Annotated in this window: 109 protein-coding genes, 3 pseudogenes and 1 riboswitch (2 of these 113 cut by a window edge); of the genes and pseudogenes, 35 read left to right on the plus strand and 77 right to left on the minus strand. The window is 53.3% G+C overall.

Annotation, left to right across the window (positions count from 1 at the left end):
- The 4 genes and pseudogenes from plsX to J2Z18_RS11155 form a co-directional block, all read right to left on the minus strand.
- Positions 1 to 29: the start of a phosphate acyltransferase PlsX gene (plsX, locus tag J2Z18_RS11140; protein ID WP_007132120.1), read on the minus strand. It extends 958 nt beyond the left edge of the window; 29 of the gene's 987 nt are visible here — the first part of the coding sequence; its start codon is at positions 27 to 29; the stop codon falls past the left edge of the window.
- Positions 13 to 613: pseudogene (gene fapR, locus J2Z18_RS11145) on the minus strand (transcription factor FapR). Before fapR ends, plsX begins: the two are co-directional and overlap by 17 nt.
- Before the next feature lie 181 nt (positions 614 to 794).
- Positions 795 to 968: a 50S ribosomal protein L32 gene (gene rpmF, locus J2Z18_RS11150; protein WP_006211382.1), complete on the minus strand. Its 174-nt coding sequence runs from the start codon at positions 966 to 968 to the stop codon at positions 795 to 797.
- A gap of 52 nt (positions 969 to 1,020) precedes the next feature.
- A complete protein-coding gene (locus J2Z18_RS11155) occupies positions 1,021 to 1,530 on the minus strand; it encodes a YceD family protein (RefSeq protein WP_007132122.1) in 510 nt (169 codons plus the stop codon).
- A gap of 199 nt (positions 1,531 to 1,729) precedes the next feature.
- Here J2Z18_RS11155 and J2Z18_RS11160 point away from each other — a divergent pair, with 199 nt between their 5' ends.
- Complete coding sequence (locus J2Z18_RS11160; RefSeq protein WP_007132123.1) at positions 1,730 to 2,965, plus strand: nucleotidyltransferase; 1,236 nt, start codon at positions 1,730 to 1,732, stop codon at positions 2,963 to 2,965.
- On the opposite strand, the gene J2Z18_RS11165 is transcribed toward J2Z18_RS11160, so the two are convergent.
- A complete protein-coding gene (locus J2Z18_RS11165) occupies positions 2,955 to 3,995 on the minus strand; it encodes a SepM family pheromone-processing serine protease (protein WP_007132124.1) in 1,041 nt (346 codons plus the stop codon). The two genes, J2Z18_RS11160 and J2Z18_RS11165, sit on opposite strands and share 11 nt — an antisense overlap.
- 110 nt (positions 3,996 to 4,105) lie before the next feature.
- On the opposite strand from J2Z18_RS11165, the gene J2Z18_RS11170 reads away from it, so the two are divergent.
- Complete coding sequence (locus J2Z18_RS11170; RefSeq protein WP_007132125.1) at positions 4,106 to 5,317, plus strand: nucleoside recognition domain-containing protein; 1,212 nt, start codon at positions 4,106 to 4,108, stop codon at positions 5,315 to 5,317.
- On the opposite strand, the gene coaD is transcribed toward J2Z18_RS11170, so the two are convergent.
- The 3 genes from coaD to J2Z18_RS11185 form a co-directional block, all read right to left on the minus strand.
- Entirely contained in the window at positions 5,295 to 5,810 is a 516-nt protein-coding gene (gene coaD / locus J2Z18_RS11175) for a pantetheine-phosphate adenylyltransferase (protein WP_007132126.1), read from the minus strand. The two genes, J2Z18_RS11170 and coaD, sit on opposite strands and share 23 nt — an antisense overlap.
- Complete coding sequence (gene rsmD / locus J2Z18_RS11180) at positions 5,794 to 6,405, minus strand: 16S rRNA (guanine(966)-N(2))-methyltransferase RsmD (RefSeq protein WP_028406694.1); 612 nt, start codon at positions 6,403 to 6,405, stop codon at positions 5,794 to 5,796. Before rsmD ends, coaD begins: the two co-directional genes overlap by 17 nt.
- A 576-nt stretch (positions 6,406 to 6,981) precedes the next feature.
- Positions 6,982 to 7,581, minus strand: a complete 600-nt coding sequence (locus J2Z18_RS11185; RefSeq protein WP_007132128.1) for a short chain dehydrogenase — start codon at positions 7,579 to 7,581, stop codon at positions 6,982 to 6,984.
- Positions 7,582 to 7,757: 176 nt separating this feature from the next.
- On the opposite strand from J2Z18_RS11185, the gene J2Z18_RS11190 reads away from it, so the two are divergent.
- Positions 7,758 to 8,441 carry a stalk domain-containing protein gene (locus J2Z18_RS11190; protein WP_007132129.1) on the plus strand — a complete coding sequence of 228 codons (684 nt, stop codon included), beginning with the start codon at positions 7,758 to 7,760 and terminating at the stop codon, positions 8,439 to 8,441.
- A 92-nt stretch (positions 8,442 to 8,533) separates the two neighbouring features.
- Here the strand turns inward: J2Z18_RS11190 and J2Z18_RS11195 are convergent, their stop codons facing one another.
- Both J2Z18_RS11195 and J2Z18_RS11200 read right to left on the minus strand, forming a co-directional pair.
- Entirely contained in the window at positions 8,534 to 8,665 is a 132-nt protein-coding gene (locus J2Z18_RS11195; protein WP_077567186.1) for a sporulation protein YjcZ, read from the minus strand.
- Between the two features lie 170 nt (positions 8,666 to 8,835).
- The gene (locus J2Z18_RS11200) at positions 8,836 to 9,078 is read right to left on the minus strand and encodes a helix-turn-helix domain-containing protein (protein ID WP_007132130.1); all 243 of its coding nucleotides are present in this window, start codon (positions 9,076 to 9,078) and stop codon (positions 8,836 to 8,838) included.
- 177 nt (positions 9,079 to 9,255) lie between these two features.
- Here J2Z18_RS11200 and J2Z18_RS11205 point away from each other — a divergent pair, with 177 nt between their 5' ends.
- Complete coding sequence (locus J2Z18_RS11205) at positions 9,256 to 9,927, plus strand: tetratricopeptide repeat protein (RefSeq protein WP_007132131.1); 672 nt, start codon at positions 9,256 to 9,258, stop codon at positions 9,925 to 9,927.
- Positions 9,928 to 10,031: 104 nt separating this feature from the next.
- Here J2Z18_RS11205 and J2Z18_RS11210 read toward each other — a convergent pair whose 3' ends face one another.
- The 4 genes from J2Z18_RS11210 to rpiA form a co-directional block, all read right to left on the minus strand.
- On the minus strand, positions 10,032 to 10,667 hold the full coding sequence (locus J2Z18_RS11210) for a GDSL-type esterase/lipase family protein (RefSeq protein ID WP_210094705.1): 636 nt from the start codon (positions 10,665 to 10,667) through the stop codon (positions 10,032 to 10,034).
- A gap of 120 nt (positions 10,668 to 10,787) precedes the next feature.
- Positions 10,788 to 11,225 (minus strand): GNAT family N-acetyltransferase, encoded by a 438-nt coding sequence (locus tag J2Z18_RS11215; protein ID WP_007132133.1) that lies wholly within the window; start codon positions 11,223 to 11,225, stop codon positions 10,788 to 10,790.
- A 51-nt stretch (positions 11,226 to 11,276) separates the two neighbouring features.
- Positions 11,277 to 11,726, minus strand: coding sequence for a MarR family winged helix-turn-helix transcriptional regulator (locus J2Z18_RS11220; protein WP_007132134.1), 450 nt, complete (start codon positions 11,724 to 11,726; stop codon positions 11,277 to 11,279).
- Between the two features lie 65 nt (positions 11,727 to 11,791).
- Positions 11,792 to 12,490: a ribose-5-phosphate isomerase RpiA gene (gene rpiA / locus J2Z18_RS11225; RefSeq protein ID WP_144869081.1), complete on the minus strand. Its 699-nt coding sequence runs from the start codon at positions 12,488 to 12,490 to the stop codon at positions 11,792 to 11,794.
- Between the two features lie 89 nt (positions 12,491 to 12,579).
- Here rpiA and J2Z18_RS11230 point away from each other — a divergent pair, with 89 nt between their 5' ends.
- Positions 12,580 to 12,777 (plus strand): hypothetical protein, encoded by a 198-nt coding sequence (locus tag J2Z18_RS11230; RefSeq protein WP_007132136.1) that lies wholly within the window; start codon positions 12,580 to 12,582, stop codon positions 12,775 to 12,777.
- Between the two features lie 94 nt (positions 12,778 to 12,871).
- Here J2Z18_RS11230 and J2Z18_RS11235 read toward each other — a convergent pair.
- From J2Z18_RS11235 to J2Z18_RS11255, 5 genes and pseudogenes are all read right to left on the minus strand, one after another.
- Positions 12,872 to 13,399: pseudogene (locus J2Z18_RS11235) on the minus strand (macro domain-containing protein); the annotation flags it as partial.
- 80 nt (positions 13,400 to 13,479) lie between these two features.
- Complete coding sequence (locus tag J2Z18_RS11240; protein WP_007132138.1) at positions 13,480 to 13,899, minus strand: hypothetical protein; 420 nt, start codon at positions 13,897 to 13,899, stop codon at positions 13,480 to 13,482.
- 64 nt (positions 13,900 to 13,963) lie between these two features.
- Positions 13,964 to 14,587, minus strand: coding sequence for a TraX family protein (locus tag J2Z18_RS11245; RefSeq protein ID WP_007132139.1), 624 nt, complete (start codon positions 14,585 to 14,587; stop codon positions 13,964 to 13,966).
- Between the two features lie 302 nt (positions 14,588 to 14,889).
- Complete coding sequence (locus J2Z18_RS11250; RefSeq protein WP_007132140.1) at positions 14,890 to 16,098, minus strand: SLC45 family MFS transporter; 1,209 nt, start codon at positions 16,096 to 16,098, stop codon at positions 14,890 to 14,892.
- A gap of 4 nt (positions 16,099 to 16,102) precedes the next feature.
- On the minus strand, positions 16,103 to 16,840 hold the full coding sequence (locus J2Z18_RS11255; protein ID WP_028405334.1) for a glycerophosphodiester phosphodiesterase: 738 nt from the start codon (positions 16,838 to 16,840) through the stop codon (positions 16,103 to 16,105).
- 201 nt (positions 16,841 to 17,041) lie between these two features.
- Between J2Z18_RS11255 and J2Z18_RS11260 the strand changes: the two genes are divergently transcribed.
- Together J2Z18_RS11260 and J2Z18_RS11265 are read left to right on the plus strand one after the other, a co-directional pair.
- Positions 17,042 to 17,533, plus strand: coding sequence for a MarR family winged helix-turn-helix transcriptional regulator (locus J2Z18_RS11260; RefSeq protein WP_210094706.1), 492 nt, complete (start codon positions 17,042 to 17,044; stop codon positions 17,531 to 17,533).
- Positions 17,520 to 18,749: an MFS transporter gene (locus J2Z18_RS11265; protein WP_210094707.1), complete on the plus strand. Its 1,230-nt coding sequence runs from the start codon at positions 17,520 to 17,522 to the stop codon at positions 18,747 to 18,749. Before J2Z18_RS11260 ends, J2Z18_RS11265 begins: the two co-directional genes overlap by 14 nt.
- A gap of 51 nt (positions 18,750 to 18,800) precedes the next feature.
- Here J2Z18_RS11265 and bcbE read toward each other — a convergent pair whose 3' ends face one another.
- The 8 genes from bcbE to selD all read right to left on the minus strand — a co-directional run bounded on the left by bcbE (position 18,801) and on the right by selD (position 29,122).
- Positions 18,801 to 20,081, minus strand: coding sequence for a bacillibactin exporter BcbE (gene bcbE / locus J2Z18_RS11270; protein ID WP_210094708.1), 1,281 nt, complete (start codon positions 20,079 to 20,081; stop codon positions 18,801 to 18,803).
- A 106-nt stretch (positions 20,082 to 20,187) separates the two neighbouring features.
- The gene (locus tag J2Z18_RS11275) at positions 20,188 to 21,891 is read right to left on the minus strand and encodes a methyl-accepting chemotaxis protein (RefSeq protein WP_007132145.1); all 1,704 of its coding nucleotides are present in this window, start codon (positions 21,889 to 21,891) and stop codon (positions 20,188 to 20,190) included.
- Positions 21,892 to 22,111: 220 nt separating this feature from the next.
- Entirely contained in the window at positions 22,112 to 24,445 is a 2,334-nt protein-coding gene (helD, locus tag J2Z18_RS11280; RefSeq protein ID WP_210094709.1) for an RNA polymerase recycling motor HelD, read from the minus strand.
- 245 nt (positions 24,446 to 24,690) lie between these two features.
- Complete coding sequence (locus tag J2Z18_RS11285) at positions 24,691 to 25,749, minus strand: FUSC family protein (protein ID WP_007132147.1); 1,059 nt, start codon at positions 25,747 to 25,749, stop codon at positions 24,691 to 24,693.
- Between the two features lie 155 nt (positions 25,750 to 25,904).
- Positions 25,905 to 26,462, minus strand: a complete 558-nt coding sequence (locus J2Z18_RS11290; RefSeq protein ID WP_251537487.1) for a phosphatase PAP2 family protein — start codon at positions 26,460 to 26,462, stop codon at positions 25,905 to 25,907.
- A 10-nt stretch (positions 26,463 to 26,472) separates the two neighbouring features.
- Positions 26,473 to 26,757 (minus strand): hypothetical protein, encoded by a 285-nt coding sequence (locus tag J2Z18_RS11295; protein ID WP_186375702.1) that lies wholly within the window; start codon positions 26,755 to 26,757, stop codon positions 26,473 to 26,475.
- Positions 26,758 to 26,968: 211 nt separating this feature from the next.
- Complete coding sequence (gene mnmH / locus J2Z18_RS11300; RefSeq protein ID WP_210094711.1) at positions 26,969 to 28,021, minus strand: tRNA 2-selenouridine(34) synthase MnmH; 1,053 nt, start codon at positions 28,019 to 28,021, stop codon at positions 26,969 to 26,971.
- Positions 28,022 to 28,069: 48 nt separating this feature from the next.
- Positions 28,070 to 29,122 (minus strand): selenide, water dikinase SelD, encoded by a 1,053-nt coding sequence (gene selD / locus J2Z18_RS11305; protein WP_210094712.1) that lies wholly within the window; start codon positions 29,120 to 29,122, stop codon positions 28,070 to 28,072.
- Between the two features lie 317 nt (positions 29,123 to 29,439).
- Here selD and J2Z18_RS11310 point away from each other — a divergent pair, with 317 nt between their 5' ends.
- From J2Z18_RS11310 to J2Z18_RS11320, 3 genes are all read left to right on the plus strand, one after another.
- Entirely contained in the window at positions 29,440 to 30,510 is a 1,071-nt protein-coding gene (locus J2Z18_RS11310; protein ID WP_007132151.1) for a permease, read from the plus strand.
- 129 nt (positions 30,511 to 30,639) lie between these two features.
- Positions 30,640 to 31,797: a peptidylprolyl isomerase gene (locus J2Z18_RS11315; RefSeq protein ID WP_210094713.1), complete on the plus strand. Its 1,158-nt coding sequence runs from the start codon at positions 30,640 to 30,642 to the stop codon at positions 31,795 to 31,797.
- Between the two features lie 180 nt (positions 31,798 to 31,977).
- Entirely contained in the window at positions 31,978 to 32,325 is a 348-nt protein-coding gene (locus J2Z18_RS11320; RefSeq protein ID WP_007132153.1) for a hypothetical protein, read from the plus strand.
- A 96-nt stretch (positions 32,326 to 32,421) separates the two neighbouring features.
- Here the strand turns inward: J2Z18_RS11320 and J2Z18_RS11325 are convergent, their stop codons facing one another.
- Positions 32,422 to 33,357, minus strand: coding sequence for a hypothetical protein (locus J2Z18_RS11325; protein WP_245255955.1), 936 nt, complete (start codon positions 33,355 to 33,357; stop codon positions 32,422 to 32,424).
- A gap of 90 nt (positions 33,358 to 33,447) precedes the next feature.
- Between J2Z18_RS11325 and J2Z18_RS11330 the strand changes: the two genes are divergently transcribed.
- Positions 33,448 to 34,203: a YwaF family protein gene (locus J2Z18_RS11330; protein WP_306436997.1), complete on the plus strand. Its 756-nt coding sequence runs from the start codon at positions 33,448 to 33,450 to the stop codon at positions 34,201 to 34,203.
- Positions 34,204 to 34,357: 154 nt separating this feature from the next.
- Here the strand turns inward: J2Z18_RS11330 and J2Z18_RS11335 are convergent, their stop codons facing one another.
- The 4 genes from J2Z18_RS11335 to J2Z18_RS11350 form a co-directional block, all read right to left on the minus strand.
- The gene (locus J2Z18_RS11335) at positions 34,358 to 35,350 is read right to left on the minus strand and encodes an aldose 1-epimerase (RefSeq protein ID WP_007132156.1); all 993 of its coding nucleotides are present in this window, start codon (positions 35,348 to 35,350) and stop codon (positions 34,358 to 34,360) included.
- A gap of 138 nt (positions 35,351 to 35,488) precedes the next feature.
- Positions 35,489 to 37,171 carry a glycerol-3-phosphate dehydrogenase/oxidase gene (locus tag J2Z18_RS11340; RefSeq protein ID WP_083832668.1) on the minus strand — a complete coding sequence of 561 codons (1,683 nt, stop codon included), beginning with the start codon at positions 37,169 to 37,171 and terminating at the stop codon, positions 35,489 to 35,491.
- Positions 37,172 to 37,431: 260 nt separating this feature from the next.
- Positions 37,432 to 38,922: a glycerol kinase GlpK gene (gene glpK / locus J2Z18_RS11345; RefSeq protein WP_210094715.1), complete on the minus strand. Its 1,491-nt coding sequence runs from the start codon at positions 38,920 to 38,922 to the stop codon at positions 37,432 to 37,434.
- Between the two features lie 64 nt (positions 38,923 to 38,986).
- Positions 38,987 to 40,198 carry an ROK family transcriptional regulator gene (locus J2Z18_RS11350; RefSeq protein WP_245255968.1) on the minus strand — a complete coding sequence of 404 codons (1,212 nt, stop codon included), beginning with the start codon at positions 40,196 to 40,198 and terminating at the stop codon, positions 38,987 to 38,989.
- Positions 40,199 to 40,638: 440 nt separating this feature from the next.
- Between J2Z18_RS11350 and J2Z18_RS11355 the strand changes: the two genes are divergently transcribed.
- The 6 genes from J2Z18_RS11355 (at position 40,639) to J2Z18_RS11380 (ending at position 47,386) form a co-directional block, all read left to right on the plus strand.
- Positions 40,639 to 41,898 carry an ABC transporter substrate-binding protein gene (locus J2Z18_RS11355; protein WP_028405352.1) on the plus strand — a complete coding sequence of 420 codons (1,260 nt, stop codon included), beginning with the start codon at positions 40,639 to 40,641 and terminating at the stop codon, positions 41,896 to 41,898.
- 100 nt (positions 41,899 to 41,998) lie between these two features.
- Entirely contained in the window at positions 41,999 to 42,940 is a 942-nt protein-coding gene (locus tag J2Z18_RS11360; protein WP_210094717.1) for a carbohydrate ABC transporter permease, read from the plus strand.
- Positions 42,941 to 42,960: 20 nt separating this feature from the next.
- A complete protein-coding gene (locus J2Z18_RS11365) occupies positions 42,961 to 43,797 on the plus strand; it encodes a carbohydrate ABC transporter permease (protein ID WP_007132162.1) in 837 nt (278 codons plus the stop codon).
- A gap of 104 nt (positions 43,798 to 43,901) precedes the next feature.
- Positions 43,902 to 44,948, plus strand: coding sequence for a Gfo/Idh/MocA family protein (locus tag J2Z18_RS11370; protein WP_007132163.1), 1,047 nt, complete (start codon positions 43,902 to 43,904; stop codon positions 44,946 to 44,948).
- On the plus strand, positions 44,945 to 45,931 hold the full coding sequence (locus J2Z18_RS11375; RefSeq protein WP_144869130.1) for a Gfo/Idh/MocA family protein: 987 nt from the start codon (positions 44,945 to 44,947) through the stop codon (positions 45,929 to 45,931). Before J2Z18_RS11370 ends, J2Z18_RS11375 begins: the two co-directional genes overlap by 4 nt.
- 486 nt (positions 45,932 to 46,417) lie before the next feature.
- Positions 46,418 to 47,386, plus strand: coding sequence for a Gfo/Idh/MocA family protein (locus tag J2Z18_RS11380; RefSeq protein WP_144869142.1), 969 nt, complete (start codon positions 46,418 to 46,420; stop codon positions 47,384 to 47,386).
- A 127-nt stretch (positions 47,387 to 47,513) separates the two neighbouring features.
- Here J2Z18_RS11380 and J2Z18_RS11385 read toward each other — a convergent pair whose 3' ends face one another.
- From J2Z18_RS11385 to J2Z18_RS11405, 5 genes are all read right to left on the minus strand, one after another.
- A complete protein-coding gene (locus tag J2Z18_RS11385) occupies positions 47,514 to 48,938 on the minus strand; it encodes an NAD-dependent succinate-semialdehyde dehydrogenase (RefSeq protein ID WP_144869133.1) in 1,425 nt (474 codons plus the stop codon).
- Between the two features lie 413 nt (positions 48,939 to 49,351).
- Positions 49,352 to 50,314 carry a siderophore ABC transporter substrate-binding protein gene (locus J2Z18_RS11390; protein WP_144869136.1) on the minus strand — a complete coding sequence of 321 codons (963 nt, stop codon included), beginning with the start codon at positions 50,312 to 50,314 and terminating at the stop codon, positions 49,352 to 49,354.
- A gap of 364 nt (positions 50,315 to 50,678) precedes the next feature.
- Positions 50,679 to 51,437, minus strand: a complete 759-nt coding sequence (locus tag J2Z18_RS11395; protein WP_028405359.1) for an iron ABC transporter ATP-binding protein — start codon at positions 51,435 to 51,437, stop codon at positions 50,679 to 50,681.
- Complete coding sequence (locus J2Z18_RS11400) at positions 51,434 to 52,381, minus strand: iron chelate uptake ABC transporter family permease subunit (protein WP_007132169.1); 948 nt, start codon at positions 52,379 to 52,381, stop codon at positions 51,434 to 51,436. The genes J2Z18_RS11395 and J2Z18_RS11400 overlap by 4 nt, the downstream gene beginning before the upstream one ends.
- Positions 52,371 to 53,324 (minus strand): ABC transporter permease, encoded by a 954-nt coding sequence (locus tag J2Z18_RS11405; protein WP_007132170.1) that lies wholly within the window; start codon positions 53,322 to 53,324, stop codon positions 52,371 to 52,373. The genes J2Z18_RS11400 and J2Z18_RS11405 overlap by 11 nt, the downstream gene beginning before the upstream one ends.
- A gap of 532 nt (positions 53,325 to 53,856) precedes the next feature.
- On the opposite strand from J2Z18_RS11405, the gene J2Z18_RS11410 reads away from it, so the two are divergent.
- A complete protein-coding gene (locus J2Z18_RS11410; RefSeq protein WP_028405360.1) occupies positions 53,857 to 54,459 on the plus strand; it encodes a nitroreductase family protein in 603 nt (200 codons plus the stop codon).
- Between the two features lie 174 nt (positions 54,460 to 54,633).
- A riboswitch (TPP riboswitch) is annotated at positions 54,634 to 54,737 on the plus strand.
- A 99-nt stretch (positions 54,738 to 54,836) separates the two neighbouring features.
- Positions 54,837 to 55,442, plus strand: coding sequence for a YkoF family thiamine/hydroxymethylpyrimidine-binding protein (locus tag J2Z18_RS11415; protein ID WP_028405361.1), 606 nt, complete (start codon positions 54,837 to 54,839; stop codon positions 55,440 to 55,442).
- Positions 55,443 to 55,516: 74 nt separating this feature from the next.
- Here the strand turns inward: J2Z18_RS11415 and J2Z18_RS11420 are convergent, their stop codons facing one another.
- Positions 55,517 to 55,615: a sporulation protein YjcZ gene (locus J2Z18_RS11420; RefSeq protein ID WP_007132173.1), complete on the minus strand. Its 99-nt coding sequence runs from the start codon at positions 55,613 to 55,615 to the stop codon at positions 55,517 to 55,519.
- Positions 55,616 to 55,731: 116 nt separating this feature from the next.
- Positions 55,732 to 56,430 carry a nucleotidyltransferase domain-containing protein gene (locus J2Z18_RS11425; protein WP_028405362.1) on the minus strand — a complete coding sequence of 233 codons (699 nt, stop codon included), beginning with the start codon at positions 56,428 to 56,430 and terminating at the stop codon, positions 55,732 to 55,734.
- A 139-nt stretch (positions 56,431 to 56,569) separates the two neighbouring features.
- Between J2Z18_RS11425 and J2Z18_RS11430 the strand changes: the two genes are divergently transcribed.
- Positions 56,570 to 57,292 carry a class I SAM-dependent methyltransferase gene (locus J2Z18_RS11430; protein WP_007132175.1) on the plus strand — a complete coding sequence of 241 codons (723 nt, stop codon included), beginning with the start codon at positions 56,570 to 56,572 and terminating at the stop codon, positions 57,290 to 57,292.
- 223 nt (positions 57,293 to 57,515) lie between these two features.
- A complete protein-coding gene (locus J2Z18_RS11435) occupies positions 57,516 to 58,766 on the plus strand; it encodes a methyl-accepting chemotaxis protein (protein WP_007132176.1) in 1,251 nt (416 codons plus the stop codon).
- A 148-nt stretch (positions 58,767 to 58,914) separates the two neighbouring features.
- On the opposite strand, the gene J2Z18_RS11440 is transcribed toward J2Z18_RS11435, so the two are convergent.
- From J2Z18_RS11440 to J2Z18_RS11525, 18 genes are all read right to left on the minus strand, one after another.
- Positions 58,915 to 59,400, minus strand: coding sequence for an NUDIX hydrolase (locus J2Z18_RS11440; RefSeq protein ID WP_144870805.1), 486 nt, complete (start codon positions 59,398 to 59,400; stop codon positions 58,915 to 58,917).
- Between the two features lie 2 nt (positions 59,401 to 59,402).
- The gene (locus J2Z18_RS11445; protein WP_210094718.1) at positions 59,403 to 60,110 is read right to left on the minus strand and encodes a class I SAM-dependent methyltransferase; all 708 of its coding nucleotides are present in this window, start codon (positions 60,108 to 60,110) and stop codon (positions 59,403 to 59,405) included.
- A gap of 78 nt (positions 60,111 to 60,188) precedes the next feature.
- Entirely contained in the window at positions 60,189 to 60,737 is a 549-nt protein-coding gene (locus J2Z18_RS11450; protein WP_210094719.1) for a nucleotidyltransferase family protein, read from the minus strand.
- 371 nt (positions 60,738 to 61,108) lie between these two features.
- Positions 61,109 to 61,294, minus strand: coding sequence for a hypothetical protein (locus J2Z18_RS11455; RefSeq protein WP_007132180.1), 186 nt, complete (start codon positions 61,292 to 61,294; stop codon positions 61,109 to 61,111).
- 239 nt (positions 61,295 to 61,533) lie between these two features.
- Complete coding sequence (gene rbsK, locus J2Z18_RS11460) at positions 61,534 to 62,463, minus strand: ribokinase (RefSeq protein WP_210094720.1); 930 nt, start codon at positions 62,461 to 62,463, stop codon at positions 61,534 to 61,536.
- 27 nt (positions 62,464 to 62,490) lie between these two features.
- Positions 62,491 to 64,602 carry an ADP-ribosylglycohydrolase family protein gene (locus tag J2Z18_RS11465; RefSeq protein ID WP_210094721.1) on the minus strand — a complete coding sequence of 704 codons (2,112 nt, stop codon included), beginning with the start codon at positions 64,600 to 64,602 and terminating at the stop codon, positions 62,491 to 62,493.
- Positions 64,603 to 64,889: 287 nt separating this feature from the next.
- Positions 64,890 to 66,053 (minus strand): ADP-ribosylglycohydrolase family protein, encoded by a 1,164-nt coding sequence (locus J2Z18_RS11470; RefSeq protein ID WP_007132183.1) that lies wholly within the window; start codon positions 66,051 to 66,053, stop codon positions 64,890 to 64,892.
- A 14-nt stretch (positions 66,054 to 66,067) separates the two neighbouring features.
- Positions 66,068 to 67,567: an extracellular solute-binding protein gene (locus tag J2Z18_RS11475; RefSeq protein ID WP_007132184.1), complete on the minus strand. Its 1,500-nt coding sequence runs from the start codon at positions 67,565 to 67,567 to the stop codon at positions 66,068 to 66,070.
- Positions 67,568 to 67,629: 62 nt separating this feature from the next.
- Complete coding sequence (locus tag J2Z18_RS11480; RefSeq protein ID WP_232239323.1) at positions 67,630 to 68,505, minus strand: carbohydrate ABC transporter permease; 876 nt, start codon at positions 68,503 to 68,505, stop codon at positions 67,630 to 67,632.
- A gap of 9 nt (positions 68,506 to 68,514) precedes the next feature.
- Positions 68,515 to 69,408 carry an ABC transporter permease gene (locus tag J2Z18_RS11485; protein WP_007132186.1) on the minus strand — a complete coding sequence of 298 codons (894 nt, stop codon included), beginning with the start codon at positions 69,406 to 69,408 and terminating at the stop codon, positions 68,515 to 68,517.
- 3 nt (positions 69,409 to 69,411) lie between these two features.
- Entirely contained in the window at positions 69,412 to 69,738 is a 327-nt protein-coding gene (locus tag J2Z18_RS11490; protein ID WP_007132187.1) for a DUF4387 domain-containing protein, read from the minus strand.
- Positions 69,722 to 71,101: an acyclic terpene utilization AtuA family protein gene (locus J2Z18_RS11495; protein ID WP_034273300.1), complete on the minus strand. Its 1,380-nt coding sequence runs from the start codon at positions 71,099 to 71,101 to the stop codon at positions 69,722 to 69,724. Before J2Z18_RS11495 ends, J2Z18_RS11490 begins: the two co-directional genes overlap by 17 nt.
- A 91-nt stretch (positions 71,102 to 71,192) precedes the next feature.
- A complete protein-coding gene (locus tag J2Z18_RS11500; RefSeq protein WP_007132189.1) occupies positions 71,193 to 71,891 on the minus strand; it encodes a FadR/GntR family transcriptional regulator in 699 nt (232 codons plus the stop codon).
- 440 nt (positions 71,892 to 72,331) lie between these two features.
- Positions 72,332 to 72,616, minus strand: a complete 285-nt coding sequence (locus J2Z18_RS11505) for a hypothetical protein (protein WP_007132190.1) — start codon at positions 72,614 to 72,616, stop codon at positions 72,332 to 72,334.
- A 54-nt stretch (positions 72,617 to 72,670) separates the two neighbouring features.
- Entirely contained in the window at positions 72,671 to 73,462 is a 792-nt protein-coding gene (locus tag J2Z18_RS11510) for a lipid II flippase Amj family protein (protein ID WP_007132191.1), read from the minus strand.
- On the minus strand, positions 73,459 to 74,172 hold the full coding sequence (locus tag J2Z18_RS11515) for a GNAT family N-acetyltransferase (RefSeq protein ID WP_210094722.1): 714 nt from the start codon (positions 74,170 to 74,172) through the stop codon (positions 73,459 to 73,461). Before J2Z18_RS11515 ends, J2Z18_RS11510 begins: the two co-directional genes overlap by 4 nt.
- A gap of 121 nt (positions 74,173 to 74,293) precedes the next feature.
- Positions 74,294 to 75,196: an IolE/MocC family protein gene (locus J2Z18_RS11520; protein ID WP_007132194.1), complete on the minus strand. Its 903-nt coding sequence runs from the start codon at positions 75,194 to 75,196 to the stop codon at positions 74,294 to 74,296.
- A 1-nt stretch (position 75,197) separates the two neighbouring features.
- Positions 75,198 to 76,304, minus strand: coding sequence for a Gfo/Idh/MocA family protein (locus J2Z18_RS11525; RefSeq protein ID WP_007132195.1), 1,107 nt, complete (start codon positions 76,302 to 76,304; stop codon positions 75,198 to 75,200).
- A 687-nt stretch (positions 76,305 to 76,991) separates the two neighbouring features.
- On the opposite strand from J2Z18_RS11525, the gene J2Z18_RS11530 reads away from it, so the two are divergent.
- Both J2Z18_RS11530 and sstT read left to right on the plus strand, forming a co-directional pair.
- Positions 76,992 to 77,264 (plus strand): hypothetical protein, encoded by a 273-nt coding sequence (locus tag J2Z18_RS11530; RefSeq protein WP_007132196.1) that lies wholly within the window; start codon positions 76,992 to 76,994, stop codon positions 77,262 to 77,264.
- A gap of 663 nt (positions 77,265 to 77,927) precedes the next feature.
- Positions 77,928 to 79,157: a serine/threonine transporter SstT gene (gene sstT / locus J2Z18_RS11535; protein ID WP_007132198.1), complete on the plus strand. Its 1,230-nt coding sequence runs from the start codon at positions 77,928 to 77,930 to the stop codon at positions 79,155 to 79,157.
- A gap of 446 nt (positions 79,158 to 79,603) precedes the next feature.
- Here the strand turns inward: sstT and J2Z18_RS11540 are convergent, their stop codons facing one another.
- The 3 genes from J2Z18_RS11540 to J2Z18_RS11550 form a co-directional block, all read right to left on the minus strand.
- Positions 79,604 to 80,020 carry a GNAT family N-acetyltransferase gene (locus J2Z18_RS11540; protein WP_007132199.1) on the minus strand — a complete coding sequence of 139 codons (417 nt, stop codon included), beginning with the start codon at positions 80,018 to 80,020 and terminating at the stop codon, positions 79,604 to 79,606.
- A complete protein-coding gene (locus J2Z18_RS11545; protein ID WP_007132200.1) occupies positions 80,017 to 80,397 on the minus strand; it encodes a sensory rhodopsin transducer in 381 nt (126 codons plus the stop codon). The genes J2Z18_RS11540 and J2Z18_RS11545 overlap by 4 nt, the downstream gene beginning before the upstream one ends.
- A 162-nt stretch (positions 80,398 to 80,559) precedes the next feature.
- Positions 80,560 to 81,687, minus strand: coding sequence for a rhamnogalacturonan acetylesterase (locus J2Z18_RS11550; protein WP_007132201.1), 1,128 nt, complete (start codon positions 81,685 to 81,687; stop codon positions 80,560 to 80,562).
- Between the two features lie 228 nt (positions 81,688 to 81,915).
- On the opposite strand from J2Z18_RS11550, the gene J2Z18_RS11555 reads away from it, so the two are divergent.
- The 7 genes from J2Z18_RS11555 to J2Z18_RS11585 all read left to right on the plus strand — a co-directional run bounded on the left by J2Z18_RS11555 (position 81,916) and on the right by J2Z18_RS11585 (position 89,737).
- Complete coding sequence (locus J2Z18_RS11555; RefSeq protein WP_007132202.1) at positions 81,916 to 83,649, plus strand: cache domain-containing sensor histidine kinase; 1,734 nt, start codon at positions 81,916 to 81,918, stop codon at positions 83,647 to 83,649.
- Positions 83,650 to 83,662: 13 nt separating this feature from the next.
- Positions 83,663 to 85,207, plus strand: coding sequence for a response regulator transcription factor (locus J2Z18_RS11560; RefSeq protein WP_210094723.1), 1,545 nt, complete (start codon positions 83,663 to 83,665; stop codon positions 85,205 to 85,207).
- Positions 85,208 to 85,348: 141 nt separating this feature from the next.
- A complete protein-coding gene (locus tag J2Z18_RS11565) occupies positions 85,349 to 86,686 on the plus strand; it encodes an ABC transporter substrate-binding protein (protein ID WP_028405384.1) in 1,338 nt (445 codons plus the stop codon).
- A 69-nt stretch (positions 86,687 to 86,755) separates the two neighbouring features.
- Entirely contained in the window at positions 86,756 to 86,923 is a 168-nt protein-coding gene (locus J2Z18_RS11570) for a hypothetical protein (RefSeq protein ID WP_186332934.1), read from the plus strand.
- Positions 86,916 to 87,815, plus strand: a complete 900-nt coding sequence (locus J2Z18_RS11575) for a carbohydrate ABC transporter permease (RefSeq protein WP_028405385.1) — start codon at positions 86,916 to 86,918, stop codon at positions 87,813 to 87,815. Before J2Z18_RS11570 ends, J2Z18_RS11575 begins: the two co-directional genes overlap by 8 nt.
- Positions 87,816 to 87,820: 5 nt before the next feature.
- Positions 87,821 to 88,654, plus strand: a complete 834-nt coding sequence (locus tag J2Z18_RS11580; protein WP_144870845.1) for a carbohydrate ABC transporter permease — start codon at positions 87,821 to 87,823, stop codon at positions 88,652 to 88,654.
- A 51-nt stretch (positions 88,655 to 88,705) separates the two neighbouring features.
- Positions 88,706 to 89,737, plus strand: coding sequence for a glycoside hydrolase family 88/105 protein (locus tag J2Z18_RS11585; protein WP_210094807.1), 1,032 nt, complete (start codon positions 88,706 to 88,708; stop codon positions 89,735 to 89,737).
- A 191-nt stretch (positions 89,738 to 89,928) separates the two neighbouring features.
- Here J2Z18_RS11585 and J2Z18_RS11590 read toward each other — a convergent pair whose 3' ends face one another.
- The 4 genes from J2Z18_RS11590 to J2Z18_RS11605 form a co-directional block, all read right to left on the minus strand.
- Complete coding sequence (locus tag J2Z18_RS11590; RefSeq protein WP_210094724.1) at positions 89,929 to 92,004, minus strand: peptidoglycan D,D-transpeptidase FtsI family protein; 2,076 nt, start codon at positions 92,002 to 92,004, stop codon at positions 89,929 to 89,931.
- 27 nt (positions 92,005 to 92,031) lie between these two features.
- Positions 92,032 to 92,646 carry an NUDIX hydrolase gene (locus tag J2Z18_RS11595; protein ID WP_210094725.1) on the minus strand — a complete coding sequence of 205 codons (615 nt, stop codon included), beginning with the start codon at positions 92,644 to 92,646 and terminating at the stop codon, positions 92,032 to 92,034.
- A 230-nt stretch (positions 92,647 to 92,876) separates the two neighbouring features.
- Positions 92,877 to 93,212: a potassium channel family protein gene (locus J2Z18_RS11600; RefSeq protein WP_007132211.1), complete on the minus strand. Its 336-nt coding sequence runs from the start codon at positions 93,210 to 93,212 to the stop codon at positions 92,877 to 92,879.
- Between the two features lie 107 nt (positions 93,213 to 93,319).
- Complete coding sequence (locus J2Z18_RS11605; RefSeq protein WP_210094726.1) at positions 93,320 to 96,655, minus strand: DEAD/DEAH box helicase; 3,336 nt, start codon at positions 96,653 to 96,655, stop codon at positions 93,320 to 93,322.
- A 187-nt stretch (positions 96,656 to 96,842) separates the two neighbouring features.
- Here J2Z18_RS11605 and J2Z18_RS11610 point away from each other — a divergent pair, with 187 nt between their 5' ends.
- Entirely contained in the window at positions 96,843 to 97,121 is a 279-nt protein-coding gene (locus J2Z18_RS11610; protein ID WP_007132213.1) for an excalibur calcium-binding domain-containing protein, read from the plus strand.
- 276 nt (positions 97,122 to 97,397) lie between these two features.
- Here J2Z18_RS11610 and J2Z18_RS11615 read toward each other — a convergent pair whose 3' ends face one another.
- From J2Z18_RS11615 to J2Z18_RS11645, 7 genes are all read right to left on the minus strand, one after another.
- Positions 97,398 to 98,330, minus strand: coding sequence for a phosphotransferase family protein (locus J2Z18_RS11615; RefSeq protein ID WP_007132214.1), 933 nt, complete (start codon positions 98,328 to 98,330; stop codon positions 97,398 to 97,400).
- Complete coding sequence (locus J2Z18_RS11620) at positions 98,311 to 98,871, minus strand: STM3941 family protein (RefSeq protein ID WP_007132215.1); 561 nt, start codon at positions 98,869 to 98,871, stop codon at positions 98,311 to 98,313. The genes J2Z18_RS11615 and J2Z18_RS11620 overlap by 20 nt, the downstream gene beginning before the upstream one ends.
- Positions 98,872 to 98,912: 41 nt before the next feature.
- A complete protein-coding gene (locus J2Z18_RS11625; protein ID WP_040740083.1) occupies positions 98,913 to 99,809 on the minus strand; it encodes a PhzF family protein in 897 nt (298 codons plus the stop codon).
- Between the two features lie 208 nt (positions 99,810 to 100,017).
- On the minus strand, positions 100,018 to 103,620 hold the full coding sequence (locus tag J2Z18_RS11630; protein ID WP_280922087.1) for an alpha-helical endospore appendage domain-containing protein: 3,603 nt from the start codon (positions 103,618 to 103,620) through the stop codon (positions 100,018 to 100,020).
- 62 nt (positions 103,621 to 103,682) lie between these two features.
- On the minus strand, positions 103,683 to 103,988 hold the full coding sequence (locus tag J2Z18_RS11635) for an alpha-helical endospore appendage domain-containing protein (protein WP_007133279.1): 306 nt from the start codon (positions 103,986 to 103,988) through the stop codon (positions 103,683 to 103,685).
- Entirely contained in the window at positions 103,985 to 104,254 is a 270-nt protein-coding gene (locus J2Z18_RS11640; protein WP_007133280.1) for a hypothetical protein, read from the minus strand. The genes J2Z18_RS11635 and J2Z18_RS11640 overlap by 4 nt, the downstream gene beginning before the upstream one ends.
- 3 nt (positions 104,255 to 104,257) lie before the next feature.
- A complete protein-coding gene (locus J2Z18_RS11645; protein ID WP_244152812.1) occupies positions 104,258 to 104,569 on the minus strand; it encodes an alpha-helical endospore appendage domain-containing protein in 312 nt (103 codons plus the stop codon).
- A 220-nt stretch (positions 104,570 to 104,789) separates the two neighbouring features.
- Between J2Z18_RS11645 and J2Z18_RS11650 the strand changes: the two genes are divergently transcribed.
- From J2Z18_RS11650 to J2Z18_RS30395, 3 genes and pseudogenes are all read left to right on the plus strand, one after another.
- Entirely contained in the window at positions 104,790 to 105,884 is a 1,095-nt protein-coding gene (locus J2Z18_RS11650) for a glycosyltransferase (RefSeq protein WP_007133282.1), read from the plus strand.
- 25 nt (positions 105,885 to 105,909) lie between these two features.
- Positions 105,910 to 107,526, plus strand: a pseudogene (locus J2Z18_RS31020) (glycosyltransferase).
- Between the two features lie 25 nt (positions 107,527 to 107,551).
- Entirely contained in the window at positions 107,552 to 109,219 is a 1,668-nt protein-coding gene (locus J2Z18_RS30395) for a class I SAM-dependent methyltransferase (RefSeq protein ID WP_007133285.1), read from the plus strand.
- A gap of 83 nt (positions 109,220 to 109,302) precedes the next feature.
- On the opposite strand, the gene J2Z18_RS11670 is transcribed toward J2Z18_RS30395, so the two are convergent.
- The 6 genes from J2Z18_RS11670 to J2Z18_RS11695 form a co-directional block, all read right to left on the minus strand.
- On the minus strand, positions 109,303 to 111,450 hold the full coding sequence (locus J2Z18_RS11670; protein WP_007127994.1) for an Ig-like domain-containing protein: 2,148 nt from the start codon (positions 111,448 to 111,450) through the stop codon (positions 109,303 to 109,305).
- 132 nt (positions 111,451 to 111,582) lie between these two features.
- Complete coding sequence (locus tag J2Z18_RS11675; RefSeq protein WP_007127993.1) at positions 111,583 to 112,458, minus strand: NAD-dependent epimerase/dehydratase family protein; 876 nt, start codon at positions 112,456 to 112,458, stop codon at positions 111,583 to 111,585.
- Positions 112,459 to 112,499: 41 nt separating this feature from the next.
- On the minus strand, positions 112,500 to 112,922 hold the full coding sequence (gene fosB, locus J2Z18_RS11680; protein ID WP_210094727.1) for a metallothiol transferase FosB: 423 nt from the start codon (positions 112,920 to 112,922) through the stop codon (positions 112,500 to 112,502).
- A gap of 18 nt (positions 112,923 to 112,940) precedes the next feature.
- Positions 112,941 to 113,615, minus strand: coding sequence for an HAD family hydrolase (locus J2Z18_RS11685; RefSeq protein WP_007127991.1), 675 nt, complete (start codon positions 113,613 to 113,615; stop codon positions 112,941 to 112,943).
- A gap of 16 nt (positions 113,616 to 113,631) precedes the next feature.
- On the minus strand, positions 113,632 to 114,114 hold the full coding sequence (locus J2Z18_RS11690) for an 8-oxo-dGTP diphosphatase (protein WP_050953988.1): 483 nt from the start codon (positions 114,112 to 114,114) through the stop codon (positions 113,632 to 113,634).
- Between the two features lie 199 nt (positions 114,115 to 114,313).
- Positions 114,314 to 115,051, minus strand: a complete 738-nt coding sequence (locus tag J2Z18_RS11695) for an RNA polymerase sigma factor (protein WP_007127989.1) — start codon at positions 115,049 to 115,051, stop codon at positions 114,314 to 114,316.
- A 180-nt stretch (positions 115,052 to 115,231) separates the two neighbouring features.
- Between J2Z18_RS11695 and clpP the strand changes: the two genes are divergently transcribed.
- A protein-coding gene (gene clpP / locus J2Z18_RS11700; protein ID WP_007127988.1) for an ATP-dependent Clp endopeptidase proteolytic subunit ClpP crosses the window boundary here: on the plus strand, positions 115,232 to 115,343 show its 5' end (the start). It continues 470 nt past the right edge of the window; only the first 112 of its 582 coding nucleotides appear in the window; it begins with the start codon at positions 115,232 to 115,234; the stop codon falls past the right edge of the window.

Genomic DNA, 115,343 nt, shown 5'->3' on the forward strand with positions numbered 1-115,343 from the left:
CCGCCCATCGCATCAACGACAATTCTCATGCCTATTTCCTCCTTCACTTATGTCATTCCCCTGCAGATCGGTATATTACGAAATTCCCCTGGAACACCATTTCATCGGAGACATAAGTAAACACTTCCACCTTCGCCTTCTGCCCCGCAATGTTCCGGACATAAGCCTTGGCTATGCATTTCTCCCCGAGCTTAACCTGTCTCAAAAATCGGATGTCCGCCGAGGAAGTCAGTGCGATTTCGTCGTTTATTACTGCCACAGCAAGTGAATTGGCCTGAGCGAACACATAGTGTCCGCGCGCAATCCGGGTTTTGCTGAATACATGCTCCTCACGAATTTCGAATATTGATATTCCGCTCTTGTCTAATTGCAAGTCAACAACGTCTCCGATGACTTCCTCAAGCGACAACGAGCGAACCTGATCGTAGGAATGCTCGGCCATCTGCTTCATTCGCTCCCGAAGCTCCGGGATGCCGAGTTCCATCCGGTCCAGGCGAATCGTCTGAATGCTGACTTTAAGCTGGCGCGTCAACTCGCGGTCCGTAACAAAGGGATTCTCGTCGATCAGCTGGACCAGCCGCTTGTGACGGTCTTTCTTAGATAAACGATCGATGACGAAACAACTCCTTCTGCCGCTATTATAGCCGCCATACTTCAAACCTATATGTAAATTAGTCGCAAATATTAGAACCTGGTACTAATGTTAAGTATAAATGATGTCACGTTAAAAAGAAAGAGGACCGGGACAAAAAAAATAGCACCTCACCAGAGATGAAGTACTACTTATGAAAAGACTATTGTTTGATGATCTCTCTTGCCTTATACGTTCCGCATACTTTACATACGCGATGAGCAAGCTTCAGTTCTCCGCATTGCTCGCATTTCACCATGCCCGGCACAGCCAGCTTAAAGTGAGTACGACGCTTGTCACGACGTGTTTTGGACGTTCTACGTTGAGGTACTGCCATGTTCCCACCTCCTTATCGGTTCAACCCGCTTTCACGGGTATCCTATCCATCATCATTTAAAGAAGTCCTTTAGCCCGGCCAATCTCGGATCAATTACTTCCGTGTCGCAATCGCAGGCGCCTTCATTAAGATCTTTGCCGCAATTGTGGCAAAGTCCCTTGCAGTCGTCCCTGCATACCGGAGCTAGCGGCAGTTGAAGAAGAAATGCTTCCTCCACATATGGAGCGAGATCCACACTCTCGCCTTGCACATATGTCGTGTCGTCATCTTCGTCCTGAATGGATTCAGGATTCTCCACCTGCTGGAATACTTCATGAAAAGGGATGTGCAGATGTTCGTTGACCGGCTTCAAGCAGCGGGAGCATTTCATCTCCAGCTCAGCTTCCAAGCTTCCCCGAACGTCTACCGAGCCTGCAACGGACGGAACTGCCTTCAAATCCACTTGCAGCGGCTGAACGGCGACGATATCCTTCCGACCCTTTACGGCATTCGTAACATCCACGGTTTGATGGAACTGTAACGGTTGATCGCTGGTTGTCAATTTACGAAATTGAATAAGCATATCCATCACTCCAAACAAACAAAGATTATTATACCGATTCAGCCGGAGTTTTGTCAACAGGATTACCTTTAAGAACCTTGCGGATATCCTTTTTTTGCGCCGCGGCAGGCACTGCATGCAACGCCGCTTACGCATGCGTTTATTCTTGCAGTTTCGGCATCGAATTATGTTATATTCTTAAGCAAGGAGTTGAAGTACAGTGAAAACGGTTGGAATCGTGGTTGAATATAACCCCTTACATAACGGCCATGAGCTGCATTTTCATAAATCCAAAAAAATCACGCGCGCGGATGCGGTAGTCGCCGTCATGAGCGGTCCGTTCCTCCAGCGCGGCGAGCCCGCCATTGCCAGCAAGCGCGCCCGAACGGAAATGGCGCTTGCCATGGGGGTCGACCTCGTGCTCGAGCTGCCGGTCACCTATGCGGTGCAGCCGGCGGAATGGTTCGCATACGGCGCCGTCGCCACCCTTCATGCAACAGGCGTCGTGGACTGCCTGTCATTCGGATCGGAGAGCGGTACGCTGGAGCAGCTTCTCCCTCTCTCCCGCATCCTCGCCAGGGAACCGGACAGACTTCGCGCGGAGCTTGACCAGCGCCTTGCGGAAGGGCTAAGCTTCCCGTCCGCCTACGGCGCCGCGGCTGCCGCCGCCTTTGGCGTTTCCGAAGAAGACGCTGCCGGGCTGCGGGAACTGCTTACGAAGCCGAATAATTCCTTAGGGCTGCATTACCTGATCGCGCTTCACCGGTTAGGGAGCTCCATAGAGCCCTTCACCATCTCCAGGGAAAGCGCCCAGTATCATGACCCCGAGCCAGGGACCGGATCCATCGCCAGCGCAACGGCGGTCCGCAGGATCATTGCCAACCAAGGCATTGAAGCGGCTGCTCCGTATATTCCCGAATATACGCTGCGGATCCTGGAACGCGAAATCCGATCGGGCAGAGCCCCGATGAACTGGGACAGGTTCCGCCAGCCGCTGTTCCAGACCTTGCTCACATCTCCCCCGGCCCAGCTTGCGCAGTGTCTGGAAGTGACCGAAGGGCTTGAGTATCGAATCCGCCGAATGCTCCCCAAGCTCGATAACAGCTCCGTGGATGCGCTGCTGGATTCGCTCAAGACCAAACGATACACCCGTACCAAGCTGCAGCGCATGCTGGTGCATATTATGCTGAACCACCAGAAAGCCGGGATGAATCCCGGCGAGCTTGTCCGTGGCCCGGGCTATATCCGTGTGCTTGGGTTCAATGAGACTGGAAAAAAACTGCTGAGAACGATGAGGAAGACCGCTTCCCTTCCGGTCGTCATTAAACCGGCCTCGCTGGATCATCCCCAGCTTACGCGCGACCTTCAAGCAGCCGCCGTGTACGCCAACGCCTACCCGAATGCGGACGCCCGCGACCTCTACCATGACTATCGGCTGCCGCCCCTTACTCTTTAGGCGGCAGCTGCTCCAGATAGTCCAGCGCATCCTGCAGGCGCTCGACTTGTACAAGCTTCATGTCCGTTCCGATCCGGTCGGCCCGCTTCTTGGCTTCCTCGTAGTTCTTCGTCGGCACGAAGAAGATTTCGGCTCCCTCCCTGTCGGCCGCAACAATTTTGTGCTTCACGCCGCCGATGGGACCAACCTTGCCCGACTTGTCGATCGTGCCCGTTCCGGCGATCCGGTAGCCCTTGCTCAAATCGCCCGGCGTGAGCTGATTGTAAATTTCCAGCGTGAAGATCAATCCGGCCGAAGGTCCCCCGATGTTGGTATCCGCAAAGTTGATCACGTAATCCGGGTTGCTCGGCGCAACCTTCTGCATGGTGGCGATCATGACCCCAAGACCCGGGCGCTCCGCTCCCGTCTTTTCGTCCTTGATGCTGACGAGAGACACATCCTCCTTCAAGGTTTTACCTCCACGCTCCAGCTCCACCGACACCTTGTCTCCGACTTGCTTGCCGCTTAACAATGCGGCGATTTTCTCGTTGTCCTTCGCAGGCTGTCCGTCAATCCGGATCAGTTTGTCTCCCGGCCGAAAATGATCCGCATTGGCGGAATCGTCAGGGATCGACATCACGAACACGTAGGCCGGCTCAATGGCATATTCAACGCCGGCTGCCTGATAGGCAGCCTCCATAGCGGACGATTGGGAGGAGTTCATGTAATAGACCTGGGTGGCCGCGTATTCCTCCTTGCTCTGATCCCCCATCTTTTCAGCCTTTTGCACAACCTCGGCATTCGGATTGAACGTCGACATCATCAGCAAGGCAAGGTTCGCATAACTGGCCGATACGGTCGTCATCATGAACGTCCCCTCTTCCTCGGGATCGCTCTTCTCGACGCGGATCATCGGCCGCACCTCCTCGGCGCTGCCCGGCTGATAAATCAAATAAGGTGTCGGCATGTACACGACCAGGTACACCATTAATCCAACCATCAATAAATACAGTATAATTCTTGAGCCATTCGGTTTAACAGTCTTCTTCATCGCATTCTCCCTCGCCTTCTAAATCCGGGCCTCGCGCCAAGATTGGTCTGACGGTTGTCTCCCTTGCATAAAGTTGTACTAGCTATGTTTACGTCGAAAGGAGATTCCTTATGAATAAAGGCAACGCCACCAAAACCCAGTCCGGATTCGCCAGCACCGTCCTGCTGGGGGCAGCCGCCTTCTTGCTGGTGCTGGCCGTCGTCAGCGCGCCCGAGCCCGCCTTTCAGGCCACCCTGCAAGCTTTGAAATTATGGTGGAACATCGTATTTCCCGCACTGCTGCCGTTTCTTGTCCTTGTGGAAATATTGATGGCCTACGGCTTCGCCCATGGTGCAGGCGTTCTGCTCGATCCGCTCATGCGAAAGCTATTCAAGCTGCCGGGCAGCGGCGGCTGGGTGCTCATTACAGGGATGACCGCCGGATTTCCGGCCGGCGCTCAAGCCGCCGCCTCCATGCACAGGCAGGGCGACCTCGGCCCAGGCGAAGCGGGAAGGCTTGCCGCCATGGCCCACTTCTGCAATCCGATGACGATTCTGGTTGTCATCGGAACCGGGCTGCTCCATCAGCCAGCGGCGGGGTACCTGCTCCTTATCGTGCACTGGATTACCGGCCTCCTGGCCGCGTGGCTGTTCAGTTTTTTCAGAAGAACACCGCATGGACGAAACGATGTTGCAAAACCGAACAAGCCTGCCCGGCAAGTTCCGCTATTAAAGCGAGCCGCTGCGGCTGCATTGGAAGCCCACAAACGGGACGGGCGCAGCTTTGGCAGACTGCTGGGAGACTCCGTCACCCGCTCTGTCCAAACCTTAATGATGGCCGGCGGCTTCATCCTGTTATTTGCCGTGCTTACCCGGGTACTGTCCGAAAACGTGCTGCCCTTGCTTCCTTCTTATTTTACCTCGGGATTGCTGGAAATCCACCTTGCATCCGCATCGATCAGCAGCTCCGCCTTTACGAACAGCGCCATGCAGCTTGCCGTCTTATCCGCCGTACTCGCCTGGAGCGGCATTAGCGCCCAGCTGCAAAGCCTCTCCCTTATGCGGGATGCCGGCCTTTCGTGGAGCTACTTTATCCTGAAGCGAATCGTTCATTCCTTGCTCGCATTCTTGGTTATGCTGGTATGCTGGAAGCCCGCAAGCAGCCTGTCTGCCGCCATCGTCCCGGCCTTCAGAACGGAGCCGCCGCAGACTGGACAGAACGGGAATATCTTCAACCTGTGGACAGGATTTCCGTCCGTTCTTCAAACACAAATTGCCTTTTTCTTGCTGATTGCGGCAGCGCTATGGGTGATTTCATCCATTATTGTTCGCGTGCGGCGTTGAATTTACGGCGCAAAGCCGCATCCACCTCGGGACTGACCAGGTCGGTCGTATCGCCGTTGAAGTGTGCGATCTCTTTAACCAGACTTGAGCTGAGAAAGGAATATTTCGGATGGGTCATCATGAAGATCGTCTCCGCATCGGGATTCAGCTTATGATTGGTCGAGGCGAGCTGCAGCTCATACTCGAAATCCGTAACGGTCCGGATCCCGCGGACGATCACTTGCGCATTCCGCTGACGCACATAATTGGCTAACAGATCGCGGAAGCTGTCGATTTCCACGTTCGGCAGATGACGGGTAGCCTCTCTCAACAGATCCTTCCGCTCCTCCACCGTAAACAGCGGGTTTTTGCTTAAGTTGTTTAGAACGGCCACGATCAGCAAGTCAAACTGCTTTGAAGCCCTCGTAATGATATCCATATGCCCCATCGTCACAGGATCAAAGCTGCCGGGATAAACGGCAATTCGATATGTACTATTATTCTCGGTTGTCATCGTGTGATTCCTCCTCATCCGCACCGGCAGCTTGTCCTTGTACGGTTTCGTATCTGTATATGGTGACGGCGGTTTCGCCGTACCTCGCTGTTCGCATGCCGTGAAAATGGCCGAAGCTCTCCGGATATTCATAGCCCGACTCATATTCCAGAACAATAACGGCTCCCTCGCGTAGAAGCTTGCGCTCCGCCATATCATTCATGAGCTCATCCCCATTTTTGAACTTATAGGGAGGGTCCAGAAACACCAGATCGAATGCCGCGCCCCGCTTCTCCAGCACCTTAAGCGCTCTTGCCGCATCGTTGCGATATACCTCTGCCGCCTCTTGCAGGCGTACAGCCTTCAGATTATCCTTGATCGTCTCAATGCTCCGCTGCTCCACGTCAATAAAAACAGCACGATCCATTCCCCGGCTTAACGCCTCGATGCCAAGGCCGCCCGTGCCCGCAAACAGGTCAAGGACGGTTCCCCCGTCAAAGTAGGGGCCGATCATACTGAATATCGCTTCCTTCACTTTATCCGTCGTCGGACGGGTGCTCATGCCGGGAACGCTTTTCAGCGGTCGGCCTTTTGCACTTCCGGATACTACTCTCACTGCTCGATTCACCCGTTTCATCACATCAAGATTCATGGCCATGACGGCCATAGCATTGATTATCGTAACATAATCCTGCCGCATATGAAAAATGAAACATGCCCCCTCTTCATTTTTTTTCAAACTCAGGTATATTTCCGCTCCTGCCGGGCATCCTAAAGATATCGACATCAATGAATGTCGTAGACAACCGCGGAGAAGACTTACGTTTCCCCATAAGCTCTTCGTCCGGTTTCTCCTCTCCCATGAGGGAGTCTCTTCGGAGGCTCCCGAAAACAATCCCTGCAGTATCAGGATTTTACTGTAGGGATTGTTTTCTTTTTTTTGTTCCATTTCGATGGATTTCGGCTCGGTATCTTAATTAAAAAAAACCGCTCATTTAAGATGAGCGGCTTCTTTTAACTGAGTTGCTATCATCACCGTGATTCTTAACATACCCCCGGATGTCGTTGAGCAGTTCATCGTCATCTTCCACCAGCTGTAACCGTCCCGCTCCTACGTTCGTGTAACCCAAAAGCGGAAGCGAACCTATTTTTTCCGATGTTTTACTTAGCAACATTTCAGGTTACGCGTTGCTCAATAAACCGTGTACGTTTGTCCGGTTTGGGCACCCTCAACGCTCTTTCGGTAGGCAAGCGCGGCTCTCCCGGCAGATACGGGCTCAAACCCCGGGAAGTATGGACCGTATGTATCCATCGATTCCTTAAGTACATTGGGGCTGACATTGTTGATACGTATCCCTCGCGGCATTTCAATGGCTGCAGCCTGAACGAAGGCTTTAATCGCTCCTCCAGCCATGGCGGAAGATATACCTCCAATAATGGGACTGTCCATAATAATGCCGGTGGTTAACGTAAAGCTTCCCCGATCATGAACATGGTCCAGCCCGAGCAAAACAAGATTGATTTGCCCCTTCAATTTACCCATAATCGCGATTTCATTCAGCTCCGGCGTCAATTCGTGGAGAGGACCAAAGTAAGCCTGGCCTGCGGTACAGACCACTGCATCTACGGAGCCGACAGCCTTATACATACTCGCGATACTTTCAGGAACGGACATATCCATGGTGATATCAGCACCTTTGCGTCCAGCTGTTATAATTTCATGATGCTGCCCCAGTTCTTTGCGAACCGCTGTCCCCAGTGTTCCGGATGCGCCCACCATCAAAATTTTCATGACCCTATTCCTCCATCCTGTTGGTCTGTAATGTCAATAATTGGACAAGTCAAATCGTATCACATGGAATTGCTATATGCCAGATCGGGGAGCCTTGCTGTTCTATTCTTCAATTATGTATAATGGCCTGGCATGCCCTTACATAGGGGAAAGAGTAAAAAGGAGGAAATGAAACATTGAAGAAAAGGTTTGTAGCATTACTGTCTGCGGCAACATTGGTCGGCGGGATGACGATTGGTGTAAGTGCAGCTCCCGTCCTTGAGAAGATCACAGCTCATTTGAACTGGGGCATTGCCTACGAGGTGAATGGAAAGCAATGGACGCCGAAGGATCAGTCGGGGAACCGCATCGCCGCCATTTCTTATAACAACACGACTTACCTACCTGTCCGAGCGGTATCGGATGCACTGGGCGTTGCAGTGGAATATGATAATAAAGCTCAGAAAATCAAACTGGGCGAAAAATCGGATCTAACCCCGATTACATCGGAAGAGATTAAATTGTCATATGCCTCTGTTATAACCAAGGACAAGCAGCACACCGTACATAATGGTAAAGATTATGGTTCAGGAGTCATCCTCAATAGCATTAATGGGGTAGAAAAAGGATTCACGTTAAGACCTGGAGGCAAACACCAAACCCTCGAATTGTCCGTATTCCCTGTATCGGTTAACAAAGATATCGTGGTAAAAATCATGAGTGGGGGCGTGCTCCTGAAAGAAGTCGTTATCACTCCGAGCGACAGCATTGAAACAGTCACCGTTGATATTGATGGAGCCAAAGAAATCGAGGTTTCGGCTAAGTACCCAAAAGTCGAAATTGGCGACGATATTCTATTCTTCGCTGGAACTTATAAGTAAACGATAATGGAAGAAGAGCCCCTGCCATCGGCAGGGGCTCTTCTAGCGCTTTCAGCAGGTCGTGATTACTCTGTTCACTATAAAAGAATGGATTAGATAAATGCGCGAGTAATGATCACCAACAAGATGAATAATACCAAGATAGCACCTACTGAAGAGCCGTATCCATAACCACCATATCCTCCAGCTACTCCGCTCACATGTATCCCTCCTTTTTTGAACATACACCATACTATGACGCTTCCGCTAAAATGAACTGGGCGATCAACCTGACCGGACAATAATAATGAAAATGCCCCCGGGTCCAGGGGTCCATCCGTCATTAAAACAAAGACGCCAGGGCGCTTCTACTCCCTCGCGTCTTCCGTATATAGGCCTCTAATAAAGGCGGTTGTTATTCTTCTTCTTCGATCAATCGGTTGGGATCCGCCGGATTCAATAATTTCCTGCGCCGGTCAATCAGCCCTTCCTCCCCATGCTCGCGGAATTTGCGCATCCATACCTTTAGCCGCCCGATGTCTGAAATTTGCAAGGCGGATGCCACCTCTTTCTTCGTTTTACCCGCAAGCCGCATGGCGACTGCCTTCTTCTTCGTTTCGAAACTGTAGGTATGAAATGTCTGCCCCTTTTTCGCCATGATTATCACCTCTTTACTATGTATATCGGCCGAGGCCGCCCGTATTTCAATACCCCGGGTACTCCGGGCAAGTCACGCCTGAGCAGAGCCTTTGAAATCGAAATATGATCTTCCAAGGACCCCAGGATATGGTATAATTTCGTAAGAATTCATGAACTAGAAATTGGGGGATCATCCTTGGGGAAATTCATTATTTTTGGCATGCTGTTTTATATTTTCGGCAATCCGTTCATCGCCATTATTGTTCTTCTGCTTATCGTTTACGTCCTGGACCGCAGATTTGTCGGGGTGTTTCCCAGCATTACGCGTCCGATTCAGCGGGCAAGACAGATATCCAAGCTGCGAAAAAATATCGCAGCCAGTCCCAGCGACGTCTCCTCGCGACATGAGCTGGCAAGGCTGCTGATCGAGCGCCGCAAATACGGGGAGGCGCTGAAGCTGCTGGAGTCCATCTCGGAAAGCTTGCAGGATTCGGCGGAATACTGGGATGATATCGGCACCGCCCGCCTGAAGACCGGAAATACCGCTCAAGGAGAAGCGGATATCCTTCAAGCGCTGGATATCAATCCCCGGGTAAAATACGGCCGGCCATACCTAAGGCTTGCCGACGCGTTCCGCACGGCGGATTCCGCGAAAGCGCTCGATTATTTACAGAAGTTTCATACCATGCACTCTTCTTCTTCTGAAGCATACTACCTCCTGGGAACCATGTATCGGGTTCTGGGACAGCGTCAGGAAGCCAAGGAAGCCTTCTCGGAGTCGATGAGCGTATACCGATCCCTTCCCAAGTACAAGCGGCGCCAAGAACGCAAGTGGGCGGTTCGGAGCTTTTGGCGGAACTTATTCTAAACGTGCCTGAAATCCATTATAAGAAGCTCCGCAGCAAGTTCATCCCTTCGAAGCATAACAAGACCCGCCGGCGATTTGCCAGCGGGCCTTGTCATGCTTCTATGTTATACCAGCGGCTTGTACCCAAGCCGATGCAGCTGCTCGGCGACAATCCGGTAGCCTTTCCCGTTCGGATGAAGCCCATCCACCGATAGCAGCTCCTTCTCTTTGCCTGCAAATGCGGCATTCACATCGGCAATCCGGAAGTACACGTCGCTGAGGCTATGAAGATATCGATTAAACCGCGATACGTATTCCCCTGCTTCCCCGGAAGCAGGATACGGATTGTACAGCCCGACGGCACGGATGAAATAAGCTTTGCCGCCTCCTGCCTTAATATTTCGAATATGCTTGACGGTGTTAGACATGTAATACTGGCAACGGAGCAGCGCCCGATCCAGAGATTCCCGGTCAGGACGGCCGCCGGCGGATTTCACGGCTCTGATCAAGTCGTTGCCGCCAATCGTTATGGTTATGATATGAGCCTGCTGCAAATGGTAACGATAGGCCGGATTTTGAACGATCCGCTCATACAGCCCCTCGGATGTTAATCCGTTGATCCCCATATTTTCGTGAGCCACAAATTGCTGAAGTCTCTCTTCCGCCATCCGGCGATATAGCGGAACAAAGCCGCTGCCAGGCATCGCCCCGAACCCGAAGGTCAGCGAATCGCCGACAGCGGTATAATGGTACACCAACATGTTCACCCCCTGTCCCGCTCGTTATGACATTATATGAGCGGGAGCATCGGTTGTGAAACGGGACAGTGCCTCGGATAAAAAGAATACAGGCTGATGCTTGTTCTTCGGATTACAGGACCCTTAATCCGATGTCTCCTCATCGACCTCATAAATACAACGGAACCGTTCAACCCCAGGATATTTCTCGCCGAGGCTGTGCACTTCAAAGCCGATATTCCGGTAAAAGTCCACCGCTTCATCGTCGGTCTCCGCGATAACTCGCTTAGGCTTAGGATCGAGCTGAAGCAGCAGCTCCAATATCATCCCCCGTCCATAGCCTTTCCCCCGGTTCTCCGGGAGTACGGCAAGATGTCTGATCGTAACTTCATCCCGCTGAATATCACAGCCGATAATGCCGACGAGAAGCCCCTCCTCAACGTAACCATAGAGCTTGCTCCCGCCTTCGGCCTTATAAAGTGAAACGGCCTTCTCTACCTGATCCGGATCGGGAAAAACCGAATAGCCAAGCAGCTCCCTTACCTCCAGCTTAGCCGCTTGGGATGTCATTTCCTTGAGCATACCTTGTATCCCCCATCATTCATTGTGTGTACGAACAGACGAAAGCCTGTGCTAGAGCATTTCCTCCGCGCTTCGGCCTAGCTTCTTCAGAAGCTTGACCGCCTCTGCCTTTTCTTGATCGGTCAAGCCGCTGAGCGCCTTGATCATCAGCTGCTGGTGGCCGGGAAAGATCGATTCGAAGAACGCTTTGCCCTCCGGGGTCAGCTCCGCATATATCACGCGGCGATCCTCTGCTGATGCCCGCCGCACGAGGAGATTTTTCTTCTGCAGCTTGTCTACCACATATGTAATATTGCCGCTCGAGATCAGCACTTTTTCACCGATTTTCTGCAGCGGCTGCGGTCCTTTGTGGTACAGAACATCCAGGACGCCGAATTCCGTGGAATTCAACCCGTGACTCTGAATGCTGCGGTTGGAATGCGTCATAACCGCATTATAGGCTCTTGCCAAAATAACCATCAAATGCAATGGATAATCCTCTTGTTCTTGAATATCCGACATATTTCACCCTCCGAAAGTTGTCATGTATTAAGGTTAATGAACGCAAGGCTCAACTGTCAAATGGATTATTCACTCGCCGAGTCAGCTCCGATAATCCGCACCGACCCGTCCCGGCATCCAATGATCGCTTGATCGGCCATCCCTAGAAACAAGCCGTGCTCGACCACGCCCGGAATGCCCGTCAGCCGGGCAGCCAGCTCTTCAGGCTCGGAGATCCGCCCAAAGCTGCAGTCTGCAATATAGTTGCCATTATCCGTCTCATAGACGGCTCCTTCGCGGTCACGGCGGATTTGTACAGAGCATCCAAGCTCCTTCAAGGATTGAACGGTCCATTCGTAGGCGAAAGGAATGATTTCGACCGGTAGCGGAAACGCCCCCAGAACGGGCACCTCCTTCGTCTCATCGGCAATGATAATCAGCTTGTCGCTGCGGTACGCCGTCATTTTCTCACGCAGCAGCGCTCCTCCTCCGCCCTTGATTAGCCGTAGCATCCCGTCAAGCTCATCCGCTCCGTCAATCGTCAAATCCAGTCGGTCGATATCCCGGACCGGGGTGAACGGAATCCCCTGCTGAACCGCGAGCTCCTCGGAAGCCCGAGAGGTCGCTACAGCTTGGATATCGAGCCCCGCCCGGACCATTTCCCCGATTTTGAGAATGGCGTAATAAGCCGTTGAACCGGTTCCGAGACCGACCTTCATCCCGCTTTGGACATAACCGGCAGCACGCTCCGCCGCAATTTGCTTCATATTGTATTCCGTGTTCATACCGTGATCTCACCTTTCTACATCATGGTGCAACCCATGCTATAATATTCAATTATACCGACTTATTTCGTTCAACACGGAGGTTGAATATGCGAACCGAGAATCAGATCAAGTCCAAGCTCAATGAGCTTACCATGCAAAAAAAACTGCTGCACGCCCGTATTGCACAGCTGGACGAGAGCAGTCCGCAGCGCGCTGCCCTAGTTCAACAGGAGGCCCGCCTCGACGATATGATGATCATGCTGGAATGGGTGCTGAACGAGCCGGAAGGCTCCTACCATATGTAATCAAGTATACCGAAATAACGAGAGGGGCGCCTTGGCGCCCCTGCCCTTATATTTGAGCCTCCTTCTCCCGCGTGAAGCGTTCGAGCCAGTTCTCATAGAGCTCGGCGTTCTCGGGAGAATAACACACAAAGTCAATCCGCTCCAGCCGGTTATCCGGAAGGTCCTCCTCCAGCAGCTTCGTAACAGCCGTGAGGGCAACATCGCAGGCCGGGGCTTTCGGGTATTCATAGATGCCGGTGCTGATATTAGGAAAGGCGATGCTTCGTGCGCCTACCTCAATGGCAAGCAGAAGACTGTTTCGGTAGCATTCCGCAAGCGTGTGCTCCTCGCGGCGCCCGCCTCCTTCCCAGATCGGGCCGACGGTGTGAATGATATGCTGTGCAGCCAAGCGCCCCGCACCTGTAATAACGGCGTTGCCGGGCGGGCACCCGCCCTGCTGCTTGCGAATCTCCATGCACTGTTCCATAATTTCGGGTCCGCCGGCACTGTGAATTGCACCGTCGACCCCTTTTCCGCCCAGCAATCCCGAATTTGCCGCATTTACGATAATGTCGCCCGTCCATGTCGTAATATCGCCTATAATGACGGAGACCGATGTCCTTCCGATTTTAAATGTTTTCATTCGGAAAATCTCCTTTCGGTCTTTTAACCCTTTATTACCCCGCCTGAGGGGCGGTTGACCCTGAATGCCCCGGCTTGGTGTTATCTTTTTTTGGCGACCGCCGTTAGCCGTTCGGTCAGCCGGATCTCATCCTGGCCCTGGAGCGCTTCCTCAACCGTCCGGTAGAACCGGAGCGTCCCCCGGTCCCGCGCGGCTTTCAGATGGGAGAGAAATACATCCCCCGCCTCCTCCAGCTTCAGATCCTCGGCTTTATGCCGAACCCGGCATAAGTACACCTTCATGGGACCTTGAGGATCCTCATATTCCATAACGCCGATCGGTGTCAGGGTCCGTTCATCCTCCCTCGTGAATTGGGGTGTCTTATAAACGGTATATTCCGAAGCCGGCGGAGGAATGTATGCTTCCCGCTTTTTATCTGCGATCAATCTGGAATTCATGAACGCAAGATAACCTGCTGCCGCAAATAAAATTACGGCCGCAGCAATGGCAATATTCATCATCAATAAAGCCTCTCCTTCTAATGGTTCGTATCGATCCACTCCTCTGGGGCGACCGTGCGTCGATCTACATGAAAATCCGCATTACTGCGATGACGAGCAGATGCAGCGGATAAAAGGAACGCCACACCCAGCGGCTTACCCGGACGGTTTCAAGCTTTCTCCAAATCTGCGGACCATAAGTAATAAGCACTGTAGGAATAACGCTCCACATTTGAAGCTCCCAGTTGTTGACGAACAGGAACAGCAGATTCAGCAGCATATGAAGCGGGGCGAGCCAGCTCGGCTTCGCATATCGAAAGATGAGAATCAGCATGAGTCCATAAGCACCGTAATCAAATGGAAGATCATTCAAGAGCGTGCATGCGGCTATGATGAGCATCGACGACAGTATCCACGATTTCGAGCGTTCCAGCAGATAGAGCACCAGTGCCCCAACAAACAGCGTAACGACCACGTTCAAGCCTCGGGTATCAAGCGCCAGCTGATAGGGGATTTGGGATATAACCGCAATAACGGCAAGTCGCAGCATGTAACGCGGTCTCGAGGAGGTATAACGATGCCCTTGAACCAGGGCGTAAGCGTAGATGGGAAAGGCGATGCGTCCGATGATCCGCCAAAATTCCTGATTCGGATAAAATACGAGCCCCACATGATCAATCAGCATCGTCAGCATAGCGATCCATTGCATCACGGCCCTCCTCCTTTGTACAGCTTTCGAGTACGCTATGTATTTTCGGAACCCAGCATATCTATTATCGGTTGCTTTGGGGACGGTTGCAAGTAGCGTTGAGGCTTGCCGAGTAAAACCTGATCATGCTGCCCGGAACTGCGGGGCTGCTGCAGCGAGATCCTCTGCTGAGGTGTATGCCAAGAAGGTCAGCCTAATGATCCGGCGAACGGGCTTTCAGCATTTAAAAAAACCACCCGGCTGATGTGCCGGATGGCTGCAATATCCCTTATTCATGGGAGAAGATTCAGGACTTCGTACGCTTACGGCGCCCCGGCCGAAGCCGCTTGCGGCTTGTTATGGCTCGATGACTCGGGATGGCGGATCATCAGGACGCAGATGAGCGCCAGCAGCATGCTGCCCGCCGCACAATAGAACAATATCGAATAGCCCATGCCGTCGATCAGCTTGCCGAGGAGAGGCGGCGAGGATATGGCGGCAAGTGAAGATACAAGATAGTACATCCCCGTTCTCGTGCCGATGCTATCCTCCGAGCCGGTAGAAACAACGAACGGGTAGGAATTGATGTTGATGCACGCCCAGAACAATCCTCCCACGGTCAGCAGGATCCGCAGCACAAGCAGCGACTCGATCAGCGGCACGAGGGAGAATACAATAAGCAATCCCAGGACGCCTATGCTGATAACACGCTTCTTCCCGAACCTGCTGCCGAGCCATCCGCTGGGAATCGCGAACAGCACAAACGCCAGCGAGAAGAAGGTCAAGGAAAAGGACGCCTGTGACTCCGTCAGTCCCATTTCATTTTTACCGTACAGGGTAAACAGCGTCTCTACGCCTTGATAGGCAACAAACCAGAAGAAGATGGCAGCAAGCAGAAGCGCCGTCGTACGATTCAGCTGTTTCTTGAAGGATACCGCGGACTTGGCTTCCGTCTGGGCTTGATAACCTGGAGCATCTCTCCGTTCTTTAATAAACACCGTCAAGATAAGAAGGGACGCCAAGGTGACGACTGCGGCGGCGATGAATGGCAGCGACGGATGGGCATTATAGAGAATGGATCCGGCACCGAATGCCAGTATCGAACCGACGCCTCCCATGAAGTTAATGATCCCGTTGGCGCGCGTACGGCGTCGCTCTTCCGTAATATCGGGCATCAAGGATACGGTTGGCGAGCGGTACAAGCTCATGGCGAGGTTCATCAGCACCATGAACAGGAGCAGCGTCGCCAGTCCGTTATGAAAGGGGATGATTGCCGTAAACAATGCGCCAAGCGGCATCCCGATCAGCAGATAAGGCATCCTTCTTCCGAACCTTGTATGCGTCCGGTCACTCCGACTTCCGATCCATGGCTGCAAAAATAAGGCAAAGTAATTGTCGATTGTCATGAAAAAACCGATCAACGCGACACTGGAGATGTACCGCTCCAGAAAATAAGGCACAAAAGCGTTATACAGTGCCCAGGTGATGCTAATGCTGAAAAAACCGAAGCCCAGCAGCCATGTTTTTCTCAAAAGCTCACACTCCCTTAGTCTGCAGCAATCCGGAGAGCACGTCCGGATAATCGGTAATAATGCCGGCTACTCCGGCTTCAATCAATGATTTCATCTCGTTCTCGTCGTTAACGGTAAACGGATGGTATACGACGCCGTTCCGTTGTGCTTCCGCCACCCATTCAGGAAGAACAGCCTTCTTGTAGGCATGAAGCGCATCGGCTTGAATGCGCTTGGCGTATTCCCAAGGCTCGTACAAGCCTTCCATATATAAAATGCCCGTCCGGATCTCCGAATCCACGCGCTTGCAATGAAGGAGCGAATAGTGATTGAAGCTGGATATGACGATACGATCGCCCATCTTAAATTGGTTGACCGCCTCGATCACCTTTTCCTCGAGACCCGGATACGGTACCGAGCTGTTCTTCAGCTCGATATTGACGATCGTGCCGCGGCTTTGGGTAAGCTCGAGCAGCTCCTCCAGCAGCGGAATGCGCTCCCCTTGGAATGCCTCACCGAACCATCCGCCTGCGTCCAGCTTCGACAGCTCCTCGTAGGTGTAATCCTTAACGAATCCTTCCGCTCCGGCGGTACGCTTCAGCGTCTCGTCATGGATGAGGACGAGTCTTCCATCCTTCGTCATCTGTACATCGGTCTCAATGCCGGTGGCACCAAGCTCCAGGCTTTTTTCAAAAGCCGCCATCGTATTTTCCGGGCAGACTGCCGAAGCCCCGCGATGGGCAAAATTGATTAATTGCGGCATGTTTTCCTTCGCCTCCTGAATGGTATAAAAGTTTGTCATTTTAACTATAGCTCGCAATTGTTAGAACTATGTTATCCCTCTTCTCATATTCCACAAGAAATGGGAAATCCCTGTCATGAAAGCGATTTATTTTATTTGGGATTGACGTCAAACGAATGTCATACATATAATTGTTAAGACAACTATTTTTGAAAGCGTGAAATGAAAGGTGTGACTTGTTTCTTGAAAAAACCTGCCTCCACTCCCTCCATCGGCTTTTACCTCGGCTACACCTATCGGCGGGCCTCCCAATGGTTCGGTCATGCTTTGAAGCCGTATGACATAACGCCCGAGCAGTGGCTCGTCCTGTATCGCATTTGGGAGCATGAAGGGCTGAATCAGAAAGAGGTCGCGGCGAAGGCCGATAAGGATCAGCCTACGACGACCCGGATTTTGGATTTGCTCGAGAAGAAGGGCTATACGCGAAAGACAGTCTCACCGCATGACCGCAGAGCTTTCCAGCTGTATCTGACCGAAACCGGCAAGCAATTGATTGACGCTACGGCGGAGATCGAACGCGAGTGCGGCCGGCAGATCATCGAAGGAATCGACAGCCGGCAGCTGGAGCTATTCTGGGATACGCTCTCACGCATCAATGATAATCTTCAACATCTACAGAACAACAGGAGAGATAGCCTACATGAACCCGAATAACAACCCGAAACAACCATTATGGACCAAAGAATTCATTACCCTGATGGTCAGCAACCTGTTCCTGTTCCTGACCCTGCAGATGATGCTGACCACGCTGCCCGCATATGCGCAGGATGCCTTTACGGCCAGCCCGCTTCAGGTCAGCCTCATTACAAGTCTATTTGCATTCAGTGCGATTCTATCAAGATTCGTCTCAAGCAAAGCTTTGGAGAAAGGCAAGCTCCGGCTTCTGCTGTATGTCGGCCTTGTCATCTCCTTGGCGGCAACCCTTGGTTATTATTGGGCCACCGGTATCGTCTTTTTGCTCATGATGCGCATCCTGTTCGGGATCGGCTTCGGCATGACGAGCACCTCGTTCCCGACGATGGCATCCAACGTGATCCCGCCCAAACGGATGGGCGAAGGCATGGGGTATTTCGGTCTATCGACGACGCTGGCCATGTCCATCGGTCCGATGATCGGACTTACGATGCTTCAGGACGGAGGCTTTACGCCGCTCGTGATGCTTACCGTGCTGATTAATATTCTGATCTTCCCGCTGGCCTTCATCCTGTTATCCAAGAAACCGAAGGCGGAGGCCTCGCCGGTGTCTAAGGCGCAGGCGGATGATATGCCGACCGGATTTAACCGCAAACTGATCCTCCCGAGCGTACTGAACTTTTTAATGTCGATTACGTACGGCGGAATGCTCAGCTTTATGGCGTTATATGGCCATGAGGCCCATCTCAGCAATCCCCAATACTTCTTTCTGTTCAATGCGCTGGCCATCATTCTCGTTCGCCCGTTCTCCGGCAAAATTTATGATCGCTACGGGCATAAAGCGCTGATGGTTCCGGCTGCCATTCTTATGATTGCAGGCCTGCTGCTGCTGACCTTTGCCACTTCAACGGGTTCGCTGCTGCTGTCGGCACTATGCTACGGCCTGGGCTACGGAGCAATGCAGCCATCGATTCAGACCTGGATGATCCAGGAGGTTCATCCGAAGCAGCGCGGCATGGCTAACGGCATGTTCTTCAACTCGCTCGACTTCGGCGTAGCGGTCGGCTCGATTGTGCTGGGGTCGATTGCCAAGGCAACATCCTACGGCATGATGTACCGGTTCTCTGCCATCTCGTTGGTGCTGCTTATCGTGATATATGGCATCATGAAGCTGGTGCGGGGGACTGCGGCAGCTCCTCCTGCCTTAAACGAGTCGAATCAGAGCGCTGCCGGATAACTCGCCCTGCAGCTCTTTCATGTGCATAAAAGAAAAAAAGGTCTTGTCCACTCACTTGTGGACAAGACCTTTTTTCTTAATTCCCTTCGGCTTCTTGAATTCCACCCGATAGGATCCGCCCCCCGGATCATCCTTCTTGGCTTCGGGTTTCACGGCAAACAGCGTAAGCAATCCGCCTACCGCAGCGATGGCTGCAAGCGTGCCGAACATGACCCCGTGATGCGTTCCCAGCAGCAAGGAGACGACGGGCGGTCCCAGCGATACGCCGATAAACCGCATGCTGCTGTATAGCGACGTGATCGTTCCCCGCTGCTCCTTGTCAACCCCCTCGGTCAGCAGGGTATCCATACATGGGAGAACCATTCCGATCCCGATTCCGCCGATGGTCATCATGCCGATCACGAAATAGATCTGATCGCTGAATCCGATCACGAGCAGCGAAGCCGTTAAGAGACACATTCCGGCAAACCCCGTCCACTTCATCCCTCGTTTGTTTTTTCCGGTGAATTTCCCTGCCAAGTAGGAAGCCAAACACAACAGGGCAAGAGGGATGGCAAGCACCAAGCCTTTAACGACTCCCTGCAGGCGGTATGTGCTTTCCAGCGTCTCGGATAAATAGAACAGCATGCCAAACACGCCAAACATGGCAATGCCTCCGATCGCAAATATGGCATACATCCACCGTCCCTTCTCGCGAAGCACCTCACGGGTTGTCTTTAGAAACTCGCCGAGGGATCGCTCATCATGATTATCTCCCTTGGGCGCCTTCACCAGAAAGATGACGAGCACCAACGAGATCAAACACAGGACCGGAATGGCGATAAACGGCAGAAACCAAAGAAAGCTACCTAGCAGCGCCCCTAGGATTGGACTTATAACCTTGCCGAACGTATTGGATGTTTCGATAATACCCAAGCTTTTACTGACCTTCTCTTCGTCATTGAACATATCGCTGACCAGCGGAATCACGATCGGAAATGCGCCCGCCGCACCGATTCCCTGAAGAAACCGGCCAGCCAGAATAACATAATAAGATGTCGTTCCCGCGAGCAGCCATGCTGCCACGGCAGAGACCGCTCCGCCCGCCGCCGCAATGATTAAACTCGGTATGATGATCTTCTTGCGCCCGAACCGGTCCGATAAATAGCCTGCGATCGGAATCAGCAAAATGGCTACCACGGCATAAACCGTAATCAGCATGCTAACTTGAAAGGAGCTTATTCCCAGGACTTTAGATATTTGCGGCAAAATGGGAATCAGCATGGAGTTGCCGAGCGTCATAATGAGCGGTATGGAAGCAAGCGCAACCAGGTCCCATTTTTTACTTTCCATGAGAAGACCACCTTTATGTTATCAGTATCCATATTGTAGGTTCTTTCGCCTAGAATATGCATCCGATCAAGGTGGTCGATTTTACCCGAATAAATTATGGTACTGCCTACACTTTAAACCCGGACATCAGCTCCGTCAGCTGCTTCGACATGCTGCTCAGATCCTCTACGGAGCCCGCAATCTCCTCCATCGAAGCCAGCTGCTCTTCGGTCGCCGCGCTTACGCTTTGAGTTCCCGCTGCCGTTGTTTCCGTTACGTCCTGTATTCTGCGGATGGTGTGCACCAGCTCTTCGGCTCCGGCATTCATCTCTTCCGTTGCCACGGTCACGCCATACATCTGACCGTTCAATTCCTCGATGGCCCGCTCGATGTCTTTGAACGCCCGTTCCGCCCCTTGCGCGACATCCATGCCCTCGGAGACCTCGCGGGTGCTTCGTTCCATCACATTCGCAAGCTCATAGATGTCCTGCTGGAGCTGTTGAACAAATTGGCGGATTTCGATCGAAGAATTCGAAGCCTGGTCGGCCAGCTTTCGGACCTCGGCCGCAACGACCGCGAAGCCTCTGCCGTGTTCGCCCGCCCTGGCGGCTTCGATGGAAGCGTTCATCGCAAGCAGCGAGGTCTGCTCGGCAATTTCGATGATCACCTGACCCATGACTCCGATGCTGGAGGCTCGCTCGCCAAGGTGGCGTACGGATTGCGCCGACTGGTCCACGCTTGTACGGATGCCCTTCATTTGATTCAACGTCTGTACGATCGCCTGCTCTCCATCGGCGGCCAGCCTGTTGGCTGTCGATGCAAGTCCGGACACCTCTTGCGCCGTCATTGCGATATGCTTCATTCCTTCAGCCATATCGGTTACGGTTGTTGTCGTTTCCTCCGTATCCTGAAGCTGACTCTCTACCCCTGCAGCCACTTGCTCCATAATGCTTGAGGTTTGATGCGTGGCTTGGCGAATCTCCTCGGTCGTCGTATGCAGAAGAGACGCGGATGCGCCGACTTGGCCTGCCGTATCTTGAATTTTCACCACCATGTCTCTAAAGCCCTGTACCAGCTTATTATATGCGTCGGCGACATCCCGGATTTCATCCTTCGTCGTAATATGCAGCCGTGTTACGAGATCGCCGCCTCCCTCCGCAATTTTCAACAGTTGATCCTTCATCCGGTTCAAAGGCTGAATCGAACGGGTCAGCAGATATCCCTGTACGGCAAAATACGCGATTGCGGCAAGTCCTATCAATAGAATGACGTTATTCTGGAATCGGCTGGCTTCGGCAATTCGGTTCGCCTGCTTGGCCAGCGCTGCATTTTTGCTGGCTGTAAAATCGGTAACGAGCGTTTCAAACGATTTGCGTAGCTCCCGCTCACGATTGAAGGCCTCCTCATAGATTCGGAAAGGCACCGCTTTATAGAATCCGGAATCATAGCCGAGCTTATTCAATACCTCGGTGACCGCACCGGTATAATCGGCGAATCCCGCTTCGATGCCCTCAATCACCTTCTTGTCCTCGGCGGAGGTCATCAATCCCTTCGTCTCCTCCATCAACGCTGCGATGGACTGCTGCTTCGATTTCAACGAGTTGACATACTCATCGTCGCCGGTTAACAAATAACCCCGTTCATCATTCGATATGCCGGTTAATAAATATTCCAGCTGGGTCAGGTTATAGATGATCTTCTGATCCACATCGATGATTTGACTGAACTTTCTCTCTGTCGAATTTGTGGAAATAAATGCAATGACTATGATTACCGCCGTGACCGCGGCAAGAATCGTAGATGAAAGTATGAGTTTCGTTTTTATTTTCATCCGTGAGCACCCGACCTTTTGTATGAATTTATATTCCCAAGGTATTTTTCGGCAAAAAAGCTCATGAAATGAATAGATCATCAGACGGATGAAACGCAAAACTTTACGGAAAACACCTACTTAATTGTCCACTGGCCAAATGTTTTATCAAAAAAAGAGGCTGACGGCCTAAACTGGCACATCAACCTCATTGCATTCCTAGCAGAGGATACCGCCTCTTCTAATTTGTTGAATCCGGAATAAAACGGCTTTTCTCGCCGACATGGTAAATGTGAAGCCGGTGCATGGCTCGCGTGCATGCGGTGTAGAACAGCTTCCGGTCACTTTCCCGGCGGTATACTTCCTCAGAACCGTTGTAGATGATCACCGCGTCAAATTCTACGCCTTTGGCCAGATACGCCGGAACCACAAGCGTTCCCTTCTCAAAGGCAGGCGTGTTCTTGGTGATAAGCCGAACCTGGACGCTCTCCGACAGCTGCCGGTGCACGCGCCGGCTCTCCTCATCCGTTCGGCAGATCACAGCGACATATTCATATCCTTGGGCATGAAGCTCGGCGATGTCTTGAATCACCGCCTGCTCAAGCGCTGCTTCATCCTTGACCGGGATGACCTGCGGTGCCTCGCCGCTTCGATTGAATGGAACGATCCGGTCTCCGCCGGGGATCATCTGCCGCGTAAATTCCACGATTTCATGCGTTGAACGATAACTCTGAGTGAGGTTAATGACCTCGGTCTCTTCTTCACCGTACAGGCTGACCAGATTTTCCAAACTTCCTAGCTCCTCGCCATGCGCATAGATCGCCTGGTTCAAGTCCCCCAGCACCGTCATCTTCGCCCGCGGGAACAGCCGTTTCAGGAATTCCAGCTGAAAGGCGGAATAATCCTGAACCTCGTCGACAATGACATGCCGGATCGACGTGTTGGTCCGGAAGCCCTGAAGCAGCTCCTTCAGATAGAGAAACGGCGTAGCATCTTCATACATCAGCCGTTTCTCATGCAATGCCTGAACGGTGAGATTGCAGATCTGCTCCCAATACTTCGGCAAAGAACCCGTGTTTCCGGCAGCCCGGCGGAATAATGCTTCGTCCTGGAACAGCTTTCGGTACATACCCGATACATCGACGTATCGATACCGCTTGATCCAGCGCCGGATCGGCTTCAGGCTGTCGCTGACGACCATTTTGGCCAGAATATCCCGCTCTTTCTCGAAATCGTCAAAGGTCGTTTCCTTACTATTCTGCTTTCTCCGCATCGTCTGGTAAGCGCGTTGATAATCCTCCGAATCGAGCAGATCGATTTTCTCCTCCACCCGAGGTGCGCTTTTCTCTTGCTGGGCGAACTCGGACAGCCGCTTCAACAGCCATTCCTTCATGAGATCAATGCGGCCGGCCAGCTTAACGGCAGAGTCGTAGCTGTAAAACTGCGCCGCCATCTCATCGGAACTCACGATTACTTTGCCTTGGAACACCGCCGGCTTGAAGAGCATTCCTTCCTTCTCGAGCAATTCCTTATAACGCCGAATCGTATCCAGATATGCACCCGAGGACTTAAAGGCGATGCCTTCAAGCCTGGCTTTATACTCCGGCGAGTCTTCTTCATTTAGAAGGGTTTCCGTCTGGGTAAACACATCCTCCAAATCAAACTCCTTGCCCAGCCGAAACTCAAGATAAGACTGAAACGTCGTCTGCTGCATATTGTCCTCGCCCAGCTCAGGCAGAACGGTGGACACATAGCTGTTGAAGAGCGGGTTGGGCGAGAACAGGATCATCTGATCCGCCCGCAGCGTCTCCCGATATTTATACAATAGGTATGCGACCCGCTGCAGTGCAGCCGAGGTCTTTCCGCTGCCTGCAGCCCCTTGGACAATGAGCATGCGCGTTTTATCGTTGCGGATGACCGCATTTTGCTCTTTTTGAATCGTAGCGACAATGGATTTCATCCGATCATCCGCGCTATGGCTGAGCACCTGCTGGAGAAGCTCGTCGCCGATCGTCATGCCTGTATCGAACAGCACCTGGATCTTGGCGTCATGGATGACAAACTGACGTTTAAGCAGCATCTCTCCGGTCACCATGCCCGAAGGCGTCTCGTACTGGGCCGGTCCCGGCGCTCCGTCATAATAAAGACTGGAAATCGGTGCCCGCCAGTCATACACCAGGAAGGTCTCCATATCCTCGTCCATGAAGGAGCCTGTTCCCAAATAGATCGACTCCGTCTCCGGCCATCCGTCTTCCTGAAAATCAATCCGTCCGAAATAAGGGGAATCGACAAGCTTCCGGTATTTCTTGAGCAGCTTGCTTGATTGCAGATGGGCGCGTTCCCGTTCCGACAACACCTGGGATTGCTGTCTCAGGTTCGTTGACGTCTCGCCCAAATCATCGGGGTTACTGAAGTTCACGGTTACCTCGTCCCAGAAATCCTTCCGCATTTCGATGACTTCTTCGCGTATCCCTCCGACATCTGCTTCCAACTCCGAAATCTTCCGTCCGATCTTGCCTGTAACTTCTGTAACTCGCCCTTGTTCCTCTTGCCAATCCTGTTCGCTGATAGCCATTGCTCATCCCCCTAATCTACTGGTTGACAGCGTAAGAAATCTGTGATACAATATAATTGTCATATTATGACCATTTATGTCTTATTAATGACAGAACATTGCTTATTATAGCAGTGTGATGAAGTGGAATCAATATTATAATGAACATTAGGAGCCGGCTGCGAAGCCGGCTTTTTTGCTGCCTTCCATGACCTCTTCGTAACGTATAGGGTTCGGAGCGGGTTCAACGGAACCCGTTCGTCACCTTATTTTTTCAGCCACGAAAATAAAGGCTCCTCCTGCCCGTCATCCTCTACCACGCGTTCCACATGCTCCGCTACCCGGTTCAGACGATCAAGCTGGTACCCGTAATCGTACATTGCCGCGGCAACAACGGAAAGACGAAGCCCGCCGGGCTCTCCTCCAGGGCCGCACATGACGTGCGCCATAAATTCCTCATTGTTCTCAACCATCGTCTCGGCTTCATCCTCGTTCGGCTTCAGTTTGCCCTCGAATTTCCATAAGATGTGCTCATGGTACTTCATCAAGCGCTCCAAATTGGCATCGAACTGCTGGTCGATCTCCTCCGTACGCTCGGCTTGGAAATAATGGTTCTCAACCGCATCCAGCACTTCGAAGCCCTTGCGAAGCGATTGAAGCAGCTGCTTATATACCACAAGCTGTCTCGCCTGGCTGTATTTCGCCCGCTTCAGCTTCTTCTGCTCCTCTTCAAACAAGTTGTATTTGTCGGATAACGATTTAATCGCAGACTCGAGTTCCTTCTTCTCCGCACGATACACCGAATCCTTCATTTCATGGGAAATCGCGGTGCGCAGCAGGAGCGACATTTTCCCGAATACCGTATGAATTCGCGTAATGTACTGCTCCTTCGGTTTGGGCGGAAAGACGAGAATGTTAATGAGGAAGGCAGATATAATTCCAATAAGCGTTAAAATGAACCGGTTCAAAGCAAAATCCCATTGACCGGATGCCTCCATGACCGAGATGACCGTAACCAATGTCAGTCCAATCGTTTCTCCCATCTTCAGCTTCATACAGATCATAATGACGACAATGCAGATCAGGCCGACCGAGATCGGCTGATTGGACAGGAAATAGCCGCCAAGCATGGCCAGAATCGCTCCAAGCGTGCTTGTCTGCAGCTGATCCAGGAAGTATCTCCACGATCGGTAAATCGAAGGCTGCATGGCGAATATGGCGGCGATTGCGGCAACGACCGGCGATTTGAAATCCAGCAGCATCGCCATATACAACGCCAAGGTTACGGCGAGACCGGTTTTGAACATTCTTGCTCCGAATGCCATAGGCAGCCCTCCTTATCTGTTACATCATTAAACCTCACGCTACACCTATTAAACTCAGCAATGAACACAATGATACATACTCCTTCACAAGAACCGCTATGACTTGAATTACCTTTTTAGCATCCGAATACGATGCGCGCGAGTCCGGGGGATGACTAGCCTGACCCGCGAATCATTCCGGCATCCTTTCGACGGAAGCGCTCCATGAACCTCTCATACTGCCCGACCGACAAGGCTAACCAGAAGCACGCAGCCAAATACCCCCCAACGATATCGCTGGGATAGTGAACGCCAAGATAAACCCTGCTCAAGCCGATACTCCCGATCATAAGGATGGCAATAACGATCAGCACGATCCGGCCTTTTCCGGACTCAATATGCCTCCACAGCAAATAGGCCAAAACACCGTAGAACGAGAAGGCAACCATCGAATGACCGCTGGGAAAGCTGTAGCCGGTTACCTCAATCAATCGGTGGATATCCGGTCTCATCCGCTGGAACGCAAGCTTCAATAGAAGATTTAGAATCGAGGAGCCGGCAATGACTCCGATAAGCAGCAAAATCTCAGTTCGATGCTTGAGCAGTACATACTGTAAAGCGATCGCAATCAGGCACAAAACAATAATCGGATCTCTCGAGCCAATAAAAGAAAGCCAGACTGCGATATCCGTGATCCACGACTGTTCGAAGCTTTGAACATATCGACTAATCACATGGTCCCAATCATCTATTCTCTTGTGCTTCACTAGAGCAGCCAATAGGACGAAAGCTAATAAAGTACTTAGCGAAATGAAACCAATCCACCGCCTTCGCACCCTCAGCCGATTTAACTGTTCCTGCACAATGACGTTCTCCTTTTAATCGAATGGAATCGTATCCGAGACAAATGGGCGAATCAAGATCATACCATTTTCCTGCCATGAAGAAAAGGAGCTGTGGATCTGTTCTTCCCGATATTTTCATAGTCTTTGTCAAATCACGGCGGAATACACCCTTTAAAATAAACAATCGCCCTCCCTGAGTTGGACTACTTAAGCATCCGCTCCAGGCTAGGGCGATTGAAGTTGTGTTCTGTCATGAGAACAAAACACCAGGATCGCAAGTAAAAATTGGTCAACGCGGCGATCTTTTCCTATTCATCCAATGATTTGGATGATCGATTCGCCGCTGCTAACCGTTCCATTATCTGTCTAAGTGAGGGGGGCGACCATGCGGAGCTCTAAGCACCGGTTTTTAGCTGTCCGCGCTTTGTCAGGATCTCCTTCACGGCATCGGCCGCTTCGTTTACGCTCCTTACCGAGACAGTAACCGGCTCACTGTCTTGATACTGGCTTGCGGTGTAATTGTACTTCGGATCATAATAATGCTCCAGCAGCATCCGGATCCCTTCGGCGAAACGCCCTTCCTCCAGATGCTTTCCGATTTCGGCAGCGATCGGCGTATGGATCCGTCCCTTGATCAGACGATACGCTTCCAAATATTGCTGCTGATATTCCTCGGGACGATAGTCCTCCATAATTTGGCGAATGCGCTCCTCCATCGGAAGCTCAAGTACAATCGCGACCCCTTTCTCCTTCATCTGCATAAGAAAATCGGGAACGACAATCTTGCCGATCCGCTTGCTCTCCGCTTCAAACACAATATACGGGGCATGCTCCAGCTGTTTCAACCGCTCGAACAGCTTGGCGTCAAACGACTTCTGATTGCTCGCATTAAGTCCGATGTGGCCGAAGATCGAGCCGCGGTGCCCGGCCAGCCCCTCCAGATCGAGCACCGGGTAGCCTTCCTCCTGCAGCTGTTTGAGCACCGCTGTCTTACCGGTTCCCGTCAGGCCATGCAGCACGAAGGATTCGTCAGGGAGCTTCAGGCGCTCCATCGTATCCAGCACATACTTACGGTATGCCTTGATTCCGCCCGAAATCCGGCTGACATGGATATCCATCAGGGAAAGCACGGTCGCTGCGGTTCGGCTGCGCATGCCTCCGCGCCAGCAATATACCGCTTTATCCCCCTCGATTTCTTTAAACTGCTTCACGAATGCGGGCAGCTTGGCGGACATGATCGCCAGCCCGCGCTCCTTCGCCGCATCAACCCCGACCTGCTTGTACAGCGTTCCGATTTCAGCCCGCTCCTCGTCATTGAATACCGGGATATTCAGGCTGCCGGGAATGGTCGCATCCGTATATTCCGAAGGGGAACGGACATCGATCAATGTCAGCTTCTTATTCCGCTGAAGTTCCATAAGTTCTTCTACCGTGATGTCTTGAAACATGTCTGTTCGCTCCTTATATCGATTCGCCTGCAAGCGGTCCTTGCTTGCTTACCATTCAACCGAGATCCGTCCGCCATGCTCGGAAACGACCTCTCCGATCCGGCCGGCCTCTAATCCCGCAGCCTGCAGCTCTTGAAGAAGCGCGTCCGCCTGGGAGCCCTCCACCGCAATCAAAAGGCCTCCAGATGTGACGGCATCACTCAGAATCCACTTATCGTATTGGTCCATTCCGTCCGGAAAATCAACGGAGTCCTTCACATGGTCGAAGTTGTTCTTCGTTCCTCCCGGAATGACGCCGAGTTCGGCAAGCTCCCTTACCCGTTCCAATACCGGCACAGCGGATTTGATAATCCGGATTCCCGCTCCGCTTCCCTTCGCCATTTCAAGCGTATGACCGAGGAGACCGAAGCCGGTAACGTCCGTGCACGCATGCACTTGATAAGGCTCCATGATTTCAGCGGCGGTTTTATTTAAAGCAGCCATAACTGCCGTGACACGGCGGATCTCATCATCGCTTAACAAATCCTTCTTCATGGAGCTGGACATAATGCCGACGCCGATCGGCTTGGTCAAGATCAGGGCATCGCCCGGCTTAGCGCCGGCGTTTGTTCTGATCTTATCCGGATGAACAGTCCCTGTAACGGCCAAGCCGAATTTCGGCTCCTTGTCGTCGATCGAATGACCGCCGACCAGCGTAACGCCCGCTTCTTTCAGCTTATCGCCCGCACCGCGGAGGATGTCGGCCAGTACCTGCTTGTCCAGCGTCGAAATCGGAAATGCCACAATATTCAGCGCCGTCAGCGGCTTGCCGCCCATCGCGTAAATGTCGCTGATTGCATTGGCTGCGGCCACTTGCCCGAAATCGTAAGGATCATCAACGATAGGCGTAAAGAAATCGACCGTCTGCACCATGGCGAGGTCATCCGTAAGACGATAGACGCCGGCATCATCGCTCGTATCCAGCCCGACGAGCAAATTCGGATTCGGCTCCGTTTGGGGCAGCTTGCGTATGACCTGCGCCAAGTCGGCCGGGCCGATCTTGCAGCCGCAGCCGCCTTTGGAGGAATAAGAGGTTAGCTTTATTTTGTCGGATTGACTCATTTCTAGGACTTCCCTTCATTATATATATTACGGCGGTTACCCCCGTTAGGGATTCAACATGCAACAACCCCGGATATGAGGTGCCGGTGAAACACAGCTCAAGGACTCCGGGGAAAAACAATTTCGTTTATTACGCTACGCATTTACCTCAGGATTTGCAAAACCCTCCTTTCTATTATAAAAAATCAACCGCAGGAAGTCTAATCCTGGTTCGCGTATCTGATTCCCTGGTAAAATAGTTGCTTATGCTTGATTTATGGTATAATAATGGATTGGAATATGTTTATCATCCCAGATATATCGGAGGAATCTCGACTATGACTCACACCAATGATGGCCGAATGCCGCTTCATCATACAGACCGCAGAAAAACCTTATGGTTTATCGTCCTGTTTATCATGATCGCGGCGGCAGGATTGACATATGTAAAATGGTGGCCGTATTACAATAAAGCCCTTAAAGCGATCGTAGATCACAGTATCGGCTCATCCATCCTGAACTTTCAACCGGATAACACCTTACCGTCTTGGCAAGCGGCCTGGGACTATGCCGTCACCTACTTTAAAGCCGTATGGAAAGCCGCCGTGCTCGGCATTTTGCTGGGAAGCCTCGTGCAATCTCTGCTCCCGCAAGGCTGGCTTCTGCGCGTGCTGGGCAAATCCAGCTTCGGCAGCACAGCAATCGGAGGCCTGGCATCCATACCGGGCATGATGTGCTCCTGCTGCGCGGCTCCAATCGCGGTCGGCTTGCGTAAGAAAAAGGTATCCGTCGGCTCGGCCCTCGCCTTCTGGATCGGCAATCCGACCATTAACCCGGCTACACTCGTATTCATGACCTTTGTGCTGTCCTGGAAATTCACGCTGCTGCGGCTCGTGTTCGGGATCCTTCTGACCTTTGGTGTCAGCTACCTGGCCAACCGGATCTCGAAGGAAGCAGCTCCTGTAGAGATCGACGCCGCGGAGCAGCCTGACGAGACCGACCATCGTCCGCTGTGGAAACGCTGGATGTCGAGCATCGCCGACATGGTCATCCGGGTCGTTCCCTCGTACTTCATTGCCGTGCTGCTGCTCGGAGCGCTGCAGGTGTGGATGTTCCCTCAGCTCGGTGAAGCTGCCGGCGGCGGCATATTGGCGATCATGTTCTTCGCCGTGATGGGCATGCTCTTCGTCATCCCGACGGCAGCGGAGATCCCGATCATCCAAGCCTTCATGGCGGCTGGACTTGGAGCGGGGCCTGCGGCGGCTCTTCTCTTGACGCTGCCGGCGATCAGTCTGCCGTCCTTGTTTATGGTAAGACGATCCTTCCCCCGCAAGGTGCTCTGGTTCGTGGCGGGCTCCGTCGTGATCCTGGGCATAGTCTGCGGATTGGCGGGCAAGCTGTTCCTATAGTTTAGGGGGCATTCCATCCCTGATTTCATATTTTTTATTTTTTCTTAAGGTAAAGCCCGGACATATCTGGTACAGTGGTTACAGAATGATCCAACATATTATTTGGAATCGAAGGGAGTCAATTACTGAATGAAAGATAATGATTTGCAGCCAAATCTTCCGGGAGAGCCCGATGAGAAAAGCGGACAAGCCGAGGAGAATATTCAGCAAGAGAGCCATTCCGGGGAGGATTTCCGCGACTCGGGCAGCTTGGATTTGTCCAAAGAGGATGACAAGGTTGGACTGATGATCCCGGATGATCAGCCTTCGCAAGAGGAAGCAGCCCCTTCCGGCGGCGGCGGAAACGGCAGCAAAGGATGGATGATCGCCTCCCTCGTACTCGCGGCGGCACTGATTGTCGTCCTCATCGTGCCTCCGTTTGCCAAAGGATCCGGTAACGAAGCAGTAGCGAATGTCAACGGTGTCAGCATTACGAAGGATCGGTTGTACGATGCGCTGGTGCAAGCCGGAGGACCACAAACGCTTGACGGCATTATCCGAGATGAGCTGATTGATCAGGAGATGAACAAGAAGTCCCTCACCGTAACCGACGAAGAGGTAACGGCCGAGGTTGCCGCCCTCAAGGCAAGCTACCCATCGGAGGACCAGTTCAACATGGCGCTCATGCAGGCCGGCATGACGGAAGAGGATCTAAGCAAGCAAATGCGTGAGCAAGTGAAGCTCAAGAAGCTGCTTGGCGACAAAGTCAAAGTTACCGATGATGAAGTGAAGGAAATTTTTGAGCAGAACAAGGAAAGCTTCGCTACGCCTGAACAGGTGCGGGCTTCCCACATTCTGGTCGAAACGAAGGAAGAAGCCGACAAGATTTACAAGGAGCTGCAGGAAGGCGCAGACTTCGCTGCGATCGCCAAGGAGAAGAACCAGGATGCAACGAAGGATACTGGCGGCGACCTGGACTTCTTCGGACGCGGCGAGATGGACCCTGCCTTTGAGGAAGCGGCATTCAAGCTGAAGAAGGGCGAGATCAGCCTGCCGGTTAGGAGCTCCTTCGGTTACCATATCATTAAGCTGACCGACCGCAAGGAAGCAACCAACCCGACCTTCGAGGAGAAGAAGGAAGAAATCCGCGGCCAGATGGTCAACCAAAAGGTGTATCAGGAGTCCCCGGCTTATATCCAGGAGCTTAAGGACAAAGCGAAAATCACCAACACGCTCGATAAAAGCTCTGCAGATGCCGAAGGCAAGGATACAGCAGCCGATGACACAGCAGCAACGCCGGCTAAATAACACCAATAAAAGTCTTATCAGGAGGATTGCCCAAGCTAGGCCATCCCCTGCAAATAAAACCCTGTACCGAACGGTACAGGGTTTTTTAGCGGCATTTCGAAAAAGTTCTTTAATCCCAGAATAAAACATGATAAAATGTAAGCGTTATCAATAGTTGATCAAGGAAAAGGGGGAAGCAGAATGACGAAGCGCGTATCGGAATCCCGCAACATGTATGAGGACTTCGTGGTGGAGACAGACATTCTGTTCTTTAAAACCGGATCGCACGGTTTGGTCAGCTTTCACGGCAGGAACTATAATATAAAAAAGAGAATGACTGCCGACAACATCAATTCCCTGGTCTCGGGCAAACAATTCTACTATGTCGGAGGCAACTGTTACGTCAATATCGACAAGGTGACGGACGTCGAGCAAGGCATCGTATACTTCGGGGAGAAGGCTCCCTCCGCCAAGCATCTTCGAATCCCGAGATGGAAGCAGGAGCCGCTCAAGCGGCTGGTCGCCGAAGCGAGACAGCCGGTCCTGTAAGACGACGAGCTTACGCTCCTGTCCTACGCGCAAAGCACCCGCCTTCCTGTTATAGGAAAGCGGGTGCTTTTGTGCTATTAGGACCGCCGATTCATGTTACAGCTTCAGCTTTTTCAAATTGACGATGTAGAGGTTTTTCAAGGGCAGCGCCCCGTTCCGATACTTCCTCGCCCCGGACTCGAACAGGACATACAGATCGTTGCCGCGGAGCGCGATATTCTCGGACATCGGCGGCATCGCCAGCGGTGTCGCCGCCGGCTTGCCCGAGGTCCCGCGGGTATAAATCAGGAGCGTGCTTGCGTTGTTGCGGCCGCATGACTGGCTGTACAGCACCCGCGATTTGGTCACCACCGCTCCCTGCACCCTGTCCGGTGTCGTCCAGGTGTAAGATGGCTTGCGGCCAGGCGGCAACAGATCGCTGCCAGTCAGCTTATACCCCCGCAGCTTGCCCTTTGGTCCCGGGGCGCACTGCTTCTTCCCGATATCTTCTCCGTCCATATATTCGCCTACCCACAGAACCCCATCAGCATAGGTTGCATAGGAGGCTTTATGTCCGAGCGAATATTTGCTCATGACGATATTGCTGTAATCCTTCTTGCTGCTGAGCGTGCTTAGCGGAATGCGGTAGACATTTTTACCCGATGCGATCCACAGATGCTTCTTGCTTACCGCAAGTCCGCCAACATGTCCGGTATGCTTCTTGCCTCCGCTCTCATATAAATAAAGCGTCTTGATCCGTTTATTCGTTTTGCTGTTTGTGATCGAGATGGAGCTGGCTTGATTTTTGTTTTTGTTGCCCCAGTAATGGGATATGATAATCCAGTTTTTGCTTGGCACGAGCGCCAGCCCCTGAGGCACCCACTCCTTGTTTCCGCTCAGCCCCGGGGTCGGCGCTCCCTTTCTGCTGACATCGAAAAACTTCTTGTATTTGGAGGCCGCATCAGCTTTCCCGGATGCCGTAAGCCCGCTCATCCCGAGCAGCAGCACCGCGCATAACATCGTGAGTGTAAACCGCTTTATCGCTCGAAGCATGGTCATCCAACACCAGCCTTTCTTTCAAAATGTAAGGATGATAATATTTAGATACTACGTTTTCGGAAAGGATGTTATGTCATCGAAACGATCTTTGATCCGGACGTCTCACAATCCTTTGCCGCCTTCTCCCCCTGGCACTTCGTCGCTATCGGGATGCTGGCCGGCCTCGGACTGCTGCTGTTTCTGTTCCGGTACAGGATTCGAAGCCGTCCTTGGCTTCGGCAAGGGGTACGGATCGGCCTGTTGGCTGCATTGGTATTGCCTGAAGCAGCCCTTCATGTTTGGTACGGCGTCACCGGGATATGGGATCCGGCCACGTCCCTGCCGCTTGAGCTCTGCAGCCTTACATTATTTCTATCAGCTGCAGTGCTGCTAACGGATTCGGCAAAGCTGTATCCGCTCGTCTATTTTGCAGGCATCGGCGGGGCGCTTCAGGCCATTCTGACGCCCAATCTCGATTATCCATTCCCGCATTTCCGCTTCTTTCATTTCTTTATCGTCCATATAGCCATTATCTTAACGGCACTGTATATGACTTGGATTCGCGGATACCGTCCGACCTGGAAATCGATCGGCCACACCATGCTGTTCCTGAACGCCGCTGCACTTGTGGTCGGACTGGCAAATGCAGCGCTGGGGTCCAACTACATGTTTTTGATGCATAAGCCGAATACCCCTTCCCTGCTTGATCTCCTAGGGCCGCATCCCTATTACATTCTCGCAGAGGAGCTCATTGCGCTGTGCCTGTTTGTCGTCATGCATATTGCGTTCTTTGCCATTCCGGAGCGCGTGCGGAAAAGACGGAGCCAGGCTAACCCATCCTCTTTCAGCTTGAAAGGGTAGCCTCAAGCGGTGACGCTGCTGCTGCCCGACGATTATCGCGGGACTCGGACAACGCGCCATATTGGCCAGCTGTAAAAAAAGCGTACGGACATGTCAACCCGTAAACCGGGTGGTTCCAATACGCTTTTTTTCACTCGATTGAAAGTCTTGTCGATCAGTTCTTCATGTATAAGCGCGAGGTGGATTCCCAGATCTCGCCCGGCGCCAGCCCGAACAGGCCGATTTCGTCGGCCGGCAGATCCACATTCGGCGCGTTGACGAGGTTGACCTGCGGCTCCGGACAGAAAAACTTCCCACATGCCTTGTTGTTCCAAACCATCCACTGCTTATAGGAAGTGCCTACATCGTATACGAATGTTTTGCCGATGCGCGTATCGGTCAGCTCCATGCGGTTTCTCCCGTTTTGCTGAGCAGCCGTATAATGATTGTCCATCTCGGCAAAATACGGGCTGACTCCATCGCCGCGGAGCTTCTCCTCGTCCGGAGTCAGCGGCTGGAAGCGACCGGTCGGCAGCATGCGTTCATTGAGCTCCCAACGCTCGCCGATGGTCATGCGGACAACCACATCGTCTGCCGTGCTCCCTGGCGCAAACGGCGCCATGATCGCTGTATGGAAGGCGAGCAGGCAAGGCATGTCGCTGTCGCCTTCGTTGCGAATCAAGACATGCTGGGACAGACCGTCTTGATTAAGCGTGTAGCGCAGACGGAAGGTGAAGCGGTGAGGCAGCATCGCATATACCGGATGGTCTTCATCGACCTTGACCGATACGACGACATAGCTGCCCGCTTCCGTGCTGCCATACTCCTCGACCCACCACGGAGTCGTATGTAAAAAGCCATGCAGATGATTGCCCGTTGCCTCCTCATTCACCGGAAACTGATAGGTCTTGCCTTTCCATGGGAACCGTCCGTCCTCATAGCGGTTTGGCGGAAACAGGACAGGGATTCCGTGTACGCCGGGATTCTCCTTGAACGACTCCATTTCGTCCGCTTCCGGCTCCCGCAGAAACCGGTAACCGCTTTCGATATCCCGGTAGGCTATAAGATTACCGCCGACTGCGGGCAAAATTGCCGCTTCATAAGGGCCGTGCTGCAGCCATACCGCAGGCTCGCCGTGGAACGTGCCTTCATACGCTTTGTGGTTCATCGGTTGATCTCTCCTCTCATATTTGACGACGTATATAGAATATCACACCGATGCCCATGCTTCTATAACTTGACCGATCAAAACAAGACCAACTCCCGCTTCACGCGCCCGGGAGCTGGTTGAACATTAGGGATGGATTCAGGATGACAGCTTGCTTGCAGAAGCCGCCGCGGCTTCCAGCCCGCTCTCCTCGGAAGGTGCGGCATGCTCCGCCCTGGCAAGCTCCTCTTGCAGCTCTAAAGTGTACATCTCCTTCTCATCATTGCTCCAGCCGAGTAACGAAGCCATATAATCGATGACCGGCTCCTTCCATCTCTTGGTCCATTCGATATTGAACAGCAATGAACCTGTCCGGCGGATAAAGAAGTCGACCGGCTTCACGGCCATTTCGTGCTCGATCGCATACCGCAGCGGAACGAGCACCGACAGCGGCAGCGCCTCCGCTTCCTCCTGTGCTCCCGTGCCCGCGGCTTCCTCCCCTGCCAAGCGGAACAATTCTGCCACATTGGAGCCGTACATTTTCGCCCACTGCTCTGCAAGCTTCCGTTCAATCCCAAGCGCCGCGCCCTGATCGGCTTGAATGCGCACATAATCCGGGAATTGAGCGGAACCGCCAACCTTGCCGCCGGATATCGGAAGCTCACGGGTTATGCCGGCGCCGTAAGACTTGCCGCCTCTCTCTTGAAGACGCTTTGCAACAAGGTCGACGACGGTTTCCGCCATCTTCCGGTAGCCGGTCAGCTTGCCGCCCGCAATCGTAATAAGCCCCGACGGAGATTCCCAGATCTCATCCTTGCGGGATATTTCCGAAGGGCTTTTGCCTTCTTCCAGAATGAGCGGCCGAACGCCGGCCCAGCCTGACTCTACGTCGGACGGAGACAGCTTGATGTCCGGGAACATATATGATATCGCCTTAAGGATGTAATCCCGGTCCTGGATTGTAATGAACGGCCGTGCGGGATCAGCTTTATATACCGTATCCGTAGTCCCGACGTATGTCTTTCCATCCCTTGGAATCGCAAACACCATCCGTCCGTCCGGCGTATCGAAGTATACGGCTTGACGAAGCGGGAACTTCGATTGATCGATCACCAGATGCACGCCTTTGGTCAGCTGCAGCATTTTTCCTTTCTTGGATTTATCCATTTCCCGCACGCGGTCGACCCACGGCCCCGATGCATTCACAATCTGACTGCCGGTCACCTGCCGAACCTCACCATCGAGCATGTCTCTGGCCGTGACGCCGGTAATGCGTCCGTTCGCATCGTAATTCAGCGATTCGGCCTTTACATAATTGAACACGTTCGCGCCTCTGGCCGCCGCTTCCTTCATGACTTCCAGCGTCAGTCTGGCGTCATCCGTCCGGTATTCCACGTAATATCCGCCGCCCTTCAAGCCGTCCCGCTTGAGGAGAGGCTCCCTCTTCAGCGTCTCCTCCGAGGAGAGCATCGAGCGCCGCTCTCCCCGCTTGACGCCGGCGAGGAAATCATACACCATCAGCCCGATCGACGTGCTGAATTTGCCGAACGTGCCGCCTTGGTGAATCGGAAGCAGCATCCATTCCGGCGTCGTGACATGGGGACCGTTCTCATAAACCACCGCTCGTTCCTTGCCGACCTCGGCTACCATTCCGACCTCGAACTGCTTCAGATAACGAAGCCCGCCGTGCACCAGCTTGGTCGAACGGCTGCTCGTGCCGGATGCAAAATCCTGCATTTCCAGCAGCAGCACTGACATGCCGCGGGTTGCTGCATCGAGCGCGATGCCTGCTCCCGTAATTCCTCCGCCAATGACGATTAATTCGTAATGCGTGGTATCCATCTCCCGGAATCGCTTCTTGCGGTCCAGGCTTGAAAATGTCCGTAAATGCTTCACAACTGATCCCTCCCTGTATGTTTTACCCGAGCTCTATATACCCTAAATTCCTGAATTCCTAATATCTAGAGGCGACTAAAAAGACAACAAAAAAGAGACCACAAACACACAACGATATCCCCGTCTGCCGGGTTTTTGTGTGTCCAGTGGTCTCTCCAAGTCTCCAGACATGTATTCACTTAATATTTATTATAGCATAATTCCCGTCAATGAAAAGCCATTGTCGCATAAACGGCTTTTTTCCACCCGTTGTACAGCTTCTCCCTGGTCTCCTCCGGCATCTTCGGCTCGAACCGCTGCCCGGCAGACCACAGACTGCGGATTTCGTCCTGGTCCTTCCAGAACCCGACTGCAAGGCCGGCGAGATAGGCCGCTCCGAGCGCCGTCGTCTCCAGGATGTCCGGCCGTTCGACCGGCACGTTCAGAATATCGCTCTGAAACTCCATGATGAATGTGTTGGCAGCCGCGCCGCCATCCACCCGCAAAGCCGGAATCCGGTACCCGGAGTCCTCAATCATGACAGACAGCACGTCCCGCGTCTGGTAGGCGAGCGATTCCAGTGTTGCACGGATAAAATGCTCCTTCGACGTGCCTCTCGTCAGGCCGAAAACAGCACCGCGCGCTTCGCTGTTCCAATAAGGGCTCCCGAGTCCGACGAAAGCGGGAACGACGTACACGCCATCCGTTGAATCTACCCGGCGTGCATACGGCTCGCTATCCTTCGCCTCCCGGAACATCCGGAGTCCGTCGCGCAGCCACTGAATCGCGGAGCCGGCAACGAATACGCTGCCCTCCAGAGCGTACTGCACCTTGCCTTCCAAGCCCCAGGCGATCGTCGTAATCAGGCCATGCTCGGAATTAACGGGCTTATCCCCCGTATTCATCAGCATGAAGCTGCCCGTGCCGTAAGTCGTCTTGACCATCCCTTCCGAGAAGCAGGCCTGACCGAACAGCGCCGCCTGCTGGTCCCCGGCCGCTCCCGCAATCGGAACCTCGCGCCCGAAGAAATGATACGACACCGTGTTCGCGTATACCTGTGAGGAAGGCTTCACCTCCGGCAGCATCACGGCCGGAATATCGAGAAGCGCAAGCAGCTCTTCATCCCATTTCAGTTCATGAATGTTATACAGCATCGTCCGCGATGCATTGGAATAATCGGTCACGTGGGCCTTGCCCCCGGACAGCTTCCAGATGAGCCAAGTGTCGATCGTACCGAAGAGAAGCTCTCCACGCTCCGCGCGCTCACGGGCCCCCTCAACATGATCCAGCAGCCATTTGATCTTCGTTCCTGAGAAATACGGATCAATCAGGAGTCCTGTCTTCTCCCTAACCATCGAATCATGTCCGTCCGCAATCAGCTGCTCGCACAAGCTTGCGGTCTGGCGCGATTGCCAAACAATCGCATGGTAGATCGGATCACCGGTCTTCCGGTCCCATATGACCGCGGTCTCCCGCTGGTTCGTGATGCCGATGCCGGCAATCTGCTCCGTCTTGACTCCTGCTTCCGACAAGCAGGTGGCGATCACGGCAAGCACCGAGCCCCAAATTTCGTTGGCGTTCTGCTCCACCCAGCCCGGCTGAGGGAAGTACTGCGGAAATTCCTTTTGGGCGGAATGCACGATTTGCCCTTTCCGGTCAAATAATATCGCCCGCGAGCTTGTCGTTCCCTGATCCAGCGACAGTATATATTGCTCCAATTCGTCAGCTCCCCTTCCGATTGAGATTCATGTACCCCAAGATTACGTGCTGATGGAAACGTTGTCAAATCGAAGATTCGATCAGCGAGAAGCCGAACAGATCTTGCAGCAGGACGGCCGCTGCGCCGATCAGCTTGTCGTCACCGCCCAGCGAGGCGAGCCCGAATACCATGTCATTCGCGAGGATCGGCATGGCATGCCGGCCAATATAGTTGCGAACCATCGCCAGCAGCTCCTCGTTCCCCAAAGCCATTTCTCCTCCGAGAATAAGCGCCTCCGGATTAAACATATTCACAAGGTTCACGATGCCCGCACCCAGATGCTCCGCCACCTCCTCGTTAATCGAGATCGCCAGGCGGTCACCGCGCCGAAGCGCCTCCTTGTACATCGAAGGGTCAATTTTTGCATAGTCGCCGCCGCTTAGCTCCTGGATCAAGGTCGGCCGCCCCGTAGCGATCGCCGTTATGATGCGGGAATAGATCGCCACCCAGCTGATGCTGGTATCCAGGCAGCCGATATTTCCGCATTCGCAGCGGATGCCGTTCCAGTTCACGCTGGTATGGCCGAACTCCCCCGCTCCTCCATGCTTGCCGCGAAGCAGGGTATCGTTAATGAGAATCCCGGATCCGAGGCCATCGCCGATCGAAATGTAAATCAGGTTGGAGTAGGCATAATTGCCGAACCGCCGCTCAGCCAGAGCCACCGAGTTCATATCGTTCTCTACCCATACCCGTAAACCGTACTGCTCCTCCATGATCCGTTTCAGCGGGACGTTCTCCATCCGCAGCTTGGTGTTGTAGTAGACGACGCCCTGAGTATCGCTGACGATTCCGGGCACGGTAACGGATAGGCCAACGCATTGTCCTCCGCCGCCGTAGGATCGGATAAAATCATCCGTAAGCTGCAGGAGCCGCTCAACGAGCTCTTTTCCCTGAAGTCCGTCGATCGGAAAAGTGGCCTTTTTCAATATGCTCGCTTCCAGGTTCATCGCCGCCAGAATGATGAGGGAATTCGTGATCGCAACCGCAAACAGATAGTGGTTATTGGGATTGAATTGAAGCAGGATCGGCTTTCTGCCCCCGCTGGAGGAGCCGGTTCCGATTTCAACGACGTAGCCGTCCTTGATTAATTCCTGCACGGCGGACGCCACCGTTGAAGGACTGATGTTGTTCTTCTTGGCCAGGTCGATCCGGGAGATCGGACCCTCCGTCCTTATCTTGTTTAGCACCTTGGACCGATTCAGCGCCTGGATCAGCTTGTGGTCGCCTTTTTTCATATTGTTCAAGCAAGTTCAACCTTTCTTTCGTTTCATCATCGCTTCGTTCCCGGTTGGTACCCTGGGAGCTGGCGGATCAAGCGCTAGTTACACTATACCATTTCGGGGAATCTGTTATAAACTTATTCCATTAACGAAAATAACTCAAGTTCCACAGGTGCAGCAGCGACATCATAAAATGTGAAAAAAATAATTTAAAACAAAATGAAACCGCTGTCTTGAAATATTTTGAATCAAAATATATAATCTTTCGCAACAGAAGCATCGTTATTCCACTCAAAACATTGCATACCTGTGTCAACTTTTTTCGATCACTGGAATAACTATGACTTTTTAATCACAGATAAAGGGGGCAATGCAAGAGGAGTCATTTTCAAGCCAAGCGTCAAGTTGGAGTCACGTGTTGGATCAAACCAAGTTCCTTAGGGAGGTTTTATGTGATGAGAAAAAGAATGGCGGTCCTGTTTTCCGTAATCCTGATGCTCGCAGCCGTTCTGTCCGCTTGCGGCGGCAATGCGTCCGGCGGAGAGAATGGCAAGAAAGTGATCAATGTCGCCTTGTGGGATGAAAATGTGCGGGAGACGCTGGATCAATCGATCAAAATCTTCAACCAGAAGCATCCGAATGTCGAGGTCAAGGTGACGTACACGCCATGGGCGGATTACTGGACCAAGCTGAAAACAAGCCTGGCCGGCAACAGCGGCCCGGATGTGTATTGGATGAACGGTCCCAACTTCCACTCGTACGCTTCCTCGGGTCTCATCAAAGACCTGTCCCCGCTCATTGAACAAAGCGGTCTGGATACTTCGGTCTATAACGAAGCGCTGATCGACATGTATACGTATCAGGGCAAGCTCCACGGCCTTCCTTACTTCCAGGATTCCATCGGTCTGTACTACAACAAGGAATTGTTTGATAAGGCCGGTCTTGCCTACCCGGATGAAACCTGGACCTGGGAGACGCTGGAAGAGAATGCCGCCAAGCTCACCGACAAGGCGAACGGCATCTACGGCTATATTGCCCCGATCGACAGCCAAATCGGATATTACAACTATATCTCCCAAGCGGGAGGCTACGTCATCTCCGAGGATAAGACAACCTCCGGCTTCAATACGCCGGAAGCGCTGGAGGCGTTCAAATGGCAGCAGAGCTTGATCGATAAGGGCTATTCCCCTACGGCTCAGCAGCAGCTCGAGACGAAATCCCGCCAGCTGTTCGGTTCAGGCAAAGCCGCCATGTTCCCGGGGATTTCGGTCAATTCGCCGGAGCTCTACGAGCTGCTTGGAGACAAGCTTGGCGTTGCGGTCCTCCCGGCGGGCAAGGAGAAGGCCTCCATCGTTCATGGCCTGAGCTGGGCGATCAACGGAAAGACCAAGGTCGAGCAGGAAGCCTGGGAGCTGATCCAGGTTCTGTCCGGGAAAGAGGGGCAAGAGCTGCTGGCGAAATCGGGCTTCTCGATGCCTGCCTATAAGGGAACGGAAGAAGGCTGGCTCAAATCGATTCCGTCCTTGGACCTGCAGGTGTTCGTAGACAGTCTGGATTTTGCCGTCCCGTATCCCGTTTCCCAGAAAACCGCGGAATGGCAGGATGCCGAGGTTAAGGAAATCCAGGCAGCCTTCCTGGGCAAAAAGTCATTTGAAGAAGCTCTCAAAAATGCCGGGGATCAGATGAACGCTATTTTGGCTACCGAAACGAAATAGGAGCTCATTGGCTTTTCTGATCATGAAGTGACACCAGCTCTTCTAGCAACTCGCTAATCCGAATTACTCGATAACGAATGAAGAAAGGACGGTGCTGCTTGTGAGCTCTCCTGTAACAGTCACCACGGATCCGCCGGGAACGTCCGCCAAACGAAAGCCCTCCAAGCTTTCGATCAACGAGGCCATCTGGGGTTATGTCTTCATCCTGCCTGTGGTGCTCGGCCTGGGTCTGTTCTACATGGCTCCTTCCGCCGCATCGCTGTTCCTGTCGTTTACCGCATGGGACGGGTTGACCTCTCCCCGGTTTATCGGCATCGACAATTTTGTCAATCTGATGCAGGACGACAAGTTTACGGGATCCTTGCTGAACACGCTCCTGTATACCGTCGGCACGGTCCCCTTGTCCGTCGCGCTGGCAACGGTGCTGGCGGTGCTGCTGAACCAGAAAATCAAAGGGATGGTCTTCTACCGGACGCTGTATTTCATCCCTGTCATCACGATGCCGATTGCGGTCGGCATGGTATGGAAATGGCTGTACAACTCGGAATTCGGCTTGATTAACTATGTGCTGGGCGCGATGAATTTACCGCAGCCGAATTGGCTGTTCGATGAGAAATTCGCCCTCTTCTCCATCGTCCTTGTCAGTGTATGGAGCAGCATCGGCTACAATGCCGTCATCCTGCTGTCGGGATTGCAGGGAATCTCGGGGAGCTACTACGAGGCGGCCTCCTTGGACGGGGCCGGGACGCTGTATAAGTTTTTCCGGATTACGCTGCCGCTGCTGACGCCAAGCTTGTTTTTTGTACTGGTTATGTCCTTCATCAATTCCTTTCAGGTGTTCGATCTGATCTTTATCATGATGGACCAGCAGGCCACGATGCTCGAATCCACCCGGACGGTCGTATACAGCATATGGGAGGACGGCTTCAAGTACTTTAATATGGGCTATGCATCCGCCCAGGCCTTCATCTTGTTCATTGTCATTCTGGTGATTACGATGGTCCAGATGTATATCCAAAAGCGCTGGGTTCATTACCAATAACGGGAGGAGGAGTATACGACGTGAAAACGACAACCCGAACCGATAAAACGAGCCGTCTGGCTGCCCATCTCCTGTTAGCTGTCGGCGCGCTGGTCATGATCATGCCCTTTCTGTGGATGCTCTCCACCTCGGTCAAATCGTTCGCGGACTCCATGTCCGTCCCGCCGAAATGGCTCCCGACCGAATGGCGCTTTGATAACTATGCCCGGGTGATCGACAGCATAGATTTCGGCACGTATTACTTGAATACGGTCATAGTCACGCTCGGGCGAACCGCCGGCCAGCTCGTGCTGTGCTCCCTTGCCGCCTATGCCTTCGCAAGCCTGCGGTTCCCGTTCAAAAATACGATATTCCTCGCGCTGCTGGCCGTGCTGATGGTGCCATCGCAGGTCGTCATGATTCCGAGCTTCGTCATCATGCGCGAGTTCGAATGGCTCGATACGTTCTACGTGCTGATTGTGCCCGGCATATTCAGCGCCTTCGGCACATTCCTGTTAAGGCAGTTTTTCATGACGCTGCCGAAGGATCTTGAGGAGGCCGCCAAAATCGACGGCTGCAGTTATTTCCGCATCTACTGGAACATCTATTTGCCACTGTCCAAGGCCGCGCTCGTCTCCCTTGCCATCTTTACGATACTGGCATCCTGGAACGATCTGCTGTGGCCGCTGATCATGACCAGCTCCGAGGAAATGCGGGTGCTCTCCATCGGTATTTCCAGCTTCCAGGGACAGCATTCCACCGATTACCCGCTGCTGATGGCTGGCGCGGTAATGGCCACGCTTCCGATCATCATCCTGTTCATTTTCCTTCAGCGCTATTTCATTGAGGGGATTGCGATGAACGGTATTAAGGGTTAACGGTTAAGCGGCTTGTTCTGCCGAAAATTTGATTGTAGTTCACATGGTTTACGAGCCCGGCCGACAAGAGCGTCGCCGGTCTCATCTATAAAGGAGTGTATGAAGTGATACGTGTATTAGTTATCGGGGCGGGCACCATGGGAAGAGCCCACGCTTCAGCCTATGCCGTGATGCCTGGCGTGAAGCTTGTCGGCATCGCGGACATCCAGGCGGACAAAGCGAGCGGTCTGGCTGCCAAATGGAGCACCCGAGCGTTCCCTTCCTTCGAGGAAGCGGTGCAGGAGCTTGGCCTTGCCGGTATCGATGTTATCGACATTTGCCTGCCAACCCCTCTCCATAAGGAATATGTCGTGAAGTCGGCCGATGCCGGCAAACACGTCATCTGCGAAAAGCCGATCGCCCGCAGCGCGGAGGATGCCGCATTCATGATCCGCTATTGCCGCGAGAAGGGGGTTCGATTGTTCGTCGGGCATGTGCTTCGGTTCTTTCCGGAGTATGTTAAAGCCAAAGCGCTGCTGGACCAGGGATCGATCGGCAAGCCAGCCGTCATCCGGGCCGGCCGCGGCGGCGGTTATCCGATCGGCTGGAATGACTGGTACAGCGACTTCAGCGCCAGCGGCGGCGTTACGCTCGATGCGATGATCCATGATTTCGACTATTTGCGCTGGTGCTTCGGCGAGGTTGAGCGCGTATACGCCAAGGGGCTTCACGGCCGCCATCAGGCCCAGCTCGATTATGCGCTCGTGACCCTGCGGTTCCGAAGCGGAGTCATCGCCCATGTCGAAGGGACTTGGGCCCATGAGGGCTTCTCCATGCATTTCGAAATAGCCGGAACGAAGGGCGTTATAGATTACGACAGCCGGACGGACACCCCGATCGTATACAAATCGCGCCGCCGTTCGGAGACGGTCCCGGGCGTCATCGTCCCGGAAAGCCCGCTCGCCCAGAGCCCGTATTACCGCGAGCTTGCCCACTTCATGTCCTGCATTCAGGACGGAAGCGACCCGCTGGTCACGGCGGAGGATGCGCTCGAGGCATTGCGCATCGCGCTGGCGGCACTGTCGTCCATGTCTTCCGGTCAGCCGGTTCTGATAGATGCAGATTCCGGAGCCTTAGTCGGTGCTCATTCATATAGAGGGGTGATGTCATGAAGATTGGCGTTATAAGCTTTGCACATATGCATGCATTCAGCTACACGAAGGCGCTGCTCCAGATTGACGGCGTGGAGCTGGCCGGAATCGCCGATACCGATGCGGAGCGTGGAGCCAAGTATGCGGAATATTTCGGAACGACCTATTATCCGGATTACCGGGAGCTGCTGGCGCAAGGCATTGACGGTGTCATCGTCACTTCCGAGAATGCCCGTCACAAAGAGCATACTCTTGCCGCTGCCAAGGCCGGTGTCCATGTTCTCTGCGAAAAACCGCTATCCACCAATATAGCGGATGCCCAAGAGATGATTGAAGCATGCAAGGCAAGCGGGGTGCTGCTGCAGACCGCCTTCCCCGTCCGCTATAATTCCACGGTCATCCGCGCCAAGCAATTGGTGGATGACGGTGCATTAGGCCGCATCCTGGCCATGAAGGGGACCAACCGGGGGCGCAATCCCGGGGGCTGGTTCATCGACCCGGCTCTCTCCGGAGGCGGCGCCGTCATCGATCATACGGTGCATGTAGCAGACATTATGCGCTGGATCTCCGGCGCAGAGGTAAAGGATGTCTACGCCGAGGTCGGCCATTTGATTTCGGAGAAGCCGATCGATGATTGCGGCATGCTGACCATGGAATTTGAAAACGGCGTGTTCGCGACGCTAGACTGCAGCTGGTCCCGCAATAAGGAATACCCGACCTGGGGCGACGTTACCTTGGAAATTATCGGCTCGCAGGGGACGATCAGCGTGAATGCGACCAGCCAGAAGCTGCACGTCTACACCGATGAGTCCGGCTACCGCCATCATGCATGGGGTGACAGCATGGATGCCGAGCTGATCCGTGATTTTATATCGGCCATCTCCTCCGGCGCAGCCGAAGCATCAGTCACCGGCGAGGACGGATTACACGCACTCGCGGTTGCTGTAGCTGCATACCGTTCATCGGAGCAGGGACGGACCGTGACCATGCAGGAATTGGACTAATCCTAGGGGCATTGCAAGGGTAATTACAGACGGCAGCCTCATAAAGCTTGAGTTTGTCACCGTACGCTCGGTGCGTGGAGCTAGCATGTGTTTCGCACTGGCATGTGCGTGGAGTTGGCGTGTGCTTCGAGCTGGCATGTGCTTCGAGCCGGCTGTGCTTCGAGCTGGCATGTGCTTCGAGCCGGCTGTGCTTCGAGCTGGCATGTGCTTCGAGCCGGCTGTGCTTCAAGCTGGCATATGCATGCAGCTGGCATGTGCATTCAGCTGGCGCGTGCTTCAAGCTGACATGTGCTTTGAGCCGGCATGTGCATGAATCCGTGCATCCCTAAATGCCCCCATGCTTCCTATGGCTTTATATCGGCTGTCTTCCGGTATTAAGAGAAAATTACCGTGTTGAATAATATGGAAATCAGGGATATAATCACGAGGACTACGTACCGAACGGGTGTGGTACGTTAACCTAACCACTAGGAGTGATCAATGCCAATGATTAAAGCAGGCGTAATCGGGGCCGGGGGGATGGGCGCCGTACACATCAAAAATCTCCACGAGCATGAGCATGTGCAGCTCGCCGCCATTTGCGATTCCAACGAAGCACTCGCCAAGGCACAGGCGGAGCAATACGGAGCCGCTTATTATACGGACGGCAGCGTCATGATCGAACAGGAGCCGCTCGATGTGCTGTATATCTGCATCCCGCCGTTCTGCCACGGCGATCTGGAAGAGCGAGCGGCAGCGAAAGGCATTCATTTGATGGTAGAGAAGCCGCTCGGACTTGATCTCGAAGCTGTCCGCAGCAAAGCGAAAGCCATCGCGGACAGCGGAATTATTGCCGCTTCCGGCTATTGCTTGCGTTATTTGGATACGGTTGCAATCGCAAAGGATTATCTCAAGGACAAGAAAATCGGAATGGTTCGCGCCCATTACATCACCGTGCCTGTACCAACACCATGGTGGCGCAAGAAAGAGCTATCGGGCGGCCAGCTCGTGGAACAATCTACGCATACCTTGGACCTGGTCCGCTATTTATGCGGCGACATTACCAATCTGTACGCGAATATGGATCTGCTTCTCGTGAAGGATATCCCGGATCTGGACATTCCGGATGTCGGCGTCATCCAGTTCGTGCTCGAATCCGGAGCGCTTGGACAGATGCAAACCGGATTCATCCAATTCGACCATCGCACAGGCGTCGAAATCATGGGACGGAATTTCCGCCTTGTTCTCGACGGTACGACGCTGTCCATTGTCGAGAAGGGGAAGGAAACGATTTACCGCAGCAACTCCAACTTTTATAAAAACCTGACTGATGCGCTGGTCGAAGCCATCCGGCAAAAAAATCCCAGCCTGGTTCTGGCATCCTATGAGGAAGGCCTCAAGACGCTTGAAGCGACGCTGGCCGCGAACGAATCCGCAGAGACCGGCCAGGTTATTCAGCTATCATCTAATAAATAAAATCATGCATGGCAATAAGGGCGATCCCGCAGCGTCAACGGGGATCGCCCTTCTTAGATCCGTTCTCCAATGCCAATATACGAACAAATCATAAACATAAATGAACTGCAATTACACTGCCATCAAACTACAAACCAAGCGAAATGTACTTGACCTCCAAAAACTCATCGATCCCGTAATGCCCGCCTTCCCGTCCAAGCCCGCTTTCCTTGAAGCCTCCAAACGGCGCTTGGGCTGTAGACGGAACGGGATCGTTCACGCCCACGATGCCGTAGTCCAGCGCTTCGGCGATTCGCACCGCTTCCCCGAGATGCTGCGTGAATACATAAGCCGCCAGCCCGTACGGACTGTTGTTGGCGCGCTTAATCGCCTCCTCGATGGCGGTGAAGGTGGTGATCGGCGCCAGCGGCCCGAATGTTTCCTCCTGCATGCACGCCATGTCATCGGTAGCGTTCATAATGACGGTCGGTTCCACGAAGCGACCGCCGAGCTCAGGCAGCTTCTTTCCGCCGGTCAGCACGATGCCTCCCTTCGCCTTCGCATCCTGAATCTGCTTCACCACTTTATCCACTGCGTCCTCGTTAATGAGTGGTCCAATATCGGTACCTTCCTGCAGGCCGTTACCTACCTTCAGCTCGGAAGCAAGCCGCGCAACGCATTCCGCAAACTCTTCAGCTACTCGCTCCTCGACATAAATCCGGTTCGCGCAGACGCAGGTCTGTCCCCCGTTGCGGAACTTGGACGCGATCAAACCCGAAGCCGCCTGCTCCAAATCAGCATGCGCCGTCACGATAAACGGCGCGTGTCCGCCGAGCTCCAGCGATATTTTCTTCACATTCGCGGCCGCCCCGGCCATCAGCTTCTTGCCGACCTCGGTCGAGCCGGTAAAGGACAATTTGCGCACCCGGCCGTCCTGCTGCCACGCCTCCGCGATTTCACCAGAGGGACCTGTCACGAGGTTGATCACTCCTGCCGGAATGCCTGCTTGCTCCGCAAGCTCAACCAGCTTGATGGCGGTAAACGGCGTCTCGCTTGAAGGCTTGATGACCACGGTGCAGCCCGCAGCCAGCGCCGGCGCGACCTTACGGGTTATCATCGAGGCCGGAAAGTTCCAAGGCGTAATCGCAGCAACGACTCCGACCGGCTGTTTGGTTACGATAATCCGCTTCTTGTTCGACGAAGCGGGAATCGTCTCGCCATAGATGCGTTTGCCCTCCTCCGCATACCAGGAGACAAAGCTGTTCGCATAGGCAATCTCCCCTGCCGCCTCCTTCAGCGGCTTGCCCTGCTCCATCGTCATGATCCGCGCCAGCTCATCGGTATGCTCGCTGATCCGTTCAAACCAGCGGCGAAGCAGATCCCCGCGCTCCTGGGCCGTCAGTCCCGACCAATGCCCGAATGCTTCAGCCGCGGCATCCACGGCTTGTTCGGCCTCGATTCTGCCGGCCTTCGGCACGGTCCCGATCACCTTGCCGTCCGCCGGATTATACACCTCAATCGACTTGTCCGTCCGGATCCATTGTCCGCCGATGTATATTTGATCTCGAAACATCTATATAACCTCCTGTCTTCCTGCAAGACTGCAGCCATCCTGCAACTTAAACCCTGATTCGACGAATGCTGCCATATTCTTTATTATCCGATAATCGATGATCCAAAGCAAAGAAACTAACATACGGGAAGGGACGACAAGACCATAGCTTTAGCCGGACCCCCGCGCCTTATATGTAAATTCTGTTCGTCGGACCGAGGGTTTGCCTCCGGCTTTCTTCAGATTCCGCCTCGCGGCGGACACCCTTGCCCTTGGCTAACATTTCCTACTGCCAAGCCTGTAGCGGACTTTCACCGCCGAGTTATCGCCCATGCCGGGCGCACACAACGAAAGATGGCGGGACACGGAATAATCCGGTACCGCCATCTTTTGAATTGAGCTTGTATTATGAATGAGTCTTCATGTCCTCACTATTACTTGATGGCCGCGTCTACTTCTTTAACCATTTCGGATACGGAAGTCAATCCGCCGCCGGACAGGTACCAGAAGTCAGGGTCCAAGTACACGATGTTTCCTTCTTTCGCAGCATTCGTTGTATTGACGAGCTCGTTCTCCACGACTGCTTTAGCGCCGGATTCGCCGTTTCCTGTAGCTACGGCAGCGCCGCGGTCAACGACAAACAGATAGTCCGGATTTTTCTCTACAATATACTCGTTCGAGATGTCCTTACCATGAGTGCTTACTTCAATGTTGCTGTCCACCGCTTTAAATCCGAACACATCATGCAGGATGCCGAAGCGCGATCCTGGTCCGTATGCGCTGATTTTGCCTTCGTTCGCAAGAATGATCAGTGCGTTTTTGCCTGTTGCCGTTGCTTTTTCATTCAGTGCCTTAATGCTGTCTTCAATCGTTTTCAGCTCTTGCTCAACCTCGGCTTCCTTGCCGAAAATTTGTCCGAGCGTGTTCATGTTCTCTTCAAAGGATTCCATGTATTTGCTTGTATCCACGCCCAAGAAGATCGTAGGCGCAATTTCCTGAAGCTCCTCATAGGCTTCCTGCTGTCTTCCGGAAATGATGATCAGGTCCGGTTTGATGCTGTTGATTTTTTCGAAGTCAGGCTCTTTCAAGCTGCCGACATTCTCGTATTTCTTGTCTTCGAATTTGGATAGGTACGAAGGAATATTCGCTTGCGGCACGCCTAACACCTCTACGCCGAGCTTATCCAGGGAATCCAGAATACCGAAATCGAATACGACAACGCGCGTAGGATTCTTCTTCACAGGCGTTTCGCCAAGCTGATGCTTAATCGTAATCTTCTCGGAAGCTGGCGTGTTCGTATCACCGCCGGCTGCTCCCGTTGCCTCCTTATCCTGTCCGCATGCTGCGAGTACAAAAGTGAACATTGCTACCATAACTAACGCTAACCATTTTTTCATTGCTTCCACCCCGTTTGAATGATTTTTTATATTTCGTAAAACATGGTTTATGACCTCATGTCGTGCTTATGCGTTGATGTTTGTCGCATACAACCCTTTGGTCAAGCCCGGTTAAGCTTATCCTACCCAACGTTATGATCCTATGTATAACCGTTCATCCCTCCTGGCTGTAATCAAGAACAATATGGATATACATGTATTTTGAATATTTGGTTGATTTTGTAATACAAAGAGGGCGTATAGAACCGTGCCGTCCTTCTAAAAGGCAGCCAGGTCTGTCCGGACGGATAGGAACTCGCTAGAACCGCACCTCTCGCGGTCTGCTCCGGGCTCGTATCCTCCGAACACATATTCCAACCTTATGTTAGGCGTAGTATACACACACTCTGTTATCGTTAATCTCTTCGATCTCAATGTCCATATCATAGATGCCGCGAAGAACGTTGCTCTGAATAATATGCTCTGTCCGGCCTTCGCTCTCGATCGCCCCATCCTTCAGCGCCACGATGTAATCGGAGTAAAAAGACGCGAAGTTGATATCATGAATGACGATGACAATCGTTTTGTTCAGATCGGTGACAAGCTTTCTGAGTATTTTCATAATCTGCACCGAATGCTTCATATCCAGATTGTTCAGCGGTTCATCAAGCAGGATATACTCGGTGTTCTGGGCAATGACCATCGCGATGTAGGCGCGCTGGGTTTGACCGCCGCTGAGCTGGTGCAGGTATTTATGCTGCATATCCTGAAGCTCCATATACGCGATCGCTTCATCCACATACTTCTCATCTTCCGCCGTCAGCCTGCCTTGGGAGTAAGGAAAACGTCCGAAGGATACGAGCTCGCGTACCGTCAGGCGGAGGCTGATGTGGTTCGACTGCTTCAAGATCGAAACCTTCTTCGCCAGATCGCCGCTCTTCCATTGGCTGACCTCTTTGCCGTCCACCATGATCTGTCCGCTATCCTTGCCCGTCAATCTGCTGATCATGGACAGCAATGTACTCTTACCGGCCCCGTTCGGACCGATAAAGGACGTGATTTGGCCCTTCGGGATCGTAACCGACACGTTGTCGACGACTTTTTTGCCGCCATAGACTTTCGATACGTTCGTAACCTGGATCATGCTTTACTCTCCTTTAATAGCAGGTATATAAAGTAAACACCGCCGATGAAATTGATGATGACGCTGAGCGTCGTGGAGAAGGTAAACACCCGTTCTACAATCAATTGACCGCCAACCAATGCGATGACGCTGATCAGTATGGAAGCTGATATCAAGTAGGAATGACGGTAGGTTTTCATAAATTCATAAGCAACGTTAACGACCAGCAGTCCAAGGAATGTGATTGGACCCACCAGCGCGGTAGCAACCGAGATCAGCACTGCCACGACGATCAACAGCCGCTTTACAACATAATCGTAGTTCACGCCGAGGTTGATCGCCTGCTCCCGCCCGAGCGCAAGCACGTTCAGATACTTGGTGAATCTTGCGAAGTACAGGAGCGTAACGGCAACGACAATGCTCGCCATGATCAGCAGATCGGTCTTCACATTGTTAAAGCTGGCGAACATTTTATCCGCTACGTATTGGAACTCGTTCGGATCGATCAGCACCTCCATGAAGGAGGACATGCTGGAGAACAAGGTTCCGAAGATCATGCCGATTAGGAGGAGGAAGTAAATATTGTTGCCTTCCCTCCGGAACAGAAGCCGGTATAACACGCCGGCGAACAGAATCATGGCCCCGACATTGATCAGGAAATTTGCGTTGCTGCCCAGTTTGTACAGCGTAAAGGAACCGAATACGAAGATGACTGTCGTCTGAATCAAAATATATAAAGAATCCAATCCCATGACGCTCGGCGTCAAAATCCGGTTATTCGTGACCGTTTGGAACACCGTGGTAGACAGGGCGATCGCCCCGCCGGTCAGAATAATGGCCAGCACCTTCTTGATTCTTCGCGGGAAGGCGTAATCCCAACTGCCGCCAAGATCGATGAACAGAAAGGCCGCCACCAGGATAATTGCCACCGCGGCCAGCAGGCCGATTTTGGCTCTATAAGTCATAAGCCTTTCTCCTCATCAGTAAGTAAATGAAAATACCGCTTCCGAGCACGCCCACGGTCAGACTGATCGGAATTTCGTATGGGTATATGATGATCCGGCCAAGGATATCGCAGAACAGAACGAATCCGGCCCCTAGCAGCGCGGTATGGGAAAGGCTTTTTTTCAAATGGTCTCCCAGATACAGGCTTACAATATTCGGTATGATCAAACCGAGAAAAGGAATCACGCCGACCGTCAACACGACGGATGCGGTTACCAGCGCTACAATGACCAAGCCCAAATTAACGACGCGCCGGTAATGAAGTCCAAGGTTCGTGGCGAATTCCTCACCCATGCCGGCAACCGTGAATTTGTTGGCGAACAGGTAGGCCAGAATGACCAGCGGAACGCTGATATACAGAAGTTCGTACTGTCCCTTGATGATCATGGAAAAATCGCCTTGAAGCCATGCGGACATGTTCTGAATGAGATCATATTTATAAGCGAAGAACGTAGCGATCGAGCTTACGATGTTCCCGAACATGAGTCCAACGAGCGGAATAAAGATCGCATCCTTGAACTTGATCCGGTCCAGGATCTTCATGAAGATAAACGTGCCGGCCAGAGCGAATACAAAAGCCACCAGCATTTTCACAAGCGGTCCGCTTGTCGTGAATACGAGCATCGCAACGAGAATTCCCAGTCTTGCGGAATCCATGGTTCCCGCCGTTGTCGGCGATACGAATTTGTTGCGGCTAAGCTGCTGCATGATCAATCCGCAGATACTCATGCTGACTCCCGCCAGAATTAGACTGACTAGACGCGGCAAGCGGCTGACGAGCATAATATGCTGTTGTTGTTCCGTCATGGAGAATAAGTCCAGCGGCGAAATATCCTTGACTCCGATAAATAAGGAGACGATGGAAAGCGCCACAACGGCTGCGGCTAAGTAAATGATCTTCATGGCTCTTCCTTCTATGCATATGTCTCTAAATCATTTCGTCAGCTCGTAATTCAGTTATCATTCTCATTGAGATTGATTATCAATTACGTTCTGATAAGCATTATATCACCCTCATTCTCAACCGACAAGTATAATTGAGAATCAAACTCAATTAAATTATTAATCTTTGCATGATTTGTTCATCAATTGTTCATAATATGAAGCTTGGCAGAAATTAGCCGTTGTTGTCCTCAATCCTTCCATTGTTCTCCTCGCCCTCTCTTATAAATAGGAAATAAAAAATCCCTTCCCCTGTTTTAGCTCCCAATCACGGGGTATTTCATCTATAAATTCTCAATCACAGGGTTGACAATGACCAATGTGATATAATAACATACTAACGGAAGTATTATTTCTTACAATTAGTAAGTTGTTAAGGAATAATAATTCAACATATTTCAGCGATCACCTTAATGCATATTTGCTTGAATGATAGGACATCTTTTTATCAGGCGTATGCAATCCAAACCATGACTCAGGAGGGTTTATCAACATGTCTAAAGACTTCCTTACCGCACTTAAAAATCGCCGTTCCTACTATGCGATCAGCAAGGATTCCGTCATCTCCGATGAGCGTATCCAAGAAATCGTGAAAGATGCCGTGAAATACACGCCTTCTTCCTTCAACTCCCAAAGCGCACGCGCGGTCGTTCTGCTTGGTGAGCAGCATGACAAGCTGTGGAATATTACGGAAGGCATTCTGAAGGAAGTGGTGGGCGACGAGCAAGCATTCAAATCCACCGCTGAGAAAATGGCCTCTTTCCGCGCAGGCTATGGCACCGTGCTGTTCTTCGAGGACAACGATGTCATCGCAGGGCTTCAGCAAAACTTTGCGCTCTATGCCGACAACTTCCCGGTATGGGCGAATCAGTCGAACGGCATGCTTCAGCTCGTCGTTTGGACAATGCTGGAAGCCGAAGGACTGGGTGCTTCCCTGCAGCATTACAACCCGCTGATCGACGAAAAAGTAAAAGCTGAATGGAACATTCCTGAAAACTGGAAGCTGATTGCACAAATGCCATTCGGCAAGCCGGCTGCTGAGCCAGGGGACAAGGAATTTGCTCCGCTTGAAGATCGCGTGAAAGTTTACAAGTAAGCGAAACAAGACCAAGAGCCGCCATCAGGAAGCCTATTAAAGCTCCTCATGGCGGTTTTTTGCTGCAGTGACATTGTTTTTTCGATGCCGAGACGTTACAATTACCAAGTAAGAAGCCGCCCTCTTTCGAAAGCTTGGACCGGCCGGCATCTAAGCAAAATTTCATATCTTGTGTTGCTGTACTAGGGGTGCCTTGTGCTGAGAAACGGCAGGACCGCCGTTAACCCTTACTACCCGATCTAGGTCATGCTAGCGTGGGGAAGTGTAGCGTTCATGTTTATGTATTTTTCGCGTAGACATCGCCGCACTTATCCCTTAGGGTGCGGTTTTTTGCGTTATTTTGCATTCTCAAATTTATGCTGCAGGAGGAATCTACAATGAATGAGTTAGCATGCGGAACCAGCCGGATTGTTGGCTGCCGGTTCTCGGTATTTCCGATGACGGACCGCTTCGTCGAAGTGATTGTGGGGGCGTTGGAGTCTGTGCATACGGATAAGGTATGGATTCATACCGATGATGTCAGTACTTGTGTTCGCGGACGTGCCGAGCACGTATTTGACGTTACCCGTGCGATATTCGCCCATGCGGCAGCTTCCGGCGTACATACAGTCTTTAATGGGACCTACTCCATCGGCTGCCCAGGCGATACGGATGCGGATGTCTATATGTCTGAGGATTCCGGGGTGTTAAACAGCGAGCTTGGACCACACGCGGATATTGAAACCGCCTGCCAGTTCGCCTTGTATCCGCTCGGAACCGAGCATTATATGGATATTATCTACGGAGAAGTGCAGCGCGCCAAGGAAAAGGGAACCTTCGGGGGCAGCGTCCATTACGCAAGCCGTCTCGACGGAACGCTCACTCGCGTATTCGAATCCCTCGAGGATGCGTTCAAGCATGCCATCCAGACAGATACCAGCCACCTCGTGATGACCGCTGTCGTCTCCGCGCACAGTCCATCGCCAAAGCAGAATAGCGTATAATATGCACGCTTAAGCAGACAAGGACCCGGCGATATGCCGAGTCCTTGTGCTATCCACCGCGTATCCTTGATGAATTAAACCCAAGCAAGCGAGATGATTACGAGCAGGATAAAGAGAACCAGTATAATACCCGTTGATGTGCCCCAAACATCTCCACCATATGCTCCGCTCATGACGATCCCTCCTGGATTTATTGAAATACGTGATGTCATCACATATTAAGGTATGAGCCGGAAAGAACGACGGTCACGGCAGCTGTACCGCTTGTCTTTTCCCCCAGCCGATGGCCTTATTCTTCATATCCGACAAGCAGCTGGCCTCCGTAAGGGAGCAAAACCTGCTCGCACAGCTTCATGAGCTGATGCGATTGCCGGGTACGGTACATCGCCTCCAGCGCTTGCACCAACCGCTCGCTAAAATGCGGATCGAAGCCGGAGACCAGCCGGAACAGCGTCTTCCCTTCCCCCGTCCATTGCCGGTTCACCCTCAGGACAAACTCGCAGAGCAAAGTCGATATTTTTTGAACGGTAAACCAGGCTTCCCCGTCCCCTTTGGCCTGCTTAAGATCCATCATGTATTCGGTGATCATGTACCGGGCTGCGTCAATATCGGACATCGTTAATGGCAGCGGGCCGTAATCCAGATCAGCCTGGGCCTCCCCGCGAATGGCTTCCCCTTCCGGTAGCGAGCAGAGAACAACGCCTTCAGCCATGATCCGCTGCAACGTCGGATTCGCCGCAACGATGCCTGCGTCAAAATCTTCGCGATAGCCGGAGCTAGATAAAATAAACAGCTCTACGATCCAGCCGGCAGCTTCAATCGTCCTTCTCCTCAGCCCTTCGCCTTCTCTCTCTACAATGATCACGTCAAGGTCTGAGTGCTCGTTATGCTCTCCCCTGGAAGCACTGCCCCCCAGTACAGCCAGCAGACAATCCGGATATTGTTCCGACACGACCTTCCTTGCGGCCTGAATCGGCTCCATCTTCATGCGTATTTCCCCCAAACCGCTCATATCTTCAAAAAAAGGGCTCAAAATAGTAAATTCAGCGAAAACCCCAAACGTACCTCAATCATATGGTAAATAAACAAATATCCTTATGCAGATAACGAAAGTAGGGATCCATTCGATGAATTACATTAACATGCTGTCCAAATTAGGGATGGGCAGCGCCCACCCCGGGGGATTCGAGGCCACTCTGAGAATGCTGAATTCGTACCCTATCAGGCCGAGCAGCCGAATTCTGGAGGTTGGCTGCGGAACCGGCCGAACGGCCTGTCACCTAGCCGGCCTAGGCTACCAAGTGACGGCCATTGATCTGAATGAGCATATGATTACAAAAGCAAAAGCAAGAGCAGCGGCGATGGGCAGTGATGTGGAATTTCTTCAGGCAGACGTATGCTCGCTGCCTTTTCCGGACAATCAATTCGATGTCATTCTGGCCGAGTCGGTCACCGTCTTCACCGATACGTCGCGCTCCATTCCGGAATATTACCGCGTTCTGGATGCCGGCGGAATTTTAATGGACAGGGAGCTGATTCTGGATAAGAGCATGCCTGAACCGCAGCTCAACGAGCTGCTTGCCTTCTTCGGCATCCCCCGCCTCATGGACCGGGAGAAATGGCGCGATGCGCTGCTGGGCAGCGGCTTCAAGCAGGCCGAGGTGCTGGAATACAATCATTTCAACGAGAAGTTGAAGGAGGAACAGACACGCCATCTGGATGCCTATGAGCAGCGGGATAAAGGAATATTGCTCGACCTTGCACTCTGGGAGACGGTCTTCAAGCATGACCGCATGATTCTCGATAACACCGAATATTTGGCCTCCGCATTGTTCCGGGCAGAGAAATAGACAATCGTTGGAGCGGGTTTGTAGCGCATAAGCGTTCACAAATCCGCTCTCTTTTTCACGAGTTCTGTACGAGGATAACATTAGATCAGAATCTTCCGGGTTTCATTCAGGGTCTTTAGACTCACCTGATTGAAAATTTTGTAATTCCTTGTATCTACTTTTGTCGCACGATGATATAATCATGGTAAAAATATCCTATATAGCTTGAGGAGGATTCATTCGTATGGCATGGTTCAACAGACTCCCGATCGCTCAAAAAATCACAGCAGCCTGTTATCTCATTGCCGCCTTGTTCGCGCTTCCAATGCTGATCGCCTTTATACTCGTAGGCAAAGCGGTCATTGGTATCGTACTTGTTGCGGTGCTAATCGGACTCACTTATCCACTTTCCCGTGTCATTGAGAGAGCGCTTACGAGCACGTTCTCCGAAATCTCCAGCGTCTCCGCCAAAATTGCCAAAGGAGATTTTACCTTCCAGGTAGAAGAGATGGGCGGAATGAATGATCTCAGCAGAACCTTCAACAGCATGGTGGACAAGCTCCGCAAAATCCTTCAGGAAACCTCCGACATCACCCGCAGCGTCATGGCTTCAAGCCGGAATATATCAACGAAAAATCAGGAGCTTATCCAGGTCATGAACCAGGTATCGCTTTCTGCAGGAGAGCTGGCCGTCGGAGCAGGCGAAATATCGGAGGACGTGTCCGCAATGACCGACTCGATCAAGGAAATCGAGGAGAAGGTCGGCAATTACACCCACTCAACCCATGAAATGAACTCCCGGTCGATGGCAACTTTGCAGCTGGTGGAGCAAGGAAGAGAATCGGTATCCCGGCAATCGGCCGGCATGCTGCGAAATATCGAGGCAACGGCCAAAGTATCCGAATCCATTGATGCGCTCGCGCGAAACGCCAAAGGCATTACGAAAATTACCGAAACGATATCCGAGCTGGCCGATCAGACGAATCTGCTGTCATTAAACGCTTCAATCGAGGCGGCCCGTGCCGGCGAGCACGGCGCCGGCTTTGCCGTTGTAGCCCAGGAGGTTCGAAAGCTCGCGGAGGAATCGACCTCCTCCACGCGTGAAGTGTTCAATCTGGTTCGCAGCATTGAGGCAGACATTAAGCATGCGACCCAGAACATTAAGATCAATGAGGATGTCGTGCGCCAACAAACGGAGCTGATCCGGGAAGCCGAGGAAGTCTTCATGCAGATCGTAAGCAGCGTGCAGTACATCACCGAGCAGATTGCCGCCTTCTCCAAGGAAAGCGAGTCCATGCTGGAGAGCGCGCAGAGCATATCCGCCGCCATTCAGAACATTTCGGCCATTACCCAGCAGTCCGCAGCAGGGACGGAGCAGGTATCCGCCTCCATGAACGAGGGGATTACCTCAATCAAGAAGATGGCCGAAGAAGCAGAGGCAATGAACAACGCTGTCTTCCAGCTGCAGAAGACGATCAATATTTTCAAATTCTAGCTGAATTACATACAGAAGCAGGCCTGAATCGGCTTCACTCCGATTCGGGCCTGCTTTTTGCATTTCACGATGCTCCTCCTGGTTCGATGATCCTGGATCGCGGAAGCCGTATTTTACGTTTCACAAGAAAATACTTTGGAAAAACCAATTATTCCTCGCTCATGTGCGGCTTGAGATCATTCTTCGTGATCCGCTTATCGTCCTCGCCCATGATCTGTTCAGCCATCATCTCCGCAAACGGCGTCAGCGGCAGCCCGCTCAGCTGCTCCAGCGGAATCCATGCCGCGCCTAACGAATCCTCGCCGTCCCCTTCCGATTTCAAACCTGCCGGCTCATCCGCCAGCTGAACATCATAGATGATCCCGATATGATGGAGCTCCTCCAGCCTGTTCTCATCATATTGATAGATCATCGTATAGGAGACCGCAGTCCGAATCGTTCCCTGGACGGACGATAGGCCTGTCTCCTCCAGAAATTCACGCTGCAGCGTTCGCTCGGGCTCTTCTCCGAACTCGACCGATCCGCCGGGCAGATCCCATTTCCCCCGATGAGGACCCCGGGCTTTCTGAACCAGCAATAGGCGCTGACTGCGAATCAATACGCCATAAATGCCGAGATGGGTATATTTCTCCAAACTTACCGCGCTCCTTTTCGTGCAGTGAAGGTAATCCATTCGCCGCAAAACATTATATCCCTGCCGTCGTGGACCTCGGGAATTTCCTGATGGACCTGCCGCTCACATAGGATCTCCCAATCGGCATATAAACGATGCAGGATCGAGAAGGCGCGTTCCGTTGGAAGATTCAGTTCGATCAAGCCCTCCTGCTCCTTGCCCGTCTCCACATCTATTTCCTTTACATTCGTGTTGATCATGATGCAGTGGATACCAAGGGGAGCGGTGCCTTCCTGCATCTCTTCGAGCTTGGCAACGAACGCTTCCTCCGAGGTGAGGTGCTCGAGGCAGGAGCAAGCCACAATATAATGATACATGCCCGGCGTGATTCGAAAATACTGGGCATCCGCCACGTGCGTCTCGATATGGGACGCAACGCCATACTGCTCGGCATACTGCCGCAGCTTCGTGATTGCCGACTCGAGCAGATCCACACAGACGACCGTCCCGTTCATGTCCTGGATCCGCTGAGCCATCGGAATGCTGTTCCGGCCGACGCCGCAGCCTAAATCCAAAACCCGCATGTTCTGGACCTTCAGCAGCTCCAGATGATCCATAACCGCGGCTACTGGCCGCGCCAGCCAGGTCCCCTGCTCAAACAATGCGGTTTGATCGTAAAACTGCTCGTGATAAGCTATTTCCTTCTCGCGGGCTTGCTGAAAATCACTCATCTCGATCTCTCCCTTCCTGTTGCGGCATAGCTTAGGCGATGTCCACATGTGCCGCTAAATGAGGGCAGGCTTCAAGCGCTAATCCTCAAAAATCGTAAGCAGCGGCCACTGGCTCGCCCACTCCTTTCTTAGTACCCTTTCCAGATAATACTCACGCTTTAAGAATGCGGGGGAGCGCCTGACGCGAAGCCCGAATAAATCTTCCAGTCCATACGGGCAGATCAGCTCGATTCCTCCAGCCGGATTTAGCCTAGCCCCGATGGCCGTAGCGGTTTCGGGCCACATCGACATCGCATCTGCTGTTGACTGGTAAGGCCCGTCCCCATTCTTGATATGCATTCGGGCCTGATTCTTGACGGACCACTTGGGATTCAGCGTCTCTTCCTTTAGTCTCCGCTCCAGATGCTCGTCCCGGTCCTCGGAAGCATCGTCCGGATCAAAAAACACCACATCGATATCGCTGTGCCGATCGGAACGATCATATCCATGGAGAATATCCCACGCATAGTTGCGGATATAGCCTGCAGCAATATAGCATTGCGGCAGGTCCAGCTCCCGCACCCGCTGCAAATCAGCCATTAATGGCTGATGCTCCCTGATCCAGCTCTTTAAGCGTTCCTCTAACATTCCATTCACCTCCTGCAAGCATGCCGTAACATCCAAGTTTTGAAAACAAGACTGATTTTAACCGAGCGCACAACTTTAAGGCTTAGCTGCATTTTCAGAAAAATAGTTACAGAAGGAATAACGGCGAAGGCTCGTCCGAACGATTACATCCTCCCGCGAAAAAGCCAAAGACCGCCTCCTAATGGAAAACGGTCTATGCTCAGTCAACAAGTAAACCTATTATATTCCAGTTAATCCCTGCCGGCAATACAGCAAAGTTCACAAGATATTCCTTTAAGCAAACGAAAGCCCCTTAGTAGATCGAGACTCCACCCGAGCAGGATTTGAGGCTTGATTACAATCAAATCGCCTTTGAGTACCGCAACCGCCGGTCAGACCGCCGCGTCAATTCGCTCCTGTGATGCGACGTCGCAGCGCTTGCACACCTTCAGTGCCGTTCCGTCCGTCTTCGTCCGCGGATACAGCAGCTTCGTTCGCGTGCTTCCGCACACCGGACACGTGCCCCGGGCTCGGCTGGGCAGATGCCACAGCGCCTTTCCTCTTTTTTGCTTGGCCATTACATTCAATCCCCCGTTTCATTCATCATTTCGCTGACTCTACATTGTATGAACGGGGGTGCCGCAACATGTTGCAAGAACATGGCTGAATGAGTACATACTTAAAATTTGAACATTGTTCAAGCCGCCCAGTCTTAAGAAAAAGCCAAAAAACCATAGAGGGAGCTTTAAGTAAACGTCCTCTATAGCTTATTGGCTATTGGCTGCTTAGGGTAAATCCTCCGAACAGAAGTGCTCCATCAATGAGCTGATGCCGGCTGCTTCTCCAAGAACAACTCGATTTCCTGCTTGGACGGGATGGAAGCCTGTGCACCGGGCCGTGTGACCGTTAACGCGGCGGCAGCTGCAGCGAATCGAAGCGCAGCTTCGGTTGCCATGCCCCCTGAACTCGCTGCCGCATATGCACCGATAAAGGTATCGCCTGCGGCCGTCGTATCCACGGGCTTCACGCGGCAAGCCGGCACGGTGATCCGTTCTCCTCGGCGATTTGCATAGAAGCATCCCTGCTCTCCCAGTGTAACGATCACGTTCTCCGTTCCCAGGCCTAACAATTTCCCTGCGGCAAGCTCGGCCGTCATCGGGTCTTCCACCTTCACGCCGCTGACGGCAGCCGCCTCCGTCTCATTCAGAATCAATGTATCCAGCAGCGGAAACAGCGACGGAGGCAAAGCCCGAGCAGGAGCCGGGTTCAGCCAGACGCGAACCCCCGCTGCACTCGCAGACTGAATGACAGCCACGTTTGTCTCCCACGGGATTTCATTTTGCAGCAGGACTGCATAAACATCCTCAAAGCGGACCTCCGCTTGGACATCAGCCTCCGTTAATTGGCCGTTGGCTCCCGCTGACAACACGATATGATTCTCGCCTTCTTCATTAACCGTAATAATCGCCATGCCCGAGGTGCCTTCCTTGGCTAGAACGGACTTCACCTCTACTCCCCGATCCTCCAGGGAAGAAACGAGCGTATCGCCAAACGGATCTTGGCCGACCGCTCCGATCATCGCACACTCCGCGCCGGCCATTGCGGCGGCCACGGCCTGATTCGCCCCTTTCCCTCCGGGGAAGAAGGACGTTCCGCTGCTGTGAATCGTCTCCCCCGGCAGCGGGAACTGCGATACGCTGCTGACCACATCCATGTTGATGCTGCCAATGACGTACAGCTTACCCACATCGATCTCCTCCCTTGTTGTCTCTAGTTACGATACGGACGTTCGGACCTGAACCTTTCGAATTTCGAGCTCCCCATCCTCCAGACAGCCGAACCCGAACATGCCGTGTTCAAATGCAGCGTCCTTGCACTCCAGAACACTTTCTCCATTGATATACAAAGTGAAATGATCCTTCTGCGCTTTCAGCTTGAAATGATATTCCTGCCCATGCTCCCAATCGTATCTTGCGGTGATGAGCCGTTTCACTCCGAAATCCTGCTTGATAAACGATACGGCGTTCGGACCGTCAAAGCCGGCCAAATAGTGCCTCATCACGCCCTGCGCTCTTACGATGAGACAATGGCTGTCCCCCGAGATCGGCGTGATAACCGCTTCGACCTCCATGTCCTTCGCATAGTAATTGCCAGAGTAGGATGAGGCATCCCCTTCTGCCTTCCCCCAGAGTGCGCCATCGCGCAGCTCCCATACTCCCCGATGGTGGGAGAACGGGGTGACTGAGCCGAATTCCTTGGCCTGCTTGGAAAAATCGATGGCGTATTTCGCCTCGCCCGTAATGCGGAACTGTCCGATGAACAGCCGGCCGATGGCTCGGTCTGCGAGAGGGGAAGGGCTCTCCAAGATCCAGCCGATCTCATCGATCATGGCCCCATTGGTATCCGGAATCACCCATTCGACATCGTTCCACTTTCCATTCTCCGGCGTAACCGGGCTCAGCAATATTTCTTCTCTATTATAAGTGTTGCGTACGTATGGTGTCAGCGTGACCGGCTCACCCTCCCATTGATCCGCATAGATTTTCGCAGAAACGGTTTGACCGCTATAGGCCAGCGGAGCAAAGGTCGGCTTATATTTCTCGTCATTGAACTCGGCTCTTCGGTAGAACGGCTTGTAATAAATTTTGCTGCTGTCACCCTCAACCAATCGGTCAAACACAATTTCGAGCGAGCCCCTGCCGTCATATGAATGCTGCACCGAGTGCCTGACAACAGGCGTCTTGAACGGATTGCTGGTGCGGAAGCCGTGGGTTGAGCCCGGCAGATCAAAATCGAAGTACACCTCGCCCGGCTTCACGCGCTCCACCAAATCCTGAGGGGCCGTTTCTCCGTTCAGCCGATAGCCGAGCAGCGCAAGCTCCCTGGCGAAGGTGGGGAAGTCGACCAGATTCAAATAGCCGGATACGCTCGAGGCAACGATAAAATCATTGATCGGCTTGCGATAGTGGTCCGGAATGCCGGCCAGACCGCCGTATACACCAAGAATGCTGCCGACATTGCCTGCGTTGCAGTCTGTATCCCAGCCGCACATCGACGCGATCTCGACCGTACGGGCGAAATCCCCTTCGCCATACAGCAGGGCAAGCACGCATACGCCGGCATTCGGGATAATATGGCACACCCCGGTGTATTTATCATAGCCCCAGTGGTCCTCCAGGTATTGCCGGCATGCCCTGAAATCTTCGGGATGCTCGCGATGGAAATCCAGGACCGCATGCACGACGCGTGCATACGTAGAATCTGCCGGAATCATGCGCAGCCCTTCGCTTATGATTTCACCGACGGAAGCTGCATCGAAAGCTTTGGCGATGCACGCAGCCATGAAGCGTGCGCCATAGAGCCCGTTGCCGTCATGGGATACGCTCGCCGCCTTCTCCGCGTATTCGGCGGCCTTCTCCGCCCGCCCGGGGAACAGCAGCCCCCAGGAGTCGATGAAGATCTGGCCTCCGATCTGCTCCGCCATTTCCTCTCCGTTCACCTCGATCGAGCCGGACTTCGGAGCGGGGATTCCTTTGCGGAGGTTCACGTAGGCACGATGCTCCGTGCTGACATCCTCCCCGCCCCACCAGAACATGCCGATGCCTTCGCGGGCATAATTGAGCCAAGCTCTGCCGACATCCTCCGGCTCCAATTCCCGGTCTGCTGCATCGTCATAAAGCGCCCGTATAAAAAACACCGGCCCGTTCGCATCATCATCTGCCGCAAACGTGGTATACGGCTTCACATAATCGCGGATATCCCCATATACGTCACGTATACGTTCGTAGGTCCAAGCCACTGGCTCAATGGGTGCTCCCAGCCGAATGCCGATGTTCATGCCGATAAATCCGGCATAGACCGACTCTACATAATTCTCAGGTAACATAAACGTCCACTCTCCCTCCCAGCCAGTTGAACAAGTTGTGCCAAGGCCAGTCATGTTCCTTCTTTCATTCCTTGATCGGGGCGGCAAGCTCGGTAGCCTCGTGTAATACCGATGTCTCCCTCAAAATAAGCCTTACCGCCCCTGGCAAGTCCGGCAAGTCACAGTCCGGATTTCCTGCTCTCTTGGATAACGAAATCCTGCTGAAACGACCGACAATTCTTCAGATCAGGTTGCTTGATAACGGTTCGAATCTAACGGTTCATATTCAACGCTTTAAATTCAAAGGTTTAAAGCAACTCATCCATCCATACTCGTTTTCTGCTTTCATAAATCCGCAGATCCTCCTCGATGATTCCGGCTGCGATTTCGGAGAAGCGGTCGGCGATGCCGCATAGATCCAGACGGTTCACCTTGTTTAACTGCTCGATGTCCTCGGTCCGAATCACTTCATAGCCATGCATAGCGCCAAGGATGACGCCGGCCATAACGCCGATGGAGTCGGTATCCCGGCCGGAATTGACGCCGTCCAGAATCGTCCGGTAATACTCGCCGTCATTCAGCACCATAAAGGCAAGCGCAAGCGGCAGCTCCTCAATCGACCACAGCCGGCTCGGTGTGTAATGGTTGCTTGGAACGCCCAACTTGTCGATATGACGGCTGACGTCATCGCCCATCGGCGAGTACTTCAGCAGGATCTCTTGGAACGTCTCAACGACCCTGTCCATATCGTCCCGGAACGGACGCAAGCCTCGGGCCGCTTCCGTCAGTTCGGCGATCGCAGCTTTTGTGCCGTCCTTCGCGAGGGCGATCGCCGTACGGACGATATCGTCCACCGTCACGCCCGGCTCGAAGGCTTTGGCAACGCAGGCTGCAAGCACACCGGCAGCCTCCAGTCCGTAGCTGCTCTGATGGCCCATCGCGAACAGAATCGCTTCATCATAAGCCGCTTTTGGATGGCAAGCATTGACGATTCCGATCGGGGCGATGTACATCGCCGCACCGCAGTTGACCATATTGCCGATGCCGCCCTCCCGCGGATCGCAGTTTGCCAGCACATGGCGCATGAAGATATATTTTTCCGGGTAAAACAGCCGATCAATAATCAGCGTCTCTTGATCCAGCTCCGGGACGTAGGTCTTGCGAAATGCGATTTCCTTCACGAATTCATTGCCCATGTCGTAGGCGTCCAAATGCCTGCCCTCGGTCATATACACCTTCATCAGCGCGATGGTCATCAGCGTATCGTCCGTAACGATGCCGTCCCCCCGCATCCTGCCAAGCCGGACATCGGCGGGAAGATCCGCCTTATGCCACTTGGTCATCAGCGACTCCACCCGGCCGTATTTGGACTTGATCTCCGCATAGGTCAGCTTCTCGACGGGAGCCCCCAAGGCATCCCCGAGCGCAGTCGATAGGACCACGCCCCTTACTCGGTCACGAAAGGATGTCATCAGCTTCAAGCTCCTTACTTGATGTTCTCGTTAGCATATTTCGTTATTTCCGTACCTCCGGCAGCATACCAAGCTTCAACAAATTCATCGAACTGGGACAGGTCCTTCTTGCCGGTAATGAAATCGGTCGAGTATTCCTTATACAGATTGTTCATCGCATCCCAGTTGGCAACGAATTGATCGGGAATCAGGAAATTGTTGTCCTCGGTGTAAAACTCCGAAGCCATGCTCAGCGACTCCGTTCCCGGCTTGCCAAGCAGCGGCGTCTTCAGCGGCGTTTCCGATTTCATCTCGGTCGGCTCCCAGAAGCGTGCATACCACTCGCTGTAATATTTGTCGTTCAGCACAATCTCGCCGTTCTCCACGGTAAAATGCTCGTTCTCGAATCCCAAACGGTCCAGCATTTGTCCTTTCGGGCTTGCCAAGTAATCAAACACCTGGAAGGCAATATCCTTGTGAGGGGACTGCGAAGAAATCGCGAGTCCGCGGGATTCCTTCGTTACGTCGGTTGCCCCGAAGCCCTGGCCTCCGTCTCCCTTGGCAGGCGGCAGCACGATCAGCTCGGCCTCCTTGCCTCCCAGATCCTGCATTCTTCCGTCGTACAGATCCAAGATTTTGCCGACGGTGCCTGTAATTACGGCCGCATCTCCTTTATAGAAGGCATCCTCCTTCGTGTCCCACTGCTTCGTGATGAATTGCGGGTCCAGCAAACCTTCCTTGTAAAGCTTGTTATAGAAGGTCAGCTTTTCCTTCTCGTTCTGGGATACCTTGGAATATTCATACGTTCCGTCAGCCTTCTTGAGCCAAGTCGTGTCAAGGCCGAAAGCGGTATTGAAAATGAAATTGATCTCGGCAATATCGCCGGCGGCGGTCAGCGCATAACTAGGCTTGCCTTCGCCCGGCTTTTTCTCCACCAGCTCTTTAAAGAAGGCGTAATAATTGTCGACGGTCGGATTTTCGATCAGCGCTTTCGAGCTGTCCATCGCATTGAACCAGTCGGCGCGGATCACCGGCGCTTTCGGCGCGAGCGGCTTGATCCACATTAGATACGGATAGCTCTCCATGCGGGTTTTGTTATGCGGCTCCATGATGTCCTTGATGTACTTGGATTTTTCGATATACGGCGTCAGATCCTCCAGCAGTCCCTGCTCCGAGATTTGCTGGTCGCCGCCCTGGAAATAGATGATGTCCGGAATCGTGCCGCCGAGCAGCAGCAGATTCAAATTCTCGGCATAGCTGCCTTGCGCCAGATCGACGAGCTCAAACTTTACGTTCAGCCCCTCATCTTCTGCCAATGCTTTCTCCAGCGTTTCGAAAAATTTTACGGAGACCGGATTGGCCGTCCCCTCATCCTTATACACGATCTTCAGCGTCACGGGATCCCCGCTTCCGTCAGGCTTTGCCGCTTCCGGCTCCTGCCCGGCGCCCGGCGCGTTCGAGTTAGAGTTCGATGTGCATGCGGACATGACCATAACCAGCATGGCAACGATTAACAACAGGCTTACCTTTTTCATTGGTTTGTTCTCCCCTTTTTAGAAAATGAACGTACGCGGCGGATACATCTTGCCTTCCCGGCTTAATCCTTGACCCCTCCTTCAAGCTCGCCCTTGGCGTAATATTTCAAAATGAAAGGATATAGGAACAGCAGCGGCACGATCGCGATGATGATCGTCCCTGCCTGCAAGGAAGCAAAATCGAAATTGATGGCGCTGTCGAACATATTCTGATTGCCCATCAAGGACGTGTTGTCCTTGCGGACGACGAACTGCCGCAACACCACCTGAAGCGGCCATTTGCCCGGCTCCGAGATGTACAGCGTCGCCCGAAAATATTCGTTCCAGTGGTACACGCCGTAGAACAGTCCCAGCGTGGCAAGCCCCGGCTTCGACAGCGGCAGAATGATCCGGGTGTAGAGCCGGAAATGCCCGGCGCCATCCATCCGGGAGGCTTCCAATATCTCCTCCGGAATATCCTGAATGAACCGCATCAAGATAAACAGGTAGTACACGTTAATCGCCTTATACAGAATCAAAGAGGTAAGCGTATTCATAAGTCCAAGATCTTTAATCAGCAGATACTCCGGAATCATGCCCGGCTCGAATACCATAATGACGATCAGGAGAAACAGCACCGCTTTTTTGCCGATAAACTCCGTTCTCGCCAGCACATATGCGGCCATGGACGTCAGCAGCAGATTCAGAAACGTCCCCGCAGCGGTTATCCACACCGAATTCATGATGCTGCCTGTAATCAGCGGATTGGCAAACAGCAGCTGATAATTGATCGTTGTGAAGCCTTTCGGCACGATATCCAGACCGCCCATCAGGTGGGCCTTGCCCGGGTCCGTCAAGGATAGCGCCAGCAGGTTCAGGATGGGAACCAGCACCATGAGCGTGAACAGGAACAGCAAGACATATATGACGATTTTCGAAAACTCCAGCCGTCTCATCATTCTCCCCCTTTACCAGACGCCCTTGCCCGAGATGCGTTTCGAAATGAAATGCGTGCCCAGGATGAGGACGATCCCGATGACGCCTTTGAACAGACTAGCCGCGGTTGCATACGCAAACTGCCCGTTTCCGATACCGATCCGGTATACGTAGGTGTCCAGAATGTCCACCACGCTGATGATGGAATCGTTCATAAAGTTAAACACTTGGTCGAAGCCCGCATTCATGAAGAAGCCGAGGTTCAGAATGAAGACGGTTACAATCGTGCTGTACAAATGAGGAAGCGTAATGTACCGCATTTGCTGGAGCCGGGTGGCGCCGTCGATTTTTGCGGCCTCGTATAATCCCGGGCTGATCTTCATGATCGCGGCCAGATAAATGATGGAATCCCAGCCTGCGCTCCGCCAAATTTCGGAGAAAACAAGCACCCAGCGGATATGCTCTTTGCTGGTCATATAATCGACCGACGGCAATCGAAAGAAATTCGCAATCAGATTGACCGCGCCGTCCGCCGGATTCAGCAGGCTGATCCAGATCCCCGCGATGACGACCCAGGACAGAAAGTGCGGCAGATAGACGACGGATTGCACATACTTGCGGTATTTGCTGCTGCGCACTTCATTAATGAGCAGGGACAGCATGATCGGAATCGGGAATACGAAGATGATTTTCATCAAGCTGATAATGATCGTGTTCTCCAGTACGCTGGTGAAGGCCGGCGAACTGAACAAGGTCTTGAAATGCTTCCAGCCGACCCAGACATGGTCGCCCAGAATGCGATAATCCTGGAAGGCGAGCTTCATGCCATAGAGCGGAATCAGGTGAAAGATGAAAAAGTAGAGCAGAGGTAAGGCCAGCATGGCGTACAATACCCAATCCTGCCTCAAGCGTCTGAGCACCTTCATCGTCTACTCCTCCTCTGATTGATGGATGGCCAGCTTCATCAGCGGAGCATGCTGCTGTGCTCCGTACACATCGCGGTCGCCGACGCTGCCCGACGAAATATCCCGCGAGATGGTCACTTTGAAGCCGAGTGCCTGGTCAAAAAACACCAGATGGTGAATCTGTTCCTCCTTGACCCGGTACAGATCGCAGATGGTTCGTTTCGTAATGCAGCCGGATTGTTTAACTCTGTCATAATCGTCTTTGGAATCAAACAGGACGTCCAATGTAATCTCGAAGGGGCCGGAGTTCTTGCTCCGCAGCACCTTCGCCACGTCACCGAGCACGGTCATGCTTATAACCTCCCTTTCGAAACTCGATACGGAACGCATTGTCGGTCAATTCCATCAGGTGATACACGGAGAATTCGTAAACAGGGCCGAACTCGATATCGCTTGGGGCGAATGGAAACGCCAGATTGCCGGCCGTTGCCTTCCGGCCCTCATAGCCGTAATGCAGGAAGGTCGATCGGACGGTGGCGCATATGCTGCTAGCCAGCTCCTGCGTCCTCGCAACCACTTCGAACATCACCCCGACCTCGTGCCCCTGGAAGGGCTCCGTCTCTTTGCTGCCGAGTACGCCGTTCTTCCCGTAATTGTAAAACCGGATCTGGTAATCCGATTCGGGAATTTCGCTGTAATACTCTCTCGCCTGACTTCGGACGTAATCCTCGACCTCCTCCAGCTTCCCGATCAGAATCGGGTCGCGGATCCCCGCAATCACGAAGGTGCGGTAGGCGACGCGCCTTGCTCCTTCCAATTTGACGAAGTATTTCTCGGCAGGAAGGTACCGGCTTCCGCTGACGCGGACGATGCCGGGCTCCGTCTCTTCGAACCGGCAATCCTCCAGATCCAGCGTAAAGCCGGGCCCGTGCAGGATGTACGGATGCTCCTTCTCATAGAAGGTATGGGCCGCAACGCTGGTTGGACTGCAGGTGCGTGCCGGATTCAGGGACTGAACGGTAAAGCTGTCTTCCCCTATGGTGCCAAGTATGCTGTCCTTCGTCGTGCCGGGCTCTGCACACAGCGCGCCGCATTCGAGAATTTTGCCGAGATGGTAGGAGAGCCCCGGGTCCTTCCCGTGGAATATGCCGATCGCTGCGAAAGGGGACGGATCATAAGCGCGGCCGCAGACAATGATCTCGCTGCCGGCTTGAAGCGCTTCCACGATAGGCTCATGTCCCATTTGGGCCACGATGCTCTTTGTCGTATCGATCATCTCATCCGTCAGCGGCGGGATGTTCGGGCTAAGCGGCTGAATGCGTCCTTCCCTCTTCGCCTGATGGATTTCGTCTTGCGTGAAGTCCGCCCAGATTACCGATACCTTCGCCTCCATCTCAAGCTCGCTCAATATTTCGTCAATGATCGCAAGCGTCCAATTGACATGCGTTCTGGCGCCGGAACCGCCGGCTGAGCCGATGATGATCGGGATGTTCCGGGGGAGGCCGGCAGATAGCATGATCTTCAGGTCTTTCTTTACCGCGCGCTTGCTGACGATGGATACGCCGGCGCCCAGCTTATGCGGTCCCCCGTCGGTTGAGCCAGCATCGACCACAATGCCGTGCAGCTCGTACTTCAATCCGTTCATGAAGGATTGCTCCGGAAACCCGTATCCAAGCATCCCGCAGGGGGATAAAATTCGAATGTCTGTATTCATCTGCAGTCCCTCTTTACCAAAATATTCACTCATGCCCATTGGATAATTGGATTATCCAATTTGTGTTAAAAAAGGGGAAGCCACTCCCCTGCTATGCATGAATGTAATTGTTCTGTATGTTCTCCTTCACCCGGCTCAGATGGTTCAGCAAGGCGAGCTTTGCCTTCACCGGATCGCGTTCCTTAATCGCCTGTAAAATAAGCAGATGCTCCTCATAGACCTCGCTTTTGCGACCGGGGATCGCTTGGGTCTTGTTCAAGGTGCGCTGGAGCAGGTCCATGTGCAGCTCGATCATATTCACGAGCACGACGTTATGCGTGGCCTTCGCGATCGATAAATGGAAGGCCTGATCCGGCTTGGAACGGTCTTCGTCATCTAACCCGACCTGTCCCCACTTCTCAAAGGCCGCCTCGATGTCGGCGATATCCTCTTCCGTTGCCCGCTTGGCCGCCAGCTCCACAATGCCCGTCTCGAACAGCTCCCGGGCTTCCAGCAGCTCAATGATCGTCGCCCGTTCGATATTGTCGAGAATCCGGCTTCGGTCCTCCGCAACATCCAGCGCCTTGCTGAGAAAACGCCCCCCTCCGGGCCTTGCTTCGATCAGCCCTTCCCGCTCGAGAATGCGGAAGGCCTCCCGCAGCGTTCCGCGACTGATCCCGAACGATTGCGCCAGCTCACGCTCGGTCGGCAGAACATCGCCGGGGCTCAGATTTCCTTCTAAAATCAAATTTTTGATCTGTTCAATGACGTCCTCATATACCCGATGATATTTAATCTTCTTAATGGTCATATGATTTCCCTCTCTATCCTTCATGACAATCACTAATTGGGTCATCCAATGGACCGCAGATTTAGCATAAACCGTTCACAATTGGGCTGTCAAGCAAAAAATATAGCGCTTACATATTAATTCAGACCCGTTTATTCGAATTTCCGGCATCGTTCCAGAGTAATTGGGTGATCCAATTCGCGAAGAACTGCGGCTATAATATCCTGATCGTTCATGGCTTTGTGAGCCTCCGAAATAAAACAAGCTTCTTCTACAGTGCGCCTAAATACTGCAAAGCACAACCCCCGTTTCTTAGGCGGGGGCATCTTAGGTGTAATATATTAACGATTTATTGTTCGAACGTGCTCCCTCCCTGTCGCATGGGATTGGCCACCTGCATGTGACGACTTATGCCGCTATCCTGAGAGCCGCTAAAAACCAAGCGAAAAAAATGCTGCGAGTCAGCGCTTCCGCCTGGCAAACGCATATCTTATGCTTCCATACAAGCCGCACAGCATCAGAAATAGGGCCGCGCCCTGTACCGTAATTAGTTTTCCACCGCGCAGTACAGCGCCGAAGGATACCTGGGACTGCAGATGTTCAACATGTTCATACTGGCTTTGAATGTCGGGCACATAGGTTTGAGTCAATATCATTCCCTGGAAGACCCCGAACAACATATATCCGCCGCATACCGCGATGGCGAACAATACTGATTCAAGCGCGATCCGTTTCCATGAAATCATAGCATCATCATCCTCCATCATTGCATCCCATAATCCCGGATAGGTTGACTTCCTCTAAAGCCAGCCGACAATAACGCTGATCATATATCCAGCGGGAACGATGACGAGCTGGGCCAGCATCGTTCCGAAGAATCGCGAAACCATGAGCATGGTATACACCTTGCCCAGCTGATTCTTCGCTTCTTCATCCCGCGTAGCTTTATCGGTGATCAGGCCTAGCTGAGGGTCGATAAAAATCGTTAAAATAATGGTAGCCATGCCGTTGATTAACCCCGAGGCTTGGGAGGCCATGGTGCTATGCGCGGGCACGAGATGAGCCGCATACAACGACGAAAGCACCCCGACGGTATAAAAAGCGGTCACGACGACATGAAGTAAAATAAAGCGGTTGGGCACGCCCAAATATCGAAACTGGCTCAAGCTGAGATTGGGCTTCTTTATGTAATGCCTTGTATTTTTGAGCTGACCGACCGTCACGCTCGAGATCAGCTTCGGGATGGAGCCGGCTACTTCAAGCTTGTTGATGATTCGTCCGAACAGGTTGACGAAGGTCGGGAACAGCGCAATGGCTGCGATGGTGCCGATCGAAGCGGCAAGCAATATGATCCGAAAATAGGAGAGCACGTCAAATGACGTGTGTTCTTCGGCGTAATCCACGAATTTGGCGGTGAGCGGGGCCTGGATTAAATTCGAGGTCCGCGACACCAGCAGGACGATGCCCGTCAGTGACAGCGCTACCGCTATTTTATTCAGCTTAACGCCTGCATAACGGATCGAGTAGGACAATGTTTCCGCCGTATGAATGACCATCGTTAGGACAAAGACGACAATCAGCGTTTGAATCATAAGCGATTCCTCTGAATGGTGATATGAAAATCCGTCCCGTACTGATAAAGGTCCAATTTGCGGGCAATTCGCTGTGAGCTCAGATTGTCCCAAGCCGTGCTGTATAGCGGAATACGCCCCAACCGCCGAATCTCCCAGCCCCATCGTGCTGCCGCTTTGGCAGCGAGTCCCCGCCCCCTGAAATCGGAGGCCGTGCTGAGACTTGCCTCCGCCGCCTTGGCGGAAGTCCGGGCCGAGCAGCAGACGGATACGGCCGTATCGCCGATCACACAGCCTATGACCGGCAGGCGTTCCTCAAGCTCCGACTTGATCTCTGAAAAGTAGGTCTCCAGCAAGTCTGCGTTGGATTGATCAATGAACACGATGCCCGGATCGGCTGCTGGCTCGATCGGTTTGTCCGGGAACACATAGGCCGGCCCGACCCATATCTGCTTTACCGGCATGTATGTCTCGATCGTCTTGCTCATCTGCACGATGCTCATGTTAGTCCCCCGTTCGCATTGCATCCGCAGCTCTTCCTCCATGGGGTCCGGCATATCTGCCGCTACCAGCACCTCCCGTCCGAAGCGTGTTGTGCCAACGAACACTGCCGTTTCGGCGGCTTGCGACGGCTCATTGATGCCGATGATCCGCCTTCGGCCGTCCAGCAGGTATAACGTCTCCGACTGGATCCGCATCAGCTCCGCATCATCGTATGCGGCATAGGGCATAAGTTTCCCTCCATCCTTCGCGTTATCATTACGTAACGGATACCTTCCAGCTGAACCAGGTTCGTGCTTTAGCAAGCCTACATGGCATGAGAGGCCTTGGTCAGCTGGAATGCGGCCTTGGTCAGCTGGAATGCGGTAAGCTCTCCTTCTCTTTGAGAAGTGCAGCGGTTCGCCGATAAATCGCATCCAGCTCCTGCCTGCTGACAAGACTGGCATCGTGCTCAAACGTCACATGAAATTGATGATTCCTCGTCGCTGCGTATTCCAAATAGGCATATGCGTCGCCGAACCGCTCATCCTCGTCATGCTCGGGCAGCACCGGGAGATGATGCTTGAACGTACCGCCCTCATAACGGACATTGCTGTAGTGGACCACATCGATTTGCGGCGCGAGCGCCTCCATAAAGGAATACGGGGCGAATCCGGGAAAAGCCCTGCGGGCGATATCCAGCCTTGCCGTATCCAGCACGAAACGAATCTCCGGATAGGCCAGAAATGCATCGATCACGATGTCACCGTAATCCCCGAAGAAGTCATGCTCCAACACGATCCGCTGCTTAAAGCGCTGCTGCAGCTCGGCGAGATGTTCAAACAAGGTTATGGAGATATCCCTGAACTGCCCTCTGCCCAGCTGTTCGCAGCTGTAGCGGTGTCCAATGTCGGGAAGCCGCGGAAAGGGCGTGAAGGGCTCTTGAAACACCGGATAAAACGGATAGTGGAACAGGATGTAGTCCGCATCGTAGGATGAAGCCAGCTCAACCTCGGAGGTTATGTACTGCAGCTCTTCCTTAAACTGCCGGGGGGCGGGTGCATTTAACACAGGCAGGCGGTATCCGTCTTCCGCAAGCACCGGTCCATGGATTCCATATCCAAGCCCGTGCTGACGGCAGAAATCCCGGACCTGGGCTAAAGCGGCTCGATCCGGCAGGCAGCATACCTCCATCCCGGTGATCAGCGGCATGGCCAGCTGCTCCCACCGATCGGGGCTAAATTGCTCCCACATGCCGATCTGCAATCGTCTCATGCTAGGCCTCCCCCCTCGCGGCAATGGCCTGATTCCAAGGGGATAGATCATCGATCTGTACCCGCGAACCCGTTTCGGATGAACGAAGGATTGCATCCATGACCGCCTGGGTTCGGTGTCCGTCCGCAACGTTCGGGATTTCGAGCGGCGACGGCTTGTCTGTCAGCTTCCTATAGATGCTGTCGATCATCGGATAGAAGCCGCCGTAGTAATGAACGGCCGGAACCGTCAATCCCTTCGGCGGTTCTACGCCCTCAATCTGAACTGGCTCCAATGCTCCTCCTCTGCTGAATTCCAACATACGGTCATCTCGCATAACGAGCGTCCCCTCATCCCCGTATATCTCCAGTCTCCATCCCGTACCGGTTCTGCCAGGCAGGAATACGTCCACCGCCAAGCTCGCACCGCTGCGGAACCGGCCCGTGAATGCAAATGCATCGTCGGCATTGCGCACCTCACGGCCGTCGCTGCCTTCATAACTCGGAATATGCGTCCTGAGATCTCCCTGAACCTCGGCAATCTCTTCTCCCATCCACCACATCAGGGAATCGATCATATGGGACCCGACGGCGAACAGGAAGCCGCCTCCCTCCTCGCTTCGGCCCTCCCAGCCACGCTGCCCTCCCGCCAGAGTGGAATAGCCCGAGAAGCTGCCGCAATACCGAATATGCTGAATCCGGCCCAGTAGTCCTTGGTCCAGCATGGCTTTAATCCGCTGCCGAAGGGGTGTAAGCCGCCATAAGAAATTAACGAATGCGCATCGCTTCAGCCGATTCGCCTCTTCGACCAGCTCCAGGGTTTGTCCGGCATTTATGGCGAGCGGCTTCTCTACCAGCACATGATGCCCGGTTCGGAGGGCTTGCAGCGCCATGCCGTGATGCTGTGCGGGCGTGGAGGCAATCGATACCAAATCCAGCTCCTCCGATTCCAGCATTTCACGCCAGTTGCTGTAAAAGGCGATGTCCTGAAACGAACGCTTCGCTCCATGATCGCTTCGATATACGCTGGCGATCGATTTCAGTTGAAAGCCCGGATGCAGCCGGAAGATGGGGGCGTGAACCTCGGCGCCGAAGCCGGTGCCGATAATTCCGACATTGATTTTGTTCATGGATACGCTCCTTACCGCGTGATATTGCTGATTAGTTCAACTGACTATTTCCACGTTAATCCCTGACGACCTTCCTCAATAACTTCCCGTCTCTACCAAAAATTCCTATCGCGTAACCTCGTACCCAGAAGCTTCCGGCAGGACATCGAGGTTCCACGCCCGCATCGTCCTTCGAAGGCTAAAACGGCGGAATGGATTCATCGCATGCTCTGCCTGGGCATGGCGTATAAACAAAAGCTCCATCGTTACTCTCACCGGTACCTGTCTTGAAGAACCGATGCTAATTTATGATGCTGCGTTTGCCTGTGTTCATGCTTTGACCCAAGCTGGCGGGTCATGCTATGAATGTACATGCCAGCCTTCTAACTCGCTTCCATTTTAACATTATTTACCTCCGATGTGTCTGTTTGTGCTAAAAATCTGTTGGGGCTCCACCATCGAGGAAATCATCTGAAACTTTTACCAGATCAGAGTCGTTACAAAAACATGAAGCATTGCAAACCTATCCAGAGGATTGCAAAGCTACCGAGCAACTTCGAGCAGCTCGAATAGGAGCAAAATGACGGGCATGTGACATAATTATTAACCTTTGTTGTATGATTTCTAATGACCGGTTCAACGGAAACAATAGAAACTTATTTTTCAACGCAATTAATAGACACTTATCCATTGCCAAGGAGGTTTCCCGTGCGAAAAAATCTGATTGCGTTCCTGGTGCTCGTCATGTTCGCCTTAACGATCGGCTGCGCATCATCCCCCAAGCCTGTTGTTATCAACGAATACAAGATGTCGTCCGTTCATGAGGACTTCCCTGTCCCTGAGCAAGCGCTGGAGCGTGAGGCGACGTTCGGGAATCCGAATATCGCGGAGGGTGCAAAGTACGAGTTGGAAAATATCGGAGGCGAGCAGGGATTATATCCGCCGAAGGCTTACCTGGAGGAGATCAGAGCTTCCGGCTAAACCGAGATCTAGGAAGAGCGTCTGGGTCATGTGCATTTTTTTCGTAAGGATGATACGAAGATCGCCTTGGAAATTCGAGAGGATTCGATTGACGTGTATGAGCTGAAACAAGTTGACGCCCCTTAGAGACTCGAATCTGTTATGATACGCCGGTTGACGCACACCACGTCCCGTTTTAGGGGAACGCCGTTAGCTGCTGCCCTACTTCCTCGCCTCGACTCCAGCAAGTCCCGAAACGGAACTTGTTCTTCCTTTTGCGGGCCTCCTGGCCTCTGCAAGTCCTTAAATAGGACTTGTTCTGCCCTACTTCCTCGCCTCGGCCCCAACGAGTCCCGAAACGGGATTTGTTCTGTCTTTTGCGGCGCTCCTGACCCCTGCAAATCCTTAAATAGGACTTGTTCTGCCCTACTTCCTCGCCTCGGCCCCAACGAGTCCCGAAAGCTGTCCCAGGTCTATACATACTCTGGTAACACCTCCAATATTATCGCATGACGGCTTTGCTCATTCCGACCGCCCCCTTGAATTCTAACTTCTGGAAACAATCATATATATTACCAGTTATATACAATCTTCACTTTACATGATAAACTAGCGCTATATTACATTGCAGCGTCGAGGCGGTGCGTTTTGATATTTTGAAATTGCATATTTCGGAGGAGTAAGATGAAAGCAATTATTCTCAAGTGGAACCAAATAAGTCTTGTAAAACGAATTTTGGCGGGGATCATTGCAGGGATTATCCTTGCCCTGATTGTTCCCGGTGCGACTGGAGTCGGTTTATTCGGTACTTTATTTGTATCCGCGTTAAAAGCGGTTGCCCCTGTATTGGTGCTGTTCCTCGTCATGTCCGCCATCTCGAACCATGCGAAAGGCCGTCAGACGAATATGAAATCGATCCTTGTCCTGTACGGTATAAGCACATTTCTGGCGGGGCTGGTGGCGGTCATCGCCAGTTTTATTTTTCCGGTAAGCTTGTCGCTGGTCACGGGATCGACGGACCTGACTCCGCCAGAGGGCATTCTCGAAGTGCTGAGGACCTTGCTGTTACAGGTTGTCGATAATCCGGTCAACGCACTGATGAAAGCCAATTATATCGGAATCCTGGCATGGGCGATCCTGCTGGGCCTGGCTCTGCGAAGCGCTAAGGAGGGAACGAAAAGCCTGCTGACAAATGTCTCGGATGCGGTATCCCAAATCGTCAAATGGGTGATCCAGCTTGCTCCGTTCGGTATTATGGGGCTTGTCTTCGAATCCATTACCGCAAACGGACTAGCGTCCCTGCTCGATTACGGGAAACTGCTGCTCCTGCTTGTCGGATGCATGCTGTTTATCGCGCTTGTCGTGAACCCGCTCATTGTCTATGCAAGGCTGCGCAAAAATCCGTATCCGCTGGTGCTGACCTGCCTTCGGGAAAGCGGCATTACCGCGTTCTTCACCCGCAGCTCTGCGGCCAACATACCGATCAATATGCGATTATGCGAGAAATTAAAGCTGAACCCGGATACGTATTCGGTATCCATCCCGCTAGGCGCCACGATCAATATGGCGGGGGCAGCGGTGACGATCTCGGTCTTGACGCTGGCAGCGGTCCATACGCTCGGGATTCAGGTGGATTTTGGCACAGCGCTTATTCTCAGCATTTTATCGGCGATTGCCGCAGCAGGCGCTTCCGGGGTGGCTGGGGGGTCGCTGCTGCTCATTCCGCTGGCATGCAGCTTGTTCGGCATTTCGAATGACATTGCCATGCAGGTAGTTGGCGTAGGCTTTATTATCGGCGTTTTGCAAGACTCTTGCGAAACCGCGCTGAATTCTTCCTCTGACGTGCTGTTTACGGCCACGGCGGAGTATGCGAAGAAGCGTAAAGAAGAAAACGCAACGATTGCGAAAGCCTAATGAAAGCAGTCGGTCTGTGAACTGTCCTTCCATGGCTTGTAGTGGATAATTAGGGAAGTCAATTTGGTATTATCCCCTTATGGTATACAGTGAAAGAAGAGTTCTTATTCCAATGAATTCAACGCTGTAGATCTGAGGGGATTTTTTTATTCCCCAAGAAACGACAAGCCTCAAACCGATGTAACAAAGGAACTATAAATAGGGGCGCGCCTACGATTGGAGGAAAATTGGAGTTACTCCATGATCATCGGGACGCTAGGGATCAGGAGAGATAGAATTTGTCGGATGCTGCACGAATGATGGCAGAGCGGCAGAACACATGGCTTACTACAACGAGAGATGTTCGCAAAACAAATTGGCGATCTATCCCCGTAGAATGCCGGGAACAAATCGCCGCTTAAACTTCCTTTTTGTTGTCTGCGGTAGCAGGGCTACGACCTATTGACCTAGCGCGCTATGTGTTTTTTCATGCCGATCGTAAATGCCGTAAAACCCAGCCTTTCATAATAGCCTTCCAATTCTTGTTCGCACAGCAGCTGGGGGATGACTCCAAACTTCTCGCACTGCATGACGAGCCTTTGAACGATACCGGTGCCGATCCCTCTGGCCTGAACATCCGGATGCACACAAATGCCGCATAGAAGTCCGGTAAGGACTCCGTCCGAAATGACACGTCCCATGCCCACGAGGCGCTTCCCTTCATAGGCATAAACACTATACCAGCTTCCTGCGCACATGGCTTGAAGGTCTCCAATGTTCAAGTTCAGGAAGTTCCAGCCTAATGTCTCATATAATTCGAGCAGCGCCGTAAAGTCCCCGGGCAGCTCCGACGTATAAGTAACTGCAGGCTCAACCTGGCTCATATGCTCCCGCTCCCCTTGACGGGGTACGCCATAACGCTCATAAGCGCATTTTCCGCCTGGGTAGCATCGAGGCGGCTGTACTGCACATAGACGGGCCCGCTGCAGACGACCTCCATGGCGTACGGCACGCCTGCGGGAATCGTCCGGCCATCAGCGCTTAGCGAGCTCGTACGAATGTGACGGGTACGTCTCCCCGGCACGATCGTTTCCATGCCCATCAGCGGCTCGCGATCCTCGAAATAGGCATGAATGGTCACCGTCACGTCTTCCTCCGATGTATTCAGCACGCATACCGACTCATGACTCGTCAGTTCCCCGCTGCTCTGCGGCGGGATATAGCCATCGGGAATGATCCACAAAGTCTCGCCTTTTGACATTCGAAAAACACCTCCTGACGCATTTTTAGCTCTCGCTTTATAGTAAACATTCGTCGCACAGGGCATCGGCTCCTCTACAACCTTTAAGGCATTGGCGAAAAGAGAGGAGCACGCTTCTACCTTTCGGTTGCCGTTAGATTACGATAGGTCATCAGCTGACGCTCATCCCTGCTGCATCCGCAAAAACAAGGACAACGGCTGAAGCGCCAAGGACTTCAAACCCTCGGCCACCAGTTCGGCCAGACGAAGAGCTCCCCTCTCCTGAAAATGCGTATTGTCCGAAACCCCGAGCGGAAAGTTCATCCACTCTCCCGGCGCTCCCCACATGAAGATCGAACGTGTACCTTCCGGACCGAGCTCGTTGAACAGCCCCATGCTGATTGCAGCCAGATCGACAAGCGGCACCTGCTCTTCCTGCGCGAGCTCGCGGACCGCGGTAACATAATCTCCATGCGTGTCCTTCAGCCGGACGTTATCATCAAAAAAACGCCGGTGAACCGAGGTGACCAGAATCGGCACGGCCTTTCTCTCCCTGCAGCCGTCGATGTACATCCTCAAATGCTCCTTGTATGTCGAAAAAGGCTCCGTATATCGACTAGGGTCAGACTTCTGGTCATTGTGGCCGAATTGGATCAACAGATAATCCCCCGGCCGCATGCAAGTCCATATCCGGTCCAGCCTGCCTTCGTCCACAAAGCTTTTCGAGCTTCGACCGGAAGCGGCGGCATTGATTACAGCTGCATCCTGCTTCATCCAGGCCGGCAGCATCTGGCCCCAGCCGGCATAGGGATAGCCATCGGCAGGCTGATTCGCCACGGTTGAATCCCCTGCGATGAACAACGTGCAAGCATCCGGTGCCGGTGCCAGTTCCAATCCGTTCAATCGCGGCGCTCTTCCAGAAAAATAAAGCACGATCCGCCTCTCGACTGCCGGCAACGTTACGCTGAAACGCTCCATATAACCGGGCGGCGTCCGCAGCTGATACAACAGCATCTGTCCGTCCGTTCCCTTGACCGTCGTCTCGGTCGCAAACCACGGGTCGCCGATCGTCAAACGAAGCGTATATAATCCGTCCTTCGGCACGTCCACCCGAAAGGCGGCTTCAAGCGGGATGACAAAGTCAGCGCCCAGTCCCGTCTCCCCCTCCCTTCGTATTCCCGTAAGGCCAGAAGCGGATAAGAAACCGTACCCCCGCTCCGGCTCGTACAGCGTGTCGGACATAATTTTCACGTAATCCAAGGCAGGCTCCCCGGTTCCGAAATCAAAAGCATAGCGGTCCTCGCTCTGCATCATAGCACCCTCCCGTTAAATCGCTCTTTCCCCATTATGCACGATCCCAAATGCGCAATTCCATCTATTTATCCGGCTATTTTGTTTAAATTTCCGGTCAACTGCCAAAGGCCGAAGCGGCACCTCGCAAGCCGGATACCGACGCTGGATAACCATGTTGACAGCGTTTACAACCCGGTACATAATGTGTACACAACATTTCAACTCCAAGGTAAGGAGACGGATGCCGTGAGGAAGTGGACCACAGTCTACAAAAATATGAAAATCAAAAACAAGCTGTCGCTCCTCATCGCGCTGATCGTGGCCATGGCATTCACTTTCGCGGTCATCGTTCAGCAGTATGCCTTCTCCATCTACGACGGGCAGCTGTACCTCAAATCGTCCAAGGTCCTACACTTGTCCTCATCAGCCATCGAATCCGAGCTTGAGCGAATCGAGCAGTTATCTTTCAACATGGTTACCGACACGGAGATCCAGCAAATATTACGGGCGATTTCCAACAGCGACTCCGACTATGACCGGCTCACCTTGAGACAGCGCCTTGTCGATCGGCTCCTCAACTACGTGGGATCCGAGCCTATGCTCTACTCCATCCACCTGATCGACTCCTTCAACAAACAGTACGATGTCGGCAGCGTCATACCGATCGCTCCCTCCAAGATGCAGCATATCATGCAGCTTGCGGGCGATGCCGATGGTGAAGAGCGCTGGTTCTCCCCCGATGAACACGACCCGGCCCTGCTGCTGTCCAGGGAGATCCGCTCCTATTCAGGAACCCTGTTCGACCTTCAATATCTGGGCACGATCGTAGTTCGGGTCAATATCGACAAGCTTGTACGTACATCTGCAGCTGAGGAGGGAGAGCTGATCATGACCTCGGGAACGGACGTCATCTACCCGACCCGGCCGAACTTCGACCCGGCGTCCATCCAGGCTGACGTATCATCCGGCAGCGGATATTTTACCCGGGAGATTGAAGGGCACACGTATTTTGTTGCATATAACCGTTCCTTCAATACGGGCTGGACTTATATTAATGCTACCCCCTTCAATCAGGCCTTTAGGCAAATCATTTTTATCAAAGAGCTTGTCATCATGGTATTCGGCATGATATTCGCCGTCGCCATTCTGCTGGGCATTCGGTTCAGCCGGGGCCTGACCAAGCCGATCGAAAGCTTGATCGCCCGGATGAAGCTGGCCGAGAAAGGGAATTTCGCTGAAGCTAACGTACTCCCCCAAGACGCGGCGCCCGTCGCGATGGATGAGCTCGGTCTGCTGCACCGGACGTTTCGTCTGATGGTGGAGAGAATCAATGTCCTGATCACCGAAAATTATGCGAGCCGGCTGCTCGTCAAGGAGACCGAATTCAAGGCCCTCCAAGCCCAAATCAATCCACATTTCCTTTACAACACGCTCGAGTCGGTCAACTGGCTTGCAAAAATCAACAAGCAGACGCAAATCTCCGATATGGTACAGGCGCTGGCCTTCCTCCTTCGCAACTCCGTCAGCCTGAAGGAGCCGATTCTTTCTCTACGAGAAGAGCTCGAAATCGTCAAGAACTATATCATCATCCAGAAGTTTCGTTTTGAGGACCGGCTCGAGTTTAGCATGAACGTACCGGATGAGGACCTGGAGCGCAGACTTCCGAAGCTGTCCCTGCAGCCGCTGCTTGAAAATGCAATCCACTACGCGCTGGAGCCATCGGTCGAGCCATGCAGAATCGCCCTGTACACCCGGCGGGAGGAGCATGCCTTCTGCGTCATCGTTGAGGATGACGGACCGGGCATGGCTCCGGACACCCTCGACCGGCTTCGAAGCGGAAGCCTGCAGACGACAGGCAACGGCATCGGACTGCTTAACATCGACGAACGCCTGAAGCTCGCCTTCGGCGACAATTACGGTTTATATATCGAGAGCCGACCTGGGCTCGGCGCCCGCATCATTCTATCACTGCCACTATAACGGAGGGATTCCCATGTACAAAGTTCTGCTCGTAGACGATGAGCGCATCATTCTGGATGGTATTTCCCGCATGGTGGACTGGTCCGCCTATCAAACCGAGCTTGCGGGAACCGCTCAGAACGGCATCCAGGCCTACGAAAAAATCGTTAGCGATTCTCCGGATATCGTCGTGTGCGATATCCGCATGCCCGGCCTTGACGGGCTCGAGCTCGTGGCCAAAACCTATGCAAGCCATCCCCACATCAAATTCGTGCTGCTGTCCGGCTTCGGCGAATTCGAATACGCCAACCGCGCCATGCAGTACGGGGTCAAGCATTATTTGCTGAAGCCGACCGATGAGTCTAAGATCGGGGAAGCGCTGCAGGAGGTTACCTTTGACCTGGCGGATCACCGCCGCAAGGAAGCTTTCATTCAGGATATGAAGCACCGTTTCGAGAAAGTGCTTCCCCATGTGAAGGAGCAGGTGCTGAAAGAATTCGTGACGAACAAGACTTACGGTCATAATGACTTGGAGGAATATCGCAGACTGTTCCAATACGACTTCGACCGGCCGGTGCAGCTGCTGCTGTTCCAGCTGGAAGGCGAGGCGGATTACGAGCATCTATTCGCCGTGAAGAATATTGCCGAGGATCTGCTGGACACCACCCTTCTTAGCACCACCATCGGCCCGCATGTGCTGGTTCTCATTGAGGAGCGTCCCGGGCTTCAACTCCATGACCGGATCCAGGACATCCGCTGTACGTTCAAGCAGTATTACAAGCTGGACGTGACGGTTGCCATCAGCGATCCTGGGCCCGTAACGCTGGCCCGCAAGCTGTACCGCGACACGCTGCAGTGCCTGAATTACCGCTTCTACCTGGACGAGAGCGGCATCATTACGACGAACGACACGCTGCAATCCGAAGACGACAGCGGTGCATTTTCCTTCGACGAGCAGCGTCTGTGCATGCCGGTGCGGTCCGGTCACCACCAAGAGGCCCGGCAGGCGCTGAATGAATTCATCCATGAACTGAAGAGGGCCCAGCTGAGCATTGAGATGACCAAGTCCCACGCCATATCGCAGTATGTATCCCTCATTCGGCTGACGGATCCCGAGGAGATGGCGGAACGATACGAACGGATACCGGTCATCGCGGAAATGACGACTCTCCAGTCGATCCAGGCATTTCTGGAAGAAACGGTCATCGAAATTACCCAGCGGAATTATGAACGGAACACCATGAAATATAATGCGATCGTCCGGAGAATGATCGAGATTATCGAGGAACAGCTTGGCAATTCGGAGCTGACCCTGAACCTGGTCGCATGCAGCATGCTGTACATGAATGCCGACTATCTCGGAAAGCTGTTCAAAAAAGAGACCGGCGAGAAATTCTCGAATTACGTCATGAAGCTGCGCATCAAGCGCGCGACCGAGCTGATGGCGAAGGACCCGGATATCAAAATTTTCGAAATGGCCGAGCAGCTCGGCTTCGGCGACAATCCCCAGTACTTCAGCCAGGTGTTTAAGAAGCAAATGGGCTGCACGCCTTCGGAATACATGAAAAAAGAGGGCTAGGCTTGTACGTACATATCTGCTTTTTGAACAAAGTGCACGGTTTTTTTCCTTACTCTTTCCCTTGTTACACATAATAATTGGGAATGTAAGCACTATCAAACGAGTCACAGATGGGTTCATCAACCAAGGGGAGGAAATGGAATGAGAAAAGTGTTAACCGCAGTGCTCATGTGCTCCTTGCTCGGAAGCCTGATCGGCTGCTCCGGCGGGAATTCGGCCGATCAGCCTGCAAGCGCCGGAACCGATACAGCGCCGTCCGCAGCCGCCAGCGACGAGAAGGAGCCGGTAAAGCTGCGCATCGCCTGGTGGGGCGGACAGTCCCGGCACGATTACACGTTGAAGGTCATTGAAATGTATCAGGAGCAGAACCCGCACGTCACCATCGAGCCCGAATACGCCCCGTTCGACGATTACTGGAAGAAGCTTGCTCCGCAGGCGGTAGCCGGCGGTCTTCCGGACATTATTCAGATGGACATCTCCTATCTGAACCAATATGCCGGCCGCAATCAGCTTGCCGATCTGAAGCCGTTCACCGACAGCGGAGTCCTGGACGTTTCGGACGTCAGCGAGAATGCCCTGAGCGGAGGCGAGGTCAACGGCAAGCTGGTAGCGATGAACCTTGGCGTCAACGCACTCCAGACGACATTCGACGTAGAGACGATGAAGAAGAACGGCATCGATATTCCCGGCAAGGACTGGACCTGGGACGACATGGACAAAATGGGCGCGCAAGCGAAGGAAAAAGGATTTCTCATCGGTGGCTTCGCCTACCGGCATGACGTCTTCTTCCCGTATTATCTGAGAACGATCGGCCAAAAAATGTACAGCGCGGACGGCAAAACGATCGGCTATGCCGATGATCAGGCCTTTATCGATTATTTCACCCGCTACCAGAAGTGGTATGACAATGGGTACATCCTGTCGTTGGATAAGGAAGCCCAGAAGAAAGGCGTCGCGGAGGAGGATGAAATCGTGCTTGGCAACGCCATTTCCGGCACGGGCTGGTCCAACCAGTTTCTCGCCGTTGCCAATCTCGTTCCCGATCGTCCGCTGGAGCTGAATCCGATGCCGGGACCGGGCACGAAGGAAGGGCTCTTCCTGAAGCCGTCCATGTATTTCTCCGTCACGGAGACGTCGAAGCATAAGGAAGAAGCGGCGAAATTCATCAGCTTCTTCATCAACGACATCGAGGCAAATAAGCTGATCAAGGGCGAGCGTGGCGTGCCGGTATCCGCTAAAGTCAAGGAAGCGCTGAAGCCGCTGCTCTCCGAGAATGAGGCGAAAATATTCGATTACGTCACCTGGGCCGAGGCGAACAGCAGCCCTGGCGATCCGCCGAATCCGATCGGTGCCGTGGAAATCGAGAAGCTGCTTCGCGATCTCAGCGAGCGCATCCTGTACAAGAAAATATCGGTGGAGGATGCGGCTGCCGAATTCCGCAAGGAAGCGAATGCGATCCTGGCCAGATCCCAGCAGTAGTTCCGGATGCACCTAACTTGAGGCATCCCCTTTCAAACGTACGTCAGGTACGGGGCAGGGGGTGCCTTTATGATGACACCGGACCGGGCGGACCTCTGGTTTTTAAACAAAATGGACGGTTTTCTTCATAACGCCCTCTCGGTCAGACTTTCTATAATGGAACTATCCGCCAGCGAATTCGCCCGCCGGACGGGCGCTGTCAAATTTGAAAGACGAGGGGTTGAAAATGATGAATAGACTTCGCGAGAACGAGCATATCACCGGATACGTATTCTCCGCTCCGTTCGTTCTTGGCTTTCTGATCTTTACGCTGTATCCGATCCTGTCGTCCCTCTACTATTCGTTCACCAACTATAACCTGATGGAGGCGCCAAGCTGGCTCGGCCTCGGCAATTATGAGCGGATGTTCACGGAGGACGATAAAATCGGAAAATCGTTTCAGGTGACCTTTACATACGTATTCGCCAGCGTCCCGCTTCGGCTTATCTTTGCACTCTTCGTGGCAATGATCCTGAATACGGCGACCAAGGCGGTCGGGCTGTACCGCTCGGCCTTTTACCTGCCGTCCCTGATCGGCGGCAGCGTCGCGGTCGCGATTATGTGGCAGCAAATCTTCGGCGACCAAGGGCTCGTCAACTCCGCCCTCTCGCTCTTCGGCATCGAATCCAGCACATCCTGGATCGGCAATCCGAGCACGGCGCTGTGGACACTCATCGCCTTGTCGGTCTGGCAGTTCGGCTCATCGATGATTATTTTCCTTGCCGGACTCAAGAACATTCCGAAGGATTATTACGAAGCGGCCAGCGTCGACGGCGCAAATGCCGTGCACCGATTCTTCAAGATTACGCTCCCGCTGCTGAGCCCGATCATTTTGTTCAATCTGACGCTGCAGACCATCTCCGCCTTCCTGACCTTCACCCCCGCTTATATCATCTCGCGCGGTGAAGGCGGTCCGCTGGATCAGACGCTGCTGTACTCGCTTTACCTGTACCGCAAAGCCTTTTCGCATTTTGAAATGGGCTACGCATCGGCGCTTGCCTGGGTCATGCTCGTCATTGTCGGCGTCCTTACCCTGCTCATCTTCAGATCTTCCACCCGCTGGGTTCATTACGAATCGAAAGGAGACTGACGGCTATGACCAAATCCGGACGCATTCTGTATCATACACTGGTCGGGCTGTTCGCCCTGTGCATGACCTATCCGATCCTGTGGCTCGCCGCCAGCTCGCTGAAGCCCAATCACGAAATCTTTACGACCGCCTACAGTCTCATTCCCAACAAGCTCGAATTCTCGAACTATGCAACAGGCTGGAAGGGATTTGCCGGAACGACCTTCGGGACCTTCTTCAAGAATTCCTTCATTATCGTCATCATCTCAACGATCGGTGCCGTCGTATCTTCCGCATTAGTGGCTTTTGGTCTGGCTAGGACAAGGTTTTTCGGTCAAAAATTTTGGTTCGCCTGCATGATGATCACCATGATGCTGCCGCATGACGTCGTCATCGTCCCGCAGTACGTGATGTTCGCCAATTTCGGCTGGATCTCGACGTTCAAGCCGCTGATCGTCCCCCATTTCTTCGGGGTTCCGTTCTTCATCTTTCTGATTATGCAGTTTATCCGCACGATCCCGCGGGAGCTCGATGAAGCCGCAAGGATCGACGGCTGCAGCAAGTACGGCATCTTCATCCGGGTCGTTGTGCCCTTGATCGTTCCGGCCTTGATCACGTGTTCCATCTTCTCCTTTTACTGGAGATGGGATGATTTCATCAACCCGCTGATCTACCTGAACCAGCCGGAGAAATACCCGGTGTCGTTGGCGCTCAAGCTGTTCCTCGATGGGGAATCGCTCAACAACTGGGGCGGAATGTTTGCCATGGCCACCCTGTCGCTGCTGCCGGTCGTGATCGTATTTTTCATCTTCCAAAAATATATCGTCGAAGGGATCAGCACAACAGGCTTGAAAGGTTAATCCCCAAATTTCTCCCTCTTAAGGAGGCTTAATATGAAAGGAGCTGCAGCTATGCCGGCACTCGTATTTGATGAACAGTATATCGGGCAAGTCATGGATAAGGTGGTGGAGCGGACCTTCCGCATGGACTTCAGCTGGGATTGGCCCGGCGGGGTTGCGTTTTACGGCGTTTGCGAGGCGTATGAAGCGACGGGCAAAATGGAATATCTGGAGCAGCTGAAGACATGGGTCGACGAAAATATGGAGGATGGTCTGCCAAAGCTGTCTGTGAACGGCGTCTCGATCGGACATTCCCTCTTAACGCTGTATAACGTCTACGGCGATGAGCGTTATATCGAAACGGCCAAGGAGATGGCCGAATACCTCACTCACGATGCCGTTCGATTCGGAGAAGGGATCTTTCAGCACACCGTCAACTCCGAAGCCTATAACTTCCCTGAGCAGGCATGGGTGGACACGATGTTCATGGCCGGTTACTTCCTGCTGCGCATTGGAGCGCTGCTCGGCCGTGACGATTACTTCGAGGACGGGCTGCGGCAGTACCACGGCCATGAGAATTGTCTGCAGGATCCGGTGACGAATCTGTACTATCATGGCTGGGACAATATTGCCGGCAATCATATGTCGGGGGTATTTTGGTGCCGCGGCAATGCCTGGGCCGCCCTTACGATGGCGCGCGCATTGGAGCTCGTACCGGTTACGCACCCTTCCTTCATGATCATTGAAGGCTCGCTTCGGGATCAGCTGAGCTCGCTCGTACGGCTGCAGCATGAATCCGGGCTGTGGCACACCATTACGACGGATCCGCAGTCGCCGCTGGAAACGTCGGGATCGGCGGGGATCGCAACCGCATTGCTGACCAAGGGGCGCATCTACAATAAATACACCCAGAAATCGATCGACGGCATCCTGACCAAAATTACCGAGGATGGGACCGTAACCGGCGTTTCGGCCGGAACGGCCGTCATGAAAAATGCTGCTGGTTATATAGGCGTGCCCGACAAGCGAATTCAGGGGTGGGGACAAGGATTGACGCTGGCATTTCTGGCCGAAGTGCTCAAGGTCAAGAATAATCCGTATTAGTAGATACAAGAAAGGCTGCCGTACAGGGAACGATGAGTGTTCTCTTGAAGGCAGCCTGTTTCTTTTAGCTCAAAATTATTCGAAATAATAATAATAGCTATACTACTGAACCCGGATCTAGTTACTCGACTTACTTATCTTGTTATTCGTGTTGTTATTCGTCCTGTTATTCGTGATTGTTACTCGTGTTGTTACTCGCCTTGATTCTCCTCCTGCTCACCCTGTTCAGCCTTGCCTTCTTCCGCCTTCTGCTTCGGATGCGGCGTCCCGTCAAGGCCATACACCTCGTCATAGGCATCGAAGATTTTGCGTGCGACCGGTGCGGCGCTTTGAGAGCCAAAGCCGCCTTCAGGGATGACAACCACGACCGCCAGCTTCGGCTTCTCTCGGGGAGCAAACGCGATGAACACGCCATTGTCCTTTCTCCCTGCCGGTGAATCCTGCTCGGACGTGCCGGTTTTGCGGGCAAAGTCGTACGGGAAGCCTTCAAACCCGGCAATCCCCTGCGTATTCATGCCTCGCTTGATAACCTGCCAGTATTCCTGCGGAAGCTTGACTTCGTCGATTACTTCCCTGCCGAATTCCTTGACAATGTTCCCGTTCTGGTCGGTGATCTTGCTCACGAGCTGCGGCTTGATCCGCTTCCCTTCATTAGCCAGCATCACCGTGTATTGGGCCAGCTGCAGCGGCGTATATTTACCCATTTGGCCGAAGGAGGCATAAGCCAGCGCAGCGAGATTGCTGCCTGCAGCTTCCTTATTGAGGTATTCCGCCCTCCCTTCATTCTCAAGGGGCAATCCGCTGCCGGTGACAACGCCGAGTCCGAACCGCTTCATATACTGATCCCATACTTTAACGGCTTTATCACCGCCGTATTTGTCATACAGCTTCTCCCCGACCTGATCGATCATAAAGGCATTGGACGAGGTCTGAATCGCTTGGTCCGGCCGGATCCGGCCAATCACATGACCGCCGGCGTTTCGGATCGGCGTTTCACTGCCCTCTTTGCCGATCAAGGCATAGCCCTGGTCCGGGTACGTATCGTATGGCGTGAACAGGCCTTCATTGAGCCCGATCAGCACCGTCAGCGGCTTGATGACCGATCCGAGATAGATCATCGATTCAAATCCATTGCCCGACCGGCCCGAGCCGAAGATCGTTATCGTCCCGTTACCGGAAGAGTTGACGACCTCCTGGGTGATTTTATCCCCGCTCCCCCATATGTTAGGGTCATAATCCGGGATGCTGGCCATCGCCACGACGTTGCCAGTGTCCACCTCCATAGCGACGGCATAACCGGTCAGCGCATCCCGATGATACTTCCCGGAGATCAGATGGGTACGAAGATACTGCAACCGCTCGGTAATGGCTTCCTCAGCCGCAAGCTGGATATCCTTATGAATCGTCGTATGGACATCGAGCCCTTTCTCCGGGGCTGCCATGGACGGGACGCCGTCCACCATGTTCTGCGGATTAATCGGAATGCTGATATACCCGCTTTTGCCGCGCAGCTCTTTCTGAAACATCCGCTCAAGTCCGTCATAGCCAACCCAATCCTCTTCGTTGTAGATCAATCCTGGATCGTCCTGCCCCTTATTCGCCTCATCGATTTCGGCATATTCCTTGAAATCTTTTGAGCCCTTGAATTTCTTCAGGTACCCGATCGTCTGGACCGCAACCGTGTCTGGGTCGTAATGCCTCACATTCTCCTCCACGATCTGAATGCCCGGGTACCGCGAGCGGTTCTCCATGAAATGAGCGATCTCCTGCTTCGTCAAATCCGATTTGATCCGTCTGGGCGCATAGCCGTGCTGCTTCGTATACTCCAGACCCAGGGCGTCAATCACCTCTTCGGTTGTCATCGGTTTGCCTTTCGGATCCCCGTATTGGGCGAAGACCTTTGCGATGTCCTTCGCCATCGCTTCGATTTCCGGCCGGTTCTTCTGCCCCCTCTCCGTGTTCTTGTTATAATCCTTCATCAGCGTGATATATAAGGTATGAGTCCCCGTCGAATAAGCCAGCTTCTCGCCGGAGGCATCGATAATGCTTCCCCGGATCGGCTGAAGCGTGAATTTTTTCAGCTCCCCCCCGGACTCCTTTTCAGCAAGCTCAGGGCCCTCCACGAATTGCAGAACGGCCATGCGGATGATAAGGATACAAAAGATGAGGAAAGCGCCGAAAAAGAACAGATTGACCCGCCGGTTGAATTGACGCTTCACGTCCCCTTCATCGGGATCGCTCATGTAAGGAGGAAATCCCTTGATCATGCTCCTGCTCTCCTTTCCAGGACAAGGTTAATCCATCCAGACCGGAAGATCGGGATGATTGTTATAGCGAAACAAACGGTCCAGCTGCTCGGCCGTATTTCGCTCTTCAGACAATGGGGGAAGCGCGTCACGTTCAAAGAAGCCGACCGCCGACGTTTCTGTGCCGATGCCCGCAGCCCCCCCTGTGATTTCGCATTGGATAAACATTTTATATACATGAAAAGGCGACGGCGGATGCCGATGAAATTTTTTATCCAGAACAGCCAGCAGCCGCACTGCGCGTACTTCATAACCCGCCTCCTCCTGTACTTCCTTAACGGCCACCTCCGACGGCGACAGACCGATGTCCGCCCATCCGCCCGGCAATGCCCAGGCTCCGTCGGCTTTCTCCCGAACGAGCAGCAGCTTCCCGTCCTGGAAGATAACCGCGCGCACATCCACCTTCGGCGTCTGGTATCCCGTTTCACTGGCAAATAAGGTGCGGATCTTATCTTCGCCCGCTTCTGTATATTCCTGCATAATCGATATGCTGAGCGCTCTCAGCTGCTCGAACCGTTCTTGGTCGTAAACATCCTTGGTATAGGCGAGGCCAGCTTGGCTGATCGCTTGTATTTCCTTTACCCACTCCAACCATTTCAGCATGCTTGTCTCATTCCTTTTTCATGAACTTGTGTCCCCGGAACCGCTCTCAATCAAATTTGGGACATAATGGAAGACCGTAACCATCCAATTATACCATATTTTCTCGGAAATATATGATGAACTATAGAGCAAGTCTCCCTAAAAAAATGAAAAAGGCTCCGCCATGCTCGGGTCGTTGCAACCCTTAGGCGGAGCCCGGTTCAGATCCCTCGTTCGAGGCCGTCTGAGTGTTACTTCTCTTCTTTTTGCGTGCTCTTGATCAAAGCATAGGCAAGATGGCCGACCATCCCGAGGAACAAGCCGGTTCCAACGACGATATAGATCATCGTAAACACCTTTCCGAGTGAAGTTTGCGGAGCAAAGTCGGGGTGGCCGACCGTGCTCAGCGTAGCAACGCAGAAATACAGTGCGTCCAGCACGGACAAGCCCTCTTGCTTTGTATAGAACATCGTCCCCGAGATCAGCATGATGACGATCAGGACAAACAATGCAACGAAATTGCGCTGCTTGAACGCATGAACCAGCCCCTTGAGCAGCCGTTTTAATGTTAGCAGAAATGAAATCATGTTCGGTTAACCGCCTTATTTTTTCCCTGTAGGAATCTAGTCTGAAATCGTGTCTAAAAATCGCAGCATGGAACGGCAGTGAAGCACTCGATCCATTCCCCCATATCTTATGGCTGGAGCATCAACAGCTCCCGGATATCCTCCTCGGTCCAGCTCGGGAGCCAATCCTCACCCGATTGGATGACCTCGTCGATCAGATCCTTTTTCTTCTGCTGCAAGGTTATCATCTTATCCTCAATGGTATCCCTGGCTACCATCCGGATCACCTGAACGATTTTCTTCTGTCCGATCCGGTGCGCCCGGTCTGCCGCCTGTTCCTCAACCGCCGGATTCCACCACAGATCATAGAGGATCACCGTATCCGCTCCAGTCAGATTAAGCCCTGTTCCCCCGGCCTTCAAGGAGATCAGAAAAATCTCGCGCTCGCCTTCGTTGAAATGGCTGCACAGCGAGGCCCGCTCGGCCGGTGGGGTCTGTCCATCGAGGTAAAAGAACGGCACCCCGCGCCGTCCCAGCTCCTGGCTGATCAGCTTCAACATAGTGGTGAACTGCGAGAAGACGAGGACGCGTCTTCCCGCATGGAGGCATTCGGCGAGCGTCTCCAGCAGCTGCTCGAACTTCGCGGAGCTGCCCTCATAGCCTTCCACGAACAATGCAGGGTGACAGCATATTTGTCGCAGGCGGGTCAAGCCGGCCAATATCCGGATTCGGCTCTTCTGGAAGCCGTCCTTGGCGAGATGCTTCAGCGTCTCTTGTCTTAGCTTGGCCAAATAAGCCGTATACAGCTTCTTCTGCTCCAGGAGGAGTGCTGAGGACTGCAGTGTCTCGATTTTATCCGGCAGCTCTTTCAGCACATCCGACTTCAGCCTCCGCAGCAAGAAAGGTCGGATCCGTGTTGCGACCGTTTCCCTCGGCAAATCCTGAAAAGCCTTTCGTCCACCGAACAAGGCAGGGAATACCGCATCATAGATGGACCAGAGCTCTTCCATCCGATTTTCCATCGGGGTGCCGGTCAAGGCAAACCGGTACCGGCTGCTGATCGTCTTCACCGCCTGTGCAGTCTGCGTCGCATCATTCTTAAAGGCTTGGGCTTCGTCAAATATCGCGGCGTGGAACATCCGTTTTGCATAATCGGCCATGTCCATGCGAAGCAGCTGATACGAGGTGATCCATACATCCGCCTCCCCTTCACTGCGGATCAGCTTCTTCCGTTCAAGCCGGGAGCCGTCCATGACGGCTGCTCGAATCTCCGGCGCGAACCGGGCAATCTCGCTCTGCCAATTATAAAGCAGAGAAGCCGGGGCCACGATCAGGACGGGTTCTCCAGTCTTTCGAATTTCCGGTAGAAGGGACAGCACGAACGCGATGCTCTGGACCGTTTTTCCAAGACCCATATCATCAGCCAATATTCCGCCGAACCGGTAGTGGGCCAAGGTGCGCATCCACTGGTATCCATACTTCTGGTAATCTCTCAAGACCGGCTCGAGGCTTGGCGGTACCGGGAAGTCCAGATCATCGGGATGTTTGACATGCTGAAGCATTTGTCTGAGCGATTTGCCCAGTTGTACTGATGATGACGCGCTCTCCCAGCCCAGCAGCTGCAGTCCTTGAACGGCCGGCAATCTGGCTGTACCGTTCTCCGCATAGCTGCTCCATGCTCCTAACCGGTTCATGGCAGCTATGATCGCCTGCAATGCCTCGCCCTCCAAGGGCATCAGCGCGCCGCTCGGGAGACGGTGGTATTTCCGTTTCTCCTCAAGCGAGCGGATCAAGCTCCGAATCTCGGATTCCGGTATGCCGTCAAGCTCAAACTTCAGCTCCAGCCAATCGGTCCGCTCATCGATGTCCACTTTCAATTTCGGCGCAGCATGCTCCCGGAATATTCGCTCCTTCACGGCTGACGTGGCATATACCGTAAGCAGCTTCTCCAGCTCGGGAACGATATGGTGCAGAAATTCAAATTCGGCATCCTCGTCGTTCATATAGTATCCGCCGTCCGTTTTGGCGAAATCCGCCTCCTCCATGAGGCGCAGGATCCGCTGTTCCCGTTCTCCGTCCCGGACGAGAATGGCACTGCCGTCGTGCGCTGCACGGTTTCCGTCGAGGGGATTGATTACGATATCGCCGTATTGAAAATCCAGGCCGGCCAGCAAGCGTCCTTTTACCCGATCAAGGTACAGCTTGGCTTTGAGCGGGGAGCGAATCATTTTGTCGGACACGGCCTTTGCAATATGCACGCTTCCGAGCTTCATAAGCCCGGGAATTACCTTCTCCATCATGGATTCCATGATGCCCCCCGATATCGGCACAGCAGGCGGATACGTCCGCTCGAGCAGTTCTTTCATCTCGGATAGCCTGGCCCCATCTTGGGGCGTAAGCTCGGCAAGCTTCCCGTCAACGACGGCGGCTCCGTATTCCTCCAGAATCTGCAGACGGTCCAGCCCCTGAACATACATCACATATTGCGTATCTCCGGACGGTTCCACTTCAAACCGGATCGGGAGCGGCTCCTGGTATGCTTGCAGCTTGTCCGTCAGGATCCCGTCGACCGACAGCAGACAGCTTCCGGACGCAGCCGCCAGCGCTTTGATCTTTGGCCAGAACGAGGGCGGGATGAAGAGCATCCGCTCACTCCCGGCCTTTTTGCCAGGGGGACTGTAAAAGCCGAAGGTCTGCTGAACCATTCGTTCATGGTCGTAAATACGGATCAGCTCCTGAAGCAGGTCGTCATCCTCCTTCTTAAATCCATGCCGCTCCGGATCATAGGTGAAGTTCTTTGTAAACGTGCACGGCTCCAGTCTTCTAACGCATTCCAGAAAATCACGAATCCGGTGCACCGCATACAGCCGCTTCTGGCCGACTCTCATTTCGATGCCCAACCGATTCTTTCCGCTGCTAAATGGAATCAGCTTTAAGATAAATTCCGTCTGCAAGATCTCCCTTGTGTCAAAACGTGAGGCAGCACTGGAATACCGATACCCCGGATCGGCGAACAGACCGAGCAGCCGATTGCCGATCTGGGGATCCATCTCCCAATCGTCCGCCGGCATGAACGAATTGCCCTTAGCTCGCGGGGTTAGCAGCCCGTTCTCTTCTTCTCCAGGCTTCGTACCATGCAGCAGGGATGGGTACTTCCGTTCGTCACCTTCACTTGGTTGCTCCAGTTCCTGGATTGTCAGCAGCACGGCTGCCATGTGACCGCATCGATGCGACGTTGAATGATGGAAGCCGCAGCTGCATTCCGCAATGATATCTCCTTCTTCATCGATCCGTATCCGGACGATCCCGGATGTTCGATCCGCGACCTCCGCATCATATATCCGGTTATCGAGGTCCCGCTTCAGCATGTGAACTCTGCCGCCCCGGTATAGTTGATGCCCCTTCTCATAGGAGGCTTTTCCGCACCACTGTTTAATGATTCGTTCCGTCAACCGGTTGCTCATCCGTCCAATCCCTTTCTTTCTCGCTTGTTACACAACAGTATACCACGTTCGGAACAAGGTCAGAATTTGCTCGTCTCAGAATACTACACCGGTACATGCACCTGCATATTGATATATTTGGAAGCACCTACTATGATAAGGATGAAATAATCAATAATGGATTGATACATAAAGGAGTTCGATTGTCATGAAGAAAAAGATAACCGTTCTGCTCTCGCTTGCTCTGCTCACTACTCTTGCACTGGGTCATACCAGCACTGATATTGCAGACGCCAAATCCACCGAAGTGAAAAAATACAAAAACTGCAAAGAGATGAATAAAGATTACCCTGGAGGCGTTGCCCGGTCCGCATCCGTCAAGAACAAAGGCGGCAAGACGAAATACAAGCCTTATGTATCCAAAGCGCTGTATGACGCCAACACAGCCAGGGATCGTGACAAGGATAAGATCGCTTGCGAGCGATAATCGGATAAGCTGCATTGGGCTAAGTTCAATGGTCAAGTTCAATGGATTAAACTCGTACCCGCTAGAAAACAAAAGAAAACGAAACTAAAAAACCTGCCGTAGTCGGCAGGTTTTTTAGTTCTATCGGAGCATCCTCCTATAGACGCTTAGAGTACAGCACCGTTTCATCCAGCTTGCCGACGAAATGGCAAAGTCCGGGATAACGCCTGCTTGGACATGACCGAGAGTTCGGTACAAGATGAGGAGACATTTGCCGATCAGATTCCGGGATACTCACTATTCAGAGAGCAGCGACATGATACGCTCTTTCATAAACCGATAGCTGGGTTCATGGTCCTTCTTGGCATAGAATCGAAGCCCGTCGATTCCCTTGAATAATTGGTAACAGAGCAGTCGTTCCCGGAAATGCGGAATGTCGTCACCTTGTTGCTCGACTGCCATCTTCAAACGTTTGGGAAACTCAAGCTGAGGCGCCCATAAATCCATGACCGCAACATCGAACATGAAATCGCCGTACATCGCCATTTCCCAGTCCACAATTCCGGATAATTGGTCCTCTGCCGCCAGCATATTGCCCAAATGAAAATCCCCATGCACGAGATAGCGCTCTTTCGGCGCAAATGCAGCAAGCTCTACCATCTTTTCATACAAGCGGTAAAAAAGGTCCTTCTCCAAAAAGCTGCTGTCAAACAGATCGGTCCAGCCATCGTAAAATCCTCCCTGGTCCTTGGCGAAGGTAGCCTTGAGGTAATCGGTCCACGTGCCATGCGCTGCTTTGCCCTCAGGCGTGAACCAGCCGTAGCCTTCGCTGTTATCGCCTACCGTAATCCGGTGAAGGCGAATATACTGCTCGATCAGACTGGGAATGACTTGACGGATGGAAGCCGGCTGAAGCGTGCTGATAGGCACCCCCGGCATTTGATCCGAGATTGAAAAATGGATGGCGCCTGCGTTTCCGATCTTGTATACCTTCGGGACGGGCAAGCCATATACAGCCCCATACCGATCATGGATCCATCGTTCTTTCTCCAGACTGTCGCGATTATCCTTGAAATGAATGACATACGCTTTGCCGTCTTTTTCATAACGGAATACCCTGCTGAGCTCCCCCATCTCGATGGGACTAACGTTCGTTATATGCTCACCCTCAATTGCCCGGAGATGGCTTATGGCTGTATCCGTATCCATCTCAGGCTTGAAGCTCTTCATGGTTCACAACCTCCGTCATTTCGGTGATATCGTCATTTTTGGAGATCTTCCACCTCCGGTATAGCGTTAGAAACAACTCATTCAAATTGCAGGAAAGTCCGGAGGCCGAAAGATGGACGGTTGCATTCGTCATCCTTTTATTCATTCTCATCAGCTTCTGTTTCCACTCAGGCAACCTAGCCAGGATCTCATCCGGATGATGCACCTCGATTCCAATAAACCGCTCATTCATGACTTGGTAAATATCGATGCTTTTAATCTCATTCCATGGAATCGCCCCAACGCTTACATAGGAGGAACGATCGATAATTCCCTCATCATTGATAACCAGCGCCGGTTTACGCTGCACAAGCTTACTCGTGGAAAAGACCAGCATCGCTCCGAAAAATACGGTACAGATGAATCCAGCGATCACCAGAACAATTAAACGATCCGCTAAGCCGGCATATAGCATAAAGATTCCGAGCGCAACGAAGAAGAGAGAGCCTAACAAAATTTTGGTTACTTTGGGTTTAATATGGATTTCTTCTTGTCTGTGCACCTGTTTTACACTCCTTATAGCTTTAAATCATATAGGATTGTCTACTCCTTCGCCGGATCCACTTCAAATTCCCGCACGAATACCGCCGTTCCCGTTATGTATACCTCCATTTTCCCAAATTCGCGGTCAACCGTAACCTGGACCCGTCCATTTTTGCCGATCTCCTGTCCCTGCTCAACCATCATCTGTATGGAAGGCCATTCAGGCTGTATGTAGGTTAGATAGTAGGCGCCCATAACACCCGATGCGGTTCCGGTAACAGGATCTTCGATGGTGCCGGAATATGGGGACGAGAAATGTCTGGCATGCATCAGGGCTGACGGATCTATCGTTTCCATGCAGAACGGATGCAGGGAAGCTTTGGGATTCTGCGTTAAAATCTCCGGAAATTTGCGGTTGTCGGGAATCATCCGGCTGAAGCTGTCCAGCTTCTTCACGGGAATCAACAACGTCCAGATTCCGGTACTGCCGTATACAATCGGCTTCGTCAGATCAAGCTCGTCACGATGCAATCCGATCGCTGAGGCCAGCAAGTCCACATCGCCTTCAAATTCGACAAACTGCGGAGAATCCTGCTTCATCGTGATGCTAGGCTGCACGTCGTTATTTTCGAATCTGACCGGCAGTACGCCCGTCTTCGTCTCGATCGTATACGTATCCTTCGCATCCAGCAATCCTCTCGTCTTGAGTGCATACATGGATGCCATCGTCGCATGCCCGCATAGATTCATCTCATGACCAGGCGTAAAATAACGCAGCCGAATATCCGCCTGATCCGAATGCATGACAAACGTCGTTTCATTGAATCCGACCTGTTTGGCAATTTTCAGCATGTCTTCCTCCGTCAAATGATCCGCATCAAGCACGACTCCGGCAGGATTCCCCTTGTCGGGCACGATCGAAAACGCATCATACTGAAACACGGTCACCATGTTCATCGCTCCCCCCACTTTCTCTCATCACGGACGATGAGATCGCATGGATACAATTTGAGAAAATCTTATCACTCCACCTTCCGTAAATCCAGGACAAAATCCGTTTTAATTGTTGAGGTAGGTTCCATGACAGTCTAATGGGCCACAACCCGGGACACAGTATAAAACGAGAGATCGGATAAAATCCCATCCTATGAAGGCTTTCAAAGCATCAAAATGGGCAGCATGATGCCCGAAAGCACACATGCTGCCCTGAACAAGCCGTTAACTTAGGTGAGCCGAACATCGACCACACTATGCCTGCAGAGTTCGCCCCGCCCAGGTTCAACGAAATGTTAAGGCCGTTAGCATCGTAAAACAGTCCTACCACGTCACCGGCATTCAATTGTACGTCCCCGGCTAACGCAACATCCCCGCTGCCGAGTACGGCCCGAAGTGTCAGCACAAGGGCGACGTTGACATTCAAGACGGGAAACAGGCCGCTAATCAGGTTCGTTGTTACCGGTGAAGTCCGCCGAGCCACAAAGGCCGGATTCACGCCAGCGCCAAGGGAAACCGTGAGGGCTGTGGTTGTCGAATAGTTTATGGTTGCCTTGATCGCATATCTGCCCGTTACCGGAACGGTGAAATTCCCCGTCACTGGATTGAAGGCTGCATCCGTATAGTATGGTGATGTCACTGTCCAGTTTGTTAGCTGTGAGGATGTCGTTAAACTAAGTGTCGGCAAAAATGCCGAAAAACCAGTCTCTGCGAGACTAGGGCCCGTAAGCCCCGTGGCACCAGTTGCCCCTGTTGCACCGGTGGCACCGGTTACTCCGGTCGCTCCTGTTGCTCCGGTCACTCCTGTTGCTCCGGTCACTCCGGCTGCTCCTACCGCTCCGGTCGGACCCGTTGGCCCCGTCACACCGGTCGCCCCCGTGGCGCCTGTTGCTCCAGTCTCGCCTGTCGCTCCCGTTGCGCCTGTTGCTCCGGTGGCTCCCGTTACTCCGGCTGCACCTACTGCCCCGGTCGGGCCCGTTGGCCCCGTCTCACCTGTCACCCCCGTGGCGCCTGTTGCTCCAGTCTCGCCTGTCGCTCCCGTTGCGCCTGTTGCTCCAGTTGCTCCCGTCACTCCAGTTGCTCCTACCGCCCCAGTCGGACCCGTTGGCCCCGTCTCGCCCGTCACTCCCGTGGCGCCTGTTGCACCAGTCTCACCTGTTGCTCCCGTGGCTCCCGTCACTCCGGCTGCTCCTACCGCTCCGGTCGGACCCGTTGGCCCCGTCTCACCTGTCACCCCTGTGGCGCCTGTTGCTCCAGTCTCGCCTGTCGCTCCCGTTGCGCCTGTTGCTCCGGTGGCTCCCGTCACTCCGGCTGCACCTACTGCCCCGGTCGGACCCGTTGGCCCTGTCTCGCCTGTCACTCCCGTTGCGCCTGTTGCTCCAGTCTCTCCCGTTGGGCCGGTTGGCCCCGTCACACCGGTCGCCCCCGTGGCGCCTGTTGCTCCAGTCTCGCCTGTCGCTCCCGTGGCTCCCGTCACTCCGGCTGCTCCTACCGCTCCGGTCGGACCCGTTGGCCCCGTCTCACCTGTCACCCCTGTGGCACCTGTTGCTCCAGTCTCACCTGTCGCTCCGGTGGCTCCCGTTACTCCGGCTGCACCTACTGCCCCAGTCGGGCCAGTTGGCCCCGTCACACCGGTCGCCCCCGTGGCGCCTGTTGCACCAGTCTCACCTGTCGCTCCCGTGGCGCCTGTTGCTCCAGTTGCTCCCGTCACTCCAGCTGCTCCTACCGCCCCAGTCGGACCCGTTGGTCCCGTCTCACCTATCGCCCCCGTGGCGCCTGTTGCTCCAGTCTCTCCTGTTGCCCCCGTCGCTCCAGTTGCTCCCGTCACTCCGGCTGCTCCTACCGCCCCAGTCGGGCCAGTTGGCCCCGTCTCGCCTGTCACTCCCGTGGCGCCTGTTGCTCCAGTCTCTCCTGTTGCCCCCGTCGCTCCCGTTGCTCCCGTCACTCCGGCTGCACCTACTGCCCCGGTCGGGCCCGTTGGCCCCGTCTCACCTGTCACCCCTGTGGCGCCTGTTGCTCCAGTCTCGCCTGTTGCCCCCGTCGCTCCCGTTGCTCCCGTCACTCCGGCTGCACCTACTGCCCCGGTCGGGCCCGTTGGCCCTGTCTCGCCTGTCACTCCAGTGGCGCCTGTTGCTCCAGTCTCGCCTGTCGCTCCCGTGGTTCCTGTAGCTCCGGTCACTCCGGCTGCTCCTACCGCTCCGGTCGGACCCGTTGGCCCCGTCACACCGGTCGCCCCCGTGGCGCCTGTTGCTCCAGTCTCGCCTGTCGCTCCCGTTGCGCCTGTTGCTCCGGTGGCTCCCGTCACTCCGGCTGCTCCCGCCGCTCCGGTCGGGCCCGTTGGCCCCGTCTCGCCCATCACCCCTGTGGCGCCTGTTGCTCCAGTCTCGCCTGTCGCTCCCGTGGCTCCGGTCACTCCGGCCGCCCCTACCGCCCCGGTCGGGCCCGTTGGTCCCGTCTCACCTGTCGCCCCCGTAGCGCCTGTTGCTCCAGTAGCTCCTGTTGCTCCAGTCTCACCTGTTGCCCCCGTCGCTCCAGTTGCTCCCGTCACTCCGGCTGCACCTACTGCCCCGGTTGGGCCCGTTGGCCCCGTCTCGCCTGTCACCCCTGTGGCGCCTGTTGCTCCAGTTGCTCCTACCGCCCCAGTCGGACCCGTTGGCCCCGTCATGCCTGTCACTCCCGTGGCGCCTGTTGCTCCAGTTGCTCCTACCGCCCCAGTCGGACCCGTTGGCCCCGTCATGCCTGTCACTCCCGTGGCGCCTGTTGCTCCAGTTGCTCCTACCGCCCCAGTCGGACCCGTTGGCCCCGTCATGCCTGTCACTCCCGTGGCGCCTGTTGCTCCAGTCTCGCCTGTTGCCCCCGTCGCTCCCGTTGCTCCCGTCACTCCGGCTGCACCTACTGCCCCGGTCAGACCCGTTGGCCCCGTCTCACCTGTCACCCCTGTGGCGCCTGTTGCACCAGTCTCACCTGTTGCCCCCGTAGCTCCGGTGGCTCCCGTCATTCCGGTTGCACCTACTGCCCCGGTTGGGCCCGTTGGTCCCGTCTCACCGGTCGCCCCCGTGGCGCCTGTTGCTCCAGTCTCGCCTGTCGCTCCCGTTGCGCCTGTTGCTCCGGTCACTCCGGCTGCTCCTACCGCCCCGGTCGGACCCGTTGGCCCCGTCTCACCTGTCGCCCCTGTAGCGCCTGTTGCACCAGCCTCGCCTGTCGCTCCCGTGGCTCCTGTTGCTCCGGTGGCTCCCGTTACTCCGGCTGCACCTACTGACCCGGTTGGGCCAGTTGGCCCCGTTGCACCCGTTTGACCTGTTGGACCCCTAACACCTGTTGCACCGGTCGGGCCTGTGGCACCGGTTGGCCCCGTCTCACCTGTGGCTCCTGTGACACCCGTAGCTCCGGTTACGCCAGTTGAACCAGTTGCGCCTGTCGCTCCGGTCACTCCCTTCGGATCCATTGGATTGCAAGAGCCGCATGGTGCATGATCGCCACGAACCAGCGACAGCACCTGACTTAATTTATTGTGCAGCGCCAACTGCTTCTTGGTCAGCTCCTGAATGGTCTGCCGGATGCTCTCATTAACCTTCAGAACATCCGTAATCGATGAGGGAGGCCCTGTAACTCCAGGGATCGTGCCCAGCACAAACTGCAGTTTCTCCCCTTCTGCATGAATGATGTGACTTAACCCCAGCTCCTCCATTGCGATGGAAGTCAGCAGCTGATTAATGGCTTTCTCCCGATCCGGCACAGCACTTGGATTGACTTTCGATGAACTGTCATCCCGCATACGGCACCTCCCGTCACTCCATTACGCGCAAGCAATGCCTACAATCGAAGATACCGCTAACTTTAATCCTTCAACAAGGCCGCAATCTGATTGAATTTCATCTGCAGCATCATTTCCCGCATCGTCACTTCCTCCATTAGACTTCTGGCAGAAGCCTGCACCGCCATGTAATCTGGAAAGGATAGATCTCCCGGGGGATTGGAGCCCGGATGCAGCGTACCGGCAATGTACTGCAGCTTCTCAGCCTCCGCGTTGATGATATGGGCAAGGGCCATTTCTTCTATAGCGATGGAGGCAAGCAGCCGCAGTACGCTTTGTCGGATATCCGCAGAAATGTCCATGCCGGACGAAAGCTCCATCCAGCTCATTCCAATCCCCCTTTGTCACCCTTCGTATTGCCCGTCAGAGCACAGCACAGGTCTATTTTAGCTTCAACAATATATTGGTATATGGAGAGGACATGCCCATCCGCGCTTCCTTTGAGGCTGGTCGATTCATGACTCCTGGTCCGTCCTGCTCGAAGGGCTTGTATGCACGAAACATACTCACGAAATGCTGCCTCCGCAGCCTCAATCGATGACACCAGCTCCTTGACCACGAAAAGCTCGGCATCATTGCCCGCTGAATGCTTCATCGGCTACTCCTCATCCTCATCATCTTCATCCCATTGACCACCCAGCTCCATGACGTTCTCTAGCTTGCGGAGAAGCAGCCACTCCTTCATGACAATGACATCCATCAGCTTCGCTGCCTGATTGCCAAGCTTGATGAGGTCGGCACGGGACATATCGACCCGCTTGCCGGACTGCCCAAGAACGGCTTTTATTTTATCCGCCTCCGCATGCATCAAATGCGCGATAGCATTTTCCTCCATGGCGATGGATTTCAATAAGTCGATAATGACCTGCTCTCTGGTCGGTCTGAATTTCTCTTCGGGAATAAGCGGCATGCTCAAGATATGCCCCCCTTCGAGGAATGAAGTCAGCATCGCACGGGTGGATTAACGACGAGTCATTCCCATCTATTATTAGCCTATTGGCTGCCAGGCGCCGATATTCGCGGATATTGCCCCGAAATCGCATGGTTCCACATCTCTTCAGGTTCAGATCACTGGCGGAGATGAATATATCTTTAATATTTAAAGAAGGTTGGAAGCGAGGGAATGGCGATTGGTCAGTATCAGTCTGTGCATGATTGTCAAAGACGAAGAGCAGGTCCTTCACCGCTGTCTGTCGTGTGTATCGCATATCGTGGACGAAATCGTCATTGTGGATACAGGCTCAAGGGATGGCACCAAAAACATTGCCCGCTCGTTCACGAACCGGGTCTACGATTTTGAATGGATCGACGACTTTGCAGCCGCCCGGAATTATGCCTTCAGTCTGGCCTCCAAAGACTATATTCTCTGGCTGGATGCAGACGACGTGCTGCTCGAGAATGATCAACAAAAGCTCCGCCATTTGAAGGACACGCTGGATCCGAGCACCGATTCTGTGACCATGCTTTATCACCTGCGTACCGATGAATATGGCAACGTTACCTTCAGCTTGCGGCGCAACCGTCTGGTTAAGCGGAGCCGGGATTACCGCTGGATCGGTGCGGTCCATGAGTATTTGGAGGTGTACGGAAACATCATTCACAGTGACGTGGCGATTACCCATGCCAGCTCGGAAATCGACACGGACTCCGGCAGAAACTTGCGGATCTATAAGAGGCTCGAGGCATCCGGCGAGGCGTTCACACCGCGTGATTTGTTCTATTATGCAAATGAATGGAAAGATCACCGCAACTTCCGGAAGGCGATTGAATATTACGAAAAATTTCTAGAGACCCAATCAGGCTGGATCGAGGACGTTTTGGCAGCCTGCAGCAGGCTGGCAGATTGCCATCATGAGCTCGGCGACGCTCAGGCATCGTTCGAAGCGTCGGTGAGATCGCTGCAGTATGCGGCGCCTCGTCCGGAGTTTTGCTGCCGCATCGGATACCGCTTCTTGGAAAAAGGGGATTACACCACCGCGGTCTTCTGGTATACACTTGCAACCGGGCTTGAGTTGCCCGCTGACCATATGGGGTTTCAAAACGCCTCCTTTCATACTTGGCTTCCCCACCTCCAGCTCGCGGTCTGCTATGACCGGATCGGAAAGTACGAGCTGGCCAATGAACATAACGAGAAGGCATTGTCCTATCGGCCAGAGGATGCCACGATGCTGGCAAACCGGGAGTATTTCCGCAACAGGCTGCACCCAAACGAAAACGACCTATAAGCCAGGAGAAAGGCGGCGCTTGCTATTGACTACGAAACGAATCCGCGTTCTGATCGGCAGTCCTGTCCGGCAGCAGCCGGAAATTTTAAAGTTTTTCCTGGATTCGCTGCTCCGGCTTGATCGGGAACGACTTGAGATTAGCTACTATTTCATTGACGACAATACAGATCGTGATTCCAGCTTGAAATTAAGTGAATTTATACTGCAAAGCCCGCGCGTGATCATTCAAGCTGCCCACCGCCGGGACGAGTACCTGCGTAACGAAACGACGCATTATTGGAATGATTCGTTAATCTGGAAGGTCGCGGACTACAAAAATAAAATCATTCAATACGCGCTTGACCTGCGGTTCGATTATCTATTTCTGCTCGATTCTGATTTGCTGCTGCATCCCGCCACCCTGTAGCATCTAATTGCATCGGACAAGGATATTCTGTCCGAAATTTTCTGGACGAGGTGGCAGCCTGAAGCCAGGCCGCAGCCCCAAGTATGGCTCAAGGACGAGTACACGCAGTGGGTTCAGCATCGGGGAGAAGTCCTGAACGAAGCCCAGAAGGAGGAGCGCTACCAAGCATTCATTCAGCAGCTGACGGAGCCGGGAATCTATGAAGTCGGCGGGCTCGGAGCCTGTACCTTGATCAGCCGGAAGGCCCTTCTCTGCGGTGTCCATTATGCTCCGATTTATAATTTGTCGTTCTGGGGAGAGGACCGGCACTTCAGTATTCGCGCTGCCGCACTCGGCTTTACGTTGTACGTGGATACGCATTATCCCGCATTTCATGTCTACCGGGACAGCGATCTTCCCGATGCGGCGGCCTATATGCAGCATACCGGAGCTGATCCTGACCTGAACAAGGAGGTCCCTCCTCAGCCTCCTCAGTCGGATCCCAGCCTGCCCGGGTCCCGTCTTTTCTCCCCCGTACTGGTTAGCCGCGGCCGGGATCAACCGTCCTTAACGCTGACTATGGTCCTGAAAAATGAAGGAGAACGCTACCTGCGGCAAGCACTGATGCGGCACCGCGAGTACATTCATCAAGCGGTTATTATTGATGACGGCAGCACGGACAATACCGTTGAAGTATGTCTTGAGGTTCTCAAAGGGATTCCGCTCCGTCTGATCGTGAATGAGCACTCCATGTTTCATAACGAGATTGAACTTCGGAAACGGCAGTGGCAGGCATTGACGGAGGTGCAGCCCGAATGGATTTTGAATCTGGATGCCGACGAATGGTTTGAGCCGTGCTTTGCCAAAGAACTGCCGAAGATGTTACGTCAATCCGTCTATGATGTGTTCTGCTTCCGGCTTTATGATATGTGGAGCAACAGCCATTACCGGGAAGACGAATGCTGGCGATCCCATCATTATTACCGGCCGTTCCTGGTGCGTTACCGGCCGGATTTTCACTATGAATGGAAGGAAACCGCGCAGCATTGCGGCCGCTATCCGGCTAACATTCTGGACCTGCCGCATCAGCTGTCCTCTGTCCGCCTTCAGCATTACGGATGGGCGAAGCCGGAGGACAGGCTGAACAAGCTCCGCCGCTACCAGAGTCTCGATCCGGAGGCGCGCTATGGGTGGAGGGCCCAATACGAATCCATTCTGGATGAAGCGCCAACGCTTATTGAATGGTCCGAATCATAGATACCATAGAAGGAAGCGATGAGATATGAAACTGATTCATACGCTGCCGTTTTTCGTTCGCACCGACTCGCGCGAGGAAGATTTGGAGATGGCAGAGCTCGCTTTACGCAGCCTGCGCATTTCCGGCGATGAAGGCATCGTTGTCTATAACCAAGGCTGCCTCTCCAACGAGGAGCTTCGGCGATGGATGCAGCGCCTTGGCCATGCACCCGTAATCCTGGGCGACGGCTCGAACGCCGGCATCGTCCGGGCAAGACAATCCTGCTTCGAGTTTATTTGGCAGGAATATCCGGATGTCGGTTATATATCCGAAATTCATATCGATATGTTGTTCCCTCCCGGCTGGTGCGAGCCGTTGATCCGCTACCTTGTCCGTACCGGCGAGCCGATGGTTTCGCCCGGCATCGTTACGTCGAGCGGTGAGCTTCAGCCTCTTCGAACATTCATTCAACTGCCGGAAACTTCCGGGAAGCTGATCGAAACCCTGCAGCAGCTTTCGCGAGGCGATGTGATGGAAGGCTTCGTGCACCCGGTTGTGCATCATGCGGCGACATTACGGGAGATTGGCGGCTATGACCCCCGCTTTCTGCCCGGCAAGCAAGGATACGAGGATGATTCGCTGCTTCTTGGCATGCTCTATTACATGGGAACCCGAACCGGTTGGAGGCCGAAATGCTGTCTGGAGTCATGGGTCTACCATGCCACGATGGCCCAGCGGATGTCACTATCCGGAAGGGAAACCGATTTTTCTAAAAATGAAGAAGGACTGGTTCATCAGTACGGCGCCTACGGATGGAAGCATTTGGCGGATATCCATGGCGGATCGGAGGAGTTTCGGCGTCTGTTCGTTAAATATACGCCGGTTCATGAAGAGGAGGCAGAATCGATGCCAGAGATCGACAGGCAGAAGCGGGTTTGGGATCAGCTGTGGACACAGGAAGTGTCGTATCATTGGGATTCGCTCAGCCAAACGATTTACGATAAGATTCTCGGGGTTATCGGAGAAATCCGGAACAAGCGTATTCTCGAAGCAGGCTCAGGCACCGGTAAAATCTCGCTGCGCCTTGCATCCGAAGGAGCCGAGGTCACGTTGGCGGATTATTCCGAGCAAGCGATCTATCAAAGTCGGAACGCATTCTTAAAGGATCACATTCCCGGCACCTTCGTCGTATCGGATATCCGCAACCTGCAGCTTCCAGATCAACATTACAATCTTGTTTGGAATGCCGGTGTGCTTGAGCATTTTCAGATGGAGGATCGCATCAGGATGCTGAAGGAAATGAAGCGGGTCACTGCGCCGGGAGGCACGATCCTCGTGCTCACCCCTTATGCCGAATGCTTGCCATACCGAGCAGGCAAAGAAGCTGCCGAGCAGCTCGGAACCTGGATGTACGGGGACGAATTTCCGGTATCCTCCCTTATGGAGGAGTTTGCCGCCAGCGGAATTGCGATGGTCCAAGAGGAAAGCATCGGGTTCCTCGAGAGCCTTCCCTTCCTTGATTTCATCCAGGGTGCCCAGATGGTGAAGCACTGGCTGGAGCAGTGGTACCAAGGGCTTTCAAATGAGGAAAAAGCTCGCATCCCCGGCTACCTCCTAGTCAGCATCGGCAGCGTCGAAGACGGCGGTGCCTTCGCCCCTGCGGAGCAGATTACGGCACGCAGCTCTTGCGCAGTGAGCCGTCCGACGCTTTAGGACCACGGTATCGACATGACAAACATCAGGCCAGAACAAACAGCAGCCCACCTCATGGTTTGAGGCGGGCTGCTGTTTTTCTCTTATTTTACATAAACGGTAATGCTGACGGTCTTCGAATCGAATTTGCCTTTAATTCGGGCAGTTCCTTTGGCAATCGCCTCGATTCGTCCGTTTGTCACTTTGGCAACGCTGGCGTTGCTTGTCGTCCATACGACCTTATCGGCAACATTAGCCGTCGCACCCGTATCATACTCGGCGGTTACCGTAACCGTCTTGATATCTCCCGGCTTCAGGTCCAGCCGCTTGTCGCTGGCGGTCAATTTCTTCAGCTTCGGCACGACATTGACCTTCACCTTAACTTCTTTACCTTGATAAGCCCCCGTAATGGTTGCCGTTCCTTCGGCCACCGCTTTAACCGATGTTCTGGACGCCGTCACGATGGATGTATCGGAAGAGGTCCAGTTCATTTTGGATGAAAGCGAGATGGTCTTGCCGTTGCTGAAATAGCCTGTTGCCTTGATCGATTTGGACTTCTTAATGTTAAGTTCAATCGTTTCCGGCTCTACAACGATCTTGACCACTTCCTGCTCAACGGCAACCGGAATCTTGACATCCTTGTTAAGATAGGTTCCTTTCAGCGTGGTTGAACCCTTGGTCAAGCCTTTAATCGTACCGTCCTTGATGACCGCAGCCGCAGAGGAACCTGTAAGCGACCATTCGACCAGGGAGGTTACATCCTTCTCCTCGCCGTCTTCAAATACGGCGTTCACTTTCGGCAGCGTCTCTGTTTTGCCGATGACTAGCTGGTACTCTTCAATTTCAGGCAATAGAACCAGGACGCGCTCGTTCACCGTAACGTGAACCGTGGCTACCTCTTTCGAACCGATCTTTCCGGTCAAAGTAGCGGTTCCTGCATCGACTGCCTTGAACTTGCTGCTCTCTGCCGTTACAACGTTCTCGTCACTGGAAGTCCAGACAACCTCTCCGCTGAAATCCTTCTTCTCGTTATCCAGGAGAAGCCCCGTAACTTTAGGATAAGATTGGGACTCATCCTTCAGCAGCTCGATATCGCTATCTTCCATTTCGAACTTCGTCACGGTCGGATGTACCTTGACGGTGAATTCCTTGCTGATGCCAAGATAGCTGACCTTAATGGTGGAAGTTCCCGCAGCGCGGGCAGTAAGCACGCCTTGGTCTACCGTAACGGCAAGCGGATTGGAGGAGGTCCATTCTCCGTTCACTTCGATCGAAGAGGTAGCCGCATTACGAACGAGTGTCTTGATTGTCACCGATTCGTTCATAAACATTACCGGATTTTTTACGAAATCATTCTGATCCAGAATCAACGCTTCATATGGATTGCGTACATACACATCAAGCTTGGCGGTAGTGCCCAGATAGCTGACGCTAATGGTCGCTTTCCCCAAGGCCACCGGCTTCAGCTTGCCGTCCTCCACGTCCGCAACAGCCGGGTTGGAGGATTTCAGCTTGACCTTATCGGTGACATCCGTGCCGAGTCCGCTCTCCGTTTCGGATTGCTTCGCGTACACCTTCAGTTCAATCGGCGCATCCCCGACCAACAGCTCTTGATCTTCACCTGGTACGATCGAAAGCTTCTGGTAAGGAGCGATGACCTTTACGCTGTATGATGCCTTGAGTCCCTTGTACTCTGCCGTAATGGTCGCCGTGCCAAGGCCTTCGAGCGTCAGCTCGCCTTTATTCACCTTCACGACGCTCTCGTCGGAGGAGGTCCATTTGGCTTCTGTCGTTACATCGTTTGTCCCGTCGGCCAACGCTTTGACCGTCAAGCCTTCGGTTCCGAGCTTGTACTCGGCTTTGTCGGGCTGATCCAGCTTCAGTTCATCAATGGCGTACTGGACATTGACTTCGATCGTCTTGATGGCCCCTTTATATTTGGCCGTGATTCGGGCCGAACCCTTTTCCAGCGGTGTCAGAAGTCCGCCGTCTACCCGGACGATCCGCGTATTGGAGGAGGTCCAAGTCGCTTCATTGGTTACGTCGCGTTTGGATGTCGTTCCTTCAATGTTGGCCAGCACCCGGAGCTGCTCCGTAGTCTCATTTACGATCAGGTGGATGGTGCTTTCATTCGTATCAAATTCAATGGATGTTACATCCCCGGAGGCGGCGAATACGCTGGTTGGAAAAACCATCGCCAACATCATCACAACGACCAAAGCAAGCTTCGTTGTCTTTCTGTGTAAGCTCATTTATTTCTCTCCTTTGTACCTAGCCTGGGCAAGGCTTTTTTTCCGGTCTATCTGTTATATCGACAGCCCGGGCGTTCATCGTTACCTTCGGAGGGTAAATTGGGCATAAAGTAGGATATGGATTCTGCCTATTCATTCATCGATATCGTTTGATCTACCTAAGCTCAGCCTGAATCCCTCCCGCCAGGTCGGGTAACGGGGAACCCAGCCCAGCTGACCGCGGGCCTTCGCGTTAGATGCCCCCCGCTCCCAAGGAGCTTTCCCTTCCCGAAGCTCCGGCATTGGCGCTCCGAGCGCGTCAGCATAGGCAGGAAGCCAATCCGTACCTTTGGCCGGCACGTCATCCACGATGTTATAGATGCCTGACGGCCAATCAAGAGCGAGAGCTGCGGCATTCGCTGCGTCTTCCACATGAAGGAACGACGTCATCGCTTCAGTCGCGGGCACTTCCTGATGCAAGATCCGCTTTGCCATGATTCCGCCGCGATCATACCAGGTACCTGGTCCATACAGCATCCCGTAGCGAAGGATGACGTGACGCGGCATCTCGGAAACCGCTTGTTCCAAGGCGCTCACGCCGTCAACGGTCATCCCTCTCGGATCTGGGGCACCGATATCAAGAGGTACCGATTCCAACGCGGGGGAATCCCCCGGCTCATAGGCCCAGGATATGCTCTGAGCGATCATTAGCGGTACCCCTGAGGCCAAGGCGGCATCCACTAAATTGCGCGTGCCGTCCCTCCGTATTCTCGCATTGTCCTCAAGATTCCATTGGCTCAGCGATGTAAGCTGGTGTATGATTGCGTCAGGCTTCACGGTTGCCACGGCCTCCATCACGCGCTCCCGGTCTAAAGCATCGGCAACCACCGCCCGAGCACCCAACTGTTCGATTGTGGAGCCGCGTTCCCCGCTCTGTGTCATCCCGGTTACTTCATGCCCTGCACGCAGGAGCTGCGGCAGTAGCAGCCGTCCAATGACGCCTGTTGCTCCGGCAACGAATATCTTCATCTTCTCTCCTCCTCCTTCTGATCTTGAGCCATTTCACCACTTCATTCATCATAAAAGGTCATATGGGACTTGTCGGACCGGTAATATTCCATTCGATCCTGCAATGAACCGGTATGAAATTCGAACATGTGGCCATCGGGATCCAGAAAATAAATCGACTTCTTATCCCGCTCATCTCTTGAGCGTCCCGGAACAATCTCAACGCCAAGCGCTTCCAACCTGGCCAGCGCCGATTCATATTCGCAATCCTCGATCGTAAAGGCGATATGCGTATACGTCCGGTGAATTCGGCTACGATCCGTCTCTTCCTGATTCAGCGCGATCCAAAGACCGTTCAGATCAAAATAAGCGAGCTTCCTTCCTTTTACCAATAGCCTTGCTCCAAATGCTTCCCGATAAAAATCGATCGAACGCTCGAGATCTGAAACCGAGAAGCACAAATGATTAATCGGACTGATGTTCATCCCGATTCCTCCTGTCCGCTAATGATGGTCAAGGATGTTCTGCACTTCCAGAGGCGCATGCAATTTTCGGAAGCCGCTCTCTATATATGTATTGAACCAATAGGCATGGTAAGGCTGCAGGCCGGCATCCCTGGCGCCTCGCAGCTCATCCGATCCACCGTCTCCCACAAATATGGACTCCTCAGGCGTCACCCCTAACCGTTCGCATGCCATTAGATAGATTTCCTTCTGCGGCTTGGCCATACCGACCTCATAGGAGAAAATAACCTCATCAAAGCAGGATGCCAGGGGGCTTCTGCCAAAGTGAATGACCTCCTCCTCCGTGCAATTGCTGATCAGTCCCAGCTTGATGCCCCGTTTCTTAAGCAGGTCCAGCATTTCCAGAATATCCGAACGAATGGACTGAAAGGGAAGCCCCTTCTCTTCAACTCGCGCCCGATACAGCTGCTCCACATGTTCATGGGGATAGGAGAGGCTTCGCTGCTCCAGAATATCCCGGATCACGGCATGAAAAGTCGGGAACGACCCGTTCATCCTCCGCTCCTGGCGGGCCCTCCATTCCCGCTTGAACTCATCTTGGGAGAGACCCAGCCGATCGGGATCATCCTGCTGCCTCCGGAATATCCGCTTGCCATCCGAAAATTCCGTGATCAAGGTTTCATATAAATCGAATATTGCCGCTCTCACTCTCATCGATCCAACCCCTTTGTCATGATCCGGAATAACCGGCCTCCTGTGGAAGTCTCGCTGGATAATAGCGAGCGGTCTCTTCTAATACTCTATCGTTCTTCTCATCCCATATCTCGCTCAGCTCGAACGTTCCGTCTTGAAAGAACAGCGGGAATCTGCGCTTAAACCAATCCTGCATCGGCAGCTTCAGCGCGTCCTCGATCTCAACCCAGACAAGTTCCCCTTCGGGAGGCTGCTCCAGCAGTTCACCTTCAAAGGAGGTCGCCAAGTAATTAAATACCATGTATCGATGCCCCGAGTTCGGCTCGCAGGATTCCTCCAGCCCTTTGTATACAATGTCCTTTACTATAAGTCCGGTCTCTTCGCGCACCTCGCGGATCGCTCCGTTCACGATGCTCTCCGGAAAATCAACTTTGCCTCCAGGGGCGATATACCCGGGGAATCCCTTCGAATCCGGCCTGTTTAATAGCAGCACCTTGGTACCGTCCTGTACCATGCACATGGTGTAGAGACTCACTTCATTACGCACAGGCACCCTCCCTCTTCTCTTAGATGATTCGCTATTATCTAGTATAACGCCTGGGTCCCCGCCAATAAATTACAAGTTTGATTTAATGAAATTTTTCTCATGATCGAACGCAAAAAAACCAGAGCTCGCTCTGGTTTTTCATCGAATAATGGGTAGGTTAAGCAGTCTATACTTATGCCGCCATCAGCGCTTGCGGCTGATAGCCCCAGCTGTATTGCATCAGCGCATTGGCGCTTGGGGATTGAGCCTGCAGCGGTGCAATGCCGATTGCGCTGACTTCGCTGCTGTTCCATTGGATGAGCCTGACGGCAGTCTCAACATCGCCTGCTTGGTAGGCAATCGCCAATGCTTGCAGGTTTACGGCCATCTCCTCATCCTCCGGCGTGTCCAGAAGCAGCTCTTCTTCGGGGTCCAAGTCACGGAGAACCTTGTGCGCCCGATGAAGTGCAGCCTTCACAGCGCCTTCCGTCGTCTCCAGTATTTGAGCCGTTTCCGCGCTGCTGTACTCATAGACATCCCGAAGCAGCAGCACCGTCCGCTGCAGCGGCGACAAATGCTTGAACAACAATTGAAACGTCACTTCTAAATGGAGCGCATTTTCCTCCCGGGCATCGGATTCTGTGGGGAGGAGCTGCTCCAGCTTATCCTCCAAAATCCGGCGGTAAATGCCCTCCCTGCGCACCCGGTCAATCCAGGTGTTTTTCGCGATTCGCAGCAGCAGCGCCTCGGGGTTCATATGGGTTCGGTCCTTCATATTTTCCAGCACCTTAATCCAGGTATCCTGCATGAGATCATCCGAATCCCAATCAGATCTTGTAAGCGACAGACAGTACCGGTGCAACGTTGCATTCAGCTCCGGGAGGCTGTAACCCGTATCTGATTCTGTGCCACCCGGTCGATAGATGGTCATCGGCGGCCAACTCCTTTGTATACGATTATCGTCAGGTTATCTTATAAGTAAACGAACGAAAGCTGCATATCGTTACTCGGATATCGAAAGTTTTTTTTCTGCTTCTTTCGTACCTTTTTCGCAGGCTGGATCGTTTACTTGCTGAATCACGAAATTTGAATGAATACGGAGGGAAAAGACATGAGCGTAATACCATATGTGGTTGAGCAGACGAGTCGGGGCGAGCGGTCTTACGATATTTATTCCAGGCTGCTGAAGGACCGTATTATATTCGTTGGAGCGGCGATTGATG

This window comes from Paenibacillus lactis (assembly GCF_017873605.1).
Lineage (GTDB): Bacteria > Bacillota > Bacilli > Paenibacillales > Paenibacillaceae > Paenibacillus_AQ > Paenibacillus_AQ lactis.

Excerpts from the sequence above, each read along its gene's own strand:
- rpmF (WP_006211382.1), bottom strand. The coding sequence starts at position 968 with ATGGCAGTACCTCAACGTAGAACGTCCAAAACACGTCGTGACAAGCGT.
- J2Z18_RS11355 (WP_028405352.1), top strand. The coding sequence starts at position 40,639 with ATGAGAAAAAGAATGGCGGTCCTGTTTTCCGTAATCCTGATGCTCGCA.
- J2Z18_RS11380 (WP_144869142.1), top strand. The coding sequence starts at position 46,418 with ATGATTAAAGCAGGCGTAATCGGGGCCGGGGGGATGGGCGCCGTACAC.
- J2Z18_RS11275 (WP_007132145.1), bottom strand. The coding sequence starts at position 21,891 with ATGAAAATAAAAACGAAACTCATACTTTCATCTACGATTCTTGCCGCG.
- J2Z18_RS11465 (WP_210094721.1), bottom strand. The coding sequence starts at position 64,602 with ATGTTACCTGAGAATTATGTAGAGTCGGTCTATGCCGGATTTATCGGC.
- J2Z18_RS11410 (WP_028405360.1), top strand. The coding sequence starts at position 53,857 with ATGTCTAAAGACTTCCTTACCGCACTTAAAAATCGCCGTTCCTACTAT.
- J2Z18_RS11430 (WP_007132175.1), top strand. The coding sequence starts at position 56,570 with ATGAATTACATTAACATGCTGTCCAAATTAGGGATGGGCAGCGCCCAC.
- J2Z18_RS11690 (WP_050953988.1), bottom strand. The coding sequence starts at position 114,114 with ATGTGCATGGTACAGGACGGTACCAAGGTGCTGCTATTAAACAGGCCG.
- J2Z18_RS11455 (WP_007132180.1), bottom strand. The coding sequence starts at position 61,294 with ATGGCCAAGCAAAAAAGAGGAAAGGCGCTGTGGCATCTGCCCAGCCGA.
- J2Z18_RS11570 (WP_186332934.1), top strand. The coding sequence starts at position 86,756 with ATGATGACACCGGACCGGGCGGACCTCTGGTTTTTAAACAAAATGGAC.
- J2Z18_RS11585 (WP_210094807.1), top strand. The coding sequence starts at position 88,706 with ATGCCGGCACTCGTATTTGATGAACAGTATATCGGGCAAGTCATGGAT.
- J2Z18_RS11560 (WP_210094723.1), top strand. The coding sequence starts at position 83,663 with ATGTACAAAGTTCTGCTCGTAGACGATGAGCGCATCATTCTGGATGGT.
- J2Z18_RS11200 (WP_007132130.1), bottom strand. The coding sequence starts at position 9,078 with ATGGCGAAAAAGGGGCAGACATTTCATACCTACAGTTTCGAAACGAAG.
- fosB (WP_210094727.1), bottom strand. The coding sequence starts at position 112,922 with ATGAACATCAGTCCGATTAATCATTTGTGCTTCTCGGTTTCAGATCTC.
- J2Z18_RS11405 (WP_007132170.1), bottom strand. The coding sequence starts at position 53,324 with ATGAAGATCATTTACTTAGCCGCAGCCGTTGTGGCGCTTTCCATCGTC.
- J2Z18_RS11210 (WP_210094705.1), bottom strand. The coding sequence starts at position 10,667 with ATGTTGGTGTACCATTATACCGCTGTCGGCGATTCGCTGACCTTCGGG.
- J2Z18_RS11600 (WP_007132211.1), bottom strand. The coding sequence starts at position 93,212 with ATGATTTCATTTCTGCTAACATTAAAACGGCTGCTCAAGGGGCTGGTT.
- J2Z18_RS11520 (WP_007132194.1), bottom strand. The coding sequence starts at position 75,196 with ATGAGACGATTGCAGATCGGCATGTGGGAGCAATTTAGCCCCGATCGG.
- J2Z18_RS11450 (WP_210094719.1), bottom strand. The coding sequence starts at position 60,737 with ATGTTAGAGGAACGCTTAAAGAGCTGGATCAGGGAGCATCAGCCATTA.
- J2Z18_RS11500 (WP_007132189.1), bottom strand. The coding sequence starts at position 71,891 with ATGACCATTAAGAAGATTAAATATCATCGGGTATATGAGGACGTCATT.
- J2Z18_RS11435 (WP_007132176.1), top strand. The coding sequence starts at position 57,516 with ATGGCATGGTTCAACAGACTCCCGATCGCTCAAAAAATCACAGCAGCC.
- J2Z18_RS11415 (WP_028405361.1), top strand. The coding sequence starts at position 54,837 with ATGAATGAGTTAGCATGCGGAACCAGCCGGATTGTTGGCTGCCGGTTC.
- J2Z18_RS11590 (WP_210094724.1), bottom strand. The coding sequence starts at position 92,004 with ATGATCAAGGGATTTCCTCCTTACATGAGCGATCCCGATGAAGGGGAC.
- J2Z18_RS11320 (WP_007132153.1), top strand. The coding sequence starts at position 31,978 with ATGACGAAGCGCGTATCGGAATCCCGCAACATGTATGAGGACTTCGTG.
- J2Z18_RS11485 (WP_007132186.1), bottom strand. The coding sequence starts at position 69,408 with ATGAAGGTGCTCAGACGCTTGAGGCAGGATTGGGTATTGTACGCCATG.
- J2Z18_RS11395 (WP_028405359.1), bottom strand. The coding sequence starts at position 51,437 with ATGATCCAGGTTACGAACGTATCGAAAGTCTATGGCGGCAAAAAAGTC.
- J2Z18_RS11645 (WP_244152812.1), bottom strand. The coding sequence starts at position 104,569 with ATGCCGCTTATTCCCGAAGAGAAATTCAGACCGACCAGAGAGCAGGTC.
- J2Z18_RS11475 (WP_007132184.1), bottom strand. The coding sequence starts at position 67,567 with ATGAAAAAGGTAAGCCTGTTGTTAATCGTTGCCATGCTGGTTATGGTC.
- J2Z18_RS11285 (WP_007132147.1), bottom strand. The coding sequence starts at position 25,749 with ATGGCATTCGGAGCAAGAATGTTCAAAACCGGTCTCGCCGTAACCTTG.
- J2Z18_RS11490 (WP_007132187.1), bottom strand. The coding sequence starts at position 69,738 with ATGACCGTGCTCGGTGACGTGGCGAAGGTGCTGCGGAGCAAGAACTCC.
- J2Z18_RS11550 (WP_007132201.1), bottom strand. The coding sequence starts at position 81,687 with ATGCAGAGCGAGGACCGCTATGCTTTTGATTTCGGAACCGGGGAGCCT.
- J2Z18_RS11375 (WP_144869130.1), top strand. The coding sequence starts at position 44,945 with ATGAAGATTGGCGTTATAAGCTTTGCACATATGCATGCATTCAGCTAC.
- J2Z18_RS11315 (WP_210094713.1), top strand. The coding sequence starts at position 30,640 with ATGAAAGATAATGATTTGCAGCCAAATCTTCCGGGAGAGCCCGATGAG.
- J2Z18_RS11565 (WP_028405384.1), top strand. The coding sequence starts at position 85,349 with ATGAGAAAAGTGTTAACCGCAGTGCTCATGTGCTCCTTGCTCGGAAGC.
- J2Z18_RS11215 (WP_007132133.1), bottom strand. The coding sequence starts at position 11,225 with ATGCTCAAGGAAATGACATCCCAAGCGGCTAAGCTGGAGGTAAGGGAG.
- J2Z18_RS11390 (WP_144869136.1), bottom strand. The coding sequence starts at position 50,314 with ATGAAAAAATGGTTAGCGTTAGTTATGGTAGCAATGTTCACTTTTGTA.
- J2Z18_RS11695 (WP_007127989.1), bottom strand. The coding sequence starts at position 115,051 with ATGACCATCTATCGACCGGGTGGCACAGAATCAGATACGGGTTACAGC.
- J2Z18_RS11385 (WP_144869133.1), bottom strand. The coding sequence starts at position 48,938 with ATGTTTCGAGATCAAATATACATCGGCGGACAATGGATCCGGACGGAC.
- J2Z18_RS11525 (WP_007132195.1), bottom strand. The coding sequence starts at position 76,304 with ATGAACAAAATCAATGTCGGAATTATCGGCACCGGCTTCGGCGCCGAG.
- J2Z18_RS11540 (WP_007132199.1), bottom strand. The coding sequence starts at position 80,020 with ATGAGCCAGGTTGAGCCTGCAGTTACTTATACGTCGGAGCTGCCCGGG.
- bcbE (WP_210094708.1), bottom strand. The coding sequence starts at position 20,081 with ATGGAAAGTAAAAAATGGGACCTGGTTGCGCTTGCTTCCATACCGCTC.
- J2Z18_RS11170 (WP_007132125.1), top strand. The coding sequence starts at position 4,106 with ATGAATAAAGGCAACGCCACCAAAACCCAGTCCGGATTCGCCAGCACC.
- J2Z18_RS11420 (WP_007132173.1), bottom strand. The coding sequence starts at position 55,615 with ATGAGCGGAGCATATGGTGGAGATGTTTGGGGCACATCAACGGGTATT.
- J2Z18_RS11640 (WP_007133280.1), bottom strand. The coding sequence starts at position 104,254 with ATGAAGCATTCAGCGGGCAATGATGCCGAGCTTTTCGTGGTCAAGGAG.
- J2Z18_RS11480 (WP_232239323.1), bottom strand. The coding sequence starts at position 68,505 with ATGATGAGACGGCTGGAGTTTTCGAAAATCGTCATATATGTCTTGCTG.
- J2Z18_RS11240 (WP_007132138.1), bottom strand. The coding sequence starts at position 13,899 with ATGATGAATATTGCCATTGCTGCGGCCGTAATTTTATTTGCGGCAGCA.
- J2Z18_RS11510 (WP_007132191.1), bottom strand. The coding sequence starts at position 73,462 with ATGATTCAAACGCTGATTGTCGTCTTTGTCCTAACGATGGTCATTCAT.
- sstT (WP_007132198.1), top strand. The coding sequence starts at position 77,928 with ATGAAAGCAATTATTCTCAAGTGGAACCAAATAAGTCTTGTAAAACGA.
- J2Z18_RS11635 (WP_007133279.1), bottom strand. The coding sequence starts at position 103,988 with ATGAGCTGGATGGAGCTTTCGTCCGGCATGGACATTTCTGCGGATATC.
- J2Z18_RS11340 (WP_083832668.1), bottom strand. The coding sequence starts at position 37,171 with ATGGATACCACGCATTACGAATTAATCGTCATTGGCGGAGGAATTACG.
- J2Z18_RS11185 (WP_007132128.1), bottom strand. The coding sequence starts at position 7,581 with ATGAAAATTTTGATGGTGGGCGCATCCGGAACACTGGGGACAGCGGTT.
- J2Z18_RS11615 (WP_007132214.1), bottom strand. The coding sequence starts at position 98,330 with ATGAAGAGCTTCAAGCCTGAGATGGATACGGATACAGCCATAAGCCAT.
- J2Z18_RS11605 (WP_210094726.1), bottom strand. The coding sequence starts at position 96,655 with ATGAGCAACCGGTTGACGGAACGAATCATTAAACAGTGGTGCGGAAAA.
- J2Z18_RS11165 (WP_007132124.1), bottom strand. The coding sequence starts at position 3,995 with ATGAAGAAGACTGTTAAACCGAATGGCTCAAGAATTATACTGTATTTA.
- J2Z18_RS11265 (WP_210094707.1), top strand. The coding sequence starts at position 17,520 with ATGAACCCGAATAACAACCCGAAACAACCATTATGGACCAAAGAATTC.
- J2Z18_RS11515 (WP_210094722.1), bottom strand. The coding sequence starts at position 74,172 with ATGCCCTATGCCGCATACGATGATGCGGAGCTGATGCGGATCCAGTCG.
- J2Z18_RS11230 (WP_007132136.1), top strand. The coding sequence starts at position 12,580 with ATGCGAACCGAGAATCAGATCAAGTCCAAGCTCAATGAGCTTACCATG.
- J2Z18_RS11325 (WP_245255955.1), bottom strand. The coding sequence starts at position 33,357 with ATGCTTCGAGCGATAAAGCGGTTTACACTCACGATGTTATGCGCGGTG.
- J2Z18_RS11685 (WP_007127991.1), bottom strand. The coding sequence starts at position 113,615 with ATGAGAGTGAGAGCGGCAATATTCGATTTATATGAAACCTTGATCACG.
- J2Z18_RS11575 (WP_028405385.1), top strand. The coding sequence starts at position 86,916 with ATGAATAGACTTCGCGAGAACGAGCATATCACCGGATACGTATTCTCC.
- J2Z18_RS11470 (WP_007132183.1), bottom strand. The coding sequence starts at position 66,053 with ATGACATCCTTTCGTGACCGAGTAAGGGGCGTGGTCCTATCGACTGCG.
- J2Z18_RS11245 (WP_007132139.1), bottom strand. The coding sequence starts at position 14,587 with ATGCAATGGATCGCTATGCTGACGATGCTGATTGATCATGTGGGGCTC.
- J2Z18_RS11155 (WP_007132122.1), bottom strand. The coding sequence starts at position 1,530 with ATGCTTATTCAATTTCGTAAATTGACAACCAGCGATCAACCGTTACAG.
- J2Z18_RS11495 (WP_034273300.1), bottom strand. The coding sequence starts at position 71,101 with ATGAATACAGACATTCGAATTTTATCCCCCTGCGGGATGCTTGGATAC.
- J2Z18_RS11675 (WP_007127993.1), bottom strand. The coding sequence starts at position 112,458 with ATGAAGATATTCGTTGCCGGAGCAACAGGCGTCATTGGACGGCTGCTA.
- helD (WP_210094709.1), bottom strand. The coding sequence starts at position 24,445 with ATGGCTATCAGCGAACAGGATTGGCAAGAGGAACAAGGGCGAGTTACA.
- J2Z18_RS11255 (WP_028405334.1), bottom strand. The coding sequence starts at position 16,840 with ATGCCGCAATTAATCAATTTTGCCCATCGCGGGGCTTCGGCAGTCTGC.
- J2Z18_RS11630 (WP_280922087.1), bottom strand. The coding sequence starts at position 103,620 with ATGCGGGATGACAGTTCATCGAAAGTCAATCCAAGTGCTGTGCCGGAT.
- J2Z18_RS11670 (WP_007127994.1), bottom strand. The coding sequence starts at position 111,450 with ATGAGCTTACACAGAAAGACAACGAAGCTTGCTTTGGTCGTTGTGATG.
- J2Z18_RS11625 (WP_040740083.1), bottom strand. The coding sequence starts at position 99,809 with ATGAACATGGTGACCGTGTTTCAGTATGATGCGTTTTCGATCGTGCCC.
- mnmH (WP_210094711.1), bottom strand. The coding sequence starts at position 28,021 with ATGTTTCAAGACATCACGGTAGAAGAACTTATGGAACTTCAGCGGAAT.
- J2Z18_RS30395 (WP_007133285.1), top strand. The coding sequence starts at position 107,552 with ATGAAACTGATTCATACGCTGCCGTTTTTCGTTCGCACCGACTCGCGC.
- rpiA (WP_144869081.1), bottom strand. The coding sequence starts at position 12,490 with ATGAACACGGAATACAATATGAAGCAAATTGCGGCGGAGCGTGCTGCC.
- selD (WP_210094712.1), bottom strand. The coding sequence starts at position 29,122 with ATGAGTCAATCCGACAAAATAAAGCTAACCTCTTATTCCTCCAAAGGC.
- J2Z18_RS11425 (WP_028405362.1), bottom strand. The coding sequence starts at position 56,430 with ATGAAGATGGAGCCGATTCAGGCCGCAAGGAAGGTCGTGTCGGAACAA.
- J2Z18_RS11610 (WP_007132213.1), top strand. The coding sequence starts at position 96,843 with ATGAAGAAAAAGATAACCGTTCTGCTCTCGCTTGCTCTGCTCACTACT.
- J2Z18_RS11195 (WP_077567186.1), bottom strand. The coding sequence starts at position 8,665 with ATGTTCAAAAAAGGAGGGATACATGTGAGCGGAGTAGCTGGAGGATAT.
- J2Z18_RS11335 (WP_007132156.1), bottom strand. The coding sequence starts at position 35,350 with ATGAACCACAAAGCGTATGAAGGCACGTTCCACGGCGAGCCTGCGGTA.
- J2Z18_RS11400 (WP_007132169.1), bottom strand. The coding sequence starts at position 52,381 with ATGACTTATAGAGCCAAAATCGGCCTGCTGGCCGCGGTGGCAATTATC.
- J2Z18_RS11505 (WP_007132190.1), bottom strand. The coding sequence starts at position 72,616 with ATGATTTCATGGAAACGGATCGCGCTTGAATCAGTATTGTTCGCCATC.
- coaD (WP_007132126.1), bottom strand. The coding sequence starts at position 5,810 with ATGACAACCGAGAATAATAGTACATATCGAATTGCCGTTTATCCCGGC.
- J2Z18_RS11445 (WP_210094718.1), bottom strand. The coding sequence starts at position 60,110 with ATGAGTGATTTTCAGCAAGCCCGCGAGAAGGAAATAGCTTATCACGAG.
- J2Z18_RS11350 (WP_245255968.1), bottom strand. The coding sequence starts at position 40,198 with ATGAAAAAAGGCGACCACAAGCTGATCCAGGCGCTGAATCGGTCCAAG.
- J2Z18_RS11220 (WP_007132134.1), bottom strand. The coding sequence starts at position 11,726 with ATGTCGGATATTCAAGAACAAGAGGATTATCCATTGCATTTGATGGTT.
- J2Z18_RS11580 (WP_144870845.1), top strand. The coding sequence starts at position 87,821 with ATGACCAAATCCGGACGCATTCTGTATCATACACTGGTCGGGCTGTTC.
- J2Z18_RS11545 (WP_007132200.1), bottom strand. The coding sequence starts at position 80,397 with ATGTCAAAAGGCGAGACTTTGTGGATCATTCCCGATGGCTATATCCCG.
- J2Z18_RS11310 (WP_007132151.1), top strand. The coding sequence starts at position 29,440 with ATGACTCACACCAATGATGGCCGAATGCCGCTTCATCATACAGACCGC.
- J2Z18_RS11595 (WP_210094725.1), bottom strand. The coding sequence starts at position 92,646 with ATGCTGAAATGGTTGGAGTGGGTAAAGGAAATACAAGCGATCAGCCAA.
- J2Z18_RS11260 (WP_210094706.1), top strand. The coding sequence starts at position 17,042 with ATGAAAGGTGTGACTTGTTTCTTGAAAAAACCTGCCTCCACTCCCTCC.